General features: G+C 71.8%; 102 protein-coding genes (1 of these 102 cut by a window edge). 48 read left to right on the forward strand and 54 right to left on the reverse strand.

Features of this window, described 5'->3' with window-relative positions; all coding sequences use genetic code 11:
- Window positions 1-44, reverse strand: the 5' end (the start) of a protein-coding gene (locus QLQ12_RS12985; RefSeq protein ID WP_282759732.1) for an HAD-IA family hydrolase. The gene continues 745 nt to the left of window position 1, outside the view; the window shows 44 of its 789 coding nt (coding positions 1-44); it begins with the start codon at window positions 42-44; its stop codon lies off the left edge, out of view.
- Window positions 45-151: 107 nt separating this feature from the next.
- Here QLQ12_RS12985 and QLQ12_RS12990 point away from each other — a divergent pair, with 107 nt between their 5' ends.
- Both QLQ12_RS12990 and QLQ12_RS12995 read left to right on the forward strand, forming a co-directional pair.
- Window positions 152-559 (forward strand): SRPBCC family protein, encoded by a 408-nt coding sequence (locus QLQ12_RS12990; RefSeq protein ID WP_282759734.1) that lies wholly within the window; start codon window positions 152-154, stop codon window positions 557-559.
- 146 nt (window positions 560-705) lie between these two features.
- Window positions 706-1,269, forward strand: a complete 564-nt coding sequence (locus tag QLQ12_RS12995; protein WP_282759736.1) for a hemerythrin domain-containing protein — start codon at window positions 706-708, stop codon at window positions 1,267-1,269.
- A gap of 65 nt (window positions 1,270-1,334) precedes the next feature.
- Here QLQ12_RS12995 and QLQ12_RS13000 read toward each other — a convergent pair whose 3' ends face one another.
- On the reverse strand, window positions 1,335-2,114 hold the full coding sequence (locus QLQ12_RS13000; RefSeq protein WP_282759737.1) for an alpha/beta fold hydrolase: 780 nt from the start codon (window positions 2,112-2,114) through the stop codon (window positions 1,335-1,337).
- A gap of 136 nt (window positions 2,115-2,250) precedes the next feature.
- Between QLQ12_RS13000 and QLQ12_RS13005 the strand changes: the two genes are divergently transcribed.
- Window positions 2,251-2,616: an ArsR/SmtB family transcription factor gene (locus tag QLQ12_RS13005; protein ID WP_282759738.1), complete on the forward strand. Its 366-nt coding sequence runs from the start codon at window positions 2,251-2,253 to the stop codon at window positions 2,614-2,616.
- Window positions 2,607-3,353 (forward strand): cation transporter, encoded by a 747-nt coding sequence (locus QLQ12_RS13010; protein ID WP_282759740.1) that lies wholly within the window; start codon window positions 2,607-2,609, stop codon window positions 3,351-3,353. The genes QLQ12_RS13005 and QLQ12_RS13010 overlap by 10 nt, the downstream gene beginning before the upstream one ends.
- A gap of 52 nt (window positions 3,354-3,405) precedes the next feature.
- Here QLQ12_RS13010 and QLQ12_RS13015 read toward each other — a convergent pair whose 3' ends face one another.
- Complete coding sequence (locus QLQ12_RS13015; RefSeq protein WP_282759742.1) at window positions 3,406-5,019, reverse strand: methyl-accepting chemotaxis protein; 1,614 nt, start codon at window positions 5,017-5,019, stop codon at window positions 3,406-3,408.
- 162 nt (window positions 5,020-5,181) lie between these two features.
- Here QLQ12_RS13015 and QLQ12_RS13020 point away from each other — a divergent pair, with 162 nt between their 5' ends.
- Both QLQ12_RS13020 and QLQ12_RS13025 read left to right on the forward strand, forming a co-directional pair.
- Entirely contained in the window at window positions 5,182-7,449 is a 2,268-nt protein-coding gene (locus QLQ12_RS13020; RefSeq protein ID WP_282759743.1) for a putative bifunctional diguanylate cyclase/phosphodiesterase, read from the forward strand.
- A 98-nt stretch (window positions 7,450-7,547) separates the two neighbouring features.
- Window positions 7,548-7,922 carry a BlaI/MecI/CopY family transcriptional regulator gene (locus QLQ12_RS13025; protein ID WP_282759745.1) on the forward strand — a complete coding sequence of 125 codons (375 nt, stop codon included), beginning with the start codon at window positions 7,548-7,550 and terminating at the stop codon, window positions 7,920-7,922.
- A gap of 3 nt (window positions 7,923-7,925) precedes the next feature.
- Here QLQ12_RS13025 and QLQ12_RS13030 read toward each other — a convergent pair whose 3' ends face one another.
- The gene (locus tag QLQ12_RS13030) at window positions 7,926-8,852 is read right to left on the reverse strand and encodes a M48 family metalloprotease (RefSeq protein ID WP_282759746.1); all 927 of its coding nucleotides are present in this window, start codon (window positions 8,850-8,852) and stop codon (window positions 7,926-7,928) included.
- Window positions 8,853-8,996: 144 nt separating this feature from the next.
- Between QLQ12_RS13030 and efeU the strand changes: the two genes are divergently transcribed.
- The 5 genes from efeU (at window position 8,997) to QLQ12_RS13055 (ending at window position 21,213) form a co-directional block, all read left to right on the forward strand.
- A complete protein-coding gene (efeU, locus tag QLQ12_RS13035) occupies window positions 8,997-9,833 on the forward strand; it encodes an iron uptake transporter permease EfeU (protein ID WP_282759747.1) in 837 nt (278 codons plus the stop codon).
- Window positions 9,834-9,842: 9 nt separating this feature from the next.
- Entirely contained in the window at window positions 9,843-10,970 is a 1,128-nt protein-coding gene (gene efeO, locus QLQ12_RS13040) for an iron uptake system protein EfeO (protein ID WP_407651469.1), read from the forward strand.
- Between the two features lies 1 nt (window position 10,971).
- The gene (efeB, locus tag QLQ12_RS13045; RefSeq protein ID WP_282759748.1) at window positions 10,972-12,222 is read left to right on the forward strand and encodes an iron uptake transporter deferrochelatase/peroxidase subunit; all 1,251 of its coding nucleotides are present in this window, start codon (window positions 10,972-10,974) and stop codon (window positions 12,220-12,222) included.
- A 129-nt stretch (window positions 12,223-12,351) separates the two neighbouring features.
- Window positions 12,352-12,735, forward strand: coding sequence for a hypothetical protein (locus QLQ12_RS13050; RefSeq protein ID WP_282759750.1), 384 nt, complete (start codon window positions 12,352-12,354; stop codon window positions 12,733-12,735).
- Window positions 12,736-12,903: 168 nt separating this feature from the next.
- Window positions 12,904-21,213 (forward strand): DUF7507 domain-containing protein, encoded by an 8,310-nt coding sequence (locus tag QLQ12_RS13055; protein ID WP_282759752.1) that lies wholly within the window; start codon window positions 12,904-12,906, stop codon window positions 21,211-21,213.
- A 31-nt stretch (window positions 21,214-21,244) separates the two neighbouring features.
- On the opposite strand, the gene QLQ12_RS13060 is transcribed toward QLQ12_RS13055, so the two are convergent.
- Window positions 21,245-22,114: an alpha/beta fold hydrolase gene (locus tag QLQ12_RS13060; protein ID WP_282759754.1), complete on the reverse strand. Its 870-nt coding sequence runs from the start codon at window positions 22,112-22,114 to the stop codon at window positions 21,245-21,247.
- Window positions 22,115-22,303: 189 nt separating this feature from the next.
- Between QLQ12_RS13060 and QLQ12_RS13065 the strand changes: the two genes are divergently transcribed.
- On the forward strand, window positions 22,304-24,055 hold the full coding sequence (locus tag QLQ12_RS13065; RefSeq protein ID WP_282759755.1) for a hypothetical protein: 1,752 nt from the start codon (window positions 22,304-22,306) through the stop codon (window positions 24,053-24,055).
- A 77-nt stretch (window positions 24,056-24,132) separates the two neighbouring features.
- Window positions 24,133-24,285, forward strand: a complete 153-nt coding sequence (locus tag QLQ12_RS13070; protein WP_282759757.1) for a hypothetical protein — start codon at window positions 24,133-24,135, stop codon at window positions 24,283-24,285.
- A 111-nt stretch (window positions 24,286-24,396) separates the two neighbouring features.
- Here the strand turns inward: QLQ12_RS13070 and QLQ12_RS13075 are convergent, their stop codons facing one another.
- Window positions 24,397-25,566, reverse strand: a complete 1,170-nt coding sequence (locus tag QLQ12_RS13075; protein WP_282759759.1) for an RCC1 domain-containing protein — start codon at window positions 25,564-25,566, stop codon at window positions 24,397-24,399.
- A gap of 200 nt (window positions 25,567-25,766) precedes the next feature.
- Window positions 25,767-26,693: a carbon-nitrogen hydrolase family protein gene (locus QLQ12_RS13080; protein WP_282759760.1), complete on the reverse strand. Its 927-nt coding sequence runs from the start codon at window positions 26,691-26,693 to the stop codon at window positions 25,767-25,769.
- A gap of 55 nt (window positions 26,694-26,748) precedes the next feature.
- Between QLQ12_RS13080 and QLQ12_RS13085 the strand changes: the two genes are divergently transcribed.
- Window positions 26,749-27,108, forward strand: a complete 360-nt coding sequence (locus QLQ12_RS13085) for a hypothetical protein (RefSeq protein WP_282759761.1) — start codon at window positions 26,749-26,751, stop codon at window positions 27,106-27,108.
- Window positions 27,109-27,110: 2 nt separating this feature from the next.
- On the opposite strand, the gene QLQ12_RS13090 is transcribed toward QLQ12_RS13085, so the two are convergent.
- Both QLQ12_RS13090 and QLQ12_RS13095 read right to left on the reverse strand, forming a co-directional pair.
- On the reverse strand, window positions 27,111-29,420 hold the full coding sequence (locus tag QLQ12_RS13090) for an SDR family NAD(P)-dependent oxidoreductase (RefSeq protein ID WP_282759762.1): 2,310 nt from the start codon (window positions 29,418-29,420) through the stop codon (window positions 27,111-27,113).
- Window positions 29,421-29,485: 65 nt separating this feature from the next.
- Complete coding sequence (locus tag QLQ12_RS13095) at window positions 29,486-30,565, reverse strand: LacI family DNA-binding transcriptional regulator (RefSeq protein ID WP_282759764.1); 1,080 nt, start codon at window positions 30,563-30,565, stop codon at window positions 29,486-29,488.
- Window positions 30,566-30,828: 263 nt separating this feature from the next.
- Here QLQ12_RS13095 and QLQ12_RS13100 point away from each other — a divergent pair, with 263 nt between their 5' ends.
- On the forward strand, window positions 30,829-31,584 hold the full coding sequence (locus tag QLQ12_RS13100; protein WP_282759766.1) for an AbfB domain-containing protein: 756 nt from the start codon (window positions 30,829-30,831) through the stop codon (window positions 31,582-31,584).
- A 35-nt stretch (window positions 31,585-31,619) separates the two neighbouring features.
- Window positions 31,620-32,231, forward strand: coding sequence for a DivIVA domain-containing protein (locus QLQ12_RS13105; RefSeq protein WP_282759768.1), 612 nt, complete (start codon window positions 31,620-31,622; stop codon window positions 32,229-32,231).
- A 12-nt stretch (window positions 32,232-32,243) separates the two neighbouring features.
- Here the strand turns inward: QLQ12_RS13105 and QLQ12_RS13110 are convergent, their stop codons facing one another.
- From QLQ12_RS13110 to QLQ12_RS13120, 3 genes are all read right to left on the reverse strand, one after another.
- Window positions 32,244-32,600 (reverse strand): hypothetical protein, encoded by a 357-nt coding sequence (locus tag QLQ12_RS13110; RefSeq protein ID WP_282759770.1) that lies wholly within the window; start codon window positions 32,598-32,600, stop codon window positions 32,244-32,246.
- Window positions 32,601-32,726: 126 nt separating this feature from the next.
- Complete coding sequence (locus QLQ12_RS13115) at window positions 32,727-33,161, reverse strand: SAM-dependent methyltransferase (protein ID WP_282759772.1); 435 nt, start codon at window positions 33,159-33,161, stop codon at window positions 32,727-32,729.
- A gap of 63 nt (window positions 33,162-33,224) precedes the next feature.
- Window positions 33,225-33,938: a GbsR/MarR family transcriptional regulator gene (locus QLQ12_RS13120; RefSeq protein WP_282759774.1), complete on the reverse strand. Its 714-nt coding sequence runs from the start codon at window positions 33,936-33,938 to the stop codon at window positions 33,225-33,227.
- A 223-nt stretch (window positions 33,939-34,161) separates the two neighbouring features.
- Between QLQ12_RS13120 and QLQ12_RS13125 the strand changes: the two genes are divergently transcribed.
- The gene (locus tag QLQ12_RS13125) at window positions 34,162-34,830 is read left to right on the forward strand and encodes a DUF4097 family beta strand repeat-containing protein (protein ID WP_282759776.1); all 669 of its coding nucleotides are present in this window, start codon (window positions 34,162-34,164) and stop codon (window positions 34,828-34,830) included.
- Window positions 34,831-34,915: 85 nt separating this feature from the next.
- Here QLQ12_RS13125 and QLQ12_RS13130 read toward each other — a convergent pair whose 3' ends face one another.
- The 5 genes from QLQ12_RS13130 to QLQ12_RS13150 form a co-directional block, all read right to left on the reverse strand.
- Window positions 34,916-35,491 (reverse strand): hypothetical protein, encoded by a 576-nt coding sequence (locus QLQ12_RS13130; protein ID WP_282759777.1) that lies wholly within the window; start codon window positions 35,489-35,491, stop codon window positions 34,916-34,918.
- Window positions 35,492-35,503: 12 nt separating this feature from the next.
- Window positions 35,504-36,652 (reverse strand): zinc-dependent alcohol dehydrogenase, encoded by a 1,149-nt coding sequence (locus tag QLQ12_RS13135; protein ID WP_282759779.1) that lies wholly within the window; start codon window positions 36,650-36,652, stop codon window positions 35,504-35,506.
- Window positions 36,653-36,733: 81 nt separating this feature from the next.
- On the reverse strand, window positions 36,734-38,152 hold the full coding sequence (locus tag QLQ12_RS13140) for a GGDEF domain-containing protein (protein ID WP_282759780.1): 1,419 nt from the start codon (window positions 38,150-38,152) through the stop codon (window positions 36,734-36,736).
- A gap of 52 nt (window positions 38,153-38,204) precedes the next feature.
- Window positions 38,205-39,383 (reverse strand): EAL domain-containing protein, encoded by a 1,179-nt coding sequence (locus QLQ12_RS13145; RefSeq protein WP_282759782.1) that lies wholly within the window; start codon window positions 39,381-39,383, stop codon window positions 38,205-38,207.
- Window positions 39,384-39,441: 58 nt separating this feature from the next.
- The gene (locus QLQ12_RS13150; RefSeq protein ID WP_282759784.1) at window positions 39,442-40,785 is read right to left on the reverse strand and encodes a hypothetical protein; all 1,344 of its coding nucleotides are present in this window, start codon (window positions 40,783-40,785) and stop codon (window positions 39,442-39,444) included.
- 155 nt (window positions 40,786-40,940) lie between these two features.
- Here QLQ12_RS13150 and QLQ12_RS13155 point away from each other — a divergent pair, with 155 nt between their 5' ends.
- Together QLQ12_RS13155 and QLQ12_RS13160 are read left to right on the forward strand one after the other, a co-directional pair.
- Entirely contained in the window at window positions 40,941-42,647 is a 1,707-nt protein-coding gene (locus QLQ12_RS13155) for an amylo-alpha-1,6-glucosidase (protein ID WP_282759785.1), read from the forward strand.
- Between the two features lie 115 nt (window positions 42,648-42,762).
- A complete protein-coding gene (locus QLQ12_RS13160) occupies window positions 42,763-43,383 on the forward strand; it encodes a hypothetical protein (RefSeq protein WP_282759786.1) in 621 nt (206 codons plus the stop codon).
- Here QLQ12_RS13160 and QLQ12_RS13165 read toward each other — a convergent pair.
- The 4 genes from QLQ12_RS13165 to QLQ12_RS13180 form a co-directional block, all read right to left on the reverse strand.
- The gene (locus tag QLQ12_RS13165) at window positions 43,380-43,964 is read right to left on the reverse strand and encodes a GIY-YIG nuclease family protein (protein ID WP_282759787.1); all 585 of its coding nucleotides are present in this window, start codon (window positions 43,962-43,964) and stop codon (window positions 43,380-43,382) included. The two genes, QLQ12_RS13160 and QLQ12_RS13165, sit on opposite strands and share 4 nt — an antisense overlap.
- A 131-nt stretch (window positions 43,965-44,095) precedes the next feature.
- Window positions 44,096-44,929 (reverse strand): aldo/keto reductase, encoded by an 834-nt coding sequence (locus QLQ12_RS13170; RefSeq protein ID WP_282759788.1) that lies wholly within the window; start codon window positions 44,927-44,929, stop codon window positions 44,096-44,098.
- Between the two features lie 162 nt (window positions 44,930-45,091).
- On the reverse strand, window positions 45,092-46,324 hold the full coding sequence (locus tag QLQ12_RS13175) for a serine hydrolase domain-containing protein (protein ID WP_282759790.1): 1,233 nt from the start codon (window positions 46,322-46,324) through the stop codon (window positions 45,092-45,094).
- Window positions 46,325-46,376: 52 nt separating this feature from the next.
- A complete protein-coding gene (locus tag QLQ12_RS13180; RefSeq protein ID WP_282759792.1) occupies window positions 46,377-47,204 on the reverse strand; it encodes a GNAT family N-acetyltransferase in 828 nt (275 codons plus the stop codon).
- Window positions 47,205-47,399: 195 nt separating this feature from the next.
- On the opposite strand from QLQ12_RS13180, the gene QLQ12_RS13185 reads away from it, so the two are divergent.
- On the forward strand, window positions 47,400-48,305 hold the full coding sequence (locus tag QLQ12_RS13185) for a LysR family transcriptional regulator (protein WP_282759794.1): 906 nt from the start codon (window positions 47,400-47,402) through the stop codon (window positions 48,303-48,305).
- Here QLQ12_RS13185 and QLQ12_RS13190 read toward each other — a convergent pair.
- Complete coding sequence (locus tag QLQ12_RS13190; protein ID WP_282759894.1) at window positions 48,292-49,110, reverse strand: TylF/MycF/NovP-related O-methyltransferase; 819 nt, start codon at window positions 49,108-49,110, stop codon at window positions 48,292-48,294. The genes QLQ12_RS13185 and QLQ12_RS13190 overlap by 14 nt on opposite strands.
- 285 nt (window positions 49,111-49,395) lie before the next feature.
- Here QLQ12_RS13190 and QLQ12_RS13195 point away from each other — a divergent pair, with 285 nt between their 5' ends.
- Window positions 49,396-49,995, forward strand: coding sequence for a DUF4232 domain-containing protein (locus QLQ12_RS13195; protein WP_282759796.1), 600 nt, complete (start codon window positions 49,396-49,398; stop codon window positions 49,993-49,995).
- A gap of 27 nt (window positions 49,996-50,022) precedes the next feature.
- Here the strand turns inward: QLQ12_RS13195 and QLQ12_RS13200 are convergent, their stop codons facing one another.
- From QLQ12_RS13200 to QLQ12_RS13210, 3 genes are all read right to left on the reverse strand, one after another.
- Window positions 50,023-50,472 carry a DUF6114 domain-containing protein gene (locus QLQ12_RS13200; protein ID WP_282759797.1) on the reverse strand — a complete coding sequence of 150 codons (450 nt, stop codon included), beginning with the start codon at window positions 50,470-50,472 and terminating at the stop codon, window positions 50,023-50,025.
- A 2-nt stretch (window positions 50,473-50,474) separates the two neighbouring features.
- Complete coding sequence (locus tag QLQ12_RS13205; protein ID WP_282759799.1) at window positions 50,475-51,080, reverse strand: DUF6230 family protein; 606 nt, start codon at window positions 51,078-51,080, stop codon at window positions 50,475-50,477.
- A 160-nt stretch (window positions 51,081-51,240) separates the two neighbouring features.
- Window positions 51,241-51,972, reverse strand: a complete 732-nt coding sequence (locus tag QLQ12_RS13210; protein WP_282759800.1) for a TetR/AcrR family transcriptional regulator — start codon at window positions 51,970-51,972, stop codon at window positions 51,241-51,243.
- 168 nt (window positions 51,973-52,140) lie between these two features.
- On the opposite strand from QLQ12_RS13210, the gene QLQ12_RS13215 reads away from it, so the two are divergent.
- From QLQ12_RS13215 to QLQ12_RS13240, 6 genes are all read left to right on the forward strand, one after another.
- Complete coding sequence (locus QLQ12_RS13215) at window positions 52,141-53,058, forward strand: hypothetical protein (RefSeq protein WP_282759802.1); 918 nt, start codon at window positions 52,141-52,143, stop codon at window positions 53,056-53,058.
- Window positions 53,059-53,084: 26 nt separating this feature from the next.
- Window positions 53,085-53,741 (forward strand): Tat pathway signal sequence domain protein, encoded by a 657-nt coding sequence (locus tag QLQ12_RS13220; protein WP_282759804.1) that lies wholly within the window; start codon window positions 53,085-53,087, stop codon window positions 53,739-53,741.
- 60 nt (window positions 53,742-53,801) lie between these two features.
- Window positions 53,802-56,249: an aminopeptidase N gene (pepN, locus tag QLQ12_RS13225; RefSeq protein WP_282759806.1), complete on the forward strand. Its 2,448-nt coding sequence runs from the start codon at window positions 53,802-53,804 to the stop codon at window positions 56,247-56,249.
- Between the two features lie 8 nt (window positions 56,250-56,257).
- Complete coding sequence (locus QLQ12_RS13230; protein ID WP_282759808.1) at window positions 56,258-57,886, forward strand: ABC transporter substrate-binding protein; 1,629 nt, start codon at window positions 56,258-56,260, stop codon at window positions 57,884-57,886.
- Between the two features lie 65 nt (window positions 57,887-57,951).
- Window positions 57,952-59,601, forward strand: coding sequence for an ABC transporter substrate-binding protein (locus QLQ12_RS13235; protein WP_282759810.1), 1,650 nt, complete (start codon window positions 57,952-57,954; stop codon window positions 59,599-59,601).
- A gap of 78 nt (window positions 59,602-59,679) precedes the next feature.
- The gene (locus QLQ12_RS13240; RefSeq protein ID WP_282759812.1) at window positions 59,680-60,840 is read left to right on the forward strand and encodes an amidase; all 1,161 of its coding nucleotides are present in this window, start codon (window positions 59,680-59,682) and stop codon (window positions 60,838-60,840) included.
- On the opposite strand, the gene QLQ12_RS13245 is transcribed toward QLQ12_RS13240, so the two are convergent.
- Together QLQ12_RS13245 and QLQ12_RS13250 are read right to left on the reverse strand one after the other, a co-directional pair.
- Window positions 60,834-61,352 carry a nucleoside deaminase gene (locus QLQ12_RS13245; RefSeq protein WP_282759814.1) on the reverse strand — a complete coding sequence of 173 codons (519 nt, stop codon included), beginning with the start codon at window positions 61,350-61,352 and terminating at the stop codon, window positions 60,834-60,836. The genes QLQ12_RS13240 and QLQ12_RS13245 overlap by 7 nt on opposite strands.
- 9 nt (window positions 61,353-61,361) lie before the next feature.
- Window positions 61,362-61,556 (reverse strand): hypothetical protein, encoded by a 195-nt coding sequence (locus QLQ12_RS13250; RefSeq protein WP_282759816.1) that lies wholly within the window; start codon window positions 61,554-61,556, stop codon window positions 61,362-61,364.
- A gap of 1,431 nt (window positions 61,557-62,987) precedes the next feature.
- On the opposite strand from QLQ12_RS13250, the gene QLQ12_RS13255 reads away from it, so the two are divergent.
- Entirely contained in the window at window positions 62,988-63,596 is a 609-nt protein-coding gene (locus QLQ12_RS13255) for a response regulator transcription factor (protein ID WP_282759818.1), read from the forward strand.
- A gap of 253 nt (window positions 63,597-63,849) precedes the next feature.
- Entirely contained in the window at window positions 63,850-64,413 is a 564-nt protein-coding gene (locus tag QLQ12_RS13260) for a hypothetical protein (RefSeq protein ID WP_282759819.1), read from the forward strand.
- An 83-nt stretch (window positions 64,414-64,496) separates the two neighbouring features.
- Here QLQ12_RS13260 and QLQ12_RS13265 read toward each other — a convergent pair whose 3' ends face one another.
- From QLQ12_RS13265 to QLQ12_RS13275, 3 genes are all read right to left on the reverse strand, one after another.
- Window positions 64,497-65,309: an endonuclease/exonuclease/phosphatase family protein gene (locus tag QLQ12_RS13265; protein ID WP_282759896.1), complete on the reverse strand. Its 813-nt coding sequence runs from the start codon at window positions 65,307-65,309 to the stop codon at window positions 64,497-64,499.
- 93 nt (window positions 65,310-65,402) lie between these two features.
- Window positions 65,403-65,999: a hypothetical protein gene (locus QLQ12_RS13270; protein WP_282759821.1), complete on the reverse strand. Its 597-nt coding sequence runs from the start codon at window positions 65,997-65,999 to the stop codon at window positions 65,403-65,405.
- A 138-nt stretch (window positions 66,000-66,137) separates the two neighbouring features.
- Window positions 66,138-67,130 carry a hypothetical protein gene (locus tag QLQ12_RS13275; protein WP_282759823.1) on the reverse strand — a complete coding sequence of 331 codons (993 nt, stop codon included), beginning with the start codon at window positions 67,128-67,130 and terminating at the stop codon, window positions 66,138-66,140.
- A gap of 130 nt (window positions 67,131-67,260) precedes the next feature.
- On the opposite strand from QLQ12_RS13275, the gene QLQ12_RS13280 reads away from it, so the two are divergent.
- Window positions 67,261-68,412 (forward strand): outer membrane protein assembly factor BamB family protein, encoded by a 1,152-nt coding sequence (locus tag QLQ12_RS13280; RefSeq protein WP_282759825.1) that lies wholly within the window; start codon window positions 67,261-67,263, stop codon window positions 68,410-68,412.
- Here the strand turns inward: QLQ12_RS13280 and QLQ12_RS13285 are convergent.
- Window positions 68,400-69,638 carry an MFS transporter gene (locus QLQ12_RS13285; RefSeq protein WP_282759827.1) on the reverse strand — a complete coding sequence of 413 codons (1,239 nt, stop codon included), beginning with the start codon at window positions 69,636-69,638 and terminating at the stop codon, window positions 68,400-68,402. The two genes, QLQ12_RS13280 and QLQ12_RS13285, sit on opposite strands and share 13 nt — an antisense overlap.
- Window positions 69,639-69,866: 228 nt before the next feature.
- Here QLQ12_RS13285 and QLQ12_RS47070 point away from each other — a divergent pair, with 228 nt between their 5' ends.
- On the forward strand, window positions 69,867-70,391 hold the full coding sequence (locus tag QLQ12_RS47070) for a peptidase M23 (RefSeq protein WP_282759828.1): 525 nt from the start codon (window positions 69,867-69,869) through the stop codon (window positions 70,389-70,391).
- On the opposite strand, the gene QLQ12_RS13295 is transcribed toward QLQ12_RS47070, so the two are convergent.
- Genes QLQ12_RS13295 through QLQ12_RS13310 form a run of 4 tightly spaced genes read right to left on the reverse strand, consistent with a single transcriptional unit; the run spans window position 70,388 to window position 74,765 of the window.
- Window positions 70,388-71,647, reverse strand: coding sequence for an ABC transporter ATP-binding protein (locus tag QLQ12_RS13295; protein ID WP_282759829.1), 1,260 nt, complete (start codon window positions 71,645-71,647; stop codon window positions 70,388-70,390). The genes QLQ12_RS47070 and QLQ12_RS13295 overlap by 4 nt on opposite strands.
- A gap of 27 nt (window positions 71,648-71,674) precedes the next feature.
- Window positions 71,675-72,505, reverse strand: a complete 831-nt coding sequence (locus QLQ12_RS13300) for a carbohydrate ABC transporter permease (RefSeq protein ID WP_282759830.1) — start codon at window positions 72,503-72,505, stop codon at window positions 71,675-71,677.
- Window positions 72,505-73,452, reverse strand: a complete 948-nt coding sequence (locus tag QLQ12_RS13305; RefSeq protein WP_282759832.1) for a carbohydrate ABC transporter permease — start codon at window positions 73,450-73,452, stop codon at window positions 72,505-72,507. The genes QLQ12_RS13300 and QLQ12_RS13305 overlap by 1 nt, the downstream gene beginning before the upstream one ends.
- A gap of 8 nt (window positions 73,453-73,460) precedes the next feature.
- Window positions 73,461-74,765, reverse strand: coding sequence for an extracellular solute-binding protein (locus QLQ12_RS13310; RefSeq protein ID WP_282759834.1), 1,305 nt, complete (start codon window positions 74,763-74,765; stop codon window positions 73,461-73,463).
- 267 nt (window positions 74,766-75,032) lie between these two features.
- Between QLQ12_RS13310 and QLQ12_RS13315 the strand changes: the two genes are divergently transcribed.
- The 4 genes from QLQ12_RS13315 to QLQ12_RS13330 all read left to right on the forward strand — a co-directional run bounded on the left by QLQ12_RS13315 (window position 75,033) and on the right by QLQ12_RS13330 (window position 78,732).
- Window positions 75,033-76,034: a glycosyltransferase family 2 protein gene (locus QLQ12_RS13315; protein WP_282759835.1), complete on the forward strand. Its 1,002-nt coding sequence runs from the start codon at window positions 75,033-75,035 to the stop codon at window positions 76,032-76,034.
- Window positions 76,035-76,044: 10 nt separating this feature from the next.
- Window positions 76,045-77,256: a mannosyltransferase family protein gene (locus tag QLQ12_RS13320; RefSeq protein WP_282759836.1), complete on the forward strand. Its 1,212-nt coding sequence runs from the start codon at window positions 76,045-76,047 to the stop codon at window positions 77,254-77,256.
- Between the two features lie 61 nt (window positions 77,257-77,317).
- The gene (locus QLQ12_RS13325; RefSeq protein WP_282759837.1) at window positions 77,318-77,752 is read left to right on the forward strand and encodes a VOC family protein; all 435 of its coding nucleotides are present in this window, start codon (window positions 77,318-77,320) and stop codon (window positions 77,750-77,752) included.
- 269 nt (window positions 77,753-78,021) lie between these two features.
- Entirely contained in the window at window positions 78,022-78,732 is a 711-nt protein-coding gene (locus QLQ12_RS13330; protein WP_282759839.1) for a hypothetical protein, read from the forward strand.
- 252 nt (window positions 78,733-78,984) lie between these two features.
- On the opposite strand, the gene QLQ12_RS13335 is transcribed toward QLQ12_RS13330, so the two are convergent.
- Together QLQ12_RS13335 and QLQ12_RS13340 are read right to left on the reverse strand one after the other, a co-directional pair.
- A complete protein-coding gene (locus tag QLQ12_RS13335) occupies window positions 78,985-81,102 on the reverse strand; it encodes a transglycosylase domain-containing protein (protein ID WP_282759898.1) in 2,118 nt (705 codons plus the stop codon).
- 126 nt (window positions 81,103-81,228) lie between these two features.
- Window positions 81,229-82,287 carry a D-alanyl-D-alanine carboxypeptidase family protein gene (locus QLQ12_RS13340; RefSeq protein ID WP_282759840.1) on the reverse strand — a complete coding sequence of 353 codons (1,059 nt, stop codon included), beginning with the start codon at window positions 82,285-82,287 and terminating at the stop codon, window positions 81,229-81,231.
- Between the two features lie 189 nt (window positions 82,288-82,476).
- Between QLQ12_RS13340 and QLQ12_RS13345 the strand changes: the two genes are divergently transcribed.
- The 4 genes from QLQ12_RS13345 (at window position 82,477) to QLQ12_RS13360 (ending at window position 84,973) form a co-directional block, all read left to right on the forward strand.
- A complete protein-coding gene (locus QLQ12_RS13345) occupies window positions 82,477-83,055 on the forward strand; it encodes an RNA polymerase sigma factor (RefSeq protein ID WP_282759842.1) in 579 nt (192 codons plus the stop codon).
- Window positions 83,009-83,719 carry an anti-sigma factor gene (locus QLQ12_RS13350; protein WP_282759843.1) on the forward strand — a complete coding sequence of 237 codons (711 nt, stop codon included), beginning with the start codon at window positions 83,009-83,011 and terminating at the stop codon, window positions 83,717-83,719. The genes QLQ12_RS13345 and QLQ12_RS13350 overlap by 47 nt, the downstream gene beginning before the upstream one ends.
- An 85-nt stretch (window positions 83,720-83,804) precedes the next feature.
- Window positions 83,805-84,455 carry a fasciclin domain-containing protein gene (locus QLQ12_RS13355; protein ID WP_282759844.1) on the forward strand — a complete coding sequence of 217 codons (651 nt, stop codon included), beginning with the start codon at window positions 83,805-83,807 and terminating at the stop codon, window positions 84,453-84,455.
- 173 nt (window positions 84,456-84,628) lie between these two features.
- Window positions 84,629-84,973 (forward strand): hypothetical protein, encoded by a 345-nt coding sequence (locus QLQ12_RS13360; RefSeq protein WP_282759899.1) that lies wholly within the window; start codon window positions 84,629-84,631, stop codon window positions 84,971-84,973.
- Window positions 84,974-84,986: 13 nt separating this feature from the next.
- Here the strand turns inward: QLQ12_RS13360 and QLQ12_RS13365 are convergent, their stop codons facing one another.
- From QLQ12_RS13365 to QLQ12_RS13380, 4 genes are all read right to left on the reverse strand, one after another.
- Window positions 84,987-85,895 carry a TIGR01777 family oxidoreductase gene (locus tag QLQ12_RS13365; RefSeq protein WP_282759845.1) on the reverse strand — a complete coding sequence of 303 codons (909 nt, stop codon included), beginning with the start codon at window positions 85,893-85,895 and terminating at the stop codon, window positions 84,987-84,989.
- Entirely contained in the window at window positions 85,892-86,722 is an 831-nt protein-coding gene (locus QLQ12_RS13370; protein ID WP_282759847.1) for a DUF2071 domain-containing protein, read from the reverse strand. The genes QLQ12_RS13365 and QLQ12_RS13370 overlap by 4 nt, the downstream gene beginning before the upstream one ends.
- A 189-nt stretch (window positions 86,723-86,911) precedes the next feature.
- Entirely contained in the window at window positions 86,912-88,531 is a 1,620-nt protein-coding gene (locus QLQ12_RS13375) for a methyl-accepting chemotaxis protein (protein WP_282759848.1), read from the reverse strand.
- A gap of 112 nt (window positions 88,532-88,643) precedes the next feature.
- Window positions 88,644-89,069: a response regulator gene (locus QLQ12_RS13380; RefSeq protein WP_282759849.1), complete on the reverse strand. Its 426-nt coding sequence runs from the start codon at window positions 89,067-89,069 to the stop codon at window positions 88,644-88,646.
- A gap of 226 nt (window positions 89,070-89,295) precedes the next feature.
- Between QLQ12_RS13380 and QLQ12_RS13385 the strand changes: the two genes are divergently transcribed.
- A complete protein-coding gene (locus QLQ12_RS13385) occupies window positions 89,296-90,444 on the forward strand; it encodes an FUSC family protein (RefSeq protein ID WP_282759851.1) in 1,149 nt (382 codons plus the stop codon).
- A 66-nt stretch (window positions 90,445-90,510) separates the two neighbouring features.
- Here QLQ12_RS13385 and QLQ12_RS13390 read toward each other — a convergent pair whose 3' ends face one another.
- Both QLQ12_RS13390 and QLQ12_RS13395 read right to left on the reverse strand, forming a co-directional pair.
- Window positions 90,511-90,867 carry an STAS domain-containing protein gene (locus tag QLQ12_RS13390; RefSeq protein WP_282759853.1) on the reverse strand — a complete coding sequence of 119 codons (357 nt, stop codon included), beginning with the start codon at window positions 90,865-90,867 and terminating at the stop codon, window positions 90,511-90,513.
- Window positions 90,868-91,057: 190 nt separating this feature from the next.
- The gene (locus tag QLQ12_RS13395; protein WP_282759855.1) at window positions 91,058-95,569 is read right to left on the reverse strand and encodes a HAMP domain-containing protein; all 4,512 of its coding nucleotides are present in this window, start codon (window positions 95,567-95,569) and stop codon (window positions 91,058-91,060) included.
- Between the two features lie 268 nt (window positions 95,570-95,837).
- Between QLQ12_RS13395 and QLQ12_RS13400 the strand changes: the two genes are divergently transcribed.
- A complete protein-coding gene (locus QLQ12_RS13400) occupies window positions 95,838-96,632 on the forward strand; it encodes an RNA polymerase sigma factor SigF (protein ID WP_282759857.1) in 795 nt (264 codons plus the stop codon).
- Between the two features lie 63 nt (window positions 96,633-96,695).
- Here the strand turns inward: QLQ12_RS13400 and QLQ12_RS13405 are convergent, their stop codons facing one another.
- The 7 genes from QLQ12_RS13405 to QLQ12_RS13435 form a co-directional block, all read right to left on the reverse strand.
- Window positions 96,696-97,472, reverse strand: coding sequence for an amino acid ABC transporter ATP-binding protein (locus tag QLQ12_RS13405; protein WP_282759859.1), 777 nt, complete (start codon window positions 97,470-97,472; stop codon window positions 96,696-96,698).
- Window positions 97,473-97,477: 5 nt separating this feature from the next.
- Complete coding sequence (locus QLQ12_RS13410; protein WP_282759861.1) at window positions 97,478-98,272, reverse strand: amino acid ABC transporter permease; 795 nt, start codon at window positions 98,270-98,272, stop codon at window positions 97,478-97,480.
- 8 nt (window positions 98,273-98,280) lie between these two features.
- A complete protein-coding gene (locus QLQ12_RS13415; protein WP_282759863.1) occupies window positions 98,281-99,108 on the reverse strand; it encodes an ABC transporter substrate-binding protein in 828 nt (275 codons plus the stop codon).
- A 158-nt stretch (window positions 99,109-99,266) separates the two neighbouring features.
- Window positions 99,267-99,626: a serine hydrolase gene (locus QLQ12_RS13420; RefSeq protein ID WP_407651473.1), complete on the reverse strand. Its 360-nt coding sequence runs from the start codon at window positions 99,624-99,626 to the stop codon at window positions 99,267-99,269.
- Between the two features lie 31 nt (window positions 99,627-99,657).
- On the reverse strand, window positions 99,658-100,140 hold the full coding sequence (locus QLQ12_RS13425; protein WP_282759865.1) for an ATP-binding protein: 483 nt from the start codon (window positions 100,138-100,140) through the stop codon (window positions 99,658-99,660).
- Between the two features lie 34 nt (window positions 100,141-100,174).
- Complete coding sequence (locus tag QLQ12_RS13430) at window positions 100,175-100,906, reverse strand: glycosyltransferase family 2 protein (protein WP_282759867.1); 732 nt, start codon at window positions 100,904-100,906, stop codon at window positions 100,175-100,177.
- Window positions 100,907-101,009: 103 nt separating this feature from the next.
- Complete coding sequence (locus QLQ12_RS13435) at window positions 101,010-101,984, reverse strand: DUF2867 domain-containing protein (RefSeq protein ID WP_282759869.1); 975 nt, start codon at window positions 101,982-101,984, stop codon at window positions 101,010-101,012.
- A gap of 56 nt (window positions 101,985-102,040) precedes the next feature.
- Between QLQ12_RS13435 and QLQ12_RS13440 the strand changes: the two genes are divergently transcribed.
- Both QLQ12_RS13440 and QLQ12_RS13445 read left to right on the forward strand, forming a co-directional pair.
- On the forward strand, window positions 102,041-102,637 hold the full coding sequence (locus tag QLQ12_RS13440) for a TetR/AcrR family transcriptional regulator (protein WP_282759871.1): 597 nt from the start codon (window positions 102,041-102,043) through the stop codon (window positions 102,635-102,637).
- Window positions 102,638-102,679: 42 nt separating this feature from the next.
- The gene (locus QLQ12_RS13445) at window positions 102,680-103,741 is read left to right on the forward strand and encodes an enoyl-CoA hydratase/isomerase family protein (protein WP_282759872.1); all 1,062 of its coding nucleotides are present in this window, start codon (window positions 102,680-102,682) and stop codon (window positions 103,739-103,741) included.
- Between the two features lie 26 nt (window positions 103,742-103,767).
- Here the strand turns inward: QLQ12_RS13445 and nhaA are convergent, their stop codons facing one another.
- Window positions 103,768-105,111: a Na+/H+ antiporter NhaA gene (nhaA, locus tag QLQ12_RS13450; RefSeq protein WP_407651470.1), complete on the reverse strand. Its 1,344-nt coding sequence runs from the start codon at window positions 105,109-105,111 to the stop codon at window positions 103,768-103,770.
- Between the two features lie 275 nt (window positions 105,112-105,386).
- On the opposite strand from nhaA, the gene QLQ12_RS13455 reads away from it, so the two are divergent.
- Both QLQ12_RS13455 and QLQ12_RS13460 read left to right on the forward strand, forming a co-directional pair.
- Window positions 105,387-105,977, forward strand: coding sequence for an AAA family ATPase (locus QLQ12_RS13455; RefSeq protein WP_407651474.1), 591 nt, complete (start codon window positions 105,387-105,389; stop codon window positions 105,975-105,977).
- A 385-nt stretch (window positions 105,978-106,362) separates the two neighbouring features.
- Window positions 106,363-106,605: a Rossmann-fold NAD(P)-binding domain-containing protein gene (locus QLQ12_RS13460; RefSeq protein ID WP_282759876.1), complete on the forward strand. Its 243-nt coding sequence runs from the start codon at window positions 106,363-106,365 to the stop codon at window positions 106,603-106,605.
- A 206-nt stretch (window positions 106,606-106,811) separates the two neighbouring features.
- On the opposite strand, the gene QLQ12_RS13465 is transcribed toward QLQ12_RS13460, so the two are convergent.
- Window positions 106,812-107,315, reverse strand: a complete 504-nt coding sequence (locus tag QLQ12_RS13465) for an HAD domain-containing protein (RefSeq protein ID WP_282759878.1) — start codon at window positions 107,313-107,315, stop codon at window positions 106,812-106,814.
- Window positions 107,316-107,351: 36 nt separating this feature from the next.
- On the opposite strand from QLQ12_RS13465, the gene QLQ12_RS13470 reads away from it, so the two are divergent.
- The 3 genes from QLQ12_RS13470 to QLQ12_RS13480 all read left to right on the forward strand — a co-directional run bounded on the left by QLQ12_RS13470 (window position 107,352) and on the right by QLQ12_RS13480 (window position 110,659).
- A complete protein-coding gene (locus QLQ12_RS13470; protein ID WP_282759880.1) occupies window positions 107,352-107,810 on the forward strand; it encodes a DUF4440 domain-containing protein in 459 nt (152 codons plus the stop codon).
- A gap of 237 nt (window positions 107,811-108,047) precedes the next feature.
- On the forward strand, window positions 108,048-109,739 hold the full coding sequence (locus tag QLQ12_RS13475; RefSeq protein ID WP_282759882.1) for a serine/threonine-protein kinase: 1,692 nt from the start codon (window positions 108,048-108,050) through the stop codon (window positions 109,737-109,739).
- Window positions 109,740-109,792: 53 nt separating this feature from the next.
- Window positions 109,793-110,659, forward strand: coding sequence for a hypothetical protein (locus QLQ12_RS13480; protein ID WP_282759884.1), 867 nt, complete (start codon window positions 109,793-109,795; stop codon window positions 110,657-110,659).
- 6 nt (window positions 110,660-110,665) lie between these two features.
- Here QLQ12_RS13480 and QLQ12_RS13485 read toward each other — a convergent pair whose 3' ends face one another.
- The gene (locus QLQ12_RS13485) at window positions 110,666-111,571 is read right to left on the reverse strand and encodes a hypothetical protein (RefSeq protein WP_282759885.1); all 906 of its coding nucleotides are present in this window, start codon (window positions 111,569-111,571) and stop codon (window positions 110,666-110,668) included.
- Window positions 111,568-112,263 carry a hypothetical protein gene (locus QLQ12_RS13490; protein WP_282759887.1) on the reverse strand — a complete coding sequence of 232 codons (696 nt, stop codon included), beginning with the start codon at window positions 112,261-112,263 and terminating at the stop codon, window positions 111,568-111,570. Before QLQ12_RS13490 ends, QLQ12_RS13485 begins: the two co-directional genes overlap by 4 nt.
- Window positions 112,264-112,851 lie beyond the last annotated feature (588 nt).

Here is a 112,851-nt window from a genome sequence, read left to right on the forward strand (position 1 = left end):
CTGAGCGCCTTGAACGTGGTGAGGTCCAGTCCGTCATCGGTCATGTGTCCATCCTGCGTCCCGGCGGCCTCCCGCGCCCGGTCCGTCCACAGGCGGCACAGGATCAGCGGCCGGGTGCATAGGACGCCGGACACGGGGAAGTCCTCCTGGCGTGAAGGCACGAACGGACACCACCAGCATCACCGGTTCGTACGGCTTCAACGCGCCGCCCGAAGTGGTCTTCGGCGTACTGACCGATCCGGACCGGGCGGCACGATGGCTGCCCGGCCCCGGGCAGGTCGTCGCGGCGAGCACCGAGCGGGTACGGATCGCCGACGGGCAGCGTTCCCGCGACTACGGCGTGGAGATCGCCGCCGACGAGCTGCGGGTGCTCTGGCGGTCGCTGGACTCCGGCGGCGCCCACGGCGTGGCCCGCGTCGAGGACGCGCCGGGCGGCGGCAGCGTGGTCCACGCCGAGGTCACGGCGCCGGACGGCGACGAGAAGACCGTGACGGACCTGCTCGACGAAGCCATGGGCGGACTGCGGTCCGAAGTCAGCGACAACTTCAACGCGGGGTGAACCGATGAGTCAGCAGCCACAGACACCCGACGAGCAGCCGGAACCCGACGAGGTCCCCGGCGAGCAGCCACCGGAGGAGCCCGGCCCCGACGACGTCGAAGGGCCGGAACCCACCGACTGAACTTCCGAACGCGAAGGAGGACACCGTGACCGACGCCCCCCGTACCGACGTGATCGACATCCTGACCGACGACCACCGTGACGTGACCGCGCTGATCACCTCGATCTGGTCGGTCGCCGACCCGATGATCCGCCGGGACCTCACCGACACCGCGATCAGCGAGCTGGTGCGCCACGCGGTCGCCGAGGAGATGTACGTCTACCCGGCCATGCGCAAGCACATGCCCGGCGGCGAGAAGGCCGTGGAACACGACGTGGAGGAACACAAGCAGCTCGAAGAGACGATGAAGAAGCTGGAGGCCGCCGACGTCTCCAGCGCCGAGTTCGACAACGCCCTCCGCAAGCTGGAGACGGTCCTGGCCGACCACATCCAGGACGAGGAGAACGAGCACTTCCCCGAGCTGCGGCGGCACATCCCGCGCGAGGAACTGGTCGAACTGGCCGGCAAGGTCGAGACCGCCAAGAAGCTGGCGCCGACCCGGCCGCACCCCAACGCGCCCAACAGCGCGCTGTTCCACAAGCTGGTCGGCCCGGGAGTGGGCCTCGTCGACCGGCTCCGCGACCACCTCACCGGCCGCGCCACGAAGTAGGCCCGGCCCCTGCCCGATCGAGGCCCCGCCGGGTTCGCCCGGCGGGGCCTCGTGGGCGTTGCCCGCTATGCGCTCACGGGCGCCGGGCGCGTGCTGGAGCTGCGCAGATAGGCGGCGATGGCGGCCGCCGAGCGGCGGCCCGAGGTCGTCATGACATTGTGGGCGGCGGCGGGCACCGTCACCGAGACCCCTCCAGTCAAGACCGCGACCTGGGTACGCCAGCGCAACGGCGCCACCGGGTCCAGCGCGCCACCCAGCACCAGCGGCGGCACCGGCAGCCGGCACAGGTCGCCTTCGATCGCGTTGCGCACCGAGTGGCCGACCGTGGCCAGCACCCGCCACGGTTTGGCGTCGGCCACGTCGCGGGCCAGCACCGCCGCCTGCCAAGGGGCCTCGACGAACAGATCGGCGAACCAGCGGCCCACCAGGGCGCGCCGGGAGCGGGCCGCCGGGTCGCAGGTCGGGCTCGCCAGCACGATGGCCGCTACCAGGTCCGGGCGGAGCACCGCCAGGCGGGCCACCACCTCGGCGCCGAACGAGTGCCCCGCGACGCACACCCGGGACAGGCCGAGCGCGTCCAGCCAGGCGGCGAGGTGGGCGGCGTGACGGCTCACGTCGTACGCCCGCCGTGGCTTGTCGCTGTGCCCGAAGCCCGGCAGGTCAGGCACCAGAACCGGATGGCGGCCGGCCAGGGCCCGGGCGGTCGGCATCAGATAGCGGTGCGACACGGCGAGGCCGTGCACCAGGACCACCGGCAGGCCGCCGGCCCGGCAGTCGTGGCGGTCGTGCGTGCGCACCCCGCCGACGGTCGTCCAGCGGCCGGCGAACGCGGATTCCTCACGCATCGCCCCGACTTACCCCGCTGGATCATCGTCTACGCGGCGTGCGGGGAAAGCGCCGTTCGACGCTCACGTCCCTTCCGCGGCCGGCCTCGTCGCGACCGGCGACCGGCTCGATGATCGAGCGACGATGATCGCGGCGATGCGAAAGTACAGGTTTGACTGTACTGTCTTCGGCGTGGAGATCCTGACTCACGGTTCGGTGCTGGCCCGCTTCGGTCACGCCCTGTCCGACGCGACCCGGGCCCGGCTGCTGCTGGCGCTGCGTGACGGGCCCGGTTATCCGGCCGAGCTGGCCGAGTTGCTGGGCTGCACCCGGCAGAAGCTGTCCAACCATCTCGCCTGCCTCCGCGGCTGCGGTCTGGTGGTCGCGGTGCCCGAGGGCCGCCGGGTCCGCTACGAACTGGCCGACCCGCGCCTGGCGCACGCGCTCGAGGACCTGATCTCCGTGGTGCTCGCCGTCGACCCGGAAGCCTGCGCCGACGCGGCCACGAAAGGATGCTGCTGATGGGCGCCCCGGCGGCGCGCCGGGCGGTGCTCCACCGGCGGGTCCGGCTGCTGGTCGCCGCGACCATCACCTACAACGTGATCGAGGCGATCGTGGCGATCACCGCGGGCACGATCGCGTCATCGACCGCACTGATCGGGTTCGGTCTGGACTCGGTGATCGAGGTGTCGTCGGCCGCCGCGGTGGCCTGGCAGTTCGCCGGCGCCGACCCGGAGCGCCGGGAGAAGGCGGCGCTGCGGGTCATCGCGGTCTCGTTCTTCGCGCTGGCGGCGTATGTCGGCGTCGAATCGGTGCGGGCGCTGGCTTCCGGCGCCGAGGCCGAACACTCGACGGTCGGCCTGGTGCTGGCCGCGGTCTCGCTGGCCGTGATGCCCGGCCTGTCCTATGCCCAGCGCCGGGCCGGCCGCGAGCTCGGGTCCCGGTCGGCGGTCGCCGACTCGAAACAGACGCTGCTGTGCACGTACCTCTCCGCGGTGTTGCTCGTCGGTCTCGTCGTGAACAGCCTGTTCGGGTGGTCGTGGGCCGACCCGGTCGCGGCGCTGGTGATCGCCGCGGTGGCGGTGCGGGAGGGCCGCGAGGCCTGGCGCGGCGACGTCTGCTGCGTGGTCCCGGCCGAGGCGGCGCCCCGGGACGCCGACGTGTGCGGCTGTTCCACACCCGGCTGCTGCTCCCCCGCCGGAGCGGTGCGGGACGTCGTGATCCTGACACGGCCGGACGGCGAACCCGCCGACCGGTGAGGGGTGCCCGCCAGGATCGGCAGGCACCCCGAAGGTTCGGAGAAGGGGCTGGTCAGAGTTTGAAGCTGACCACCAGGTCGTGCAGGTCGGTGCTGGTGCGGGCCAGGTTCGCGGCGCTGTCCTGGGCCTGGTTGACGACCGTGGTGGTGCTGCCGACGGCGGCGGCCACCTTGGCGATGTTGGTGGCGATGTCGGCGCTGCTGCCCGACACCTCGGCCACGTTGCGGCCCATCTCGCTGGTGGTGGCGGTCTGCTCCTCGACGGCGGCGGCGATCAGCGTCTGGTAGTCGCTGATGCGGGTGACCACCTCGCCGATCTGGCCGATGGAGCGGACCGCGTTCGACGAGTCGGCCTGCAGTGCCTGGACCAGGCTGGTGATCTCCTCGGTCGCCTTGGCGGTCTGCTGCGCCAGCTCCTTGACCTCGCCGGCGACGACCGCGAAACCCTTGCCCAGCTCACCGGCGCGGGCGGCCTCGATGGTGGCGTTGAGCGCGAGCAGGTTGGTCTGCTCGGCGATCGACGTGATCAGGGCGACCACGCTGCCGATCTCGGCGGAGGAGGCGCCGAGTTTACCCATCATCTCGTTGGTCTGGGTGACCGCGCCGACGGCCTCGCCGGCGACCCGGGCGGCCTCGCCGGCGTTGCGGGCGATCTCGTCGATGGCCAGGTTCATCTCGGAGCTGCCGGCTTCGAGGGTGCCGACGTTGCCGGACACGTTGCCGGCGGCGTCGGCGACGGCCGCGGCCTGCGCGTCGATCTCGACGCTGGAGGCGGCGACCCGCGACGAGACCTCGGACAGTTCCTTGGACGCGACGGAGACGGTGCCCGCGTGGCCGGCGATGGCCGAGACGGTGTCACGCAGGGAGGCGGCGGTGCTGTTCAGGGCCGTGCCGAGGCGGCCGAGCTCGTCGTTGCGGTCGAGTTCGACGCGGACGGTGAGGTCACGGGCGGCGAGCCGGTTCAGCGCGCCGACGGCGACGGCGAGCGGGCGGACCACCGACCGGGTGACGAAGGTGCCCATCAGCACGGCGAGGACCACGGCGAGCAGCAGGGCGCCGCCGAGGGCGCGCACGCCGGTGTCGCGGACCTCCTGCACCTCGGCGCGGAGCGCCTCGGCGCGGGCGCTGACCGATTCGTCGAGGGCTCCGGTGATCTCCAGGACCTTGCCGTACGACTCGGACGCCTCGCCGCCGTTGACGCTCTTCATCGCCTTCGCCCGCGACGCCGTGGTGTCTTCCGCCAGCCACTGCGTGATCGTGGCGTCCCACTGGAAGAAGTCGTCCCAGGCCGGCTTCAGTTTGGCGAACTCGGCCTGCTCGGCCGCGGTCATCTCGCTGACGTGGGTGGCGGTGATGCCGTCGTAGATCGCGTCCTTGCTCTTGAGTTCGCCCTGCCGGTTGTACCCGTCGGGGCCGGTGGCGTAGGTGTACCCGAAGGCGCCGACGTCGGCGATGAACAAGCCCTGCCAGCCGGTCACGTCCGCCGCGTTGTACTTGGCGGTCTGGATGTCGTCGCGCAGCTGTTCCAGGCCGGCCAGCTGCTGCTGGGTGTCGGACTGCTCCCGCAGCCCCCACCAGCCGACGCCGGCCGAGGTGATGATCAAAGAGGTGAGCACCAGGTACGAGGCGCCGAGCCGGGTACCGACGCTCACATCACGAAGACGCATTTTGTGGACTCCCACTCGGGCTTCGCGCGCCGTTGCGGCGCATCGCCAGATCTGTTCGGCGTAAAACTCAGGTTTTTTAGAGTTCCCCGGCTTCGGCGACGACGGTCACCACCGGCACGGCGACCGCTCAGTTCGGGCGGCGGAATGCCGATCTGTCGCCCTGTGCGGCGTGGTCTGTGGTTCTGGTGGAGTACGGCGGGGGCGCTGGCGACCGTCGGCTACTACCTGCTGCCCCGCGGCAGTCTCGCCGCGAGCACGCTGTACAGCGGCATCGGGTTGTGCGCGGCACTGATGATCATCGTCGGCGTGCGCCGGCAGCGGCCCCGGCGGCCGGGTCTGTGGTACCTGTTCGCGGCCGGGCAGCTGGGCTCGGTCGCCGGGGACCTGGTGTGGCAGTACTACGTCTTCGTCCTGCACGAGGAGCCGTACCCGTCGATCGCGGACGCCTTCTACCTCGCCGCCTATCTGCCGCTGGTGCTGGGGCTGCTGCAGTTCGTCCGCGGCCGGGGCCGCGGGGACCTTGGCGGCCTCATCGATGCCACCATGATCGCCAGCGGCATCGGGCTGGTCCTGTGGATCTTCGTTCTGCACCCGACGGCCGCCGCCGAGGCCGCCTCGGTGCTGGAGCAGGTCATCAGCATCGCCTATCCCGTCGCCGACGTGTTGCTGTTGGCGATGCTGACCCGGCTGTTCGTCAGCGGGGGCGCCCGCACGACGAGCACGCGGCTGCTCGGCGCCGCCGCCCTGCTGCTGTTCATGGCGGATGTGGCGTTCTCCGTGGTCACCCTGCACTCCGACGGTGACGGCCAGGAACTGTCGGCGGGCTGGCTGATGTCCTACGTCCTGTGGGCGGCCGCGGCCCTGCATCCCAGCATGGCGATGCGGCACCCGACGGCGACGGCCTCCGCCCCGAGGTTCCGGCGAGCCCGGCGATCCCGGCGGGCCACGAGAGCCGCGAGAGCCGGCCGGGGCCCTCTCAGTCTGGCCACCCTGTGTTCGCTTCTCGCTCCGGCCATGCTGTTCATGCCGAACGTCGGCGCGAACACGGTCGACCGGATCGCCATCGCCGCTGTCGCCACCGTGCTGGGCCTGCTCGGTTTCGTGCGCACCTCCGGCCTGATGAGAACGGTGCGGGGCCAGACGGACCGGCTGCAGCACCTGGCCACGCACGACGACCTGACCGGCCTGGCGAATCGGCGTCACTTCGAGAGCATGCTGCGGCAGGCGGCGGAGGACGGCGAACCCGCGGTGGTGCATCTCGGCCTCACCGGTTTCAAGAGTGTCAACGACGAACTCGGGCGGCCCGTCGGGGACCGGGCCCTGCTGATCCTGGCCGCCCGCATCCGCGACGCGGTCCCCTCCTCGACGCTGATCGCCCGGGTGGGCGGTGACGAGTTCGCGCTCCTGCTGCCGGGACCGGCATCGGGCGCCGCCGAGCATCTGGCCCGCCGGCTGGCCGACGCCATGCGCGAGCCGGTGCACGCCGGTGGTCATGAGCTGCTCGTCGGGGCCGGCATCGGGGTCGCCGCCTCCGGCACGGCGGTCGGGCCTGAGGAGTTGCTGCGCCGCGCGGAGGCCGCCATGTATGCGGCCAAGGCCACCGGGGAGCCGTATCAGTCGTGGTCACCGACGATCGACGAGAGCGCCGGCGAGCAGGCCCGGCTCGGCGCCGAGATCCGCACAGCCCTCGACTCCGGCCAGTTCCGGGTGGTCTACCAGCCGATCGTCGCCGTGCCCGAAGGACGGGTGGCCGCGGCCGAGGCGCTGGTGCGCTGGGACCATCCCGAACGCGGCCCGGTCAGCCCCGCCTACTTCATCCCGGTCGCGGAGCGCAACGGGCTGATCGTGGAGCTGGGCGCGTGGGTGCTGCGGACCGCGTGCGAGCAGATGGCCCGTTGGCGCCGCGATCTCGGTGCGCGGGCGCCGGACCGGATCAGTGTGAACGTGTCGGCACGGCAACTGGCGCGCCCGGGGTTCCCGCACACCGTTGCGGAGGCCCTGGCCTCGGCGGGCCTGCCGCCGGAGTGTCTGGCGGTCGAGGTGACCGAGACGGCCGTCTTCGAAGGTGGCCGCGCCGTGGCGGCGCTGCACGAGTTGCGGGCGCTCGGCGTGCGGATCGCTCTCGACGACTTCGGCACCGGCCATTCGTCGTTGCGGCTGCTGCAGACCGTCCCGGTCGACATTCTCAAGGTCGACAAGTCGTTCGTCGACGACATCACCGGCGCCGGCGAGCACCGGGTGATCGCCGAGGCGCTCATCCACGTCAGCGCGGGCCTGGGCCTGACCGCGGTGGCGGAGGGTGTGGAGACCGCGGAACAGGCCGAGGTCCTGTACCGGCTCGGCTACCGCCTGCTGCAGGGTTACCACTTCGGCCGGCCGGTGCCCGCCGACGAGTTCCGCGTCGCTGGGCCGGCCGTGATCCACGCCTGAGTCCCGGCGCCGGAACACCGCGGACCTTCCGCGGGTACGGCGCACCGCCGCACCCCGGCTCGCATCGGCGGATGAGGATGCGCCGCTATGATTCCCGCGTGCCGCCGGAAGAGGAGATCGGGGCGCGCCGGCCACCCGGGGCGCTCGAAGCGGAGGTGCTGCGTGTGCTGGGCGCCGCGGCCGCCCCGCTCAATCCCCGTGAGGTGCGCGACCTGCTGGACTCGTCGTTGTCGTACAGCACGGTGGTGACGATCCTGACCCGCATGCACGCCAAGGGCAGGGCGGCGCGTTACCGGGACGGCCGGTCGTTCCGGTACGCCCCGCTGACCGATGAGGCGTCGGTGGCGGCGGAGCGGATGAACCAGGCTCTCGGCGCCGGGACGGACCGCGCCACCGTGCTGCGCCGGTTCGTGGCCGGGCTGCGTCCCGGTGACGAGCAGCTGCTGCGGCGGCTGCTCAGCGACGACGACTGACCGTCACCGCCGCGCGGCGTGGAGCAGTTCGCCCAGGTCGTAAACGCACTCCACGGTCCAGACCACGGAGAACGCGGCGATCAGCACCGGAACGGCGAGCGGGAGCAGCGAGCGGGTGCCACGCGGGGCCAGCAGCGACGCCACCCGGCGCGGGACGGCTCCGGCGTGGCGCAGCTCGCGGCGGCCGGGAGTGATCCGCAGGCCGCCGGCCCGGTGGGCGCCGTCGGCGACCAGGGCGGCGGCGCCGATCGCCCGGGCGACCGCCCGCCGGTCGTCGAGTTCGGCCGCGGCCCGCTCGTCGGCGGCGCGTTCGACCAGGTAGTCGAGGGGGCGCAGGAGCAGGCGGAACGCCGGGTGGACGGCGGCGGACAGGTGGGCGAGCAGGATCAGGCGGTGGTGGCGGGCCCGCAGGTGGGCTCGCTCGTGGGCGATCAGGGCCGCGTACTGCGTGTCGTCGAGGGCGGCGCGCATGCCGGTGGTGACGACGATGCGGGCGTCCGGGCCGGGGACGGCGAAGGCCTCGGCGCGATCGTCGTCGAGGAGGACGATCCGGTCGCCGGTGGCCGGCAGGCCGGTGTAGCGGCGGGCGTAGGCGGTGTCGCGGCGGTGCCGGCGCCGCACGCGGGCGAGGCCGGCGACGGCGGCGACGGTCATCGCGAGCGACAGCCAGGACACCCATGGCTCCTGGGCGGTGTCGGCACGGACGTACGCGTCCGAGATGCGCAGTGGCGAGGCGATGGCCGGAAGCTCCGCCAAGGCCTTGACCGCGAAGGCCGTGACGGTGACCAGGCAGGCGGCGGCGGCCGCGGCGAGTGCGGTGACCAGGAACGTCGCGGCGGCGTCCGGGCGGAGCCGGTCGGCGAGGTACCGGATCGCGGCCGCCACCAGGAGGGGGCAGATCACCACCTCCCAGATGAAGTGATCGAACACCGCGGGCTCCTTCCCCCTGGAAACCGCAGTGTCGCACACCGGAGGGGCCGCCCTGGACAGTCAGGCAAGCCAACCCTAATCTACAGTCTGTAGAACCTAAGTAAGGCCAGCCTTAGCGAATCAAGCCTCAACGAAAAGAGTGTCATGCTCGCCACCTACCTCATCGGCCTGCGCGAAGGGCTGGAGGCCACCCTGGTGGTCAGCATCCTCGTCGCGTTCCTGGTGAAGGCCGACCGCAAGGATCGGCTCCCGCAGGTCTGGGCCGGCGTCGGTGCGGCCGTCGCGCTCTCGGTCGGGTTCGGTGCGCTGCTCAGTTACACCTCCACCACTCTGCTGCGCGACTACGACCAGCGCGAGCTCTTCGAGGCGATCACCTCCATCCTGGCCGTCGTCTTCGTCACCTGGATGATCTTCTGGATGCGCCGGGCGGCCCGCTCGATCGCCGGCGACCTGCGCGGCAAGCTCGCCGACGCGCTCGCCGTCGGCTCGATCGGGGTCGCCGTGATGGCCTTCCTCTCGGTCGTCCGCGAGGGCCTGGAGACCTCGCTGATCTTCTACTCCGCGGTCCAGGGCGCCGGCGTCGACGGCGGACCGCTCTACGCCCTGCTCGGCGGGATCGTCACCGCCGTCGCGATCGGCTGGCTGATGTACGCGACAGCGGTCCGCATCAACCTCGGCGTCTTCTTCACCGTCACCGGCGTGCTGCTCATCCTGGTCGCCGCCGGCATCCTCAAGTACGGCGTGCACGACCTGCAGGAGTCCGGCGTACTGGACGGACTCAACACCCTCGCCTACGACGTCAGCGGCACGCTCGACCCGTCCACCTGGTACACGGCCCTGCTCACCGGCATGTTCAACGTCACGCCGACGGCCAGTGTCCTCGAGGCCGTCGCCTGGGTCGCGTACGCCGTGCCCGTGCTCGCTCTCTTCCTGCGCCCTTCCGGGCGTACGCCCGCCCCTGTTCCCGCGTCACAGCCATAGGAGTCACCCGTGCGTTCCCCTTACCGACTGATCACCCTCGTCACCGTGGGATCGCTCGCCGCCTGCGGCTCCGGCGGCCCGGACGCCGCGCCGCCCGCCGGCGGACCGATCGCGGTCGCGGCCTCCGACAGCTCCTGTGAGGTCGCCAAGACCTCCGTCGACGCCGGGACCAGCGTCTTCGCCATCACCAACAAGGGACAGAAGGTCACCGAGTTCTACGTGTACGCCCCGGGCGACCGGGTGATGGCCGAGGTCGAGAACATCGCGCCCGGCCTCTCCCGGAACCTGCACGTCGAGCTGCCGGCCGGCACGTACGAGACCGCCTGCAAGCCCGGCATGATCGGTAAGGGCATCCGCGGCCCGCTCACCGTCTCCGGCTCGGCCGCCCCGCTCACCGACGACGCGGCGCTTCTGGCCGCGACCGAGAGCTATTCGCGGTATGTGAAGAGCCAGACCGCCGCGCTGGAGGAGAAGACGGCCGAGTTCGTCGCGACCGTCAAGGCCGGTGACGTGGCGAAGGCCAAGGCGCTGTTCCCGACCACCCGCACGTACTGGGAGCGGATCGAGCCGGTGGCCGAGATCTTCGGCGATCTCGACCCGCGCATCGACGGCCGCGAGGAGGTCACCGAGGAGGGCCTGGTCTTCGGCGGCTTCCACCGCATCGAGAAGGACCTGTGGGTCGACGGCAGCGCGGCGAAGTCCGGGCCGGTCGCCGACCAGTTGCTCGCCGACGTCAAGGAGATCGTGCAGAAGGCGAACGCCGAGAAGCTGTCCCCGCTGCAGCTCGCCAACGGCGCCAAGGCCCTGCTCGACGAGGTCGCCAGCGGCAAGATCACCGGCGAGGAGGACCGCTACTCGCACACCGACCTGTGGGACTTCAACGCCAACATCGACGGTTCCAAGGCCGCCATCGCCGCGCTGCGCCCGGTCCTCGAAGAGCGCGCCCCCGAGCTGGTGAAGACCCTCGACACCGAGTTCGCCAACGTCGACGCCACGCTCGCCAAGCACCGCGCCGGTGACGGCTGGAAGCTGCACAACGAGCTGTCGCAGGCCGACCTGAAGGAGCTCACCGACGCCATCAACGCGCTCGCCGAGCCGATCAGCCAGGTGGCCGCCGTGGTCGCCAAGAAGGCCTGACATGGTCTCGCGGCGGCGCGCCCTCACTCTCGCCGGCGCCGGGATCGCCGGGATCGCCGGCACCGCTGCGGCGGCACGGCACCTCACCACGGACGACGCGCCCGACCCGGTCACCGGCGCGGTCGCGTTCACCGGCGCCCACCAGGCCGGCATCGTCACCGCGGCACAGGACCGGCTGCACTTCGTCGCGTTCGACGTGGTCACCAAGGACCGCGACCGGCTGGTGAAGGTGCTGAAGGAGTGGACGGCCGCCGCCGCCCGGATGACCGCCGGCCAGGACGCCGGCGAGATCGGGGCGGTCGCCGGCATCCCCGAAGCGCCGCCGGACGACACCGGCGAGGCGATCGGCCTGCCGCCGTCCGCGCTGACCATCACCGCCGGTTTCGGCCCGACACTGTTCCGGGCCGCCGACGGCCAGGACCGCTTCGGGCTGGCCGCGCGGATGCCCGAGGCGCTCGCCCCGCTCCCGGCGTTCACCGGGGACACCCTCGACGCCGCGTTGTCCGGTGGCGACATCGCCATCCAGGCCTGCGCCAACGACCCGCAGGTCGCGGTGCACGCCATCCGCAACCTCGCGCGCATCGGCATGGGCGTGGTCAGTGTGCGCTGGTCACAGCTCGGCTTCGGGCGCACGGCGTCGACCTCCACCGGCCAGGCCACCCCGCGCAACCTGTTCGGTTTCAAGGACGGCACCCGCAACCTCAAGGCCGAGGAGCCCGACCTGCTCCGGGAGCACCTGTGGGTGCAGCCCGGCGACGGCCCGGACTGGATGACCGGCGGCTCCTACCTGGTCACCCGCAAGATCCGGATGTTGATCGAGACCTGGGACCGGTCGCCGCTGGCCGAGCAGGAGGCGATCATGGGTCGGCTCAAGGGGTCGGGGGCGCCGCTCGGGCGCACCGGCGAGTTCGACGAACCCGACTTCCAGGCGGTCGGCGCCGACGGCGAACCGGTGATCCCCGACATCGCGCACGTCCGGCTCGCCCATCCGGACACCAACAACGGGGCCCGCATGCTGCGCCGCGGTTACAACTTCGTCGACGGGTCCGACGGCCTCGGCCGCCTCGACGCGGGGCTGTTCTTCATCGCCTACCAGCGTGATCCGCGGAAGGCGTTCATCCCGGTGCAGCGCAGTCTCGCCGGGCGGGACGAGTTGAACGAGTACATCCGGCACGTGTCCAGCGGGCTGTTCGCCTGCCCGCCGGGCGTCACCGGGTCCGGCGACCACTGGGGCAGCGCGCTGTTCGCCTGATCCCCGCGCGTTCCTGGCGGCCTCTCGGGGTCACCCGGCCCTCCGCGTACACCTGGTCCTTCGCTCGAACGGGTGGCGCGGGGGGCGCGCCTTCGCCAAGCGGGCCCGCGCTGTGCGCACAATTCCGGGGTGGCCGTGATGACCCTGCCCCAGCACGCCCCTCCGGCGGCCGTTCGCTACGAGGCGTTCGGCCGCATGATGGACGCCCTGCGCGCGACCGACGCGCTTCCCGGCGCCAGGCAACTGGACTGGTGGCCCGGTCTCGGCAACCGCGAGATGCACATCGAATGGCATGCCGGGCCGTACGGGTTCGAGGTCGCCCGGACGCTTCGCGACGATCTGCTGCGGCCCCCGGAGGAGGCGGCCTGCACGGCGCTGCGAGACGTCTGGGACGGCGTCTTCGTCACCAACCCGCAGAACGGGCACGTGCGCCTCACCGTCATGACCATGCCCATCGTGCTGCGGGCGCTCTGCCCGCTCGGGGCCGTGCGCCTGCCCGGCCCGAGCTGCTGAACCGGCGGAACACAGCCGGACGGCGCGGCGCCCACGACTCTGGGATGTTTCGGGACCCGGCCTGACCGACTTCCCATTTGTGCCCACTCCTTCGCATTAGCCTGCGATCTGGGGAAGTGGGCCGGTTTCGGCCTGCGTATCGACCTTCGAACGCGGGGGAACACAGTCGTGCGTAGCGTATTCGCGCGTGCCGGAGCGGTCGTCGCTGCGCTCGGCGCGATCATGGCGGTCTCGGTCGCGTCGCCGTTCCGGGCGACACCGGCACTCGCCGCGCAGACCGTCTGTCCCACCGCGGTCACCCTCACCAACGGCGACTTCGAGCAGCCGGTGATCCCGGCCGGCACGGTGCAGATCCTGTCGCGGACGCTGATCCCCGGCTGGCAGACCACGGCCCCCGACAAGATGATCGAGCTGTGGCGTGGTTACGGCGGGGTGCCCGCGGCGTCCGGCAGCCAGCATGCCGAACTGAACGCCAACGTGGTGTCGACCCTCTACCAGGATCTGGCCACCACCCCGGGCCAGACTCTGCGGTGGCAGCTCAATCACCGAGGGCGCACCGGCACCGACACCATGGCGGTGATGATCGGGCCGCCGGCCGGATCACTGATCCAGCAGGGCCCGAACATCTCCGACCCGAAGACCGCCTGGGGCACCTACACCGGCACCTACACGGTTCCGGCCGGGCAGACCAGCACCCGGTTCGCGTTCAAGTCGGTGTCTTCGGCCACCGCCGACCCGAGCGTCGGCAACTTCCTGGACGGCATCTCGTTCGGATCGGCAGCCTGCCTGACCACCACCACGTCGGTCGTCAACACCGGCGGAGCCACCACCGCCAACGTCGGCGACACCCTCACCTACACGGTGACCGCCCGCAACGACGGCGGCAGCCCGGCGAGGCTTTCCGCGATCAGCGACGCCCTCCCGGCCGGGACCACCTACGTCCCGGGATCGCTGCGGTCGGTGAGCGGGTCGACGACCACCAAGCCGACCGACGCGGCCGGCGACGACGCCGGAGAGTACGTCGGCGGCAGCCGGGCGGTAAACCTGCGGGTCGGCGCCGGCGCCGGGTCCGCGTCCGGCGGCACCCTCGCGCCCGGCGAGTCGCAGACGCTGTCCTACCAGGTGACCGTCAACTCGTCGACCGCCGGGACCACCCTGAACAACGACGCGGCCACGTCCTACACCGAAACCGTCACCAACAGCCCCGCCACCTCGACCTCGAACACGGCGGCCATCGCGGTCAACCCGGCGGCCGACCTGTCGGTGACCGCCGCGCTGGTCACCCCGGCCGTGGTGGCCGGGCAGGCGGCCGGCTACACCCTGACGGCGAGCAACGCCGGACCGAGCAGCGCCGGGACGGTGCAGTTGATCGGCACGGTCCCGGCCGGGCTGACCGGGGTGACCGCGACGTCGGCCGGAGGCGCCTGCACCGTCGCCGGGACCAAGGCGCAGTGTGACTATCCGAGCATCGCGTCCGGCGCCACCAGAACCATGACGATCAGCGGCAACGTGCCGTCGACGGCGGAACCCGGCACCGCCTACACCCTCGCGGCCTCGGTCACCAGTGCGACCTACGAGACGAAGCAGGCGGACAACTCGGCCTCGGTCAGCACCCCGGTGACCGCCAGCGCCAACCTCAACGTCGCCATGACGTATTCGCCCTCGGTGCCGGTCGGCGGTGGGACCATCACCTACACCGTCACGGTCACCAACCAGGGCCCGTCGCTGGCTCGCGGCATCGTGCTCTCGGACCCGATCCCGATCGGCTCGACCAACGCGTCGGCGACCGTCCCCGGTGGCGTCTGCAACAGCACCACGACCGGCACGATCGAGTGCATCTGGGCCTCCCTGGCACCCGGCGCGACCAAAACCATCACCATCACCATGACGCTGGCGCAGAACAATCCGAACGTGAACAACGCCGTCTCGATCGCCTCGGGCACACCCGACCCCGACGTCGGCAACAACATCGTCACCGTCACCGGCGCGGGCGCCCTCGTGGCGGACGTCGAGATCAGCCTGACACTGGGCGCGTACACCGGGTACGCGGGCACCGACACCTCCTACACACTGACCGTCCGCAACAACGGCCCGTCGATCGCCGACAACATCACGTTCATCCCGGTGCTGCCGCCCGGCGTGAACGTCATCCGGCCGACCACCGGCCCGCTGGCGTCGTACTGCACGCCGTACGCGTGCACCGTTCCGAGCCTGCCCTCCGGGGATTCGGTCCAATTGACCGGCACCATCGAACTCACCCGGGACGCTCAGGCCGGCCCCGGCACGGCGACGGTCACGGCCATCTCCACGACCACCGACCCCAATCCCGCCAACGACAAGCTGACCACCAACGTCATGGTCCTGCTCAGCAGCGACCTGGCGGTGTCGCAGACGCTCAGCAACCCGGACCGGCCGGGCGGCAACCTGGTGCCGGGTGAGCGGGCCCGAAGCGTCGTCACGGTGACCAACCAGGGGATCACCCGCGCCGAGGGTGTCCTCGTGCAGCGGCCCGTCCCCGCCGGGCAGCCGGTGCCCACCGCCAGCACCGCCGCGGGGACCTGCACCTTCCAGGGCACCACCGACCTGAACGGCATCACCCCCGACGGCGGCGTGTTCATCTGCAGCCGCCCGCTGATGTACGCGGCGACGACCTGGACCATCACCTTCGACTCGACGCTGCGAGCCGGATACACCGCCACCTCGTACGCCCGGACCGCGACCGTGTCGGCGACCTCGACGGACCCGGACCCGGCCAACGACAGCGTCACCACCACGTCGCCCGTCGACCACATCGCCGACATCGACCTGGCCCAGACCACCAGCACCACCCGGGTGGTGGCCAGCGACCCGGTGCAGTTCTCGGTGGACGCCCACAACGCCGGACCGTCCGACGCGACCAACGTGGTGGTCCAGGTGCAGCCGCAGACCGGCCTGCTGATCAGCTCCGGTTCCGGCGCCGGCAGCTACGACCCCGGCACCGGCCGCTGGTCCATCCCGGTGCTCGCCTCCGGGGCGACCGTCACCCTCAACCTGTCCGGCAGCGCGGTCAGCGCCGGTGCCCCGAACAACGTGGTCCGCGTGCTCTCCGCCGACGGCACCGACCCGTCGGCGGCGAACAACACCGCCCAGGCCGCCGTGACGATCGATCCCGCGGCGGCATCGCTGAAGATCACCAGCGCCGCGACCGTCGCACCGGCCAGCCGGCAGAACGCGGCGATCGCCGGAGACGCCGTCACCTACCGGTTCACCGTGGTCAACGACGGCAACGTGGCGATGAACGCGATGTCGGTCCGCGACGCGCTGACCGGCACGGCCACCTGCCCGGGCACGTCCCTGGCGGCCGGCGCGCAGATGACCTGCACCAGCCCGGCGCCCTACACGATCACCCAGGCCGACTTCGACGCCCAGCAGCCGGTCTACAACAACGCCTCGGTGACCGCCGTCCCGCCGGGCGGGCTGCTGCCGGCCACCTTCGGGCCGGCCCCGGTCACCGTGTCGCTGGCGACCGGCACCGCGTCGCTGAAGGCGACGGTCACCGCGGCGGTCAACCCGGCCGGGCACACCGGCGCGGCCCAGGTGGGCGACACCATCACCTACACGTACGTGGTCTCCAACGACGGCAACGCGGCGCTGGGCCAGGTGGCGGTCACCGACACTCTGGGCGGGGCCGCGAACTGCCCGAGCGCCACCCTCGCGGTGGGCGCCTCGATGACCTGCGCCAGCGGCGGCCCCTACACGGTGACCCAGAGCGATGTCGACGCCGGCGGGCCGGTCATCGACGCCGCCACCCTGTCCGGCCGGCTCGCCGGCTCCGCGACCACCCGCACGTTCGGGCCCTTCTCCACCAGCGTGGCGGTGACCCCGGCCGTGCCCTCGCTGACCGCCGTGGTGACCGCGAACGTGACACCGCCGGCGCGGCAGGGCGCGGCCGCCCGCAACGACACGATCGGCTACTCGTACGCGGTGACCAACAACGGCAACGTCACGATGTCGTCGATCGGCGTCACCGACACCCGGGTCGGCACGGCCAGTTGCCCGGCCACGCCGCTGGCCGTCAACGCCACGATGACCTGCACCAGCACCGCCTCCTACACGGTGAGCCAGGCCGACCTGGACGCCGGCATCGCGATCACCGACAGCGCCACGGTCTCCGGGCGGGCGCCCGGCTCCGCGGCCACCTCCTACGGGCCGTTCACCACCGGCGTCGCCGTGGCGGTGGCCGCCCCGATGCTGGCCGTCACGGTCAATCCAGCGGTCACCCCGCTCGCCAACCAGAGCGCCGCGAAGGCCGGGAACACCATCGGGTACTCGTTCACCGTCACCAACAACGGCAACGTCACGATGTCGAACATCAGCGTCGCCGACAGCCGGCTCGGCGCCGCCACCTGCCCTGCCGGGCCGCTGGCCGCCGGAGCCACGGTGACCTGCACCAACGCCGCGACCTACACGGTCACGCAGGGCGACGTGGACGCCGGTACGCCGATCACCACCAGCGCCTCGGTGTCCGGGCGCGGGCCCGGCGCCGTGTCCGACACGGTGTTCGGGCCGGTCACCGCCGGCGTGGCGGTCGCCGCACCGGTGGCGTCGCTGTCGATCTCGGTCGCCGCGGCGGTGCTGCCGACCGAACACCAGAGCGCGATCCGGGTCGGCGACACGATCTCCTACACCTATACCGTCGTCAACGACGGCAACGTCACGATGTCCGGCATCAATCTCGGCGACGCCCTGGCCGGCGCGGTGAACTGCCCGTTCGCGTCGCTGGTCGTGGGCGCGTCGATGACGTGCGTCAGCGCCTCGCCGTTCGTGGTCGACCAGGCCCGGATCGACGCCGGCGGGGCGGTCACCGCGAGCGCGTCCGCCACCGCCACCACACCGGCCGGCGCCGGCGTTCCGTTCGGGCCGTTCACCGCGAGCGTCACCATCGCCCCGGCCGTCCCGTCGCTGAACATGGCGGTGACCGCGTTCGTGAACCCGGTGGCCCGGCGGAACCAGGCGCAGACCGGCGACACCATCACCTACCAGTACGACATCACCAACACCGGCAACGTCACGATGAGCTCGATCGCGGTGGCCGACACGGTCGCCGGCGGCGGCAACTGCCCGTTCGCCTCCCTGGCCGTCGGCGCGTCGATGACCTGCCTCAGCAGCAGCTCCTACACGGTCGTCGTGGGCGACCTCGCCGGCGCCTCGATAGTCAACAACGCCACGCTGACCGCCCGGGCGCCGGGCGCCGGGGTGTCGAGCCTCTACGCGACCGGCTCGGACGCCGTGGCGCTGGTCCGGCCCGTCCCCTCGCTGACCGTCGCCGTCACCCCGGCGGTCAGCCCACCGGGCAACCAGTCCGCGGCCGCCGCCGGCAACACGATCACCTACACGTTCGTGGTCACCAACAACGGCACCGTCCCGATGACCGCGATCAGCCTCACCGATCCGAAGACCGGGACCGCCGTCTGCCTGACCTCGACGTTGAACGCGGGCATCTCGACGACCTGCACCGGGGGCTCGCCCTACGTCGTAACCCAGAGCGACGTCGACGACGGTCTGGTCACCACGACGGTCACCGCATACGGCCAGAGCAACACCGAACTGGCTCCCCGGTCGTACGGCTCCTTCACCGCCACCGTGCCGGTCACCCCCGCACGCCCGCTGCTGCAGCTGAGCACGACCGTGGTGGCGGCCGGGACCGACGTCGGCCATGCCGTGACGTTCAACTATGCGGTGCAGAACATCGGCAACATCACGATGGACACGCTGTCGGTCGGCGGCACGATCTCAGGGACGGTGTCCTGCCTGCCCACCTCGCTGGCGCCGTCCCAGACCGCGAACTGCACCGGGGGGACATCGCACCAGATCGACCAGGGTGACATCGACGCCGGCCTGCCGATCACCGACGTCGCCTCGGCCGTCGGGCGACGCGTCAACACCTCCACCGACCTGACCTTCGGGCCGCAGACCGCGAGCGCCCCGGTGGCCGCGCCCCGGCCGTCGCTGACCATCAGCACCGTGGAGACCGTCTCGGACCCGGCCCGGCAGAACGCCGCCGCGGCCGGCGACACGATCTCCTACCAGTACACGATCACCAACGACGGCAACCTGACGATGGACAACCTGGCCGTCACCGACACCCTGTTCGGCCCGGTGGCCTGCTCGAACGCCGCACTGAACGTAGGCGACACGGTGAACTGCACGGGTGTGCCGTCCTACTCGGTGACCCAGGCCGACGTCGACAGCGGCGTGGCGATCGTCTCCGACGCACACGTCCTGGGCCAGCGGGTCAACTCGCCGACACCGTATTCGTACGGTCCGGCGGTCGTCTCCACCGCGCTGGCGCCGGCCACCGCGTCGCTCACCGCCACGGTGTCCGAGCTCATCACGCCGGCCGGGCACCAGAACGCCGCCGAGGTCGACGACAGTGTCCGCTTCCGCACGGTGCTGACCAACACCGGCAACCAGACGATCACCGGCATCGTGATCGAGGAGCCACGGGCGGGCACGGCCACCTGTCCGGCCACCGTCCTCGCGCCGCAGGCGACGATGACCTGCACGAGCGCGTCGCCGTACACCGTCACCTCGGCGGACGTCGACGCGAACGCGCCGGCCGCGACCACGGTCACGGTCTCCGGGCGCCGCCCCGGAGACGCGTCGAGCAGCACCCTGCTCACCCAGGCGGCCGGCTTCCCGGTGGTCTCCTCGGCGCCGGCGCTCACCGTCAGCGCCGCCGCCGTGGTCACCCCGGCGGGCCACCAGGGCCAGCTCGTGCTGGGCGACAGCATCGCCTACCGGTACACCGTCCGAAACACCGGCAACGTGACGATGACCGGCATCGACGTCACCGGCACCCGGGGAGGCGCCGCCACGTGCCCGGCCGTCACCCTCGCGATCAGAGCCACGACCACCTGCGTCTCCAGCGGGACGTACCAGGTGACACAGCCCGACGTGGAGGCCGGACAGCCGATCACCGAGAGCGCGCAGGTCACGGCGCGGGCCGCCGGCACGACGACCGACCTGACGTTCGGGCCGGCCACGGCCACCGAACTCATGGCCGCCGCGGCGGACTCGCTCCACCTGGCTGTCACCGCGATGGTGTCCCCGGCCTCGCGCCGGCTCGCCGCCGCCGCCGGGGACACCATCGACTACCGGTACGTCGTCACCAACGACGGCGATGTGGAAGTGACCGGCATCGCCGTCGACGACGACCTCACCGGGGTGGCGCACTGCCCCGCCGACAGGCTGGCGGTGGGCGCTTCGATGACCTGCGACAGCGTGCGGCCACACACCGTCTCCCAGTCGGAGGTGGATGCCGGCCGGGCGATCGACAACCTGGCCTCGGTCACCGGCCGCCGGCCCGGCGCGCCCACCGACACCACCTACGACCAGGAGTCGGCGACGGTCCAGCTGGCGACCGGCGAGGGCCGGCTGGACATCGCGATCTCCGCCGACGTCGAACCGCCCGTCAAGGCCGGGGAAGTCAGCGTGGCAGCCGCCCCGCACACCGCGCCGGCGGCCGGCGACGGCATCCGGTTCCGCTACATCGTCACCAACAACGGCAACGTGACGATGTTCGGAATCACGGTCGTCGACACCCTGGTCGGCACGGTCACCTGCATGGACGCGAACCTCGCCGTGGGCCACACGACGAACTGCGTCGCCGACGACGTCTACCGGGTGACCCAGCAGGACATCGACACCAGCCGGGTCATCACCACCCTGGCCTCGGCGAGCGGCCTGGAACCGGCGGCGACCGTTCGCTACCAATCCCCTCCGGCGGTGGCCAACACCCCGGTCGAGCCCGCCGCGCCGTCGATCGGCGCCGACCAGACGGTCGCCTGGACGGACACCGACGGTGACGGTGCGCTCGGCACCGGCGACGCCGTCACGTCCACCATCGAAGTGGCCAACGACGGCAACGTGACTCTGAACGCCATCGGCCTCACCGGTCTGCCGGTCGGGGTGACCTGCCCGAAGACGACTCTGGCTCCGGGCGAGCGGATGACCTGTGTCTCCGACCCCTACCACCTGACCGCGGCGGAGGTCGCCGCCGGGCAGACGACCTTCACCGTCCGGGCGAACGCCGTGGCCCCGAGCAACATCGGCGGGGTGCAGGCCGACGCGCCGGCCTCCATCACTCCGCCGTCACCGGGCCCCACCACCTCGCCCAGCGGGACGTCACCGTCCCTCTCGCCGAGCAGCACCATGACGCCGTCGCCGTCGCGCACCGTGACGCCGACCCGGGCGCCGTCGCCCACGGTCACGCCCAGCCGGTCACCGTCGCGCACCCGTACCGTGACGCCGAGCCGCACCACTGCACCGGTCTCGCGAACCCCGTCGCCGTCACGGTCGCAGGACACCTCGCCGGGCCGCACCCCGATCACCGGCGGCGACTACAGCGTGTTGCTGACCGGAGGCCTGATCCTCATCGGCTCGGGTGTGGCGCTGGTGCTGCTGACCGTGCGCCGGGCGCGGCGGTTCCCGTCCTGACCATCACACGCCGCGACGCGGAGACAGCCGGTCACCGCACCGGCGCGAGGAAGTCGAGCAGCGCCTCAGCCACCGGGCCGGGCGCCTGCTCGGCCTGGTGGTGGCCGGAGTCGATGACACGGTGGCGGAGCGGGTGGGTGAGCCAGGGCGCCCAGATCGCGGCCGGGTCACCGTGGATGTCCAGGTCGTCGCCGGCCGACTCCAGCAGCAGTGCCGGGCAGGCGACGCGCCGCCCGGCGGCCCGGTCGGCCTCGTCGTGGGCACGGTCGATCCCCAGACCGGCCCGGTAGTCCTCACACATGCCGTGCACGACTGCCGGGTCACGCAGAGCCGCCCAGACGTCGGCATGGTTGCCGGCGCCCATCGCGGCGGGTTCCGGGGTGCTGTACCAGGCGTCCGGGTCGGCGCAGATCACCCGCTCCGCCGGTTTGTCGGTCTGGCCCAGGAACCACCAGTGCCACCACACGCGGGCGAAGACGGCGTCGGTGCGCTCGAGATGCTCGACCACCGGCAGGCCGTCCATCACCACCAGGTGTGACACCGCCGCGGGATGGTCCATCGCGGCGCGGAACGCGACCAGGGAACCACGATCATGCCCGACGACGGCGAACCGGTCATGGCCTAGACGGGCCATCAGCCGTACGACGTCGCCGGCCATCGCGCGTTTGCTGGACTGGGCGTGGTCCGGGGCGTCCGGCGGAAGCGTCGATCCGCCGTACCCTCGCAGGTCGGGCGTCACCACGAAGTGACGGTGAGCCAGCAGCGGCGCGACCGCATGCCAGGTCGTGTGGGTGCGGGGATGGCCGTGCAGCAGGACGACCGGGGCACCCGCGCCCCCGTGCCGGACTCGGAGAGTCACCTCGCCGACGTCAACGTGATCGAGCTGGAAACCGTCGAACATCGATCGAATGCTACCCAATCGCGCCGCGAAGTCACCGCCGTCGCCATGGCCACCGCGACCGCGGGGCGCGGGCAGGCCGCACCGGGAGGAGGATGGAACACATGGCACGGCGACGCTCCGGTGCCGGGCGACGAGCTCGATCCGGATAATCTCCTTGCGGTACGCCGTGGTGGAAGGGAACGAACGCACTTGGAGAACGGGGACGATCTGCGTCTGCTGCGCGCGTACGAGCCGGTGGCGCGTTTCACCGAAGGTGAGTACTTCTTCCCGGTCTCGGCCGAGCGGTACGTGAGCCGCGCGGGCCTGTGGCGGATCGAACCCGGGACGAGCCCGGTGCAGATCGTGCGCCCGGGCGGGCTGAGCCTGGACACGCTGGCCGCGGCCGGTGGCGCCGAACTCGGCGTCGGGTACTCGCTGTCCGGCATCGACAACGACGACAAGCACGCGCACATCCCGCTGCGGGACCGCCCACACCACCTGGCCCGGTCGAGCCGTCTGGCGTCGGTGGGTCTCACCGCCCGGCTCGTCGACACACTCAACCGGTTCTCGCTGCTGTTCCGCGGCAGCGTCCCGGGCGGCAGCGCGGCCCGCTCGTTCCTCCTGCAGCGCGACCATCTCGACCCGTTGCGGCCGACCTATTACGGGCGGGTGCTGCGCGACGGTTCGTGGACGGTGTGCCAGTACTGGTTCTTCTACAGCTTCAACAACTGGCGGTCCGCGTTCGGCGGGGTCAACGAGCACGAGGCCGACTGGGAGCAGGTGACGGTCTTCCTCGACGCGACCGGCGAGCCCGGCCCGGACGGGCTGCCGCAGCCGGCGTGGGTGGTGTTCTCGGCGCACGACGAGATCGGCGACGACCTGCGGCGGCGCTGGGACGACCCGGACCTGACCCTGGTCGACGGCCGGCATCCGGTGGTCTTCGTGGGCGCGGGCTCGCACTCCGGCGCGTACCTGCCGGGTGACTACCTCATCACGGTGCGGCCGCCGCGCCTGCGTGGCCTGGTGGACGCGCTGCGGTCGTCGGCCCGGCTGCTGGCGCCGTGGTCGGCCGAGGACCGGCGCAACGTCGGTATCCCGTACGTCGACTACGCCCGCGGTGACGGCCGCTCGGTCGGGCCCGGCCAAGCCGAGACCTGGCATCCGGTGGTCATCGGCGACGACACCGGCTGGGTCCGGGACTTCCGCGGGCTGTGGGGCCGCGACACCCGCGACCGTCTCGGCGGCGAGCGCGGTCCGGCCGGGCCCCGGTACGGGCGGGACGGGGCGGTGCGGCACGCCTGGGCGGACCCGGTCGGCTGGGCGGGCCTGGCGAAGGTCGTGCCGGATCCGGCGGCCGAACGCAAGCTTGTCGCCATCCGCGCCCAGCGTGACCTGGACCGGCTGGCGGAACTCGACCGGCAGATCGACGCGTTGCGGCACGAGCTGACGGTCGCGGCGGCGGGCCTGCCGGCCGCCGATCCGGAGGTTCGGGCCCTCGCCGGCCAGGAGCAGCAGTTGCTCGGCCTGCGGATGGAACGCACCCGTCTGGCCGACGAGTTGCATCGGACCACCACCGCCGTGCCGGTCCCCCAGCACCCACACGCCCACCTGCTGCACCGGCGGCTCCCGCTGGAACCGGCGAAAGGCTTCCTGGGCCGGGCCCGGTCGTGGTGGGCGGTGCTCAGCACGCCGCTGATCCTGTGGGCGATCGGGGCGGTGGTGTCGCCGCTGCCGGTCTCGGGGCAGGAGACCGCGCTGGCCCTGTTGCTGGTGCTGCTGCTGGTCGAGGGATTCGTCCGCGGGAAGTTCCTGGCGGTCATGCTGCGGCTGGCGCTCGCCTGTGCCGGGCTCGGCGCCCTGGTCGTGTTCTGGCTCGACGGCCGTTACATCGTCACCTTCGCGTTCTTCGCCGCCGCGTTGCTGGTGCTGCTGGTCAACGTCCGTGAGGCGACGCGCCGCTGACGTCCCGGGGCGCCGTTACGAACCCGCCGGGCAGGGTAAGACAGTCTTCGATGCCGTTACCGCCGGAGGAGACGCCCGTGCATGACGTGGCCAAGGTCAACACCACCCAGCCCGCGGACTGGGCGCCCACCGCCGAGCAGCGCAGGCAGGCCGGCCGCAACGAGGCCTATCCGGCCACTGGGCGCGTTCCGGTCCGTGAGGACCCCCGCGCGCTGAGCCGGCCGGCCTGATCCGTCCGGCACACCCGGGTCGCCCGCTGTCACACACGACCTGTCGCGAACGCGCCCGCACCGCCGCGGTGGCGGTGCGGGCGGACGATCACGATGTCGTACGGCCGGCGCTCAGCTCAGGGTGATCCGCGCCGGAGTGGGCCGCTGGGTGGTGGTGCCGTCGCCGACCTGGCCGTTGCCGTTGTTGCCCCAGCACCACAGGCTGCCGTCGGTGCGGATGGCGCAGGCGTGGTAGCGGACGGCGACGTTCTTCGTCCAGGTGGTCGCGTCGCCGACGCGGGTCGGGGTGTAGCGGTTGGTCGTGGTGCCGTCACCGAGCTGGGCCGCCATGTTGTTGCCCCAGCACCACAGGCTGCCGTCGGTGCGGGTCGCACACGCCGAGTTGTCGTTGCCGGTGACTCTCGCCCAGGTGGTGGCGTCACCGACCCGGACCGGACTGGTCTGGAAGGTGCCGGGGACGCCGAGCTGGCCGTAACCGTTATCTCCCCAGCACCACAGGGTGCCGTCCGCGCGGACGCCGCAGCTGAAGCCGTAGCCGGCGGTGACCCCGGTCCACGTGGTGGCGGTGCCGACCTGATCCGGGGTCGTCCGGTAGCTCAGGATGCCGAGGCCGAGCTGCCCCCTCGTGCTGTCGCCCCAGCACCACAGGGTGCCGTCGGTGCGGGTGGCGCAGGTGTGCGCGTAACCGGTCGTGACGGTCGCCCAGGTGGTCGCCGTGCCGACCCGCACCGGGGTGGTCTCGTAGTAGGCGTCCGGGCCGGTGCCCAGCTGGCCGGACCGGTTGAAGCCCCAGCACCACAGGGTGCCGTCGGTCCGTACGCCGCAGGTGTGGCTGTCGCCCGCGCTGACGGTGACCCAGTCGGTGGCGGTGCCGACGCGCACCGGGGCGGCACGGCTGGTGGTGGTGCCGTCGCCGAGCTGGCCCCGGGTGTTGGCGCCCCAGCACCAGAGGGAGCCGTCGGCGCGCAGCGCGCAGTTGTAGGAGGTGCCGGCGTCGATGCCGGCCCAGGTGGTGGCGGCGCCGACGCGTGCCGGGGTGACGCGGCCCGTCGTGGTGCCGTCGCCGAGCTGCCCGCGGGTGTTGCCACCCCAGCACCACAGTGTCCCGTCGGCCGGGATCGTGCAGGTGTGCGAGTAGCCGGTGGCGACGGTGACGTTCGCCGCGCTGGGTTCCGCGAGCGCCGGGCCGGCGGGGACTCCGAGAACCAGCACGACGGCTCCGGCGGCCACGGCGAGGCCGGTCCTGATCCGTTGCCGCCACCCACCTTGATGTCTGCGCATGTGCGCCACTCCCCACGATGTCGAAAGCTGGACGGCGACCGCCGATTGGGAGCGCTCCCAGCACTTCCCTGAGTTCATACCATCACCGGCGGACATTGACCAGAGTCATTCCACGAACCGTCGGCCGCGACCGTCAGGGAGGGCGAACGCGAAACAGCGAGAGCGTGAGGCGACGCGCCGGGCGGCGGCCGGACCGCCCCTCAGATGCCGGTGCGGTCGGCGCTGCGGGGATCGGTGACCCGGGCGCGGGCGTAGACGCCGCCGTCACGAGCGACGCGCCGCCACGGGCGGGCCTTGTTCAGCGCCAGGTCCAGGTCCGGGTCGGCGCGGTCCAGGTCGGCCCAGATCACGTCAGGGCCGTCCGGGCGGGCCCGCCGCAGGATGTGGCCGTGCGGGCCGATCACCGCCGACGGCGTGGCGTGCGCGCACTGAGCGGGCAGGGCGACGCTCACCCACATGCCGTTCGTGGCGGCGTGCCCGCGCGCGATGACCTCGAACATCGGGTCGTCGGAATAGGTGGAGAACAGGACGCAGTCCACGTCGCGGTCCCTCTCGGCCGTCCACAACTCAGGGAAGTTGATCTCGATGCAGATCAGCAGGCCGAAGACGAAGCCGTCCACCTCGAACGTGCAGGGACGGTCGCCGGGGGTGTAGAGGCCGGTGATCTCACTGTACGAGAGCAGGCGTTTGTCGTACCGGTCGATGATCTCGCCCTGGTCGTTGATCACCCACAGGCTGTTGTGCGGCCGGTGACCGCCGGTGAGCCGGTGGTTGCCGCCCAGCACCACCCAGATGCCGAGTTCGGCGGCGAGGGCGGTGGTCCGGCGCAGTTCGGCGGCAACCGGCGCCCAGTCGATGTGCCAGCCCGCGAAGTGCGGTTTCGCGGCGCCGGCGTACCCGCTGAGGGCGCCTTCGGCGAAGTGGACCAGGCGCGCGCCGCCGGCGGCGGCCTGTCGCATCGCGGCCCGCACCGCCGCGCCGTTACGCACCGGGTCGGTGGTGACGGTGGTCTGCGCGGTGGCGATGCGGATCAGATCGGCCGGCCGTCCCGACCGATCGCCACCGTCGGAACACTCGACGGCGCGGCCATCGGGCAGCCGCACACTCGCCTCGTCCCCGGAGATCACGGCCCCACGCTAGCCCACTGTTTCGCCGGCCCGGCACCGGGTAACCTCCGTCGATATGGCGTCCTATGTGCTGAACAAGGCGGCGGTCACGCGCGCCCGGCGCCTCATCGACGCCCGGCAGTACGTCCTCGACAGTGACTGGGGCGCCGTGCAGCCGGACGCCGCGGCGGGCAACGCCTATCTGCGGACGCACTCCTGGCAGGAGTACGCCGACTGGCATCTCGGCCTGACCGAGGGCGCCAACGAGGAGACCAAGGCCCGCCACGCGTTCGTCTACGGCGACTTCAGGCGGATCCACCGCAGTGGCCTGATCGCGTGTCTGTACCGGGCCGCCGAGTGGCGGCATCGCGACGTCATGCGGGCGGCGTACGACCTGCTGGAACATCTGGACGACGTCTCGGCGAAGGCCGGCTGAGGTCACCGGTCCCGGACCGGTTTGCCGGTCGCGGTGCGGCGCAGCGCCGCCACGACGGTGATCTCGCGGGGCCGCTCGGCCCGGGACAACCGCGTCTCCAGCCATTCCCGCAACTGATCGGCGGTGAGCGTCCGGCCGGGGTGGAGTTCCACAGTGGCCCGCAGCCGCCGCCCGAACTCCTCGTCCGCGACCGGCTCCACCAGCGCGTCGGCCACATCGGGATGGCTGGTGAGGATCGCGGCCACCGGGCCGGGATAGACGTTCTCCCCACCCGACACGATCATGTCGTCGAGCCGCCCGTCGACGAACAGCCGGCCGGCCGGATCGACGTGGCCGAGGTCCCCGGTCGCGGACCACCGCCCGTCCGGATGCCAGCCGCGGACCTGGATCTCGCCGATCCCGCCCGGAGGCAGCGGCGTGCCGTCGGCGCCGCCGACCCGGATCCGCACCCCGCGGGGAGCGCGGCCGACCGTGCCGGGGGCCGCCCGCAGGTCCGCCGGGGTGGCCATCGCCGCCCAGCCGGCCTCCGTGGTGGCGTACATGTTGAACGTCCGGTCGCCGAAGCGGTCGCGCAGCCGCTCGCACAGATCGGCGGTCAGCGGGGCGGCACCGCTGACCACGCCGCGCAGCGAGTCCACGGCCGGCCATCGCGAGGCCGGCACGTCGCAGATCCGGCGTAGCTGGATCGGCAGCGCGAACAGCAGGCCGGCCCGGTTCTCGGCGACCGCGTTCAGGATCCGTTCCGGGTCACCTCCGGGCACCAGGACCACCGGGGCGCCCAGGATGAGACCGGCGGAGAGATAGGTCAGGCCGTACCCGTGGTCCGGTGGGGTCGCCACGACGATGGGTTCGCCAGGGCGCACCGGGGTCAGCCGCAAATGGGTGGTCACCGGGCCGAGCAGCATGCGCGGGGTCAGCGGGCGGGACACGCTGCGCGGCACCCCGGTGGTGCCGGACGTCAGCACGAACGTGCGCCCGGGTCTCTTCGCCGCGGACGGCGGTGTGCCGGTGACCTCGGTGAGCAGTTCCGGCCAGGTCGTCGACGGCCACTCGGTGGCGGGCGCCCCCGGCTCGTGCACCAGCGCGCCGGCCCGTTCCCGGCGCAGCACCTCGGTCATCCGGTCACGGGGCATGTCGGGTGGCAGCAGGACCACGTCGACGCCCAGCCGGGCCAGCCCGATCGCCGCCGCCACGAAGCCCCGATGGCCGGCACAGGCCAGCCCGGCCCGGTCGCCGGCCCGCAGGCCGAGGAGGGTGGCCGCGTTCGCCGCGCAGGCGCCGGCCATGGCGTCCAGTTCCGGATAGGTGACCGGCCCGTCCGCGTCGACCAGCGCGAGCCCGCCGGCCGGCCCGCCGGCGAGGGCCGTGGCGAGGCTGCGCCCGTGCCGGCGGCTCGCGCGCAGCAGCCGCAGCAGCCGGCCGGGCCGCATCAGGCCGACCGCCGCCAGGACCCGCAGCGGCTCGGCGGCGTCGAGCAGCCACAGTCCCGCGGCCAGCGTCCGCTCGACGGTGCGGGGCATCGCCGCCGACACGACCGCGCCGATCCGGGCCCACCACGGCCACCACGACCGGCGATGGGCGAGTGCGCGGCACACGACCTCGGCCGCCTCGGCCGCCGTCATCATCGGGGCCCGCCGGTAGTGCGGCGTCGGCGCGCTCATCCGGGTGCGGACCAGGTTGAGGTACACGGTGCTGGTCGTGACGCGGTCGCGCCGCAACTCCACGGCGGCGCTGCGCAGCCACGTGTCGAACGCGGCCTTGGAGGAGTGGTAGGCCGACCAGTTCGGCGTGTGCAGACAGAGTCCGGCCGTGGAGACGTTGACGATGTGCCCGCCGCCGGCCGCCCGCATCGCCGGCAGCAGCACCAGCAACAACTGGACCGGCCCCAGGTGGTTGAGGCTCATCGTGCGCTGGACGTCGTGGAACCGGTCGGCGGTGTCGGCGACCGGGCGCCGGATGGACCGGCCGGCGTTGCTCACCACGACGTCGATCCGGCGATGGCGCGCCATCAGGTCCGCGGCCAGCGCGGCCGCCGCTTCCGGCGAGGACAGATCGGCGGGGTGTACGAAGGCACGCCCGCCCGTCACCTCGATCTCGTCGCGTACCCGTTCCAGCCGCTCGACGGTGCGCGCCACCAGCAGCACGGTGGCGCCGGCCGCGGCGAGGCGGCGGGCCGTGGCCGCGCCGATTCCCTCGGAGGCGCCGGTGACCAGCACGGTCTTGCCGGCGACGGCCGCTCGCAGTCGTCGTTCCCGCGGGCCGCGCCCGGTGATCCCCGCAGCGATCCGCGCCCACCGTCTGATGTGTTTCACCGCGCCAGTGTGTAGCACCGGTGTGCTCGGTGGTGATCCCCGCGGAGACAGCGGGCCGCGCGGGCTCAGAGGGTGCCGGCGAGCCGTTCGGCGAGGGCGCGCGGCGCGGGGATCAGTTCGCCCGAGCCACGACGGATGAGCGTGGTGGGGATCCAGTGATCGGCCGGCGGGCTGGTGTCGCCGTCGATGCGGCGGAACAGCGCCTGGGCGGCGGTGCGGCCCATCAGCGCCGGGTCCTGGGCGATCACGGTCACCGCCGGTTCGAGCAGGTCCGCCAGAGGGAAGTCGTCGAAGCCGACCAGGGCCACGGTGTGCTGTAGGCCCAGGCGGCGCAGCGCCCGGACGGCGCCGACGGTGATCAGGTTCTGGCTGGCGAAGATCGCGGTCGGCGGGTCGGGGCGATGGAGCAGTTCGATCACCCTGGCCTCGGCCTCGGCGGCGGTGTGCAGTTCCGGGATGATCAGCCGGCATTCGGCTTCGATGCCGGCCTCACGCAGCGCGGCGAGGTAACCGTCCTGCCGGTGCCGGGCGGTGAAGATGCGGGAGTAGTCGCTGAGGCACGCGATCCTGCGGTGCCCGTGGGTGATGAGGTGCCGGGTGGCCTCGGCGGCTCCGAGGACGTTGGTGGCGAGGACGGTGTCCGCCGGGAGGCCGTGGCCGGGCCGGTCGACGAAGACGACCGGGGTGTCGGCCCTGACCTCGGTGGCCAGGTAGGTCTGGTCCATGCCGACCGGGACGATGATCAGCCCGTCCGCCCGGCGCATGGTGAAGGCCTTGGCCAGTTCCCGCTCACGGCTCGGGTCCTCGTCGAGGCTGCCGGTGAGCACGTGGACGCCCCGGGCGCGCGATTCGTCCTCCACCGCCCGGTGCAGGGCCGAGGAGAACGGGTTGCCGACGTCCTTGAGCAGCAGGGCGATCGTCTCGGTCCGGCGGTCGCTGCGGCGCAGTGTGCTGGCGCCCAGGTCGGGACGATAGTTGAGGGCTTCGATCGCGCTCCGCACCTGCGCGATGAGCACGGGAGACACGTTCGGTTCGTTGTTGACGACCCGGGAGACGGTCTTGAGGCTGACGCGGGCGACCCGGGCGACGTCGTTCATCGTCGGCCGGCCGCCTCGACGGCCACCGGACGCGGGTTGCGCTGGCACGCTACTCCTCGCTGCCCGTAATCACTATGAACTCAACCCTAGAGAGCGAGTCACGGTGAGACAACGATGGAGTCTCGAAATACCGACTCTTTCGACGCGACAAATCGCCCTCGAGCGGACAAATAATACAGCCCAATACAGGCAATAAAGTTGCCTAATGCCCGGGATTGACATGGTGTTTAACGTGGCGTTCACTCCCCTGACAACGTTGTCCTGAGACGACGTCTCACGTTAGCTGAACCCCTTATCAGGAGCCGCCACCGATGCCGGAGGAGCACAACTCCGAGACGCTGCGCCCGCTGCTCGCGCTCGCCGCCGCGTCCGTACTCGCCATCGTGAGTTACGCGACCGCGGCGACGATGATGCTGGAGTCGCCGGTGACACCGGCGACCGGATCACGGCAGCTGCCGCAGGCCGGGGCGCTGCCCGGGACCCCGCCGCCGGCCTCCCCGCCGGTCTCGGTCCAGCCCGCTCCCAGCACCGACCCCGTCGCCGCCCAGAGCCTGCGGCCCCAGCGCCCCCGGGTGATCACCACCGGCGCGAAAGCCTCGGCCACCAAGAGCCCTTCGGCCAGTCCCAGCCCCACGCCCGTCACCCTCGTCGTCGGCAGCACCGTCGCGCTGGCTGTGCCGGCCCTGCCCGACCACCTGCTGCGGCACTACAACTTCGTCGCTCGCGTCGACCTCATCACGGCGGCGAGCAAGCCCCTCGATCGACTGGACGCGCAGTTCCAGGTACGCGCCGGCCGGGCCGACTCCTCGTGCGTGTCACTGGAGTCCGTCAACTACCCCGGGCACTTCCTGCGTCATCGCGACTCCCTCCTGCGGCTGGACCGGGCCGGGGCGCCCGGCTCGTTCGATCAGGACGCCACGTTCTGCACGGTGGCCACCGCGGGCGGATTCGCGCTGCGGTCGAGCACCTTTCCGGCGTACCACCTGGTGCTGAACGGCGGCTGGGTTCGGTTCGAGCAGCGGACCGCGGAGCAGGCGACCGTGTTCCGGGCCGTGCCGCCGCTGTGACCACCGCGACGTACCTGAAGGATTGGGAAAGCGAAGTGCCCCTCACCCCGTCGGACATCCACGAGATGTCGTTCCCGCGGCCGCCGGCGAGCAAGCAGGGATATGACGAGAACCAGGTCGACATGTTCCTGGACGAGGTCGGGCGGGAGTTCTCCCGCCTCACGGCGGCGAACCAGGCCCTGCGGCACGAGCTGCTCGCGGCCGAACTGGAACGCCTGAAGGCGGAGCAGGCCGCGGCGGAACGCCACGCCCGCTCGGTGCAGGCCGAACTGGAACGCGCCCGCACCGAGGCGCGGGCCGAGCCGGATCCCCGCGACACCGGCGCCGGGGTGCTCGCGATGGCGCAGCGCACCGCGGACCGGCACCTGAGCGACGCGCGCCGCGAGGCGGACAAGCTGATGACCGAGGCGAGCATCAAGGCCGACCAGTTGACCAGCGAAGCCGAGATCAAGGCCGCCACGATCGACAGCGACGCCCGGCACTGGCACACCCAGGCGATGAGCAACCTCGCCGACGAACGCGCCACCGCGCTGAACGACATCGATCGCCTGAGCATGCTCGTGCAGTCGCACCACGAGGCGGTGGCCGGTGAGGTGCGGCTGCGCTTGCGTGACCTGGCGAACCCGGCCGGCGCCGGCGGCCGCTAGGCGTCGTCCGCGTCACGGTGTGGGGTGGTGTGGCTCGACGCGGGGAACGTCGGCCCGGCGCGCCGACGGCCACGCCACACCGATCACCGCCAGCACCGACAGGAGCGTGAGGACCGGGTGGATCAACAGGAGATCGACCCGGATGTTGTACCCCTTGCCCTGCAGGCTGGCCTCCCACAAGGCATACAGCGCCCACAGCGGGGCCACGGCAGCGCAAGGCCACCACCGCGGCCTGATCGATGTTTCGAGCGTTCGCCCCAGCAGGATCAGGGCCGCCACCGCCGTGAAGCCCCCGGCCAGCCCGAAGATCAGGTCCGGGCGTTCGGCAAGCGAGGGATGCAACAACAGGTAACCAAGCCAGCTTCGCACTCGTGCCACCCCTTCACCCGGACGCAGCCGACACGATGCGGCTCCGAGAGGAAGGTACGGCACCTCATCAACGTCTTCCCGCGGCGTGGACGGTCTCGCCGCATCCGGCGCTGCCGTCCCCCGCGCTCATGACCCTGGGATGGACAGTTCTCGCAGCGGATCGCCGCCATCGATGAACAGGCGGGCATCCGCCGTGGTGGCACTGGCGAGACGCCGGAGGATCCGCCGGCCGACTTCGGGATGCCGGCCGTCAAGGCCGCCGACCCGGATGGCGAACACGAGGTCGTACGGCTCCTCCTCGGCCTCCAGGACGAAGTCCTCCCCCGCCACCTGGCGAACGCTCATGCGGCCGGCCGTGATGGCCTCCGCCGCGGCGGCCCAGGCCCGGGCGACGGCGGCGGCAGACCGGTCGATGGCCAGGATGTGACCGGTGTCGAGACGGCTTGCCACCGTCCGGGCGGCCGCCCCCGGCCCGCATCCGATCTCGAGGACTCGAGAGTGCGGCCGAAGGGGAAGAGCGTTCACGATCCGGAGAAGGCGGGGCGACAGTGATGCCGGCACGAGTCGCACGATAGCGGACCTCCGCAGCCACCATCCGTCGACGACACCGCCGGAGGGTGAGCGTCAGCCGGACTTCGTGTGGAGGACGTCGCGGGCCTGCTCCGCGGCGCGGGTGATGCCCTCGCTGACGTAGTCGAGGAAGCGTGCGATGTTCTCCAGGCGGGCCGCGGCCGGAGTGCCGGGGCCGAGGATGCCGACGCCCTGCCGTGCGGTCTCGATGATCAGGGCGTTGGCCTGGACACTGGCGATCATCGCTTGGTACCAGACGTCGTCGTCGACGACGTAGCGGTCGCGGCGGCGTTCGTCGCGTTCCCGGCGGACCAGGTTCTGGCCTTCCAGGAACGTGATCGCCTTGGAGATGGACGCCGGGCTGACCTGGAGGCGCTCGACGAGCTCGGACGCGGTGAGGCTGCCCGCGTCGGTGGTGTAGAGGCAGACCAGCACCCGGGCCATCATCCTGGGGGTGCCCGCCTGCATGAGGGTGGTGGTGAACACCTCCTCGTACGCGCGGAGGGCGGCGGCGTCGCGCCCGTGGGCCGGCGGGGCCGCTCCCGGCTCGCGGGACGCGGCGGGGCGGCGCCGGTGGGCGCGTCGCTCGGTGGCGTGCTGGGCCAGGTCGGCGCGGTAGCCGGTGGGGCCGCCGTTGCGCATCACCTCACGGGTGACCGTCGAGGTCGGGCGATCGATGCGCCTGGCGATCTCCGCGTAGGGCAGGCCACCGGCCAGCCCCAGCGCGATCCGCTGGCGCTCCTGCTGAGTGAGCCTGCCTCCCGGCATCGCGTTCCCTTCGTGTGCCCCGGTGACCCCCACCATAGCGTTCACTGCCATTCATTGCAACGCAGCAACCGGACAGCGTTGCATTGACTTCAGAACCATTGCAATGATTCCAAAGCTTTGAGCTGCGCAAACGTTCGACTACAGCAACGTATCTGTTGCCTGCCTATTGAACGCAACGTAGCGTTTCCAACGTAAGAAACAGCGACCCACCAGGGAGAGCACGATGCCGAAGTTCGACACCCCCGCCCCGATCGCCGCCGTCCTCGACATCCCCGCCGGACGGGTCCGCTTCATCGCCGCCGACCGGGCCGACACCGTGGTCGAGATCCTCCCCGCCGACGCCTCCAAGGCCCGCGACGCCGATGTCGCGGAACGGACCAGCGTCGCGTACGCCGACGGCGTCCTGCGGATCAAGGCCTCCGCGAAGAACCAGTTCCTCGGCGCGAGCGGATCCGTCGAGGTCACCGTCCAGCTGCCCACAGGCTCCCGGGTCGAGGCCAAGGCGGCCGGCGCCGAGTTCCGGGCCGTCGGACGGCTCGGCGACGTCGCCTTCGCCGGCTCGCAGGGCACGGTCAAGATCGACGAGGCCGCGAGCCTCCTCGTCACCGTCGACGCCGGCGACATCACGGTCGGCCGCCTCACCGGCCCGGCGGAGATCAAGACGATGAAGGGCGACATCACGATCGACGAGGCCGTACGCGGAAAGCTCGTCCTGCGCACCGAGGCCGGCGACGTGTCGGTCGGCGCCGCCGCCGGCGTGTCGGCCTCCCTGGACGCCGGCACCTCCTCCGGCCGGATCCAGAACGCGCTCCGCAACTCCGAGGGCGCCGGCGCGCAGCTCGCCATCCACGCCACCACCGCCTACGGCGACATCATCGCCCGCAGCCTCTGATCCATCCCGGCCGCGCTCTCCGCCAGGTCCCGCCGGCGGAGGACGCGGCCGGGGTGGAGGCCCGGAGGCGGGCCGCTCCGGCCGGTCAGCGGGTGACGCGACGGGCGATCCGGCGGGCCGCGGCGTATCCGAGCCAGGCGCCCACGACCCAGGGGGCGGCCACGATCACCGGGTCGAGCGGGTGGTGCGCCACGTCCGCGCGGTTACGGCCCAGGCGGGAGCGGAGCCCGTGATGCGACAGCTCGCTGAGCACGCCGGTCTCCGTGACCGGGTTGTCCGGGCGCGCCGTCGCCAGGGAGCGCAGCACGCTCTCCACCGCGTCCACCCGGTCCGCGGCCAGCAGGAGCAGCCAGTGCGCGGCCCGCCCCTCGCTGTACTTGGCGTACGAGTACCGGCGGATCACACCGGACAGTCCGCGCGGCGGGCATGACGTACCGAAGACCGGGGTGAGGAACTCGTGTTCGATGGACCGCTCCCGGGGCACGCGCTCCGGCTGGCGTTCGGGGAACTCCCAGTGCGCGCCGCCGAACGTGGGGTCGAAGACCTCCCGGGGCACCGACGGCCGGTCCAACGGGTCGAGGTCGACGCCCCAGCCGGGGATCCGGGCCCGCAGTTCCTCGCTGGACTCGGGCAGCTTCGGCTTGTCCGGGGTGTAGGCCATGATAGTTCTCCCCTACGCGGCGTTCGGGATGATGAGCGGCTTGACGCACTCGTCGAGCTTCGCCGAGAAGATGTGATAGCCCTCGGCGATGTGTTCCAGCGGGATCCGGTGGGTGACGAGCTCGCTGGGCTTGAGATAGCCGTTGCGGACGTGCTCGAACAGCCGCGGCCACTGCCGTTTCACCGGGCACTGGTTCATCCGTAGGGTGAGCCCCTTGTTCACGGCGTCGCCGAACTTCACCGCGCTGAACATCGGGCCGTAGGCGCCCATCACCGAGACGGTGCCGCCCTTGCGTACCGAGTCGATGGCCCAGTTCAGAGCGATCGGCGAGCCGCCCTGCAGCTTCAGTTTCGCGGAGGTGACGTGCTGCAGGAGGTTGCCGTCGGCCTCCGCGCCGACCGCGTCGATCGCCACGTCGGCGCCGAGATGGTCGGTGGCCTTCTTCATCTGGACGACGATGTCGTCGTACTCGGTGAAGTTGTACGTCTCGGCGTGCGCGAAGGTCCGCGCCTTCGCCAGCCGGTAGTCGAGGTGGTCGATGACGATCACCCGCCCGGCGCCCATCAGCCAGGCCGACTTGGCCGCGGACAGACCGACCGGCCCGGCCCCGAAGACCACCACCACGTCGCCCTCGGCGATGTCGCCGAGCTGAGCCCCGAAGTAGCCGGTGGCGACGGCGTCGGTGAGCAGCACCGCGTCGTCGTCGTCCATCCAGTCCGGGATCAGGCTCGGCCCGACGTCGGCGAACGGCACACGCACATACTCGGCCTGGCCGCCGTCGTAGCCGCCGGCCGTGTGCGAGTAGCCGTAGATGCCGCCGACGGCGGTGGCGTTCGGGTTCACGTTGTGGCAGTTGGCGTACATGCCGCGGGCGCAGAAGAAGCACGTGCCGCAGAAGATGTTGAACGGGACCATCACCCGGTCGCCCGGGTTCAGCCGCCGCACCGACGGCCCGACGTCGTCGACCACGCCGACGAACTCGTGACCGAACGTCGTGCCGACCCGGGTGTCCGGCATCATCCCGTGATAGAGGTGCAGGTCGGACCCGCAGATGGCGGCCCGGGTCACCCGGACGATCGCGTCGTTGGGGTGCTCGATCGCCGGACGGTCCTTCTCCTCCACGCGCACGCGGTACGGACCCCGGTAAACCATCGCCTGCATGAGCGTCCTCCCACGTGGACGGGGGCACGTGCCCGCCGGTGGACTGGCTACCCGGTGGAGTCCGCGGCAAACGGCCCGGTTTCAGGCAGCCGTCGCCAGCCGTGCGCGGGCCCGGCCGTCCGCCTTCGCGCGGTACAGCGCCGCGTCGGCGCGCGCCACCAGGTCGTCGGGCGTCTCGGCGCCGTCCAGCGAGGCGATCCCGGCGGAGAAGCTCTGCCCGGACGGCACCACCTCGCCCAGGCGTTCGACCAGCCGGAGCGCGTCGTCGCCGCCGGCGCCCGGCAGGATCAGCCCGAACTCCTCGCCGCCGTAGCGGTAGAGGACGTCGTCGCGGCGCAACACGTCCAGCCAGGCCGCCGCGGCGCCCTTGAGCAGATGGTCGCCGGCCTGGTGCCCGTACGTGTCGTTGAATCGCTTGAAGTGGTCGAGGTCGAGCAGCGCGACCGTCAGCGGCTGTCCCGTGCGATGCGCGGCGGTGACCGCGGACAGCAGCCGGACGTCCCAGGCGCGGCGGTTGCCGACGCCGGTCAGCCCATCGCGAGCCGCCAGGTCCGCCAGCTCCCGCGCCTGCCGCTCCACCTGCCGGGTCAGGCCGGCCATCCGTGCCACCACCAGCAGGAACAGAACCACACAGGCCACCCCCACGGGTACGGCCTGCACCTGCCGGCCGGTGAGCGCCTGGCCGAGCAGCAACACCGGGGCGAGCAGCGAGAGCCCGGCGAGAACCGTGAGCCGGCGCGTCGTCAGCCGGGAGGCCGGCGCTCCGGCGGCGGTGGTCAGCCCCGGCATCGACGGGTGCAGGGCCGCCGCGCCGAACGCCGTATAGCTCAGGCAGTACAGCGCGCCACCCCAGTAGGTCTCCAGCGCGCCCCGCTCGGCCAGCACCGCGTTCACCACGTCACCGGCCAGCCAGCCGCAGACGGCCGCCAGCAGCAGGCAGAGCGACACGTTGCGGGTGCCGCCGCCGGCCAGCAGCCGGGCCAGCAGGGTCAGCAACGCCACGTCGCCGAGCGGGAACGCGAGCCGCAGCAGCAGGATCCCCACCGGCTGGCCGGGCTCGGACAGCACCGGCGCCACCGCCACCAGCCACAGCGGCAGTCCCAGCGCGCAGGCGACGATCGCCGAGTCGATGGCCACACCGCGGTCCCGGCCCTCCGAGCGGCTCCGGACGATCGCGGTCAGGGCGGCCGCCAGCAGCGGATAGGACAGCAGGTAGATCATGCTCTCCGCGCCGAGCAGGCCGGTGGAGTCCGGGAAGAGCCAGGTGCGCAGGCCCATGACGAGGTCGCCGGTGGTGCTGGCCTGCACGGCGGCCAAGATCAGCCACCACGCCGCGGCGGGCCGGGGACGCTGCCGGCGGACACCGGTCAGGATCGCCGCCCAGGCGCAGACGCCGGCCGTCCCGTACACCACGGCCCGCGTCACCTCGCCGCCGAGAATGTAGAGCAGGGCCAGGAACGTACCGGCAGCCAGATATGCGCGGAACTGCCAGGGGCTCACGAGCCCCTGATCGGCCACCACCACGACCGGCTGAGCCGCAGCACCCGACGTCTCAACGGTGCCGATTGAGCAGGGCTCGGGCGACGGCCGCGACGGCCGGCAGCCGGTCGACGGTGACCAGTCGCGGAGTGTCGAACGACCGGACACCCATCGCGTAACCGTGACCGGGAACGATCGCCACCGCCGCGAACTCGCCCGGCACCGGGCGGTCGACGACGATCACCGACCGGGCACGGCCGGCCAGCTCGGCCAGCGGCAGGGCGACGCCCGGCACGCCGGCGTCGGCGCCGGACATCACCACCACCGCCGAGTCGTGGGCGGCGACGATGTCACGCAGCCGGGTCAACGCGGCCGCGACGTCGCCGGTGGTCGCCACCGACGGCGTCGCCAACGACGCCGCGCAGTCGTACGCCGTCTCGGCCGTCTCGTGGAAACCCGGCCGGGACGGGCGCAGCAGACCGACGGCGGCCGTGTCGTACCGGTGCGGCTGGTCGACGCCGCCGGGCCGCCCGAACAGCCAGCCCTGTCCCCACCTGGCGCCGAGCAGCCGGGCGGTGACCAGGTCGGCCTCGGTCTCGATGCCCTCGGCGACCACCAGCGCGCCGGTGCGCTCGGCTTCCGCGCGCACCACCGCGCACACCGCGCGGGTGTGGTCGCTGTCCGGCTCGCGCAGCAGGCTCATGTCGAGCTTGATCACTTCGGGTTCGATCAGCGGCAGGAACGCCAGCGACATCGGGTCGACGCCGACGTCGTCGAGGGCGAGGCCGTTGCCCCAGCCCTGGGTCATTCCGGCGATGCGCAGCATGCTGCCGGGCACCGCGGGCAGCGCCCGCTCGGTGAACTCCACCACCTGCCGGAACGGCAGCCCGCCGACGACGAGTTCGATGATGCGCGGTGACAGCGGCTGGTCCAGCACCGCCGGTTCGGCGTTGGTGAACAGCAGCGGCGGTGGCTGGGCCGCCGCGATCGCGCATTCGAGAGACCGTTCCGAGCAGAGCAGGTCCAGTTCGCCCAGGCAGCCGGCCTCCCCCGCGGCCGCGAACAGCCGGTCGGGGAACTCCAGGCTCGTGCCGGCCGGGCCGCGGGCGAGCGCCTCGAGACCGATCACCATCCGGCTGGACAGGTCCACGATCGGCTGGAACAACGGCTGCACCAGCCTCCCGGCCAGCACCTCGTCGATGGTGACGCCGCTGACGGGCGCCACTGGAGGGGCGTGGGCGGCTCGCGTCATGAATGCTCCTGCGCCGACGGGACTGGACCCCCTCACCATCGGCGCGTTCGGCACCCGATCAAGTGATTCGGTCGTTGACGAAAGGCCCCGGCCGGTGGTCGATGAACGCCGGCGTGTCGCCGAGCCCGAGCCCCACCGCGTCGGCCTGCAGGCGCCGGGTGGTGGCGGCCGGACCCCAGTACCCCGTGCGCACCCGGTGCTCGACGGCGCGGACGGCGGCGATGATCTCGCTCGGGGTGAAGGCGCAGTGGCCGCGCCGGTTCACGTAGGCCTGCCGGAGCAGCCGCTGGTCGCCGGCGGCGCGCACCCGGCGGGCGTACTGCTCCTGGTACTCGACCGGGGCGAGCTGGTCGTACAGGGTGTGCATGGTCAGGTGCGGCACGTCCAGGTGGCCGGAGAGCGTGGAGGTGCGGGCCAGGTGGCGGACCGCTGGCTTGTCCGGGGTGATGTCGGCGTGCCGGGTGAGGTCGGCCAGGTCGGCGCGCAGGTTCAGCCCGGCGGCCCGGTAGAGGCTGCCGACGGTGTCGCGGTGCGCCGACCGCTCCAGCAGGGCCGCGTAGTCGACGCCGGCGTTCCAGGACGCGTTGCCACCGGCGGACCGTTCGATGAAGTGCCGGGCGGGCATGATGAACGGCAGGGTGCCGACCAGCCATTCGTGCTGAGCCGCGGCGATGCCTTCGGCATCACGCGGCGGCGACGCCTGCGAGTCCGACCAGGTGGGCATGTTCAGCAGGGCGGTGGCCAGGGCCACCCGGGCACGACCTTCCGCGGTGGTACGCGCAGCGCTCGCGCTCGCCGCCAGTTCGGCCGCCGCCGCGGCGCCCTCGGCGGGACTCGCGTAGCCGACGAGCTTGACCGGACGATCCGGGCGCAGCAGCCGGTTCAGGGCGTACGTACCGTCGAGCTGGTAGTTGTTGAGGTTGATGCCGCCGCCCATCAGCCCGCAGATCGACACCGCGCCGTCGAGGCGCCGGCCGCCGAGCTGCGCTTCCTGACCGCTGACGAGGCCGCCCATGGAGCTGCCGAGGGCCAGGGTGACGCGCGGCTCGCCGATGATCGCGGTGACGGCGGCGAGGGTTTCGAACTGGTCGCGGGTGGCGCTGTTCAGCGCCCAGAGTGAGCCGTTCGGGTCGTAGGAGGAGCCGGCCAGGGCGTACCCACGGTCGAGCATCGCCCGCTGCACCTCGGGATCGGGCGCATCGATGGCTTCGAGCGCGCCGAAGCCGTGGCTGTACAGAACGAGGGTGCCGTTCCAGCGGGCCGGCACGTCGGCGACCCAGGTGCCGCCGTCGCGCAGCACACCCGTGTGGTGAGTGGCGGTGGGCGCGGCGGTGGCGACGCCAGGTGACAGTCCGGCGACGGAGACGAGGACGAGCAGGAGGGCGGCGAGTCTTCGGATCACATTTTCCCCCTCAGGAGCCGGTGACGTCTCATCGACGACCTTAACTCGATGGCGGGGTCGCGGCAGGCGGTTGTGCCGGGCCCGTCGCCGCGACCGGGGTGTGGAATGCTGAGTCCGCGCCGCCAAGGATCACTCACCATCACCGGAGGCCGTTCATGCCGCCGAGTCCGGCCTTCTCCGTCCGGGAGATCCCGTTCAGCTTCCGGGGCTCCTGGTTCGGCATCTCCCCGGTGATCGCCGAGAAGACCTATGCCGACGACCTGCACCTGGTCTCCCACCAGACCGGAATGCACCCGGTGCTGCGCCTGCGGGCCGCCGCCGGGGCGACGGTCACCGCCACCCCCGCGCTGCTGTCCTGGCAGGACGGCGCGGGCCGGATCGACCTGGCCTACCAGGACCCCAGCACGATCCGGATCCGCGGCACCGGCGCCGGCCTGCGCATCGCCTCGGCGGTGGCGACGCTGACCCCGTTCGGCGGCAACTACCTCTACCGCGACCCGGTGGACGGCTCGCACGTCTTCACGTCCTACGAGACCGGCCGCCGCTACCGGGTCACCGTCCTGACCGGCGAGATCACCGCGCACGGCGTGGAACTGCTCGGCGACGGCGACCGGCATCTCGACCTGGCCGCCGGGCAGCCGTGGGAGGTCGCCGTGGAGGAGTACGAGACGGCCCGCCACCCGTACCGCGCCGATCTCCCCTTCGACCGGGTGGCCCGGGCCGCGCGGGAGACGTTCGACGAGTTCGTGGCCGCGGTCGCGCCGTGGCGTACCGCCGAGACCCCGGCCGCCGAGCTGGCCGCGTACGTCATCTGGTCGGCGACGGTGGATCCCGGCGGTTTCCTGGCCCGCCCGGCCGTGCTCATGTCCAAGCACTGGATGGACAAGGTCTGGAGCTGGGACCACTGTTTCAACGCCCTCGCCCTGGCCGCCGGCGACCCCGGCCTGGCCTGGGACCAGTTCCTGCTGCCCTTCGACCACCAGGACCAGGCGGGCGCGCTGCCCGACTCGGTGACCCACTCGGAGATCCTCTACAACTTCGTCAAACCACCGATCCACGGCTGGGCGCTGGGCCGGTTGCGGACCTCCATGACCACTCCGCCCGATCAAGATCAATTGATGGTGGCGTACGAACGACTGACCCGCTGGACCGATTTCTGGCTCACCCATCGACGGGTGCCCGGCCGCGAACTGCCGCACTACCAGCACGGCAACGACAGCGGCTGGGACAACGCCACGACGTTCGACGGTCACCGGGTTCTGGAGACCGCCGACCTGGCCGCCTTCCTGATCCTGCAACTGCGGGAGCTGGCGGCCCTCGGCACCGAGCTGGGCCGGCCCGATGAGGCCGCCGGCCACGCGAAGACCGCCGAAGCCCTCCGGACCGGCCTCCTGAGCCGACTGTGGCAGGACGGCCGGTTCGTCGCCCGAAGCCCTCTGACCGGCAGCGACGACGCCGGCGGTGCCGGCGGCAGCCTCCTCGACCTGATGGCGATCGTGCTCGCCGACGAGCTTCCGCCCGACGTGCGCACCGCGCTGGTCACCCGGCTGGAGCGGCACCTGACGCCTTACGGCCTCGCCACCGAACCCCTCGACTCGCCCCACTACCTCGCCGACGGCTACTGGCGCGGCCCGATCTGGGCCCCGTCCACCGTCCTGGTCGAGGACGGCCTGCGCCGCGGCGGGCACGGCGCCTTCGCCGACGAGGTCAGCCACCGGTTCCGGGCCCTGTGCGAGAAGTCCGGCTTCGCCGAGAACTTCGACGCCACCACCGGCACCGGCCTGCGGGACCGCGCCTACACCTGGACGGCGGCCGCCTACCTGATCCTCGCCGCCGCCCACGAGCAACGCCGCAGCCACTGATCGCGGATCCCGCCACCTGCGACCGCGCGGTTACAGCGTGTCACGTCGCGGACTTGCTCCGCGCCCTGGTTACGCTGCGTAGGCCTTATCCACGGCCGGGACGGAGACAACGACGATGCGGCATCGGTGCGCGCGACTGCTGACGGGCGTACTCGCAACGGCCGGCGTTCTCCTCGCCACCGGCCTGGGCCCGGCCCGGGCCGGTGCGGTCCACCGGGACGGCCCGATCTCGGCCGCCTTCCCGGACATCGAAGTGCCCACGGGCGGCACCGCCGTTGATCCGCTGGGACCGAACCTGTGGTCGACGGCGGGCCCGGTGAAGCTGACGGAGGCGAAGGTCTCCTATCACCTGAGCGGCGCCGCCGGGGTTCGGCTCACCCCGGGCGAGGACGGCGGCGGCGAATGCGTCGCACCGTCACCGAACCGGGTGGTCTGCTCCGACCCGCGAGAGCTCTCGTTCGAAGGAGAGACGATCGAGCAGTACCTGCCGGTGGTGGTGACGGCCGCCAAGTCCGCCAAGCCGGGCGACACCGGGACGGTGACCATCACGTTCTCCGCCAAGGGGCTGACGCCGATCACCGGCGTCAGCAAGGTCGACGTCATCGGCGACGGCCGGGAGAACCTGCCCATCACCGGCCCCACGGCCGCGTCGCTCGGCGGGATCGGCCTGCTGTTGCTCGGCGCCGGTGTGGGGAGCGTGCTGGCCACACGCCGCCGCGCCCGCTTCCACTCCTAAGGGGCCTTCGTCGCCTCCGGGCTGCCGGAGGTCTCGTACGCGTTCTTCGCGGCCACCACCGTCGCCTGGACGTGTTCGGCATCGACGCCGTGCACGTTCAGCGGAGGGTGCAGGCGGCGGACCAGTTCGGCCTCGGTGCTCGCCGGCTCCGGATCCTGCGCCCAGGTCAAGCGCAGGTGCGCGTACATCCACGCGGTCAGCCGCGCCTCGTCCTCGGGGACCAGGACGACACGGTCGGTCCACGTGGTCCGGTAGCCCTCGGCCACGAGAAGCCCGGCCAGTGTGCGGCGCAGCGTCGAGCTGCCCGAACGCCGCAGATGGTTGCGCAGGATCCGGCCCCGCAGGCTGGTCGCCCGGCCGAGATACAGCAGCCGTAGCGAGGGGGCGTTTCCGTTCGGAGATCCGGGCAGATCGGGGAAGACCGAAGGAGCGGCCCACCACGCGTAGACGCCGCTGCCACGGCTGAGTCTCTTGACGGCGACGTCGAGCGCGACCGGCGTGCCGGACAGCAGCCGCAGGGCCTCCTCCGCCCGGGTCCGGTCGCTGGGAAGGTTGCCGAGTCGCGTTCCGGGAGTGGTCATCGAGACCATGCTAGGCGTCCGGGCCGGTCACGGCGGCGCCGCGGGGACAGCGCCGCGATCAGCGGCCACGGACGGCGACAGACCGGCCAACGCACCGGGCGCCACCGGCGGCACGCTCCCGGGCCCGGCCTTCACGCACCGGCGAGGCCGTCGAGGGCGGCGCGCTGGGCCGGAGTCAGCAGGAGGCGCTCCGCGGCGAGGTTCTCCTCCAGGTGCCGCACCCGGGCGGTGCCGGGGATCGGCAGCATGACCGGTGAGCGGCCGAGCAGCCAGGCGAGCACCACCTGGGTGGCGGTGGCTCCGGTCTCGGCGGCGACAGCGGCGATCTGCGCCGTCGCCCCCGATCCGCCCGCGGCGACCGGCCGCCACGGCAGGAACGCGATCCCGGCCCGCTCGCACGCTCCGAGAACGGCTTCGTGCTCGCGATCGAGCACGTTGTACCGGTTCTGCACGCTCGCCACGTCGACGATCCGGCGAGCCTGCTCCAGTTCGGCGACGGTGACCTCGGACAGCCCGATCCGGCCGATACTGCCTTCGCGCTGCAGTTCGCCCAGCGTGCCGATCTGATCGGCCAGCGGCGTCCGCGGATCGATCCGGTGCAGTTGCAGCAGCTCGATCCGCTCCACCCGCAGCCGGCGCAAGGCCTGCTCGACCTGCTCCCGCAGCACGGCCGGCCGGCCGTCCAGTCGCCACTCGCCGTCCGGCCCCGACCTCGCGACGCCCACCTTGGTGGTGACGACCAGCCCGTCCGGGTAGGGGTACAGAGCCTCGGCGAGAAGCTCCTCGTTGGCTCCGCCACCGTAGAGGTAGGCGGTGTCGATCAGCGTGACGCCCAGTTCGACGGCCCGCCGGACGACCGCCGTCGCGGATTCCCGGGCCGCTCCCCACTCGGTCGGCAGATGCATGGCCCCGAATCCGAGCCGCCGGACCGGCAGGTCCCCGCCGATCCGAAACACCGTCGCCATCATGGTCCTCCTTGGAATCCGAGCCCCGCGCGAGTGCGAAGCGCATCGACATCATGGACCGCAACGGCGGCGATGGCGCTCGGCCCCGGTGGCGGAGTGCGCCGGCACCCTGAACCCGAAGTGGCGGCGCGGCTGACGCCTCCGGCGCGCGATCGGCCGGTGTCAGTCGTCGATCGCCTGGTAGAGCGTGGTCCAGAAGTCGTGGATGAGCCGCGCCGGATCCGGAACGGTCATGCCGACCTGGGTGAGCAGGATTCCGGTGAGCTGGTTGCCCGGGTCGGCGTAGGTCGAGGTGCCGGCTCCGCCGTCCCAGCCGAACTGGCCGATCGGCGCGTAGTCACCGCGGTAGGTGCGCACCGCCATCCCGAAGCCCCACCCGCCGTGCTGGCCCTGACCGAACGACACATGGACGTTGTCGCGGGCCGTCGCGGTGCGGGCGGCCTGCTGCTCGGGTGTGAGACGGTTCGTGGTCATCAGCTCGACGGCCGGCCGGGACAGTATCCGCTCGGTCCCGTGCATCCCCTGACGGAGCAGCATCCGGAAGTAGGCGTGATAGTCGTCGGCGGTGGACACCAGTCCCCCGCCGCCGCCCGGAAACGCCGGAGGGCGGCTGTAACGGCCTCCTTCCGATTCGTCCCACACGGTGAACTCCCCGGTCCGTGGGTCGGGGGCGTACAGGGGCGGCAGCCGGTCGATCTCGCCGGCGGGGGTGTGGAACCCGGTGTCCTTCATACCCAGCGGTTCGAAGACGCGTTCCCGCAGGAAGGACTCGAACGACTGGCCCGTGACCCGGGCGACCAGCACACCGACCAGGTCGTTGCTGATCTGGTACTGCCAGCGCTCCCCGGGCTGGTGCATCAGCGGCAGCGTGCCGAGACGGCGCATCCACTCGTCCGGCTCCGGCATCGGCTGCGGCAGGTCGGGGGTGAGCCCCTGCTCGAAGACGGCGTTCATGATCGGCGTGCCGAGAACCGTCATGTCCATGCCCAGCCCGAACGTGGAGCTCAGCACGTCCCGCACGATGATCGGCCGCCGCGCGGGCACGGTCTCGTCCAACGGCCCGTCGATCCGCTTCAGCACCCGCCGGTCGGCGAGCTCGGGCAACCACTGCTGGACCGGGTCGTCCAGCCGCAGCCGGCACTCGTCGAGCAGGACCATCGCGGCCGCCATCGTGACCGGCTTCGACGTCGACGCCATCCGGAAGACGGTGTCCCGGCGCATCGGCGCGCCGCCGTCGTGGCGCATCGTCCCCAGCGCCTCGACATGCGTCTCCGGGCCCCGGCTGACCAGGGCGACGACACCCGGGATCCGTCCGGACTCGACATGCCGGGCCAGCACGTCACGCAGCCGGTGCAACCCCGTCTTGGAGAAGCCGCCGTTGCCGTGTTCCATCATCGATCTCCTTGTTCGCGGTGTGCGATCGACGCGGCGCGTCGTCGCGTGGTGTTCAGGCCCCGGCGAGCCGAAGCTCGTAGAGGCGGGTCCGGCCGACGGCCCGGAAGCCGAGGTGTTCGCGCGTGGCGAGCAGGCCGGGGTCGTCCTCGGCGGTGGCGGTCTCGATCTCGTCGACGTACGGGTGGACCTCGCGCAGTCGCTGGACCAGGGCGGCGTTGACCCAGAGGCCGAGCCCCCGTCCGTGGTGGCCGGGGAGCACAGCGGGCCCGTACTGGCGGGCGCGGTGCGGGGTGCGTCCGCCGACGACCGCCACGGCGTAGGCCGCCCGGTCGCCGCCGGAGTCCGCGGCGGTCAGCACGGCGTCACCGGGGCCACCCGGGCTCAGAAGCGGTTCTTCGGGCCGGGGCGGGTCGGGCAGGACGCCGGTCCAGTGGGCCAGGCGGTACCCGGGGTGTTGGGCGTCGACCATCTCCCCCAGCCACGCCCGGTGGACGTCGCGATAGGTGAGCAGGTCATGGCGCCGGAACCCGGTGTGCCGGAAGCCGTGCCGCAGGCAGAAGGCCTCCCCCGCCGAGCCCGCGACCACATCGGCGACCAGGCGGGGCTCGGCGGTCCGTTCCCGGACGGCGGCCAGGAGCCGAGAGCCGATCCCGTGCCGCCGCCATGCCGGCCGCACGTGCACGCTCAGTTCGGGGACGCCCAGGTCGGCGAGGCCCGGTTTCCCGGGCGGGCCCGCGCGCGGCAGGACGTCGTGCCTGAACAGGCCGGCCGGCCGCAGGCGGGCGATGCCGGCCACGACGCCGTGCGGCGTCGTCGCCTGCCACCACGACACTCCGGGACGGTCCGTCGCCGCCACGATGCCGATCGGGGTTTCGCTCATGAGCTCACCATCGTCCGGCCGCGGGGCCGGAACAATGCGCAAGATCGAACCGCTCGTTAAGCCCCCGGTTATCGTTCGACGTCAGGCCGACGGCCCACAGTCGAGGGTGGGCCACGTAACTCCGTACACTTCCGGCTCGCGCGGGCCGCCGACTCCGGCGGCGACGCGCGCGGACCGAGCGCGAGGGGGCGGCCTGTGGAACTGCGCGATATCAAGATCTTCCTGACGCTCGCCGAAGAGCTTCACTTCGGGCGTACGGCCGAGCGCCTGCACGTCTCCCCGGCGCGGGTCAGCCAGTCGATCAAGCAGCAGGAGCGCCGGATCGGGGGCGCCCTGTTCGAGCGGACGAGCCGCAGCGTGCGGCTGACTCCGCTCGGGACGCGACTTCGCGACCGGCTCGACGCCGGGTACGGCGAGATCATGACCGGCATCGAGGAGGCGGCCGCCACCGCTCGTGGCCAGGCCGGCCCCCTGACCGTCGGCACCTTCTCCACCCACTACCAGGAGATCGCGGCCGTTCTCGACCTGTTCCGGCAGCGGCATCCCCAGTGCGATCTGCGGATGCGCGAGATCCTGCCGAGCGACCCGTTCGGCGGCCTGCGCACCGAACGGGTCGACATCGGGTTGCTCTGGTTACCGGTCCGCGAGCCCGATCTCGTCGTCGGGCCGGAACTGCACGCCGAGCCGCTGGTGCTGGCGGTCGCCTCCGGCCATCCGCTGGCCCGCCGGGATCGGGTCGAGATGGAGGAGCTGGGTGATCACCTGGTAGTGGAGGTGGACGGGCCCATTCCGGACTACGTGTGGCACACGCACACCCCGGCGGTGACGCCGGCCGGACGGCCCATCCGGCGCGGAACCGCCGTGGCCACTCTGGAGGAGGCGTTCACGGCGATCGCCACCGGCGACGTCGTCTCGCCCATCGGGTCGCTGGCGGCCGCCTCCCGCCAGCGCCGGGACATCACGTTCCGGCCCATCATCGACGGACCGATCCTGCGGTACGCCCCGGTGTGGCGCCGAACCGGAGAGACCCCGCTGGTTCGCGCCTTCATCCGGGCCGCCGAGGACGCGCGGACGGAGCCGCCGGGCGTCACTCCTGCTTGACCGCGATCCGGCCCTCGTCCATGCGCAGCAGCAACACGCGCGGATTCGTCTCGGCCAGCCACTCGTCCACGGCCCGGCGGGCGCCGTCCCACCAGCCGTAGTCGTCGAGCAGGAGCACGCCGCCGGGCACGAGCCGGGGCCACAGGTGGACCAGTTCGTGACGGGTCGACTCGTACCAGTCGGTGTCGAGGCGCAGGATGCTGATCTGCTCGGGGGCGCCGGCCGGAATCGTGTCCTCCACCTTGCCCCGGTAGTAGTGGATCCGGTCGGCCGGGTACGCCGACTCCCGCATCGTCGCCCGCACGTCCTCGAACGAGGCGTACGCCCACACACCGGCGCTCTTGTCACTGGCCGCCAGCATGTCCGCGGCGCTGCGGCCGTCGTGCCGCTTGTCGTGCTCGGTCGGCTCGCTCATGCCTTCGAACGTGTCGTAGAGATGCAGGTGGCGCGCGGTGTCGCCGGCCTCGGCCAGCGTCTTCGCGACGGCCAGCATGCTGCCGCCCCGCCACACCCCGCACTCCACGATGTCGCCGGGGATCCGGTGCCGCACGACGTACCGCACCGCGTAGACGAGCGCGTTCAGCTTCTCCGGTGACGTCATGGTCCACGGCCGGACGGTGCGGATGGTGTCCCGGGCGGCGTCGTCGTAGTCCACCGGAAACGTGATCTCCGGCTGTCTCGCCGCCGCGGGCTCCGCGGCGGGGGCGGGCTCCGGCCTGGTCACGGGCTTCGCGACCGGCTTCTTCGCCTTCCGCAGTTCGTACCCGGTGAGGCCCCGTAACGCTCGGTTGACACTCTTGCGCATCGTCACGGTCCGCAAGCTACCGAGCGCCGCCGAACGTGAAAAGATCTCCATGCCATTTGCACAACCCCCCATAAGCCCCGGAGGTTGCCATCGTCGCTGATCCCGGCATCTCTCGCGGCCCAAACGCCGTCCACTCGTCCTTCCGCCGCGCCGATTCCGGCCGGCCCGGAAAAGCAGGACGGTCCACGGTGGGGGCCGTACCGGCACGGTTGATCGGTACCGGCTTCGTGCCACCCGTGCCGCGCACCGGATCATGAGCAGGGCGGGCTCGGCAGAGTAACCGGCATGACACGGAACACCGCCTCCCGGATGTTGATGACTCTCACGCCGGCGCTGCTCGTCGGGGCCGTCGCCATCGCGCTCGTCGGTGCGGGCCGGGCCGGCGAGGCGTCCGCGGGCGAGAACCCGAGCGCGCCGGACGTTCCCGCCGCCGAGGTGAGCCCCGCCTGCCTCACCGACGACCTGACCGGCACGGTCACCGGACTCCCCCGGCCGGCACGGCCCGGGGCACGCGAGGCGCTGCTGAGCCTGACCAACACCTCCGGCCGGGCCTGCCGGGTCCAGGGCTGGGCCGACATCGCTCTGGTCACCGCGCCCGGCGACCTGGTCCGGATTCCCACCCGCCAGGTCGGCCAGGCCGCCGGCGGCCCCGGGATCCTCCTGCTGCCGCAGGCCAGCGCCTGGTCCCGGGTCGAGTGGGACGGCTGCGTCCCGGGCCGCGCGAACTGCGGGGTCGGAGTCGCATGGCAGTACATCGTGGATCCGGACTCCACCGGTGCGGTCGCCGACACGATCGGGGTGCCCGAGGCCGACCAGGACGGCGTCGCCATGTCGGCGATGCGGATCAGTCCACTGTCGGAGACCCGCGCCGCCGCCCTCTCCTGATCCCGGCCGGCCGGCCGGGATCAGGCGTCACGGTGAGCCCTCCGACGCGGCCGCGCTCACCTCGTCATCGTTCGCCGCCGGAGCTTCGGCGGTCCACGCGAAGGCCAGCGCCCCGCCGGTCAGGGTGAGCAGCAGTCCGATGACGAAGCCGCCCATGTTCGACGTGAGCCACGACGTGAGCGCACAGACGATGGAGATCAGCGAGTAGAAGATCCGCTGCTCCGGGTTGAACCAGAGGAGCAGCGCACACAGGATGATCACGACCGGCACCATGTAGCCGATGAAGCTCTGCATGCCGACGTGCAGCACCACGCCGAGCGGGGCCCAGACCGTCATCAGGATCTCGATGCCGCCGAGCAGCACGAGCAGGCCGCCCCAGAAGGGCCGGCTGTGGCGCCAGCGCCTCCAGCGGCGGGCCCGGGCCGACGGCTCCGGCACGCCGGTGCCGGGCACAGACGGTACGCCGGTGTCGGACATGGTCAGCAGCCGTCCCCGGTGAAGGCCATCCGCAGGTTGGGCAGGCGGAACGTGGCGGCCGTGGTCGCGTAGTTGTTCTGCCGCAGGTTGGTGAGGGTCACCTCTTCGGCCTGCTGGCCGAAGACGCCGATGGCGCCCTTGCGGCCCGGGACCCGGTTGAGCGTGCTGGCGTCCTGCCCGATGTCGATGGTCTTGAACTCGGCGTTCGCGGTGATCAGGTCGGAGTCGACGACGAGGGTGTCGGCGGTGACCTTGTTGGTGGGGCTGCCGGCGGTGATCTTGAGATTGGTGCCGCCGAGGTTGATGCTCTGGCACAGCCCGTCCAGCTTGGCGTCGCGGATCGCGGAGACGATGACGAGTACCTGGCCGCCGGTGTCCCCCTCGTTCGGGCTGTCCGGGGCCATCTGGTCCATCTCCGCGTACTGCGCGAAGCCGTACCCGTGCAGTTTGGGCGAGGTGACCGTGAACGGCATGCCGGAGATCGAGAAGGACGCCGCGAGCACCCCCTGGCCGGTGAGCAGGACCAGGCCGGTGGTGGCCACCAGGCCGCCGAACATGACCGCGGCGAACCGGCGCCAGCGGGTCCGGCCGCTACGTGTGGAGGACATGCTCTCTCCCTTTCGCGTCTGGCGAGTCGGGCGATCGCCGCCGGAACAGGGCACTGCGGATGCCCTCCCGGAGCAATGGCCATTGGCGCACCTCGATGGATTTCCGGGAAGTTACGCCCCGGTAATGAGAGCCGTCAAGGCCGCGCGCCCACATTCGGCATCAGTGGAAAACCTCGGCGGTATCCGACGTCGCGCACGGGGCCACCACCCGTTCCCCGGCGGGCGGAGCGGCCAGTTCGGACGCCGCGCCGTCCCGGCCCAGAAACGGCGCCATCATGAAGTAGCTGAGCATCGGCGCCAGCCGTGGCAGCTCCGCGACCCGGCCGGCGGACACGTGGCCGTAGATGGTCGCGTAGACGCCGCCGACCACCGTGTCGATCAGGCCCTCCGGCACCGGAGGGGCGTCGGTGAAGAACCTGGCGAACCGGCCCAGGAGCTCAGCGCGTTCACGTCGCGCGACCGGGCCGACGGCGTCGATCTCCACGATCGCCATGACAGCGAAGGCCGGGACCCCGGCCAGCACGTCGAGGAGCACCGTGAGCGCGACCCGGGCGCCGGTACGCCAATCACCCGCCTCCGCGTAGGCGTCGTCCATCAGCCGCAGGACGACCGCGGTGCCGTACCGGTAGGTGGCCAGGAACGCGTCCTCCTTGCCGGTGAACAGCGCGTAGAACGCCGGCCGGGTCACTCCCGCCGCCGCGCAGATGTCGCTCACCCGGGCGTTGCCGTACCCCTTCTCGGCGACCGTGTGCACCAGCGCGTCATAGAGCCGTTCCCGTTGCGTGGCGGCCACCGCCTCGGGGGTCATCGATCGCGGGCCGCGCTTGATCGCCCGAGCCGGATCACGACCGGCCCGGGCGCCCGGAAGCGGACTGACTAGCGGATTATCCATCGCCATCCTTCGATGCCTTGACATGACATACCGCTGGGGTTTCTCATACGTCAGGTACGACCTCGATGGTGCCGAGGCGGTTCCCCCAGTATCGCCTCCCACTCAAGCCCCGGAACGCTGCGGAAACGGCCGGGCCACCGCATCCTTGACGAAAGGTTGGGTGGCGCCATGACCGCGTCACGGCTCAAGTCCGTCCTCGCCACGATCACCGCCGGCGCAACGATGCTGGCCCTCAGCGCGATCCCGGCACACGCCGCCGCACCGGGCGGCGTCTATCAGGGCCTGGATCACTGCCCGCTCTCGTCGGCCGCCATGAAGGACCCGGCGAACCTCCAGGTCGGCTGTGTCCACTCGGTCACGAACGCCGGCAGCATCACGATCGGCTCCACCACCGTCGCGTTCGACGACCCGATCACCGTGCAGTTCGGCGTCTACTGGCCGGCCGGCGCGCCGGTCCGGGAGTTCCCAGACGGCTCCGTCGCCAACATCTACTCCACCGTCCCCGCGGCCAAGGGCAGAACCCTGGTCGCCGAACCGCTCGAGGTCACTCTCCCCGGCATCGCCAACCTCATCCCCGGCGTGACAAGCGTTTTCGCCAAGGTCGAACTGGCCGGTCCGATCACCGACTTCGTTCCCCTGGCCACCGGCGGGAACACCCCGGTCTTCGCCCTGCCGGTCAAACTGCGCCTCTCCAACGCGCTCTTCGGCAGCCGGTGTTACATCGGCTCCGAGCGGGCCCCGATCATGTTCAGCCCGACCACCGGCACCACGAATCCGCCGGCCCCGAACCGGCCGGCCACCGGAGACCCCGGCACGCTGCGCATCGAGCCCGACCCCAACGGCTTCCAGACCCTCGCCGCCGGTTTCACCGGCGCGACCCTGGTCGACAACGCGTACGCGGTGCCGAAGGCGAACGGCTGCGGGCTCCTCCCCGGCACCCTCGATCCCCTGATCAACCTGGCGTTCGGCCTGCCCTCGGCGGCCGGCCGCAACGCGGTGGTGTTCAGCCGCAACGACACCACCTTCGCCGTCTCGCCCGACCTGGACGACCTCAACCAGGCGCTGGCCGCCTCGGCCACGTCTTGACGAACCTCACGAAAGGTGCACCCCCCATGCACAGCAACCGCATCGCCGCCGCCGCACTGACCGGCGCCGCCGTCGCCCTCCTGTTCGCCGCCCCGGCGCTGGCCGACGACGACACCGTGCTGACCTCCGGCAGCCCGGCCGGCGCCGCCGTCGCCGTCGGCGACACCATCTCGGCCGGCCTCGCCACCGGTAGCCAGGCGGTCTTCGCCACCGCCCCGGCCGGCACCAGCGGCATGAAGTGCGACACCTCCAGCTTCAGCGCCGTGGTGAACGACAACCCGGCCGCTCCCGGCGCGGCCGTGCTCGGCTCCACCCTGGGCCTGGCCGACTGCACGGTCACCGGGATCACCGGCGTCCTGGGCGTCAACCGGGTGACGGTCAACAACCAGCCGTACGCCACCACCGTCGCCAGCGACGGGACCGTCACGGTCACCGGAACCGACAGCGCGCCGATCTCCGCCACCCTGGTGCTGCGCACCCTGCTCGGCTCGGTGACCTGCGTCTTCGTCGCCGACGGCAACACCATCAGCGGCACCGCCGACAACACCGACAACTCGATCGCCTTCGCCGACCAGAAGTTCAACAAGAGCACCGGGCCGAGCGCGTGCGTCACCAACGGCTACTTCACCGCGAAGTACACCCCGGTGGCCGACGCCGCGGCAGCGCCCGTCTTCGTCAACTGACCGCCACGCGGCGCGTCGTGACCGGCCACGGACGCGACGCGCCGCCGTACCCTTGCCCGGGTGTCTCTGACCCTGGACGAGGCCCGCCGCCGGGCCGCGCTGCTCTCCGATGTCTCGTACCACCTCGCGCTCGACGTCACCTCCACGGACGCGTTCCGGAGCCGGGTCGTCGTCCGGTTCCGCACCCGTGGTGGCGACACGTTCCTCGAACTGCGCCGAGCCGAGTCTCTCGCGGTGACGCTCGACGGCACGGCCCTCGCCACGGCGTACGACGGAGACCGGATCCCGCTCGAAGGTCTTTCCCCCGGAGCGCACGAGGTCGTCGTGGACGCGCGCCTGCGCTACGTCACCGACGGCGAAGGCCTGCACAGCTTCGTCGATCCGGTGGACGGCGAACGGTACGTCGGCGGATATCTCGGCCTGGACGTCACCCAGCGTCTGTTCGCCTGCTTCGACCAACTCGATCTCAAGGCTCCGATCACGCTCGACGTGACCGCGGATCCGGCGTGGACGGTCCTGTCGAACGCCCTGCCTGCCTCCGCCGATCAGGGACGGTTCACGTTCGCCGCCACCCCGCCGATCCCGTGCGACCAGTTCGTGGTCGTGGCCGGGCCGTACCACTCGGTGCAGTGGGAGCACCGCGGCCTGCCGATGGGATGGCACGCCCGCCGTTCCCTGGCCGCCGAGCTGGAACGCGACGCCGCGGAGCTGCGGCGGGTCACCGGGGACTGCTTCGACCACTACGCCGAGATCTTCACCGAGCCGTTTCCGTTCGACTCCTACGACCAGGTCTTCGTGCCCGAACTCAACTGGGGCGCGATGGAGTGCCCGGGCTGCGTCACCGTCAACGAGTCCCTGCTGCCCCGGCACCGGGTCACCGACGACGACCGGCGGCGCCGCGCGATGGTGATCGCGCACGAGATGTCGCACATGTGGTTCGCCGACCTGGTGTCGCCGGTGTGGTGGGAGGACGCGTGGCTCAACGAGTCGTTCGCCGACTACATGGGATTCCAGGTGGCCGAGACCGTGGCCGGATATCCCGGCGCTCGGGTGTCGTTCGAGGCGGCCCACAAACCCGGCGCCTTCCTCGCCGACCGGCGCCGCTCCACGCACCCCGTCGCCCCGGCCGCCGAGGACGTGCCCGACGTGGACACCGGCCGGACGATCTTCGACGAGATCTCCTACGGCAAGGGCAACGCCGTCGTACGGCAACTGGTGACCTGGCTGGGCGAGCCGGACTTCCTGGCCGGGGTCAACACGCACCTGACCCGGCACCGGTTCGCCAACGCCACTCTCGACGACCTGCTGTCGGCGCTCGTCACCGCCTCGCCGCGGGACGTGCGCGGCTGGGCCGGGGTGTGGCTGCGGCAGCCGGGACACGACACGATCCGGGTCACCCACCGCGACGGCGTTCCGGTGCTGACCCGCGACGGCATCCGACCGCACCGGTTCACCGTCAGCGCGTACTCCGCGTCGCTGGAGCCGGCCGGTTCACGGCTGGTCGATCTCGCCGGCGAACCCGTGGCGCTGCCGGAGTGGGCCGGGCTCGTCGTGGTGCCCAACTCGCACGGCGAGACCTTCGCCCGCATCGAACTGGACCCGTACTCCCACGACGCCGTCGCCAACGGGCTGGCCGGCCTGCCCGACCCGCTCGTGCGGGCGGTGCTGTGGGCGACGATGCTCGACCAGGCGTCGCCGGCCGCGCACCTGGACGTGCTGGCGCGGCAGCTGCCGCGCGAGTCGTCGCCGACCCTGGTGGCCGCCGCCCTGGACCACACCCGCAACGCTCTGGTGCGCCGGGTGCTGTCGCCCTCGGCGGTCCCCGCCGCGCTCGAGGTGGTCGCCGCGGCGTGCGCGCACACCGGCGACACGGACGAGCAGCGCGCCGTCGCGCTGGCCCGCGGGCTGGCCTGGGCCACGACCGACACCGCGCTGCTGCGCCGCTGGCTGGACGCGGGCGCCACCGACCAGGGATGGACACTCGACCCGGGCCTGCGCTGGGCCGTCGTGCACCGGCTGGCCGAACTCGGCGGCCTCGACGCCCGGCAGATCGAGGCGCAGCGGCGGCACGACGGCACCGCCGCGGGCGAACTCGGCGCCCTCACCGCGCTGGCCGCCCGGCCCACGGCCGCGGCGAAATCGGCGGCCTGGGCGGAGATGACCGGGGACCCGGACATCTCCGTACGCCGCTTCGGGGCTCTTGCCGCCGGGCTCTGGTCGCTGTCGCAGCGCGAGCTCGTCGCGCCGTACGTCGCCGCCTACGTCGCGGTCGCCCCGTCTCTGGCCCGGCGTGGGCATGCGGTCGCCGCCGCGGTGGGCCGGGCGTTTCCCGCCGTCCCGCTGACCGACCAGGAGCTGGCTCTGGTACGCGACGCGCTGCGCGACGACGTTCCCACGGTGCTGCGGCGGTTCTGGGAGGACGAGCTCGACGACCGCACAGCCGCACCCACGACGCCATCCACCACGGATCTCGCCGATATGGCCGCCCGCAAACCCGCCCCGTGGTGAGCTCGCTCATGATCCGACTTCGTCTGCCCGCCCTGCTGGCCCTCCTGGCCGCCGCGCTGGGCGCCGCCGCTCCGGCCTCGGGGGCCGCCCCGGGCGGCGGCACTCTCACCGTCCTTTACAGCAGCACAGACATGATCTTCGACCCCGCGTGGGTGACGGGGGCGCCGACCACCCTGCCCGGCCTGGTGCTGCGCCGGCTGACCACCTGGGACGCCGAGCCCGGGCGACCGCCGGTGGCGGCGCCCGACCTGGCGACCGACACCGGGCGCAGCAGCGACGGCGGCCGGACCTGGACCTACACCCTGAAGCCCGGGCTGCGGTACGAGGACGGCACGCCGATCACCTCCGCCGACATCAAGTACGGCATCGAGCGGTCGTTCGCCCCCGAGGTGACCCGGGGGCTGGGATATCACAAGACCCTGCTGGTCGGCGGCGCCGGCTACCGCGGCCCCCACACCGGAGCCGGACTGGACTCGATCGAGACCCCGGATTCCCGGCGCATCGTCTTCCACCTGCGGGTGGCGTACCGGGACTGGCCCTGGATCGTCGCCACCGCGCCGTTCACGCCGGTGCCCCGCGCCAAGGCCGACCTGAAGAACTACCGGTACCGGCCGGTGGCGTCCGGTCCCTACCGGATCGCGACGTCGGTGCCGGGTTCCCGGGTCGAGTTGGTGCGCAACCCGCACTGGGATCCGGCGACCGACCCGGTGCGCACCGCCGCTCCGGACCGCATCGTGGTGGAGCTGGGCCGGTCCGAGGCCGAGCAGTTCGACCGGGTCACCGCCGACACCGACGCGGCCCGGGACACCATCGCCGTGGGCATGATCCCGCAGGACCGTCTGCCGCGGGTCGCCGGGGATCCGGACCTGCGACGGCGGCTGGTCCGGTCGGAACCGAGCTTCCTCAGCTATCTGGCGATCAACAACCGGCGCGGCGCGTTGCAGCAGCTCAAGGTCCGGCAGGCGATCCAGTACGCGGTGGACAAGGCGGCCGTGGCAGAGGCGGTCGGCGCTCTGACCGCCGCGGTTCCGGCGAGCACGCTGATCCCGCCCGGGATGCCGGGACACGTCCAGTACGACCTCTATCCGGCCGGCCCCTCCGGCGACGTGGCGACGGCGAAGCGGCTTCTCGCCGAGGCGGGGCATCGGGTTCTGCGGCTGACCATGCGGATCTTCGACGACGAGTCGACCCGGACCCGAGCCGTCCTGATCCAGCGTGCGCTGGCCCGGGCCGGGATCGTCGTGGAGATCAGGAAACTCGGCTACGACGCCTGGATCGCGGCGAACCGGGCGGGCGATGCCGACTACGACCTGAAACTGTCCGGATGGATCCCCGACTACCCGGGCGCGGCCAGCAGCCTGCAGCCGCTCTACTCCTCCGGCAGCGAACTCACGCCCACCTGGTACAGCCGCCCGGACGTCGACGCCGCGATGGAGCGGGCCCTGGCCGAGCCGGATCCGGCGCGGGCCCAGGCCCAGTGGGCGGCGCTGGACCGGCGGATCATGAAGGACGCGCCGGTCGTGCCGCTGATCTATCAGGGAATCCTGATGCTGCGGGGCTCGAACGTCCGGAACTTCTCGATCACCTCCGCCCCGGCCGCCATCGATCTCCTCCGGGTCTCGCTGGATCACGGCTGACGGCCCGGGTGGTGTCCCGTCGCCGAACCCGCCCGGCGGCGGGGCCACCCGTGGTCAGCTGAATCATGATCCGTCTTCGCCTGCCCGCCCTGCTGGCCGTCCTGGCCGTCGCGCTGGGCCCCGCCGTGCCGGCCCCGGCGTTCGCGCCGCGGGGCGGCACGCTCACCCTCCTGCACACCGGCGCCGAGCTGGTCCTCGACCCGGCCCGGGTGACGTCCGCGCCGGTCACCCAGGCCGCGCTGGTGCTGCGCCGGCTCACCGGATGGGACGCCCCGCCCGGCGAGCCCCCGAAACTGGCGCCCGACCTGGCCACCGACACCGGCCAGACCACCGACGGCGGCCTCACCTGGACCTACACCCTCAAACCCGGATTGCGGTACGAGGACGGCACACCGATCACCTCCGCCGACATCAAGTACGGCATCGAGCGGACCTTCGCCCCCGAGGTGACCCTCAGCCTGGCTTATCACAAGACTCTGCTGACCGGTGGCGACACCTACCGGGGGCCGGCCACCGGGGCCGGCCTCGACTCCATCGAGACCCCGGACGCCCGGCGCGTCGTCTTTCACCTGCGGACGGCCTATCCGGACTGGCCCTGGGTCACCAGCACCTCGGCGTTCACACCGGTGCCGCGCGGCAACGACGACCCGCGGACCTACGCGGCCCGGCCGGTCGCGTCCGGGCCCTACCGGGTCGGCGCGTCCGAGCCGGGCAAGCGGGTGGTGCTGGAACGCAACCCGTACTGGGACCGCACCACCGACCCGTTGCGCGACGCCGGCCCGGACCGGATCGTGCTGGAGATGGGACTGACCGAGGCGGCCCAGTTCGACCGGGTCGCCGCCGACACCGGCACGGCCCGGGACACCATCGCCCTGGGCATGATCCCGGCCGACCGGGCGGCGCGGGCCCGCCAGGAGCCGGCCGTGCGTCGCCGGCTGGTCCACTCCGAGCCGTCCTTCCTCAGCTACCTGGCGCTCAACAACCGGCGCGGCGCGCTGCGCGAGCTCAAGGTGCGGCAGGCGATGCAGTACGCGATGGACAAGGCGGCCTATCGACGGCTGCTCGACGGGGTGAACACCCTGGAGCCGGCCACCACGCTGATCCCGCCGGGGATGGCCGGACGGGTCGGCTACGACCTGTACCCGGCCGGCCCGTCGGGGGACGTCGCCACGGCCAAGCGGCTGCTCGCGGAGGCCGGTCACCCCGCCCTCCGGTTGACCATGCGCGTCGAGGATCGGCCGATCGCGCTGGCCAGAGCCCGGATCGTGCGGCGGGCCCTGGCCCGCGCCGGCATCACCGTGGAGTTCCGGAAGATCAGGTCCGAGGCCTGGCTGCCCACCATCCGGAGCGGCGACACCGACTTCGACCTGCAGATCTGGGGCTGGACACCGGACTTCCCCAGCCCGGCCAGCAGTCTCCAGCCGCTCTTCGGCTCCCGCGAGGTGCCGGGTGGCGCCGGCGGCGGGATGAACATCACCGGGTACGCCGATCCGGAGGTCGACGCCGCCATGGAACGGGCGCTCGCCGAACCCGACCAGCGCAGGGCGCTCGCCCAGTGGGCCGCCCTGGACCAGCGGATCATGCGAGACGCCCCGGTGGTTCCCCTGCTCTTCCAGGGCGTCACGGTCCTGCATGGATCGAACGTGCGGGGGCTGTCCCTCACGTCGTCTCCCAACTACGTCAACTTCCTGCGCGTCTCCCTGAAGCGCGACTGAGTCCGCCGGCTCCCGGCCGGGTATGAATGGTCGCCTCCGCACGGCGCCCGGTTTCTCCGTACGCCGTATGTTGGCCCGATGTCGATCTGGGTGACCCGCTTCGATCCGCCCGCCGCCGACCCTGCCGGACTCGTCCGCGTCGCCGTCAAGGACGCCATCGACGTGGCGGGCGTGATCACGACCGCCGGGTGCGTGGCGGTCCGTGACCGGGCGGTTCCGGCCCGGTCCGACGCGCAGTGTCTGGCCGGCGTGCGCGCGGCCGGCGCGCACCTCGTCGGCAAGACCACACTCACCGAGCTGTGCGTCAGCCCGGTGGGCGACAACACGACGTTCGGCACCCCCGTCAACCCGGTGGCGCCCGACCGCATCCCGGGCGGCTCGTCCAGCGGCAGCGCGGTGGCGGTCGCCCGCGGTGAGGCGGACATCGGACTCGGCACCGACACCGGCGGCTCGGTGCGCATCCCCGCCGCCTGTTGCGGGGTCGTCGGACTCAAGACGACCTGGGGACGGGTGCCGACCCGCGGTGTCTGGCCGCTGGCGCCCAGTCTGGACGTCATCGGCCCGATCGCCCGCAACGTGGCCGGCGCCGCGGCCGGGATGTGCCTGATCGAGCCGGGCTGGACGGTCGCGTCAGCGCCCGCCCGGTCGGTCGGCCGGCTGCGGATAGAGGGCGCCGACCCCGCGGCCGAAGACGTCATCGACGCCGCGCTGCGGGCGGCCGGGCTCACCGTTCGCGAGGTGCGGCTGCCCGGCTGGGACCAGACCTACGACACCCTCGACACGATCATCCTCGGCGAGTTCTGGAGACGCCACCCCACGCTGATCGACGCCGACGGGGTCGGCCCGTTCGTCAACGGCGTCCTGCACGCCGGTCGCGCCGTCACCGCGCAACGCCTGGCGAAGGCCGTGTCCGCCCGCGCGGCATGGCAGGCGGAAGTGGTCGCGGCACTGGGCGAGGTCGACATTCTGGCGCTGCCGACGCTGGTCGGGGACCCGCCGCTGTCGACCGATTTCGCGGGCTCCCCACTCACCCGGCTCACCGCGCCGTTCAATCTCGCGGGCGTCCCCGCCCTCGCCATGCCGTTACCGTCGCCGGGCTTTCCCGTGCCGGTCAGCCTGCAACTCGTCGGTCCCCTCTACGGCGAGGATCTGCTCTGCGCGACCGGGCTCGCGATCGAACGGGCGCTGACGGTTCCGGCCCCACCGCACGGCGGCTGTCCGGCCACTCCGGGTCACTGAGCGTCCGTGCGATCCGGCAGCGCCGCGAGGCTGTCCGCCCAGCGGCGGAAGCCGGACTCCGGAACGCGGTCGCGGTAGCGGCGGAACTGGTCCCGCACCTCGGCGCGGCGGATACCGCCGGTGATGGCGGGCGCCGCGTACCAGGGCAGGTCAGGGCTGGCCGGCCAGGTGGCCGCGACCGCGGAGCCGCCGTCCGCCGGCGACTCGAGTCCGTAGTAGACCTCGGTCACCTTCAGGGCCATCGCGGCGCCCAGGCACATCAGACAGGGCTCCAGATTGACGGCCAGCCGAACCGGGTGTGGGCGTGGTCCCCAGCCGAGTTCCTCGTCCGCGGCGGTCATCGCGAGCAGGTCGGCGTGAACCAGGCGGCGCCCCCAGGAGAGGTCCCGGGTGAAGGCTCGAGAGACGATCCTGCCGCCCATCTCCACGACCGCGCCGATGGGCATCTCGCCGTGCGCCATGCCCTCCTCGGCGACGTCGATCGCGGCTTTGACCATGTCGTCGGGCGTCATGCCTGGACGTTACGACATCGACGACTCGTGTCCACGGCCGCGCGCCGACGCGATCAGCGTTCTTGAATCTATCGCGTGCACCTCGGGCGTTTCCTGATCCGCCACGACGACCTCACCGCCGGGCGATTCGACAAGGCGCTCTGGCTCACCGCTTTCACGGGTGATGACGCGAGCCTCCCGCGTCGCCGAGCCGGTGTCGGCCATCGAGTAATGGGTAGTCAACCGTCGATGGCTTGAAGGTCGCGGCGGGAGGTGGATCGTGCGCGTGAACATGTCGGCGGCGGCGGTTCAGCGCATCGCCCGTCTCCTGTTCCTGATCGGTCTTGCGGTAGCCGCCTCCATCGCCCTGAGCGCTTTCGACCGAGCGGCGCGGGCCGGCGAAGGTGTGGCGGATCGGCTGGTGAAGGCTGATCCGACCCCTTCCGCGGGGAGCCTGGCCGCCGCGACCGGAAAGGATTCCGCCGTCTCCACGGTCATCGAGCGGAGGCACGCAGCACCGCACGCCGACAAGGGTCCGACTCACCGGGCCGCCGGGCGGAAGACCGTTCCTCCGGAGGTGGAGCGCCGGAAGGCGGCAGCTCCCATACCGGAGGCACGGAAGGCCGCGGTCCCCCAGGCCAGAGAGCGGCAGACCGCGATCCCGAAAGCCACGGAGCGGCAAACCGTGGTTCCGAAAGCCACGGAGCGGCAGGCCGTGATTTCGAAGGCCAGGGAGCGGAGGAGCCCGGCTCCGGCGGTCGAGACACGGGTGGTCCCGGAGTTGCGGGCGGACACCCGCCGGATCCCGACCTCGCCGGTGGAGGTGCGGAAGGTTCCGGCGCCGCGGGCGGACGCGGCCGGAGCGTCGGCACGGCACGTGGCCGCGCAGACGGCGACGGTGGTCGCGGCTGTCCTGCCCGAGCCGCTGAAGGGCCCGAATCTGACGGCCGGGGGCGACGCGCTCACCGCTCGCGTCCTCGCGGCTGTTTCTGGATTGCCCGCGCCATCACGGCCGCCGGCGAACGGGCCGGGTCCCGCACTTCCCGGACCGGCCGCCCTGGGCGTCCCGCCAGTCCTTCCGGGGGTCGCCTCCGAACCGCCACCGCGAGCGCCGGCTCTTCTCACCGCGCCACCGGCAGTAGGGCGGGCCGCTCCCGTCCCGGCCGGCCCGCCGCCCACGATGACACCGCCGACGCGGCTCACCGGCCCGGGCTCGCCCGCCGCGCGGGTTCGGTGTGACCTCACCGGACAGGGCGCCGCAGGGCACGACGAGAGCGGGCTGAACCCCGCGCCGGACACGCCGCCACCTCCGGTTTCGCCGCCACGACCGGGCGGCGACTCCGCCGACGCCGGTCACCCGCGTGACTCCGGCGGCGGCGCGCCCTTGATGGGAATCGTCCCGTCGTCCTGGTGGCCGAGGAGTCCGGCCGCCGCCGTCTCCCCGCCCACGACCACGAGCGCCCCCGGACGAACCGTCCGGTACTGCGGCCCTCCCCGCTGATCACGCGGTCCGGAATCGGGCCGGCGCCGGTGTATCGACCCGGCGTCGCGCCATCCGCCGGCATCCGGAGATCCGAGCGCGGCCCATCCGGGCTGAAGCCAGATCGGACGCCGGCATTCCCACCGCAAAGCCTTGACCCTGGCTGGGAGGCCATCGTGATCCGCATCCTGCTCGCCGAACCCATGAATCTGCTGCGCGGCGCCCTGGCCGTGACGTTGTCGCTGGAAAAGGATTTCGTCGTGGTCGCCGAACTGGGCGGCCTCGGTGAGGCGCTCGACATGGCCCGCGCCGTGCCGCCGGACGTGGCGGTCGTCAACGTCGGGCTGCTCGCCGGAGACGGCCTGCGCCTGTTGGCCCGGCTCAGCGTGGAGCAGCCCGACTGCGCCACGCTGGTGCTGGCCGGCCCGGACGCTCCGGGACGGCTCAACCGGGCGCTGGACGTCCACATCCACGGGGTGATCGGCACCCAGGCCGCGCCTTGTGAGCTGGTGCGCGGCATCCGGCGGTTGGCCCGGGGCGAACGTGTCATCGACGCCGGCCTGGCCGTCGCCATGGTCGCCGCGCCGCGCAGCCCGTTGTCGGCGCGGGAACTGGACGTGCTGCGCGTCGCCGCGTCGGGGGTGCCGGCCGCGGAGGTCGCCGCCACGTTGCACCTGACCGCCGGCACCGTCCGCAACTACATCTCGGTGATCCTCCGCAAGACCGGCGCTCGCAACCGGCTGGAGGCCGTGCGCGTCGCCGAGGACGCGGGCTGGTTCCCGTGACCACTGCGCGGCCGGCGACCCGGTGGCCCGGCCGGCGCCTGGTCAAAGCCGCAGGGGCGCGTCAAACGTGACTATTGTCAGCAATCCTTCCTCACTGCTCTCACCATCAGCCGATGACAGCGCTCACTGGGACGAGCCCACGTCGACATCGATGCTTATCGGTGAATGGAGAGGTCGCAGCGCGACGGAGCAGTCCGGACAAGCCCGTGATCCGCGCTGGGACCAGACCCGAAGCGCCAACCAGGGAGGAACGATGACACACCGGCGAGGGCTCTCGATGATCGTCGTAACATTGCTCACCGCGTGGGGACTGGCCACCGTGGGCGCCAACGCGGCCGGCGCCGCTCCGGCCACCCCGGCAGCACCACCGGCCACCTCCGCCGTCCCCAGCACACCGGTCACCGGCACCTTCACCGACGCCGCCGGGGGCACCGGCTCCTTCGCCGGCGCCTTCACCCCCACGAGCTTCTCGGCGCAAGACGGAAAGCTGGTGGCCACCGGCACACTGACCGGCACGCTCACCGATTCCGCCGGTGGCACCGTCGGCACGGTCACCCAGACCGTCAGTGCGCCCGCGGCCGTCGCCCAGGCGACATGCCGGGTTTTGGACCTCACTCTCGGCCCCCTGCACCTGGACCTGCTCGGCCTGGTGGTGGACCTCAACCGGGTGCATGTGACGATCAACGCGGTGCCGGGCCCCGGCAACCTGCTCGGCAACCTGCTCTGCGCGATCGCGGGCCTGCTCGACCCGCTGCCCAGCGCCGGTCCGCTGGCCGCGATCCTCAACGTCCTTCTGGCTCTGCTCCGCCAGCTCTGACCGGTCGTGCCGTCACGGTGAACCGGCTCGATCGCACGGACGCAGCCGCACCCCTGGTGGGCGCGGCTGCGTCATCACGTCGGTCAGGTGGGGGTTCTCCAGGTCCCCGGCGGGTGATCCGGTTTCACCAGGTCGGCCACCACGCCGAAGTGATCGCTCGCCCAGACGTCGTCCACCGGTCGGTCGAGGACGCGGTCGCAGTGCGTCACCGTCAAGGTGGGGCCATGCCGGCCCGCCCGGACCAAGATGTAGTCGATGCGGCGGGACAACGCGGTGGCGACCTCACCGGCCCGCACCAACGGGTTCGCCGCGGTGAACGTGAGCCCCGCGTCGCCGGGCCGTGCCGTTTCCCATGCGTCCTGATAGCAGACACTGACTCCGTCGAGGGACTGGAGACCTCGCCAGAACCGCATGCTGGCCGCGTCGGGTGTCGCGTCGAAGTCACCGAGCACGATGGTGTGCTCGACCCCGGGGGCGTACTTCTCCACCAGGCGCGCGGCGGCGACAGCCTGCTGTTCGCGTTCGAGCTCGTAGCCGAACTGCCAGCTCGGCTTGTGGTGCGCGACCAGCACCCGGCCTATCGGCGTCTCCACTTCGACCAGGAGCGTCGCGCACCACGGAAACGTCTGTGCACGCTCGGAGCACCGCTGGTCCCACTCGTCGACGAGCCGGTGGGGCCAGCGTGTCGCCAGCGCTCCACCGACGCCGTCGTCGGCCGCGCGCGAGAACCCGCGCACGTGGTACCCGGGGCCCAGCAGCTCATCGATGACCTGCGGCGCCGATCCGATGGGGACTTCCTGCAACGCCACGATGTCGGGACTCAACCGCCTCAGCGTGGCCGCCGACAGATCTCGGCGCCGTTCCCAGCCGGGATTCGCGGGCCCGAGGACATTCATCGTCACCACTCGCACCACCGCATTATCGGCGATCCGCGCCGAGCCCGCGCGTTCGGCGGCGGTCCGGCGACGCCGGCCACGAGCACGGGCGGGTCAGGGCGGGCAGGATCCGTCGGCGGCGACCGGGCCGATGGCGAACTCGGGGCCTGCCGCGGCGAATGTGCCGTAGACGCAGGCGGCGCCGGTTGACGCCGCGAACGATGCGGAGCCGATGACGATCTGCGTCAGACCGGCCGAGCGCAGCGACACGTCGATCACCGGACCGCCGGGCGTCTCGTGCGAGCCTCTCATCCGCAGCGCGAACTCAGTCCTCAGCGCATCGACGCAGGCTTGGGCGCCGGGAACGGCGGCCTCCGGAACGACCCCACGCCGAGGAGTCGGGCGATGCTTCTGCGCCAGCGCCCGGCGTGCCCCCTCCCCCGGGTCCCTGACGACGAAGGAGGCCGACGGGTCGATCGCTGGTCTCGGCATAGCGGCTCGCGCACACGCCGCGGTGGCGGACCCGGGCGGCGGCACCGGCGAGGGGATCGGCACGACGACGCCGGGCGGGGCCACACCGGTGGCGGTGACGACCACGGCGACCCGGTCCGGCCCCGTCGCCTGCGACCCGGGCCGCCCGGCGCCCGGCCCGGCGCAGCCGGTGAGTGACAGCACCACGGCCACAGCGACTGACCGGTAGTTCGCCCGCATGCCCGCCACGGTAACCGACATCGATGCCGCTCGCTGTCCCCGTGCCGGCGATCCGCCGAACGGGGCCACCCGGGTCCGCGCCGATGGGGCGACCACGGGCTGCGCCACCGGCTCGCTCCACCGGCGGCTCGCGGGGTCTCAGCCGGTGGCCAGCGACTCGGCGTGGTGCGGCCGGGCCACGGCGGGACGGCGCTGGGCCGACCAGATCGCGTTGAAGGTGTTCAGTGGCTTGGGCGGGTTCAGCTTCGCCACGGTGTGCTCGTCCACGGTGCGCTCGTCGAGGGCGAAGTCGCGGCGCCCGCCGATCACCGCGACCCGGCCGGTGTTCTTGCCCCGCTGGTTCCACCAGATCCAGCCGAGGAAGCTCCACCGCCGCTGCCAGCCGGGCGCCTTGGGATGCCAGGTGGACACCTCGTCGTGCACGCCCTGGAGCCAGGCGGCCCGGGCCGAGCCGTCGGTGTCGGCGGGCATGCCGATGACGCCCAGTTCGGGGAAGATCCGCGGACGTTTGTCGGCCGGGCCGAACTCGTAGGCCTTGACGTGTTTCAGGAACTCTGCCGGCGCCGGCAGCGCCGCCGGACTGATGACCTTCTTGTCGCTGCCGGCCGGGACGTAGCAGTCGACCCCGAAGAAGTCGCCGGTGCCCGGGTCGTACGTCTTGTAGACGAAGTTGCCCTTCTTCTTGTTCTCCGTCCAGGTCTGGGTGAGGATCGGCCCGCACCTGACCTTGTCCCGGATCTGCGGGCGCAGGTCGTCGATCATGGCGAGGAACCGGGCGAAATTTCGCCGGTACGCGTCCGGCCCGCCCGCCAGATCGCCCTCGGGCTCGTGGCGGTCGGTGATGAACACCCGCATCGCCGGGTCGTCGCGAATCCAGGCGGGCATGTCCTCCAGTTGCTGCCGCACACGTTCCACGCCACCGGCGTGGCCGTCGACCTTGCAGCTCAGGAACGGGATGGTCCCCTTGCGCCGGCAGTACTCCAGGCGGCTGTCGGACCAGCGCGGGAGAACCTTCAGATCGGCGCCACCGATGGTGACGTCGACCGGGAAGATCCGCATGATGTCGTTCCCGGAAAAGAGCGGCTCGTAGAACGCGAGGTTCTCAGCCGCGATGGACGCGCCGATCAGCACAGAAACCACCTCCGGAGCGAGTCAAACCCGATTCGATTCACTAACAGACGAATTATCAGATTTTTCCGACTTTCGGGTCATCGGAGCGCCGACCGCCGCGGACACGTCTCACGGAGACGATCATCAGCCCATGGACAAAGTCGGTGTAATCGCACTAGTCGTGGTGCTCGGCCTGGGCCCGGCCACCGCGCACGCCGCCCCGCCACCCGCCTCGTGGGGCCACGACGGCTACGGTCCCGGCAACACCCGCTACAACCCGGCCGAGTCCGCCGTCAACGCCGCCGCCTTCAACCGGCTGACACTCCGCTGGACCGTCACCCCCGCGCCGGGCCCGCCCGGTTGCGCGCCCGAACCGGTCGCGCCGCTGGCCGTCGGCGGCCGGGTCTTCCTGCTGGAGAAGGGCGGCGTCGCCGCCTACAGCGCCGCGACCGGCAAACGCCTGTGGCTCAACAGCGGCTTCAGCCACATCTCCACCGGGCCGATCGTGGCCGGTGGCCTCGTCCTCGTCGCCGACACCCGGTGCGAGTCGTACAGCTCCTACGACGGCTCCCTGGTCGCGCTCGACGCCGCCACCGGCGCTCAGCGGTGGCGCCGGACCGCCGCCTGGACCATCGACACCGCGGTGGCCGACGCCGGCACGATCGTCACCTCCGGCTCCTGTGACACCTGCGACGACGCCCGGCACGGCGTGAACGCGTACCGCGTCAGCGACGGCACGCCGCAGTGGAAGCACCCCAACGAGGTCCTCGCCGGGCCGGTGTCCGCCGGTGGCACGGTCCTGCTCCGCCGCACCACCGGCACGACACAGATCTGGGCCGGCCGCATCACCACCGGCGCACCGGCCTGGGGGACCGACCAGGCGTCCACCGCCGTCGCCGCGAACCCGGCCGGCACGCAGTTCTACCTCCGCGACGACAGCGGCCTCGGCGCGCGGTCGGCCGTCGACGGCCGCAAGGTCTGGCACATCCCGAAGGAGGCCGGTGACCTCGCCGCCGACGGCCGGCGCGTCTACGTGGCGTCGGCCGGCCGGGTCAACACGTACGACGCCGGGTCAGGCCGTCTGCTCTGGACGCGGGCCCTCGCCACGCCGCGGGCCCCGGTGCGCGCCGGCGGCCTGCTCTACGTGCTGACCGGCAAGGGAACCCTGACCGTCCTCTCCCCCGCCGACGGCAAGCCCATCAGCTCGAAGACGGCCTACAGCGGACTCGAAAGGCACGTCGTGCCCGCGGGCGGCCAACTGCTCACCAGCCAGCGCCACACGGTGCGCGCCTACGCTCCGTAACGGTCCGCGCCCGGCCGGACGTCCGCCGAGGGTTCCCCGACCGGGGCCGGCCGGCGGGCGGTCAGGGCAGTCGCCACGGCCGTCACCGCCAGCAGCGCCCCGCCGGCCAGGAAGCCCGGCCCGGCGCCCAGGGACTGGGCGATGACCCCGGCGAGGGCGGCGCCGGCCGCGCTGCCGGCGTTCGTGGCCACGTTGACCCAGGTGCCCGCCTCGGTGGCGGAACCCTCACCGGCCAGGTCGTCGGCGGCCAGGTAGGCGACCACGTAGACCGGGGCCAGCGCCGTCCCGGTCACGCAGAGCACCAGACCCAGCGTGACCAGGCCGGGCGCCGCGGAGGCGGCCGTCAGCCCGGCCGCCAGCACACCGGTCAGCGCGGCCAGCTGCCGCCGGTGGCGCCGGCCGTGTGCACGGCGCGCCCAGAGCAGGCCGCCGGCCACACTGCCCACGGCGAGCGACGCCTCCAGCAGACCGGCGGCTCCGGGATTGCCGTGCTCCTGGGCGGTGACGGCCAGACAGGTGTACGCCACGCTGCTGCCCGCCCCGACCGCCAGGATCACGGCCAGCAGCCCGCGCAGCCCGGGCGAGCGCAGCGGCCCGGGGTCCACCAGCGTCCTGGAGCCCGCGGGCGCCGGCTCGCGGTGCCGGGCGGGCGGTCCGGCGACCATGCCGAGCGTGCCGGCCAACAGCAGAGCCGCCGTGAGCGCCAGCGCCCAGCGGGCCGGCCCCACCGCCACGAGCAGCCCGGCGATGAGCGGGCCGATCAGATAGAGCGTCTCCTCGACGACCGAGTCCAGGCCGTACGCCCGGGGTTTGAGGCTGGTGCCGGCCGTGAGCCGGCGCCAGTTCGACCGCATCACCGAGCCGAGCGGCGGGGCGGCCAGGCCGGCCACGCTGATCAGGGCGATCAGCATGACGGGATCGCTGAGCACGGTGGCGCAGAGCAGGGCCGCGGCGCACACCAGCGCCAGCGGTGGCAGGACGACACTCTGGCTGTACCGCTCGGCGAGACGGGCCTTGGCCGGCAGCGTGACGGCGGTGACGCCGAAGCCGGCCGCCGCGAGACCGGCGGTGGTGTACGAATCGGTGGCCTGCTGGATGGTGAACAGGGTGGCGAGCGGAAAGAGACCATAGGCCAGGCGGCCGACGATCGCGGGCACGAAGGTGCGCAGCGCGAACGGCAGCATGAGCACGGCACGGTAACTCTCCGCGCCGACGGCGCGGGACATGAGAAAGAGACTCCTCGAACGAAGCGACCAGGAAACGGGAAAGTGGCCCGGTCTACGGCGGCGTCGAGGTCATGCCGAGATCGTAACGGTTTCGGACGCGGCGTGCGGCCCGGGCGCCTCGTGTCCACTGTCGACGGCGATCGACCGGTACCCTTCGGCAGACCCCTCGATCATCGCGGGCGCCCACCATGGCGGGTGCCCGGCTCCTTTCGGAAGGTTCCCCTCGCAGTGCGCACGTTCTTCGTGACTGTCGTCGCCGTGTTCGTCGCCTTTCTGGTGAGCCCGCTGCTGCGTGCCGACGCCGGCTGCATCCCCGCCCCGGCCCCGTCGGACCCCGCGTCGGCGCTGCAGCGCTGGAGCGACGAGCAGATCGCCAACGCGCGGATCATCGTCGCCACCGGCGACCGGCGGCGGGTCCCCGAGCAGGGTCTGGTGATCGCGGTCGCCACCGCCCTGCAGGAGTCCAGCCTGCGTAACCTGCGCGGCGGGGACCGGGACTCCATCGGCCTGTTCCAGCAGCGCCCCAGCCAGGGCTGGGGAACACCCGAGCAGCTCGCCGACCCGGCGTACCAGACGCAGAAGTTCTACGACAAGCTGCTCACCGTCCAGGGCTGGCAGGACATGCGGCTCACCGAAGCGGCCCAGGCCGTCCAGATCTCGGGCTATCCGGAGGCGTACGCCAAGCACACCCGCGCCGCCACCGCTCTCGTCGACGCGTTGAGCGGGACGGCGGCCTGCGAGCGGGCGGTCTAGCGCCGGGCCACGGGCTCATCGGACGCCGTGCCGGGCGAGCCCATCCGTTCCCGGAGCTTCTCCTGTTCGAGCTGGGCCAGATCGGCCGCGGCGGCCTCGTCCCGGGTGAGGTTCTCACCGGTACGCGGGTCGAACAGATGCATCCGGCCGGTGTCGGCCCAGAACTCCCCCTCATGGTTCTCCCGGAGCCGGCTCATCGCGTCGATCGAGACGACCAGTTGCGTGCGCAGGGCCTCGCTGTCGAGCTCGGCCGCCAGTTCGGCGAGCTGCTTGGTGACCTCGCCGGCCTCGAACGGGATGTACGCGTACTGCGAGTCGCCCAGCCACTCGGTGACGTCGACCCGCGCCCGGAACACCGCGCCCCGTTCCCTCTTCGCGGAGTCGAGCAGGCGGGCGTCCTCGAAGTGGTCCGGCCGCAGCCCGGCGATCAGCAACTGCCCGTCGGCGACCCTGCCCCGCGCCGCGGCCGGCAGGCCGACGGAGAACAACGGCAGCTTCAGGCGGTCGCCGTCGACGACCGCCGGCAGGAAGTTCATCGGCGGCGATCCGATGAACCCGGCGACGAACATGTTGACCGGCTGCTCGTAGAGTTCGCGCGGCGAGGCGACCTGCTGGAGAAACCCGCGGCGGAGTACGGCCACCCGGTCGCCCAGAGTCATCGCCTCGGTCTGATCGTGCGTGACGTACACCGTGGTGGTGCCCAGCCGGCGCTGCATGCGGGAGATCTCGGTGCGCATCTGGCCGCGCAGTTTGGCGTCGAGGTTGGACAGCGGCTCGTCGAACAGGAACGCGTTGACGCTGCGTACGATCGCCCGCCCCATGGCCACCCGCTGCCGCTGGCCGCCGGAGAGGTTGGCCGGTTTGCGGTCCAGGTGTTCGTTGAGTTCGAGCATCTCGGCCGCCTCCCGCACCCGGCGCCGGATCTCGTCCTCGGCGATGCCCTTCTGCAGCCGCAGCGGGAAGGCGATGTTCTCGAACACGGTCAGGTGCGGGTAGAGCGCGTAGTTCTGGAACACCATGGACAGGTTGCGGTCGCGCGGGGCCTTGTCGTTGACCCGGTCGCCGCCGATCACCATGTCGCCGGACGTGATGTCCTCCAGCCCGACGATCATGCGCAGCAGGGTCGACTTGCCGCAGCCGGAGGGCCCGACCAGGATCATGAACTCGCCGTCGGCGATGTCGAGGCTGACGTCGTTGACCGCTTTGAAGCCGTCGCCGTACTCCTTGACTATGTTGCGCATCTCGATGGCTGCCATGCCGGATTCCTTTCCGCCTTCAGAGATTCAGCCCTTGACGGCGCCGTTGGTGAGACCCGCCACGATCTTGCGCTGGAACAGCAGCACGAGGACGACCACCGGGATAGTGACCACCACGGCGGCGGCCGCGATGGGCGCGGTCGGCTGCGAGAACTGCGAGGCCCCCTGGAAGAACGCGAGCGCGGCGGGGACGGGCCGGGCCGCCTCGCTGGAGGTGAGCGTGATGCCGAAGACGAAGTCGTTCCAGACCGCGAAGAAGGTCAGGATCGCCGCGGTGAAGACGCCCGGGGTGGCGAGCGGGACGATGACCCGGCGGAACGCCTGCCAGGCGGTGGCGCCGTCGACCTGGGCGGCCTGCTCCATCTCCCACGGGATCTCCCGGAAGAACGCCGCCAGAACGTAGACCGCCAGCGGCAGCGAGTACGACAGGTACGGGATGATCAGGCCGAGCCAGGTGTCGTAGAGGCCGATGGAGCGCCACAGGTTGAACAGCGGAGTGGCGATCGCGATGACCGGGAAAACGGTGATCGCCAGCGCCACGCCGAGGACCAGGCGTTTGCCGGGGAAGTTCAACCGCGAGACGGCGTACGCCGCGAGCGTCGCCAGGATCACCGAGATGGTCGTGGCGATCAGCGCCATGCCCACCGAGTTGCGCAGCGCCGTGGTGAACAGGTCGGAGGCGAAGACCGTCCGGTAGTTCTCCCAGCTCCACACGGTCGGCAGGAACGCGTTGTTGGTGATGTCGTCGCCCTCCTTGAAGGAGAGCGACACGATCCAGAGCACCGGGATCACGGCGTACGCGATGATCAGGATCGCGCCGGCGATCCAGCCTGCCTGGGTCCTGCGGCTGGTACTCATCAGCGCTCACCCCTCTGCTGCGACAGGTCGGTCTTGAAGACCTTCACGAACATCACGGCGATGATGACGACGAGGATCGCCAGGATCACGCTGACCGCGGAGCCGAGCCCGACCATCACCCGGCTGATCGTCTGCCGGTAGGCCAGGAACGACAGGGTCTCGGTGCCCTGCGCGCCGGCGGTCATGATGAAGATGCTGTCGAAGATGCGGAAGGCGTCGAGGGTACGGAACAGCAGCGCCACCATGATCGCGGCCTTCATGTTCGGCAGGATGACCCGCTTGACCCGCTGCCACGCCGTGGCGCCGTCGACCTTCGCCGCCTCGAGGTAGTCGTCGGGGATCTGTGCCAGCCCGGCGAGCAGCAGCAGCGACATGAACGGCGTGGTCTTCCAGATCTCGGCGACGCAGACCGTGACCAGGGCGGACCAGGTGCCGCCGAACCAGTCGAACTCGCCGAGACCGAACAGGCCGTTCACGAAGCCGTACGTGTTGCTGAACGCGTAGGCCCAGGCGTAGGCGGAGACGACGGTGATGATGCCGTACGGCACGAGGATCGCGGTTCTCAGCGCCGTGCGCAGGTAGAGCGCCCGGTGCATGACCATGGCCAGCGCGAAGCCGAGCACCAGCTCGGCGGCCACGGTCACCACCGTGATCAGCGAGGTGACGCCGAACTGCTGCCAGAACAGGCCGTCGGTCAGGATCGTCGTGTAGTTGCCGAGGCCGACGAACTCCCGGCCCCCGGGATCGGTCAGGCGGTAGTCGAACATCGACAGCCAGAGGGCGTTCAGGATCGGGTAGCCGGTGACGGCGACCATCGCGATGAAGGCCGGCCCGGCCAGCAGCCAGCCCAGGTTGCGCTCGTGCCGGGCGCGGTCGGTCAGCCGGATCCGGCGCCGCGGGGCGCGAGCGGTCGCGGGCCCGCGCGGCGGCGCTTCAACAGTGCTCACGGCCGCTCCTAGATCAGTCGTCGGTTGGACAGGACGGCCTCGAGCAGCTCGTTGCCCTCTCGCGGCGTGGCGCCGGGCGCGAGCGAGTCCGGCGGGTGGAAGGCGGTCTGGATGGAGCCGGTCACATCGCCGTAGTACGGGCTGACCGGCCGTGGCGTCGCCGCGTCCAGGCCCTCACGGATCTGGTCGGCCATCGGGAACAGGTCGCGGATCTCCGGGTCGTCGAAGACGGAGGCGAGGGCGGCCGGGTTGCCCGCGGTCTTCATGAAGTCCTTCTGGCTCTGCGCGTTCGCGAGGCAGCGGATGGCCTCGACCGCGAGGTCCGGCTTGCGGCTGAAGGAGCTGATCGACAGGCCGAGACCGCCGGACGGCGCCGCGCTCTCGGTGCCGGCGTCGACCCGGGGGTAGGCGGCCCAGCCGACGTCGTCCTTGAAGTCCGCCGGCAGCGAGCCCTCCTCGATGGCCGCGTCGAAGGCGGCCCAGACGTACGGCCAGTTGACCATGAAGCCGCCGTCCGGCGCCTGGAAGGCGGAGCGGGAGTCCTCCTCGCCGGCGGTGCTGAATCCGGCGGGCGCGGCGGGCGAGACGGCGAGGTCGCGCATGATCCGGGTGGCCACCTCACCGGCCGGGGTGTCCAGGCCGCCCTTGACCTCGTCCGCCGGCAGGTTCTCGGCGCCCGATTCCAGGATCGATCCGCCGGCCGAGGAGACCAGGGCGTTGACCCAGACCATCAGGCTCTCGTTGCGGCGGCCCTGCGCGGCGAGGGTGACCCCGGCCCGCGTCGCGCCCTCGATGAGCTGGTCCCAGGTGACCGGGCCGGCCGAGGGGTCGACGCCGGCCTCCCGCAGGACCGACTTGCGGTACCAGAGGAGCTGGGTGTTGCCGTAGAGCGGCGCCGACCAGAGCGTGTCCCGGAAGGTGGACTGCACGAGAGGGCCGTCGAGGACTCCGGTGGAGAACTCCTGCCGCTCCTGATCGGTGAACGCGCGCAGGAACCCGGCGTTGGCGAACTCGGCCATGAACGGCGGGTCGACGCTCACGATGTCCATCGAGCGGTCCTCGGCGGCGAGCCGGCGCAGCAACTGCTCCCGTCCGCCGGCCGCGGTGTTCGGCAGCCGCTGGATGTTGAAGGAGTAGGCCCCGCCGGACTCGGCCGCGCAACGGGTGGCCACGTCCTCTTGGGCGGCGTCGGCGATGTAGTAGGTCAGAGTGGTCGATCCGCCGTCCTCGCCTCCACAACCGGTGAGGACCGAGGCGAACAGGACGAGAGCGGATCCGCACGCCCATCGACGTGGCTTCTTCTCAAGCACCATGCTGTCCCTTCGACGGTGAAGGTGCATCTGGGTTCGCTTGCGAACTTCAGCCTCGATGTGAGCTGCGTCTCTCGTCAAGAGTCACTATGTGCACGGCACTGATCAGGCCACTGTGGCCGGTGGGCCGAAGGTTGCATGGAGAGATGCATGTCTCTGATTCGGCTCCCGAAACTCCCAGAAACGTGCCACGCCCTCCGGGGAACGGCCGGTCCCCGCTGCGCTCAGGTCAGCCTCTCCCCGGCGAAGATCAGAAAAGGGAGGGTCCACATGAATGTCACGAGCGCCGATTGTGGCCAGCCGAGCTCCATTCCGCGATTGTCGGTGGTCGTCCCGGTGTTCAACGAGGAGGACGTGCTGCCGCTGTTCACACAACGGCTGCGCCCGGTGCTCGACGACCTCGGCGTGACCTACGAAGTGCTGACCGTCGACGACGGCAGCCGGGACGCCACCCCGGCGGTGCTCGACATGATGCGCCGGCAGTGGCCGCAGCTGCGGGTCGTCCGGCTCCGCCGCAACAGTGGTCATCAGAACGCGCTGACAGCCGGCCTGCACCGTGCCCGCGGGGAGTACGTGGTGAGCATCGATGTCGACCTGCAGGATCCGCCGGAGGTCATCGCCGAGATGCTGTCCCTGGCCGAGAGCGCCGGACTCGACGTGGTGCACGGCGTACGGACCGATCGCAGCACCGACAGCCTGTTCAAGCGCTGGACGGCCGCGCTGTACTACCGCCTGGTGCGGCGCGTCGTCGGCGCGTCCGTTCCGCACAACGCCGGGGACTTCCGGCTGCTCGGCCGCACGGCCGTCGACGCCCTGACCGAGCTGCCGGAACATCTGCCGGTCTATCGCCTGCTGGTGCCGTGGCTCGGCCTGCCCAGCGGCGAGGTGACGTATGCGCGGCAGCCGCGCGCCGCGGGCCGTTCCAAGTACCCGATCGCCAAGATGATCCGGCTCGCCCTGGACAGCGTCACCGGCTTCTCGGCCGCGCCTCTGCGGGTCGCGACCTGGCTGGGCTGCGCGGGCATCGCCCTGTGCATGGCGTCGGGGGTGGCCGTCGTGGCCGCGTACCTGTGGGGCACCGTCGTCCCCGGGTGGACGTCGATGTTCGTGGCCCTGGTGTTCCTGGGCGCGCTGCAACTGCTGTGCCTGGGACTGCTCGGCGAATACGTGGCCCGCATGTTCACCACGATGCAGGGCCGCCCGCCGTACGTGGTCACCTTCGATTCGGCGGTGTCCAGCCGGAACCGCCCGTACGCGACGACCGGCCGGTAGGGGTCACGCCATGTCATCTCTGATGATCGACCGCACGGAGCGGCCGGCCGGAACACCGGCCGGCGCGCCGGACGTCGCGCCGGCCCACCGTCCCTGGCGGTCGGCGTTCCTGGCGAGCCTGTCGATCTGGGCGGCCACCACCGTCCTGCATCTGGCCGTGAGCGCGCTGGCCTGGCTGCCCCGCAAGGGCGGTCCGGCCCCGGACCTCTGGATGATCGCCCTCAGTTGGAACGGCTGGGACGCCGGCCACTACGTGCGCATCGCCGAGAGCGGGTACCACCTGGGCCCGGGCTTCCCGGCGTTCTTCCCGCTGTACCCGCTGCTGATCAACGTCATCGACGCGGTGCTGCCGGGCGGCCCGCTGGTCAGCGCCCTGGTCGTCGCGAACGCCGCCGCGTTCGGCGCGCTGGCGGTGCTGTACCGGCTGGCCGACCACGAGTTCGGGCCGCGGGTGGCCCAGCGGGCCGCCTGGTACCTGGCCGCCTTCCCGATGGGGTTCTTCCTGTTCATCGGCTACAACGAGTCACTGTTCCTCCTGCTCGCGGTCGGCGCGCTGTACGCCGGCCGCCGCGGCCACTGGTGGCTCGCCGGCATGCTGGGCGCGCTGTCGTCCGCCACCCGGCTGTTCGGTCTGCTGCTGATGGCCCCGCTGGCCGTCGAATACCTGCGCCAGGTCGGCTGGCGACCGCGCCGGATCCGGCCCGACGTGCTGGGCCTGGCACTGGTGCCGCTGGGCGTGGTGAGCTACAGCATCTACTGCATGGTGGAGCTCGGCAGTCCGCTGGCCTTCAGCATCGCCCAGAACGAGTGGGGCCGCCGGTACACGATCCCGGGCGAGGCCTGGCTGATCGCGATCGGGCAGATGGACGAGCGCGGTCTCATGGAACCGGCCACCCTCGCCGCGATCCTCGACGCCGGCACCACCCTGATCGCGGTGGTGCTGCTAATCCTGTGCGTGGTCGGCCCGTTCAAGTTCCGGCGCGACCAGATGTACCTCGTGGTGCAGGGCGGACTCACCCTCCTCATGCTGATGTCGACGGAGGTCGGCGGCCGCGCGATGCAGTCCGCGGCCCGCTACGCGATGGAAGCCGTGGCGATCTTCTTCGTCCTGGGCCGGATGGGCGCCAACCAGGTCGTCGACCGCAGCGTACTGGTGATCGGCGTGGGCCTGCACGCGGTGTTCCTGGTGGTCTTCATGGCGGGGTCCTTCCTCGTCGCCTGATCGCGGGTCCCACGGCCGGGGCCGTGGCGGCGGCCGGAGATCCCGCCTCTACGGTGGTCCGATGGCATCGGTCAAACAGATCCAAGTCACCTTCGACTGCGCGGACCCCGAGCGCGTCGCCCGCTTCTGGTGCGAGGTGTTGGGGTACGTCGTGCCGCCCCCACCGAAAGGGTTCGCCACCTGGGACGATGTCGATCGCACGCTGCCCCCGGAGAAGCGGGGCGCGGCGTTCGCCTGCGTCGATCCCACGGGGGCCGGCCCGCGACTGTTCTTCCAGCGCGTGCCGGAGGGCAAGGTCGTCAAGAATCGGCTGCATCTCGACGTGCGGGTCGGCACCGGGCTCGTCGGCGCCGAGCGCGTGGCCGCGCTCGAGGCCGAGTGCGCACGGCTGCTCCCGCTCGGCGCGGCGCGGGTGCAACTGCTGCTCGCCGACGAGCACAACGAGTCGTGCCTGGTGATGCAGGACGTCGAGGGCAACGAGTTCTGCCTCGATTGAGAGGCCGCGAGGCCCGAGTCCCCCGGCGCCGGGGGGGGGGGGGGGGGGAGCCGCCCGGGAGAGCACGCGGGCGGGGGTGAGGGGCGGGCCGGAGAGGCCTGCTTGCGCCCGCCCCGCCGGGGCCGCCCCCCCGGGGGGGGGGGGGGGCGCCCCCCCCCCCCCCCCCCCCCCGGCGCCGGGAAGGATCAGCGACCAGCTACCGCATCGCCTACTAGGAGTAGGAGAGCAGCGGAGTGAGGCTGGGCTGCGCCGCGCACGTGGGCACGGGGATGCTGGTGCTCGGCGACGGCCAGGTCGGGGCCGGCGATGACGTGGGGTTCCACGTCGAGCTGACACCGGGCACCGGACCGGCCGTCGCGCTGGGGCCCCACGGGGGTGGCGTGCTGGGCCCCCGGCTGGGCGTGGCGCTGGGTCCCGGACCGGCCGTCGCGCTCGGATCCCAGGTCGGCGGCGTGCTGGGCCCCCGACTGGGCGTCGCGCTGGGATCCCACGTCGGTGTGACGCTGGGTCCGGGACCCGCCGTCGCGCTCGGATCCCACGTCGGCGGCGTGCTGGGCCTCCCACTGGGCGTCGCGCTGGGATCCCACGGGGACGGCGTGCTGGGCCTCCCACTGGGTGTGGGACTGGTATCCCACGTCGGCGTGACGCTGGGTCCCGGACCCGCCGTCGCACTCGGATCCCACGTCGGCGGCGTGCTGGACCCCCAAGTGGGCGTGGGACTGGGCTTCCACGGGGGGCTGTCGCAGACGGCCGGAGGGCTCGACGGCGGCAGGCTCGACGGCGGAGGGCTCGCCGACGGCCTCACCGGCGTCAGCGTCAACGTCGGCCTCACGGACGTCGGCGTCGGGCTTGCGGGCGTCGGGCTTGCGGGCGACAGCGGCGCGAAGCTGCCGGCGAGCGCCGGCATGGCACCCGCGGTGCCCCCCGCCAGGAGGATGCCACCCAGCAGGACGGTGTACACGTTGCGGCGCAACAGATGATCTCCTTGTGTGGATTGCCGTAAGGAGAGGCCCCGTGGTGACACACATCCATCAGGTCGATGTCCACGCGGACCGCCGAACGGCGTCGGCACACTCTACGCATCGACGGCAACCCATACGCCACAGGACACGGCCCGGATCACCGTCGATACAACGAAAGAGGCCGGCGCCTGTTCAGCGCCGGCCTCTCCGACCGGATCCACCCCTGCATCCGTCAAACCGAGCCGCGCCCGCCGGCGGGCGGCTTGGTGATCAGGGGGTGGGGAACTCCTCGACCGGCTTGCCGCGCATGTAGTCGGCCAGGGTCTCGTACACCGCCGGGTTGACGATGCCGTGGGACATGCGGTCGGTGTGGGCGGCCCAGTCCGGGTTGGCGAGATAGCCGGCGACGACCAGCGACCGGGTGCCGACGACCAGGGCGGCGGTCTTGTCGCTGTCGGTGGTGCCGGTCTTGCCGAACACCGGGTGCCCGACGACGTCGCGGACCTGCGGGGCGGTGGAGCCGCCACAGTCGCCGAGCTGGGCACGGTCGCCGACCGGGCAGCGGGCCGCGTCGAGGGCCTTGCGGGCCACGTCCTTCTTGGTCGCCTGGGTGCAGGCCGACTTACCGGTGGCGAGTTCGGTGCCGTCCTGCGTGGTGATCGACTGGATGGGCGTGGGGGAGCAGTACTTGCCGTCGGCGGCGAGGGTCGCGTACGCGCCGGCGATGTCGAGCGGGGTGGAGGCGGACACGCCGAGGGTGAAGGCGCCCCACTCGTGGGCGGAGTCGGGGTCGTTGGCCATGGTCGCGTCCTCGGCCGACCGGAACTGCACACCGAACCGCTTGGCGACGTCGACGACGTTCTCCGCGCCGGCGCGCTCCTGCAGGGGCACGAAGTAGGTGTTCACCGACCGGCCGAACGCGGTCCACATGTTGAAGTTGCCGGCCTCGCCGGCGGAGGCGTTGCTCGGGCAGTAGTAGCCGCCGCACTCGGCCGGGGCGGCCGAGTCGAGGTAGCGGGACTTGTAACGCTGCGGCGAGTAGATCGTGGTGTCCAGGCCCATGCCCTCTTCCAGGGCGGCGACCATGGTGAACATCTTGAACACCGACCCGGCCTGGTAACCGGGGACGTCGGCGCTGCCGGTGATGATCGGGTTCACCGTGTTCGGATAGGTTCCCCGGACGCCCTGGCGGGCCAGGGCCGGGTTGGAGGACAGCTCGTTCTGCGGGTTCTCCGCGTCATCGATCTTGAACTTGCGGTTGGTGGCCAGCGCGCGGACCGCTCCGGTGCCGGGTTCGACGGCGGCCAGCATCAGCGCGTTGGGGTCGGTGTCCTTCTGCCGCTCGCTGACCCGCTTACGGGCGGCGGCCTGCGCGTCCACGTCGAGGGTGGTGACGATGGTGTAGCCGCCGCTCTTGAGCAGGCGCTCCCGGTCGTAGGCCGTCGCGCCGAAGGCCGGCTGGTCGAGCCACCAGCGATAGAAGTAGTCGCAGAAGAAGCCCCAGTTGTTCTTGGCGACGGAGACGCAGCCGCGGCTGGGGCGCTTGGTGGTGCGGGCGACCTCGGTCTTCTTGGCCTCGGCGGCCTCGGCCGCGGTGATCTGGCCCAGTTCCAGCATGTTGTCGACGATGTAGTCGCGGCGGGCCACGGCCTGCTTGTGGCCGCTGTCGACGGTGGGGTCGAACGCGGTGGGCGCCTTGACCATGCCGGCCAGCAGGGCGGCCTCGGCCACGGTCAGGTCGGACGGCTTCTTGCTGAAGTAGACCTGGCTGGCGGCGTTGACGCCGTAGGCGCCGTTGCCGAACGGCGCCATGTTCAGGTAACGCTCCACGATCTGCTGTTTGGTCAGCTCCTTCTCGACCTGGATCGCGTACTTCATCTCGGTGAGTTTGCGCTGCGCGGTGTCCTTGGTGGCGTTCACCACATCTTGTGGATCTGTCGCTGAATAGGCGAGCGCCATCCGCACGTATTGCATGGTGAGGGTAGAAGCGCCCTGCTGGGTGCCGCCCTGATTGTTGTTGACGAAAGCGCGGGCGATGCCTTTCACGTCGACGCCGTTGTGCTGGTAGAACTTGTGGTCCTCGGCGGCGACGATCGCGTCCTGCATGTTCTGTGCCACCTGCGCGAGTGGCACGTCACTGCGGAACTCGTCATACATGACGGCGAGCTGGGTCTTGCCGTCGGCGGCGTAAACCCGCGAGACCTGCGGCGACGACTGCTCGATGAGCGCGCCGGGCAACTCGCCCAGCTCCTGTGAACCCGCCTTGGCGGCCAGCCCGGACATCGCCACGGCCGGGAAGGACGCCGCGGCGACGACCAGCCCGGCGATCAGGCCACAGGTGGCGAGCACCGCCACACTACGAAGAATCCGGCGTTCGGAAGAGGGCATGCGCGCAGTCACTCCACCCAGGCTAATCAGTTGTTCCGGCATCGTGCAGCTTCAGGGAAATCCGTCACATGCGGTATCCCGGAACGGCCGGTGACAAACCTGGGAATCGACGGGAAATTGCGCGGATCAGCCGCCGGTGATGGACCAGTGCCACGCCTCGGAGGGCAGGTTCACGAAGCCGTACTCGTCGGCGTGCGCGGCCATCCAGGCGAACGCCTTGCTCTTGCGGGTCAGCGTCCTGCCACCGGAGGTGACGTCGACGGCCAGGCCGATCTCGTGCAGCGAGCGGCCCGGGATGGCGGTGGGGACCCGGCAGGACGAGGCGGGAGCGGTCCAGACGTCGGGGCAGCCGTTGATCGTACGGAGCTGGATCTGCCGTTCCTTGGTCCGGAAGCCACCGCCGGCCAGGGCGATGCCGTCGGCGCGGGCGTCGTCGACCATCCGCTTGAAGGCGTAGGCGACGCTGCGGTGCACGGTCGTCCCGTACACCGTCGTGGTGTCCTTGATCGTGAATTTGGGCCGGACCTCGGCGACGACGTCCCGGCTGAGGACGGTGGCCTGCGCGGCGAAGCCCGCGGCCGTGCCGGCGCCGGCGATGCGGCGCTGGGTCCGCTCCACCGCGGAGGCGGCCGTGGCCCGCGCCGACGACGCGAGGGTCAGCGCGGCGCCGGCGGTGCCCACGTCCTTCTTCGCGGCGCGCAGCGTGGCGGCGGCCTCGTGGAGGCGGGCGCGGCGCGCGTCGCGGGTGCTGGTGGCGGCGGTGACGGCACGCTTCGCGCGGGCGATCGCGGCTTTGCTGCGGGGCCGCTGCTTCGAGACGCGGGCCAGGGCGTTCTTCGCGTCGCTGAGGGCCCGTTCGGCGGACTTGAGCCGGTCGTGCACGCCCGCGTGCGCGGTGGTGACGGTGATCAGCCGCGTCTGAGCGGTGTCGTTCGCCTTCGTGGCCTGCGCGACCCCGGCGGTGCGCGTCTTGAGGGTCGCGAGCTCGGCGGAGAGGGCGGCACGATACTTCGCCATCGTCGCGTCGGCGGTGAGGCTGCGGTACATCAGGCTCTGGTAGCTGGCGGCGACGCGGGGGACCGCGGCCTGCGCGGGGCTGGGCGCGACGACGGCGATGGGTGCGGCGCAGGTGAGGGTCATGGCCAGGGCGGCGGCGAGACGGGTGACTCTATGTCGCTGGTTCACGGGCGTACGCTCCTCGGCTCCGGCGGGCCCGGGGGCCCACGCTTTGTCGATGTCCGACTGTGCGGTCCGCCGGGTGCTGTTTCCGGGTCAGGAGGAGTGCGGATCGGTTGCACCGGAAAAGAAGTGCATCCATACGGGGGCCGGCAAGCGAATGAACCCGACGAGGATCCATGCGCGGGAGGGAGGTCGATGAGCTCCGACGACGAACTCGCCGAGCGATGGCGCGACGGCGACGAGAAAGCTCTGCGTACGGCGTATGACCGGCACGGTGCGGCCGTGCTGTACCTGGCCCAGCGGCTGCTGGGCAACCGGGCGGACGCCGAGGACGTGACGCAGGTGACATTCGTGGCGGCCTGGACGAGCCGGGACATGTTCGATCCGCGGCGCGGCACGATGCTGGGCTGGCTGCTGGGGATCGCCCGGCGCAAGGCCGTCGACCGGCTGCGGTCGGCGGCACGCGACGACCGGGCCACCGAGACGGTACGGGCACACCTGGCGCCGCCGGACGAGCCGCAGACGCCGGACCGGATCGTCGACCGGCTGGTCGTGGCCGACGAGCTCGGCCGGTTGCCCGACGAACAACGGCGCACCCTGGAGCTGGCGTTCTTCGACGATCTGACCCATCCACAGATAGCGGCCGTCACCGGACTACCCCTGGGTACGGTCAAGAGCCATATCCGGCGCGGAATGGCGAACCTACGTCGTCGTTGGGAGGTGGACGGTGCAGCATTTGGATCCCGATCGGCTGGTCCTTCTCGCGCTCTCTGAACAACAGCAGGAGCTGAGCGAGTCGGATCACCTGGCGCAGTGCGCCGGCTGCCGCTACGACCTGGACTCGTTGCGGGAGGTCGCCGACATCGGAACCGAGATAGAGGAGGTACGTGATCTTCCGGCGCCGCCGGAGAGCGTCTGGCGGGCCATCGAGGCCGGCATCACCACCCCCGTGGCACCGGTCACCCCCCTGGCCGGGCGGCGTGGCCGTCCCCAGCGGGAACGCCGGCGCTGGCTCGCTCCGGTGCTGTCCGCGGCCGCGGCGGCGATCGTGGCGGTGGCCGGCACCGTCGTGGCCTTCGGCGTCCTCGACCGGCCTCCGGCCGAGACGGTGACGGCACAGGCGACGCTCGCTCCCCTGCCCAAGGTGCCGGTGGGCGCGGGCGGCACCGCCGAGGTCACCTCCAGCGGCAAGATCCGCATCGACGCGCGCAACCTGCCGCTGACCCCCGGGTTCCACGAGGTGTGGCTGATCGACCCGGGCGACCTCACCAAGATGTTGTCGCTGGGCAACCTGCCCGCCGGCGCGAGCGTCGAACTGCCGGTGCCGCCCGGCACCGACCTGAACCGGTACCGCCTCGTCGACATCAGCGACGAACCGCACGACGGCGACGCCACCCATTCGGGTCAGAGCCTGTTGCGCGGAACTCTCACGTCCTAGGTGCATCCGTCCGGGACAGTGTGAGCGAAGTACGGGGTGGTGGCGATGAAGCCACCACCCCGGTACTTCGAAAGGACGCTCGAGGATGAGATTCACCCGACTCGGCACGCGGGCCGCCGCCGTCACCACCGCCGCGCTCGTCGCCTCCGCCCTCACCGCCGCGCCGGCCGCCGCACACACCAGCAAGCCGCTGGGCACCAAATCGCTGGCCGCGGTGCTGACCGCCGACAAGAAGGGTTTCGACCGCAACGGCCACGACTACGACATCCTGGCCGCCGCGGTGGCGGCGGTCCTGAAGGCCAAGCCGTCCAGCCCGGTCGGTGTCCTCGCCGACGGCAAGACCGCCCTCACCGCGTTCCTGCCCAGCGACCGCGCGTTCCAGTTGCTCGTCGCCGACCTGCAGAACACCAGGCGGCTGCCCGGTGAGAAGAAGGCGTTCACCGCGGTGGCCGGTCTCGGCATCGACACGGTCGAGTCGGTGCTGCTCTACCACGTGGTGCCGGGCGCCACGGTCAACCGCAAGGCGGCGCTCAAGTCCGACGGCGCCAAGCTGAAGACCGCGGCCGGATCGACGATCAAGGTCGACGTGTACGGCCACTACCGCAAGCGGATCCAACTGGTCGACGCCGATCGCAGCGACCGAAACCCGCGGATCGCCCGGTTCGACGTCAACAAGGGCAACCGGCAGATCGCACACGGCATCGACCGGGTGCTGCGCCCCATCAACCTGCCCTGACGCACGTCCGGTGGGCGCGGGTCGTCTCCCGCCCGCGCCTGCCGGGCGCCCGCCGACGCGGGCGGCACGCCCAACGACGGGACCGGGCGCTTCCGGCTCGGAGGAAGCCGCGCGTCGTGGTCCAGTACCGTCAGCCGGTGACGAGCGCGACCCCTTCCTCTCCCGGATGCACGCTGACGGTGTGCCGGGACTGCTGCTGCGGCAGCCTCCGCAAACATCCGGCCGTCGATCACGACGGTCAGCTCGACGGGCTGCGGGCCGCGGTGGAGCCCGCGCATCGCGTACGGACCAGCCTGTGCCTCGACGCCTGCTCGCAGTCGAACGTCGTGGTGGTGCACCCCGCCCCGGAGGCGCGGCGGGCGGGCGCCCGGCCGGTCTGGTTCGGGCTGGTCCTCGACGACGCGGTCGTCGAGGATCTGGCCCAGTGGGTTCGCGACGGCGGCCCCGGGGTGGCGCGGATGCCCGCCGTGCTGGAACTGTCGGTGATCCGGGCACCGGACGGGAAGGCACAGCCCTGACCGGGGTCTCCCGTCAGGCGCCCCCGCGAAGCAGGTCGGCGACCGCGAGTCGCAACCGCGGATGCCGGAACTCGAAGCCGGCATCCTGCAGCCGCTTCGGGACACACCGGCGGCCGGTGAGCACCAGCAGCGGATCGGCCCGCATGAACACCGATCCGAGACGGACCAGGGGCGCGGGGCTGGGCAGACCGACGGAACGGCCCATCGCGTGGCGCAGCGCCGCCATGAGGTCGCTGTTGCGCACCGGATGAGGGGAGGTGACGTGCACGATGCCCGACATCGCGGGGTCGTCCAGGCAGTGGCGCACGATCGCGCACAGGTCGTCGATGTGCAACCAGCTGATCCACTGCCGGCCACTGCCCATCCGGCCGCCGAGACCCCACCGCACGAATCCGGTCAGCCGGTCGAAGGCCGGGGTGTCACGATCGAACACGATGCCGGTGCGCAATGTGACCCGGCGCGCGGCGGTGATCTGCTCCGCGGCTTCCTCCCAGGCCCGCGCGACACCGGCCATCTGCGGCGGACCGTCGGCCGGCGGGGCGGACTCGTCGAGTGTCGCCTCGCCGGCGTCGCCGTAGATCGCCAGCGTGCTCATCTGCAGGAGCACCGGCACCGGCCGGTCCAGTGCCGCGCAGGCGCGGGCGAGGGCCCGGGTCGGTTCGGTCCGGGAACGTGTCAGCAGGGCGATGCCGGCCGGTGTCGGCCGCCGGAACACGAGTTCACCGCAGAGGTTGATCAGTGCGGCGCCGGACAGTTCGGCTGCCCAGGGGCCGAGGGTCCGGCCGTCCCAGTGAACCTGCCGGCCCCACCGGACCCGCGTGGCCGACCGGCTCAGGACCACCACGTCGTCGCCCCGGCCGGTCAGGTCGCGGGCGATCCGTTGCCCGAGCGCCCCGGAACCGCCGGCGATGACGACCTTCATCGGCTGAGGGTGGCGACCGGGCCGGCGGTGGGCCGCACCGCCATCGGCGGCAGCGGTCGCCATGTGGCGGCGACATCGCGCATCAGCAGCCCGCAGTCGGGTATCGCCGATCCCGGAGGGAACCGGACCGGGTCGTCGAAGAACGTGGACCGCACCGAGGCCAGCTCCACCGGCGTGACCCGCCAGTCCCGGGTCAGCAGTTCCACGCCGTCGAGGCGGGCCGGGTCCGGGGTGGCCGAGAAGCCGGCGGCGCCGCGCCGGAAGAACTCCGACGCCTGGTCGAGGTCGCGGAAGAGGTGGCTGTCCGCCAGGGTGGCCGCCCCGCGGACGTGGACGTCAACGTGCAGCTCGCCGCGCGGACCTAGCTCGCCGCGCGGACCTAGCTCGCCGCGCGGACCTAGCTCGCCGCGCGGACCTAGCTCGCCGCGCGGACCGGCGAAGGCGATCCGCAAGTCGTCGGCGCTCTCCCGCACGTCGAAGCGGCTGCGGTGGTGCCACCCCGGGAAGATCCGGCCACCGGCCCAGGAGTTGAGCCGGGAGCCGGTGTCACGGCGGGGGATGTAGACGCCGCATGCGACGCCGCCGGGGGTGTCCCACTCGACCGCGATCCGGTGCGCGGCGTTCTCGCTGCGCAGGCCGAACGGTGCGGGCACGGACGGGGGCCGGACACCGGCCAGCCGGATCAGGCAGATGCCCGACACCGCCCACCCGTCGACGACCTGCGGTCGCAGCGGTGCGGGTAGCAGCCGTGCGGTGATCTGCGGGTCGGTGCGATAGTTCACGAGGAGCCGGCGCTCGACCACACTCGCCAACCGGGGAGCTCTCATCTCGGATCGCCTTCCTTGCCTCGGCGTGTCGCCGTCGTCGTGCTCACCCGGGGGCACATCGCGACGGACCCTGCTTTGAGCGGTTGCTCAAATCAGAGTCTACGAGGTTTTGAGCGATCGCTCAAACGCTGGTGACCACCGGCACGACGCCGCCGATCAGCGCGCGGCCGGACACCCCGGCACGGGCCGTCAGTGCCGGAACTGGCCGACCAGCGCGGTCAGCTCGCCGGAGAGCCGGGTCAGGCCGGCGGCGGCCCGCTGGGTGGTGGTGGCGCCGGCCGCGGTCGCGTTCGCCACGCCGGCCACGCCGGAGACGGTGGCGGCGACCTCGCCGCTGTTGGCGGCGGTGTCAGCGACCGAGCGGCTCATCTCCGCGGTGGTGGCGGTCTGCTCCTCGACAGCCGACGCGATCGTGGTGGTGTAGTCGCTGATCTGCTGGATGACCTCGGTGATCTCGCCGATCGCCTGAGCCGCGCTGCCGCTGGAGCTCTGGATCGCGCCGATCCGGCTGGTGATCTCCTCGGTCGCCTTGGCGGTCTGCTGCGCCAGCTCCTTGACCTCGCCGGCGACGACCGCGAACCCCTTGCCCAGCTCACCGGCGCGGGCGGCCTCGATGGTGGCGTTGAGCGCGAGCAGGTTGGTCTGCTCGGCGATGGTGGTGATCAGCTTGACCACGTCACCGATCTCGGCGCTCGCCGCGCCGAGCTCGGCGACCTGGTCGGTGGTGCGGCGGGCGATGGACATCGCCTGCTGGGCCACGTGGGCCGCCTGGCCGGCGCTGCTGGCGATCTCGGTGATCGACGCGCTCATCTGCTCGGCGCCCGCGGCGATCGACTGGACACCGGCGTTGACCTGCTCGGAGCCGTGCGACGCGGTGCCGGCTTTGGAGGCGGCGTCGGCCGCGCCGGCCTGCAACTCCGCGCTGACCGAGGACAGCTCACGGGAGGCGCCGGCCAACTCGACCGCGGATCCGCCGATCGTGGCGACGGTCCGCCGCAGGCTGGCGACCGCGGCGTCCAGTGCCCGGCCCATCCGGCCCGGCTCGTCCCGACTGGTCAGACCGGTGGTGTGGGTGAGGTCGCCGGCGGCGAGGCTCTCGCACACCTCCGTCACCTTGTGCAGCGACCGGACGATGCCGCGGGCCATGAACACGGCCAGGGCGAGCGCGACCACCAGGCCGACGATGAGGATGACCAGGATGAGGGCGCGGCTGGCGGTGTAGCCGTCGTTCGTGTCGGCGGCGGTGGCCGCGGCGTGACTCGACTCGGCAGCGGTCATGTCGGCGATGTCCTGCATCGCCTCGCTCACCAGCGGAGTGATCTCCTCGTCCCGGACTTTCTGCCACTCCGCGATGTCATCGCGCTGGCTGGCCGGGATCAGCTTCTCCCGGGCGATCTTCTCCAGCTGGATGAAATCGTCGTACAACTCGTCGATCGCGGCCGCCTCGACGGCCGGCCCGCTCCCCCGGTACGCGGCGAACGACGCCTCCACGGTCTCCTGGTCGCCGGCGAGCGCCCGCAGATATTCCGCCTGCGTGGCGTCGTCGCGGGACAGGGCGTGGTTGGTGATGGTCAGGCGTGCCTGCAGGATCGACGCCCTGAGATCACCGAGAGCCGCGACGCTGGCCAGGTTTCCGCGGTAGATGTCACGGGCGCCGTCGTTGGCCCGGCTCAGCGCGGTCAGGCCGAGGAGCCCCACGACCATCGCCACCAGGGAGGCCACCGCGACCGCGCTGAGGAACTTGACGTTGACGCTCAGACCGGCGAACCAGCCCCCGGCCTCCGGCGTGCCGCCATCCGACTCGACCACCACGAACCTCTCGCCCCCGCGTGTCCCCGGCCACGCACGGCCGGACGGCAGTGACTGCCGCTCACATGAGCCTCATCGGCGGGCGGGGCCGGACACTGAGCGCCGGGCGCTGTCATTCGGGCAGGACGGCCACTTCGCTGTAGAAGTGCCGGATCCGCCGGACCGCCTCTTCGAACGCCTCCAGGTCGATCGGCTTCGTCACGTAGGCGTTGGCGTGGCGGACATAGCTGGTGGTGATGTCCAGACCGGCGTTCGACGTGGTCAGCACCACGATCGGGATGCTGCGCAGGTCCTCGTCGCTCTTGATCTCCTGCAGCACCTCGTGGCCGCCCATGCGGGGCATATTGAGGTCGAGCAGGACCAGGTCCGGGCGGACGGCGTCGGCGTACTCCCCCTGCCGGCGCAGGTACTGGAGGGCCTCCGCGCCGTCGCCGACCCGGTTCACCACCGGCGGCCCCGGCTCGGACAGCAGAGCTTCCTCGATCATCATCGTGTCGGCGTCGTCGTCGTCGACGATCAGCACGTGGGTCACTGCCATCCTCATTGTTTTCCTTGACCGTCGGAGGTACCTGCGACACGTGCCGATCCTTGCTGCCGCGCAAACATACTGCATCGGGCCGTTGATCAGGCCTCGCGCCCTTCCCCCGGAAGGATGCCGAGGGCGGTCGGCGCGCCACAGCACACGCCGGCGAGCCGCTCGGCGGCGGGCGCCCCCGGTTACCGGAACGACTGCCCGGGTAGATCGACTCGTCGTGCTCTCGATCATGAAACTCCCGCTCGGCGATCATCGCCTCTTCGCCCGTGCCGGCCGGCAGGTCCGGTCCTCGGTGGAACGATTACGCCGGGCCGCTCGCCCGGCGCTCGCCGCCGCGGCCGCCGCCACGTGCGCGTGGATCATCGCCGCCGACCTCATCGGACACCCCGACCCGGTCTTCGCCCCGACCGCGGCACTGATCGTGCTCGGCGAAGCCCGCGGCCGGCGGCTGCGGCAGACCACCGAGACCGTCTTCGGGGTGGCCGCCGGCGTCTTCGTCGCCGAGTTCGCCGTGCGGGCGCTCGGCACCGGCGCCGTCAGCCTCTTCATCGTGCTGCTGCTCACGGTCGCTCCGATGATCGCGGCCGGCGCGAGCAGCACGCTGGTCGTACAAGCGTCGATCTCCGCTCTCTATCTCGTGGTGGTGGCCGCGCCGCAGGGGAACCTCATCCCGTTCCGGTTCGCGGACGCGCTGCTCGGCGGCGCGGTGGCCATCGTGGCCAGCCAGATCATGGCGGCCCGCAAACCGCTCGCACCGCTGGTGGCCCAGGCTCGGCAGACATACGCCGACCTCGCCGATCTGCTCGACGATCTGCGGGAGGCGATCGGGAACTGCGACGAGCCGGCCGCCGGCGCGGTGCTCGACCGGGCACACCGGCTGAACGACTGCGTGGAACTGCTTCACACCGAGGCGCTCGCCGCCGGCGAGACGCTGCGGCTGCGGATCCGCCGGCGCCGCCGGCTGGAGCAGGTGCGCAACGTCGAGGCGACCACCCATCAGCTCGACCACGTCGTCGGGAACGTGTGGGTGCTGGCCCGCCACGCGGTGACGCTGACCCGGCTGCACACCAGCACACCACCCGATCTGGAGCGGGCGATCCGCGCTCTGGCGAGCGCCGTCCGCTCCGCCGGTGACGCCCTGGCCACCGACCTGACCGGCGGCGACGACCCGGACCGGCACGCCGGGCAGGCCGACGCCGACGCCCTGGAGGCGGTCCGGATCGCCGCGAAACTGCTGGAGTCCGAGCCGGCGCCGCCGGTCACGATGATCGTCGGCCAGATCCGTACGACCGCCGTCGACCTGCTGCGCGGCGTTGGCCAGGACGACGATGTGCTGAGCCGGGTGGACGAGGCCATCGGCTGGCACCCGTCGCCATGATCTCGAGAACGGCCGGAGACTGCGGCTGATCGGCATCGGCATCACCGGGACCCGCCTGCTGACGTGCTATCCGCTCGGCTCGCCCGCCGGGTCCGGCCCGGCGACCGGCATGGACCCGACGGCGGGATAGCCGAACAACCGGCCCACGCCGAGCAGATCGAGCAACCAGATCATCGCCGGCGACACCGCCGACATCACGAGCCGGCAGGTGAGGTCCGGCTCGGCCGCCCGGTACCGGACCCGGAGCAGGGCCCGCAGCCCGGCGCAGTCGCAGAAGTCGACCGCGGCGGCGTCCAGCATCAGCACCCGCGGCCGCCTCTCGGTCAGCGCCGTCCGCAGCGTCGTCTCGAGATCGCCGGCGTTGGCCATGTCGAAGCTGCCGGAGAGCACCGCCGTCACCGTGCCGTCCACCGGTTCGCTCACCAGAACCCGCCCGGGTGAACCGCATTCCGAGGACACCGCCACCTCCTGATCGGAACGGCTGGCCGAGAGCCGGCACCGGAGAGCGCCGGGCCGCCGATACGCCTCACCGTAGTCCGCTCAGGTGAGCCCGCCCGCCGTAGCGCGGTTCCGCACCGGAACGAGGACACATACCACCTTTGTCGGCAGTGGCTCACGGCCTACCGGCGTCGGCGAGCCACCGTTCGATGCACTGCAGTAGGTCTTCCGCGTCGACCGGTTTGGTGACGTAGTCGCTGGCACCGGAGGCGAGGCTCTTCTCACGGTCGCCGTGCATGGCCTTGGCGGTGACCGCGATGATCGGCAGGTTCGCGTACCTCGGCATCGCCCGGATCGCGGTGGTCGCCTCGTAGCCGTCCATCTCCGGCATCATGACGTCCATCAGGATGAGGTCGACATCGTCGTGCTGTCCGAGCACGTCGATGCCCTTGCGGCCGTTCTCGGCGTAGACGACCTCCATGCCGTGCAGTTCCAGGATGTTGGTGAGGGCGAAGACGTTGCGGGCGTCGTCGTCGACCACGAGGACCTTACGGCCGGCCAGTTTCCCGGGCAGCGCGGCCAGGCCGTCGAGGATGCCGGTCTCCACCGTCGGCGGCATGACCGGCGCCCCGGCATCGGTGGACAGGTGCAGGGTGATGCGTTCCCGCAGCTCGTCGAGGCTGGACAGCAGCTCCAGCGGCCGGGTCTGGGCGAGCGCCTGCAGCAGGGTGTCGTGGTTGGGCGACAGCTGGTGGGTGCGGTAGGCGAGGACCGGCACGTGCCGCAGCCCGGTCTGGTCGTGCAGGGCCTTGAGGAACACCGAGCCGTTGTCGCCCGCCATCGACAGGTCGAGCACGACCACGTGGAACGGCTGCGACATCAGGTCGGCGATCGCCGCGAACGGGTCGACCGCCGTCGCCACCGCGACGGTGCCGTGGGTGTCGGCGACCGCGGCGGCGGCGCCGCGGGCGATCAGGGTGAGCAGCCCGTGCGAGTCGCTCTCGACCACCAGCAGCCGGCGGGTGGCCGGCCGGTCGATGACCTCCGCCACGGACAGCACCGGCGCCTCGGCGACCGGTTCCACCACCGTGCCCTCCAGGTGCGCGAACGGGGTCTCGATCGGCATGTAGAGGGTGAAGGTGCTGCCCTGGCCGAGGACGCTCTGCGCCTGGATCTCGCCACCGAGCAGGTAGGCGATCTCCCGGCTGATCGACAGGCCCAGGCCGGTGCCGCCGTACCGCCGGCTGGTGGTGCCGTCGGCCTGCTGGAACGCGTCGAAGATGGCGGTGAGCTGCTGCTCGGCGATGCCGATGCCGGTGTCCACGACCCGGAACGCGACGACCGTGTCGTGCCCGGCCAGCGCTTCGGGCAGCTCGTCGGGGCGGGCCCGTTCGATGCTCAGCCGCACCTTGCCGGCCTCGGTGAACTTGACCGCGTTGGAGAGCAGGTTGCGCAGCACCTGACGCAGCCGCTGCTCGTCGGTGAACAGGCCGGTCGGCACGTCCGCGCCGGTGGACACCTCGAACGCCAGACCGCGGGAGCTGGTCAGCGGCCGGAACGTCGCCTCGACGTAGTCGAGCAGGTTGCGCAGCTCGAACGCCTCCGGCGCGATGTCCATCTTGCCCGCCTCGACCTTGGACAGGTCGAGGATGTCGTTGATCAACTGGAGCAGGTCGGTGCCGGCCGAGTGGATGACGGTGGCGTATTCGACCTGCTTCGGGCTGAGGTTGCGGGTCGGGTTCTGCGCCAGCAACTGCGCGAGGATCAAGAGCGAGTTCAGCGGCGTACGCAACTCGTGGCTCATGTTCGCCAGGAACTCGGACTTGTACTTCGAGGCGAGCGCCAACTGCTGGGCCCGCGCTTCGAGTTCCTGCCGTGCCTGTTCGATCTCGGAGTTCTTGGTCTCGATGTCGCGGTTCTGCCGGGCCAGCAGCGACGCCTTGTCCTCCAGCTCGGCGTTGGAGCGCTGCAGCTCCTCCGACCGGGCCTGCAACTCCTCCGACCGGGCCTGGAGTTCGGCGGCGAGCCGCTGCGACTCGGTCAGCAGCACGTCGGTGCGGGCGTTGGCCACCATGGTGTTCACGTTGACGCCGATGGTCTCCATCAGCTGGTCGAGGAAGTCCTGATGGACGTCGGTGAAGGTGGTCATGCTGGCCAGCTCGATCACGCCGAGCACCTGGTCCTCCACCACGATCGGCAGGACGACCAACTGCAGCGGCACGGCGGAGCCGAGACTCGACGACACGGTGAAATACCCGCCCGGCAGGTCGTCGACGACGATCCGCCGCTTCGCCACCGCGGCCTGCCCGACCAGTGACTCGCCGAGCGCGAACCGCCGCCCGGCGCCCCGGTGGCCGTAACTGCCGACCTCGCGCAGATCGGTGCCCGCGGACGTCTCGTCGACCAGCAGGAACGTGCCGAGCTGCGCGTTGACCAGCGGCGCCAGCTCGTTCATCACCAGGGTGGCGACGACCTCGAGGTCACGGTGGCCCTGCATGAGCGAGGAGATCCGGGCCAGGTTGGTCTTGAGCCAGTCCTGTTCCTGGTTGGCCTTGGTGGTCTCGCGCAGCGACTCCACCATGAAGTTGATGTTGTCCTTGAGCTCGGCCACCTCGCCGGACGCGTCGACGGTGATCGACCGGGTCAGGTCACCGGTGGCGACGGCGCTGGTCACCTCGGCGATGGCGCGCACCTGCCGGGTCAGGTTGCCGGCGAGTTCGTTGACGTTCTCGGTGAGCCGTTTCCACGTACCCGAGACGCCTTCGACCTCGGCCTGGCCGCCGAGGCGGCCCTCGCTTCCCACCTCGCGCGCCACCCGCGTCACCTCGGCGGCGAAGCTGCTGAGCTGGTCCACCATGGTGTTGATGGTGGTCTTGAGCTCCAGGATCTCGCCACGGGCGTCGACGTCGATCTTCTTGGTCAGGTCGCCCTGCGCGACCGCGGTGGTCACCTGGGCGATGTTGCGGACCTGACCGGTCAGGTTGTTCGCCATCGAGTTGACGTTGTCGGTCAGGTCCTTCCAGGTGCCGGCCACGTTCGGCACCCGGGCCTGGCCGCCGAGCTGGCCCTCGGTGCCCACCTCGCGGGCCACCCGGGTCACCTCGTCGGCGAAGGCGCCGAGCGTGTCGACCATCGTGTTGATCGTCTGGGCGAGCACCGCGACCTCGCCCTTGGCCTCCACCGTGATCTTCTTGCTCAGGTCGCCCTGTGCCACCGCGGTCGCCACCGACGCGATCGACCGCACCTGGCTGGTCAGGTTCGAGGCCATCACGTTGACGTTGTCGGTGAGGTCCTTCCAGGTGCCGCCGACGTTGAGGACCCGGGCCTGCCCGCCGAGGCGGCCCTCGGTGCCCACCTCGCGGGCCACCCGGGTCACCTCGTCGGCGAACGCGGAGAGCTGGTCGACCATCGTGTTGATGGTCTCCTTGAGTTCGAGGATCTCGCCGCGGGCGTCGACCCGGATCTTCTGGGTCAGGTCGCCGCGGGCGACGGCGGTGGTGACCTCGGCGATGCTGCGCACCTGGGCGGTCAGGTTGTCACCCATGACGTTCACCGACTCGGTGAGGTCCTTCCAGGTGCCGGAGACGCCCTTCACGTCGGCCTGGCCGCCGAGCCGGCCCTCGGTGCCGACCTCGCGGGCCACCCGGGTCACCTCGTCGGCGAAGCTGGAGAGCTGGTCCACCATCGTGTTGATGGTGTTCTTCAGCTCCAGGATCTCGCCGCGCGCGGCCACGGTGATCTTCTGCGACAGGTCGCCCCGGGCCACCGCCGCGGACACCTGGGCGATGCTGCGCACCTGGCCGGTGAGGTTGCCGGCCATCGAGTTCACCGAGTCGGTGAGGTCACGCCAGGTGCCGGCCACGCCGCTGACCTGCGCCTGACCGCCGAGCCTGCCCTCGGTGCCCACCTCGCGGGCCACCCGCGTGACCTCGTCGGCGAAGCTGGAGAGCTGGTCCACCATCGTGTTGATGGTGGACTTGAGCTCCAGGATCTCGCCCCGGGCGTCCACCGTGATCTTCTGCGACAGGTCGCCCCGGGCCACCGCCGTGGTCACCTGGGCGATGTTGCGCACCTGGTTGGTCAGGTTGCCGGCCATGAAGTTCACCGAGTCGGTGAGGTCACGCCACGTTCCGGCGACGCCGGGCACCTCGGCCTGGCCGCCGAGCCGGCCCTCGCTGCCGACCTCCCGGGCCACCCGGGTCACCTCGTCGGCGAACGACGACAGCTCGTCCACCATGGTGTTGATGGTGTTCTTCAGCTCCAGGATCTCGCCGCGTACGTCCACGGTGATCTTCTGCGACAGGTCGCCCCGGGCCACCGCCGTGGCCACCTGGGCGATGTCCCGCACCTGGTCGGTGAGATTGCCGGCCATCGCGTTGACCGAGTCGGTCAGGTCCTTCCAGGTGCCGGAGACGGCCGGGACCTCGGCCTGGCCGCCGAGCTGGCCCTCGGTGCCGACCTCCCGCGCCACCCGGGTGACCTCGGAGGTGAACAGCGAGAGCTGGTCGACCATGCCGTTGAAGACGGAGGCGATCTCGCCGAGGAGACCGTCGCCGTCCTCCGGCAGCCGGGTGCGGAAGTCGCCGTCACGGACCGCCGTGAGACCGGCCAGCAACTGCCTCAAGTCACCGTCGGCCACCGTTCCCGTGTCGGTGACCGCCTGCCGGAGCTGCCCGCTCTGCGCCATCCGAAGTCCCGTTCCTTACCGAAGCCCGCACCGACCGGGGATTGGCGGTGATCGTCGGCGGTAAGTATGCACACCGTGACAAGAGGACGTCGCACACCGAGTCGAGTACCATTTTTATTGGTCTGACACAACTCCTCTATGGCTAGAAATAGATCACCGAAAGGTTGGTTTCGCCTGCCCATGTAGCCGGGAACTACCGGTCCGCTAGCGGCATCCCCCCGAAGCGAAACGCCGCCTGACGAAGTGGCCGACAACAAGGAGCAACCGCATGACCGTCACCGTTGACACCACTACCCACGCCGATGCGTCAACCAGCACCGACCGGGCCAGTGACCTGATCAACGCATGGGCGGCCCTCCCGACCGGCCACCCGTCCCGCCCCGGCATCCGCGACCAGGTGATCGAGGCGTGGCTGCCGCTGGCCCGGCACCTCGCCAACCGCTACGCCAACCGCGGTGAGCCCCGCGACGACCTCCAGCAGGTCGCCGTGCTCGGCCTCATCAAGGCCGTCGACCGGTTCGAGCCCGACCGGGGCGTCGACTTCGCCGGCTTCGCCATCCCGACCATCGTCGGTGAGCTCAAGCGGCACTTCCGCGACCGCACCTGGTCGGTGCGCGTGCCCCGCCGGCTCCAGGAACTGCGCCTGGCCATCACCGGCGCGAACAACACGCTGACCAACACTCTCGGCCGCTCCCCCCAGGTCGCCGACATCGCCGCGTACCTCGGCATCAGCGAGGACGAGGTCATCGAGGGCCTGGAAGGCGCCCGGGCCTACAACTCGACGAGCCTGTCCACCCCCATCTCCGAGGGCGGCACCGAACTCGGTGAGACCCTCGGCAGCGAGGACTCCGGGTACGAGCACGCCGAACTGCGCATCGCTCTCGGCCCGGCGATGGCCAGCCTCGACGAGCGTGAGCAGAAGATCGTCAGCCTGCGCTTCTACGGCAACCTCACCCAGACGCAGATCGCCGAGCAGATCGGCATCTCCCAGATGCACGTGTCGCGCTTGCTCACCAAGGCCCTCGCCAAGCTGCGCACGCACCTCGACGGCGCCACGATCTGACCGCTCCACCCTTCAGAGACGTGACAGCCCGGTGGCGGTTCGCCACCGGGCTGTTCGATGTGCTCAGTCCGTCAGGTGGGCGCCGATCTCCGACTCGCTGACGCGAGCCGGCTCCAGCACCCGGTGCAGGAACTCGCGGGTGCGCTCCTGGCGGGGGTGGCCGAACACCTCCGCGGGCGGGCCCTGCTCGACGATCACGCCGCCGTCCATGAAGACGACCCGGGAGGCGACCTCACGGGCGAAGGCCATCTCGTGGGTGACCACCAGCATGGTCATGCCCTCGGCGGCCAGGCCACGCATGACCGCGAGGACCTCGCCGACCAGTTCCGGGTCCAGGGCGCTGGTCGGCTCGTCGAAGAGCATCAACTGCGGGTCCATCGCCAGCGCGCGGGCGATGGCGACCCGCTGCTGCTGACCGCCCGACAACTGCGCCGGGTAGGAGCCGGCCTTCTCGGTGAGGCCGACACGGTCGAGGTTCGCCGTCGCGATCCGGTCGGCCTCCGCACGGCTTCGTTTGAGGACACGGCGCTGCGCGATCGTCACGTTCTCCCGGACGGTCAGATGACCGAACAGGTTGAACTGCTGGAAGACCATGCCGATCCCCCGGCGGACCGCGTCGATGTCGCAGTCCGGGTCGGTGACCTCGACCCCGGCCACCCGGATGGACCCGGAGGTCGGCTCTTCGAGCAGGTTCACACAGCGCAGCAGCGTCGACTTGCCCGAACCGGACGGTCCGATGACGCAGACGACCTCGCCGGGCTCCACCGACAGGTCGATGCCGCGCAGCACCTCCAGCTTGCCGAAGGACTTGTGCAGGTCACTGATCTCGATCGTGGACACCCCGGTCACCTCTCCCTCCCGGCCCGGCGCTCCAGCCCGCGGACCACCTGCGACAACGGCAGAGTGATCACCAGGTAGAGCAGACCCGCCACCACCAGCGGCGTCGGGTTGACCCGCGTGTTCAGCGAGTCCCCGGCGAACTTCGTCAGTTCGATCGTCGTCGACGTGACGCCGAGGACGTAGACCAGCGAGGTGTCCTTCGTCAGCAGGATGATCTCGTTGGTCAGCGGCGGGATGACGATCCGGAACGCCTGCGGCAGCACGATCGAGATCATCGCGCGGGTGTGTGACATGCCGAGCGTACGAGCCGCCTCGAGCTGCCCCTTGGGGACGGCCTGGATGCCGGCCCGGATCGTCTCCGCCATGTAGGCCGCGGCCGTCAGGCCGAGACCGACGGTGACCGAGCCGTACACGCCGCCCGGGATCTCCCGGTCGGGGAAGGCCAGCGGCACGCCGTAGCCGACCATGAACAGCACCAGCAGCGCGGGCAGGCCACGGAACAGTTCGATGTAGGCGATGGCGAACCAGCGGTACGGCGGCACCGACGACAACCGCAGCAGCGCCAGGACCAGCCCGAGCGTCAGGCCGAACACGAAGGCCAGCAGGGTGTAGGCGATGGTGTTGCGCAGCGCGACGGTGATCGCCTCGGGGAACATGCTCCGGGCCACGTCGAGCCGGAGGAACGCCTCGGACAGGCGGCCCCAGTCCGCGGCGCCCGCCGCGGCCAGGATCACCAGCGCGAAGACGATGTAGCCGGCGGCGCGGACGATCCGCTGCCGCCGGCGGGGGCTCAGCTTCATGTCAGAGATCAACTGACCGGCTTCTCGCCGATCCAGGTCGCGTAGATCTTGTCGTACGTCCCGTCGGAACGTGCCGCGGTGATCGCCTCGTCGACGGCCTTGAGCAGTTCGGCGTTGCCCTTCTTGACGGCGAAGCCGTACTGCTCGCCGGTGTCGAAGCCGGCCGCGACGACGACCTTGCCGGGGTTGGCCTTGATGTACTCGTTCCAGACCGGCAGGTCGTTGACGGCGGCCTCGATCTGGTTCGTGGCCAGCGCCTGCTGGAGCGCGGCGAGGTCCTTGTAGGAGACCACCTCGATGGTGAGGTTCTTCGCCTTGACCTGGGCGTTGATGTACTCCTCGCCGGTGGTCCCGCCCTGCACGCCGAGGCGCTTGCCGGCGAGCTCCTCCAGCGTCTTGACCTGCTTGCCGGTGAGCACGGCGAGCGCCTGGGTGGCGTCGAAGTAGGGCTTGGAGAAGTCCAGCACCTTCTTGCGCTCGTCGGTGATGGTCATGCCGGCCGCGGCCACGTCGCACTTGCCGGCGTTGAGGTCGGTGCCCGACTTGATGCCCTCGAACGGCGTGTCCACGATCTCCTGCGTCACCTTGAGCTTCGCCGCGACCAGGTCGATGAGCGCGACGTCGAAGCCGACGACCTTGCCGGACTGGTCCTTCGACTGGAACGGCGCGTACGGAAGGTGGGTGCACGTGGTCAGCACCCCGGACTTCACCAGTTTCACGCCGCCGGCGGTGGTGCCACCGGTGTCCTCTTTGGCGCAGCCCGCGATGCCGCCGCCGATCAGTGCCGCGATGGCCGCCATCGCCGCCGCTTTACCGGCATGTCCCGACATTTTCATGTATCTCTCCCCTATCCCAGCCGACGCACGCAGCGGGGCCAGGACAGGCTAATTCATACATAGCAGATGTTTCATGTAGCCACGTCGTCAGTGGCAGAGGGCGGTGCCCAGGGCCCGATCCAGGTGTTCGGCGGCGGTCGCATCGGCGATCATCGAGTTCACCGCGGCGGTTGATGTCGCTGGGCGTGCCGACGGGGCGCCCCGCGGCCCAGCCGGCGGACGACTCGGACCCGGTGATGTCGACCGGGCCGCTGCCGCCGGCCGCGGGCACGTAGCACGTAGTAGGTGTGCAGGGAGCCGACGAAGTCGGCGAACAACTCCTCGTCGTAGTCCAGCAGGCCGCTGGTCTGCTGGAGCAGGTGCCGCACGGTGATCCGCCGGCCGTCGATGCCGCCGGCGCCGCGGACGAGGCCCGGCCGGTACGCCTCGATCGGCTCGTCCAGGCCCACCTTGCTCTCGGCGACCAGTTGCAGAACCACCGGGGCGGTGAACATCTCGGTGTTGCCGGCGATCCGGATCCGGCCGTCGACCTGCTGTACCCGCCGGACGTCAGCCGGCGTCGACGTGGAGCAGGGCCGGGTTGCCGCCGGAGAAGGCTGGCAGGTCGGTGCGGACCGTGACGCACAGCCCCGCCGGACCGGCGTCGATCCGCAGGTCGCCGGTCAGATGGTGGGCCAGCCAGAGCCCGCGGCCGCCGGGCGCACTCGCGGCGGGCAACCCGGCCGGCACCCGGGCGTCGCCGTGGCCCTGGTCGCTGATCTCGCAGATCAGCGTGTCGCCCTGCTGGCGCAGGTGGATCCGGCCGGCTCCCCCGCCGTGCCGGACCGCGTTGGCGACCAGCTCGTGGACGGCCAGCACGAAGCCCTCCAGGGACTCTCCGGCCAGCCCGGCGGCGGCGACACGGGCGGTCACCGCTCGGCGCACCGCGGTGATGGTCGTGGCGGCGAACGCCTGTGACAGCAGGACGGCCTCCGCCGAGCCGGCGAACGCGCCGGCCGGCGGGTGATCGTCGACGGTTCCGCTGTCGGCCATGCCGGGGAGATTACCCGTTACCCCGATGCGGATCTCAACGCCCTGTGAGAGACGCCGCCGGCCGGCCCGCGACGGCGAACCGCAACAGTGGTCGGTAGACGCGCAGGGAATCGGTGACCCCGCCGAAGTGCGAGGCGGCGTTGCCGTCGAGGTAGGTGGTGGGCACGACCACCTCCTCGAGGGGTCGCCCCGCGCCGGCGGCGTCCAGCAGCACGTTCATCTCGTACTCGAAGCGCTCGCCCTCGACTTCGCCGAGGTGGTCGAGGAGTTCGGCGGGATAGGCCCGCAGGCCGGTCTGGGTGTCCGACACATACCGGCCGGTGACGGCCCGGAACAGCACGCGCGTCACCTCGTTGCCCAGCCGGCTGCGCGGTGGCATCGCGTCGAACCGCCGGACGCCCAGGACGATCCGCCCGGCGCCGGCCCGTTCGGCGACCAGCCGGATGTCGGCGGCACGGTGCTGGCCGTCGGCGTCGGCGCTGACCACGTCGAGGCCGGGGTGCGCGCCGCGGGCATACCGGAAGCCGGTCTTCAGCGCCGCGCCCTTGCCCCGGTTGACCGGATGCCGCAGCACGGGACAGCCGAGCCCGCGGACGGCGGCCAGCGCCGGTTCGCCGCCGGGGCCGCTGCCGTCGTCGACCACCACGATCCGGGGCGCGGCCACGCCGTCGGCGATCAGGTCGCCGACGAGTTCGCCGAGGTGCGGGCCGGGCCGGAACACCGGCAACAGAATGACGGTGTCCGGATACGCAAGCTCACTGCTCACCTGTGCTCCCTCGCTGTACGGCAGTGCGCCCCCTATACCCGTCCGGGTCGCCGGCGCACCCCTCTGCGTGGCGATTCACTCCCCGGTCGCCCTCGGGCGGGCGTCAAGCGGCCACGGTCGCCCGGGCACGCGGGGAGACGGCTTTGCGGGCGGCCCGCCGCAGCATGGCCCTGACCACGGCGGGGTGGACGAGACCGACCAGCCCGAGATAGGCGCGGCCGGCGCGGGAGCGGGTGGCGGCGTGGGTGGACAGGGTCACGGTCGTGCCGTCGCTGTCGGGCTCGACCAGGATGCTGGCGCGGAAGTCCAGGTGGCCGGCGTCGGTGCCGAGCAGCACCTCACGGCCGTCCCGGCCCACCGTGTCGAACGCCGAGGAGTCACCGCGCTCGATGCCGAACGGGGCGACGACCACGTTGCGCAGCCTCAGCAGGGCGGTGACCACGGCCGGCGGGTCACGGAACACGCCGTCGGCCCAGACCTGCGGGTCGACGCTGGTGCCGGGCGGCACCCGGACGCTGAAGGCATCGGCCAGGTCGGGCCGGGGCAGGGCGGCGTGCAGCAGGGCGGCCTCGGCCGGAACCGGGCGCGCCCGGACCTTGCCGCCGCCCTCGAGCGCGACGGCCAGCCGAGCCCGCCACGGGTATCGGACCGGGTCGGCGACGGAGCCGGTGACGGCGCGCTCGGCGTTGTCGAGAAGGTGCTCCAGCACCGTGTCGTGGCAGACGCGGACGATGGCCGGCCAGAGAATCCGCATCGCGCCGCGGGTGTCGGCGACGATCCGGTGCCGCAGCAGGCACGAATCGGGGCCCTGCGGCAGCACCTCCATGGTGTGGGTGCCGACCAGACCGATCCGCGGGTCGAAGGTGAACTCGATCCGGCGGCCGGGCTCGTAGGCGCTGACGTGGTAGAGGACCGCGCCGTGCCCGCCGTCGGCCCCGACGGCGAGGGGGCGGTCGAAGCGCATGGGCAGCCAGCACGGGGTGGGCCACAACGGGTCGTCGGCGGAACCGGCACGGTCGAGCAGGCGCCCGACCTCGGCGGCAGGGACGGGGAGCACACGTTCGTGCACGTTCTCCACGGCGAACCAACCTTCCATACGCATCCGTATGTTTTTCCGTACTGTAGCGTATGGCCATGGGCGAGCACCGCACCCGGAAGCCATCCGCGACCAGGCTCACAGCAGACGACTGGACGCTGGCGGCACTGGAGGCGATCGGCCGCGGCGGGCTCGCCGCGGTGGCGGTCGAGCCGCTCGCCACCCACCTCGGCGCCACCAAGGGCAGCTTCTACTGGCACTTCGCCAACCGGGACGCCCTGATCCAGGCCGCGTTGCACCGCTGGGAGACCGACCACACCGACGCGGTCATCGAACTGGTCCAGGCCGAGCCCGAGCCGCTCGCCCGGCTGCGCCTGCTGATCGGCATGGTCATCGAGTCGACCGCGAGTCCACAGGCCGACTCGATCGAGCTCGCCATGCTGGCCACGGCCGACCACCCGCATGTGGCGCCGGTGCTGGCCCGGGTCACCGAGCGGCGGGTGGCGTACACCGCCGGGCTGTTCGAGGCTCTCGGCCTGCCTCCGGAGGAGGCCGCCCGCCGCGCCCTGCTCGCGGTCAGCGCTTACCTGGGCCATGCCCAGCTCGCGCACGCCGCGCCGCAGGTCGTTCCCGGCACCCCCGGGGAACGCCGCGCCTACGTCGACCGCATCATCGAGTTGCTCACCGCGACGTAGGCTCGCATGATCGTCGGTACGCCATCGAAGGGACGACGGATCATGCCGCAGAGCAGCGACCCACCGGTGATCGTGCGGGAGACCGGCCACCTCGGCCATCTGATCCTGAACCGGCCGGCCGCGATCAACGCGCTCACCGCGGAGATGGTCGGCATCCTGCGGCGCGCCCTCGCCGAGTGGGCGGTCGCCGACCGGATCCGCACCGTGCTGATCACCGGCGCCGGGGAACGAGGGCTCTGCGCCGGCGGCGACCTGCGGGCCATGCACGCCGACGCCGTCTCCGGCGGCACCGGCTCCCTCGGGTTCTGGGCCGACGAGTACCGGCTCAACGCCACCATCGCCGCCTACCCGAAACCCGTCGTCGCCCTCATGGACGGGCTCGTCATGGGCGGCGGGATCGGCGTCTCCGCGCACGCGTCCCTGCGGGTGGTCACCGAGCGCTCGCGCCTGGCGATGCCCGAGACCGGCATCGGCTTCCACCCGGACGTCGGCGGATCCTGGCTGCTGGCGCACGCCCCGGGCCGCATCGGCACCCACCTCGCCCTCACCGGCGGCACGATCGGAGCCGCCGACGCGATCACCGCGGGCCTCGCCGACGACTACGTGCCCGCCGGCCGGCTCGCCGACCTGACACTGCTCCTCGCGCACGGCGACGCGGCCGGCGCGGTCGCGTCGTGCGCCGCGCCACCGCCGCCGGGCAACCTCGCCACCTCCCGCGACTGGATCGACCCCTGCTACGCCGCCGACAGCGTCGCCGACGTCGTCGAACGTCTCGCCGGCCACCCCGATCCGGCCGCCCAGGCCGCCGCCAAGGAGATCGGCGCCAAATCGCCGACCTCGCTGGCCGTCACGCTGCGCTCGGTGCGCGCCGCCGCCACGCTGCCCGGCCTGCTCGCCGCACTCGACCAGGAGTACCGGCTGTCGGCCGCCCTGCTGCGGCTGCCCGACCTGGCCGAGGGCATCCGCGCCCAGATCATCGACAAGGACCGCCGGCCCCGATGGCGGCCGGCCACCATCGCCGACGTGCCGGCGGAACTCGTCGACGCCTGTTTCGCCCCGATCGAGCAGGCGCCCGACCTGGACCCGGCCACGCCCGCCCGATGAGGGGCCGGGGTCGCCGCGGCCGGCCTTCAGCGCTGCACGGCGTCGTCCTCGTAGACGTCCGGAACGCCGTCGGCGTCGGTATCGACCTCTTCCCGGGCGCACAGCCGCCGGTAGTGACTGTTGCGGGCCCGCAACACCAGCATGGCCAGCACCGCCGAGATCAGCGAACCGGCCAGGATGCCGATCCGGGCGTGGCCGTCCTTCGCGCTGCCGGCGCCGAAGGCCAGCTCCCCGATCAGCAGCGACACGGTGAACCCGATCCCGGCCAGCAGCGACAGGCCCAGCACGTCCCACCAGCTCACTCCGTCGCCCAAGGTGGCGCGGGTGAACCGTTGCACCAGCCACGTCGAGCCCAGCACCCCGGCACATTTGCCGGCCACCAGCCCGGCGACGATGCCGATCGTGACCGGGTCACGCAGTGTCTCGCCGAGCCCGCCCACGCCCGCGACCGACACCCCGGCCGCGAAGAACGCGAAGACGGGCACCGCGAAGCCGGCTGACAGCGGCCGCCAGCGGTGCTCGAACTGCTCCGCCAGACCCGGACCGGGCCCACTGTCGCGGCGGATCACCGGAACCATGAAACCGAGCAGCACGCCGGCGACGGTGGCGTGCACGCCGGACGCGTGCACCAGCGCCCACGTGGCCGCGGCGAGCGGCAACAGCAGCCACCACGACCTGACACGCCGCTGGACCAGGAACGCGAACGCCGCCAGCGGCGCGAGAGCCGCGGCCAGCGCCAGCAGGTTCGGGGAACCGGTGTAGAACACCGCGATGATCGCAATCGCGAGCAGGTCGTCGACGACCGCGAGGGTCAGCAGGAACGTGCGCAACGCCGACGGCAGATGGGTGGAGATCACCGCCAGCACGGCCAGCGCGAACGCGATGTCCGTCGCGGTCGGCACCGCCCACCCCGACAACGCCCCGCCCGCCGCGCCCGCGTTGACCGCTATGTAGATCAGCGCCGGGACGGCCATCCCGCCGACGGCGGCCGCGACCGGCATGACCGCCCGCCGGGGATCCCGCAGATCCCCGGCGACGAACTCGCGTTTCAACTCCAGACCCGCGACGAAGAAGAAGATCGCCAGCAGACCGTCCGCCGCCCACTGCGCCAGCGTCAGATCCAGATGTAGCGCGGACGGGCCCACCCGCAGCCCGATCAGGTCCTGGTAGGCCGACGACCACGGCGAGTTCGCCCACACCAGCGCCAGAACCGCGGCGCCGAGCAACAGCGCGCCACCCACCGTCTCGGTGCGAAGGATGTCGCCGACCCGGCTGACCTCCGGCCAGGTGCCCCGGCCGAACAGGTGACGAACCGGACGAGGCGGCGTCTGTGACACGATCACTCCCAGTAGCAGGCACGACGAAGACATCGCCGACCAGACTTCCCGGCACACCTGCCACCGAACCTACCGGTGATCACTTCCCACCGCAGCGACAATCCTCACTCCGCGATCACACCGGCTCCCGGTTCCGGCGCCGGCTCGGCGAGCCCGGGGCCGGGAAGCGATGTCTTCCGTGCCGTAGATCCTCGAACCCTGCCCCAGGGGCAAGGCCAAGCCCTCCGGCGAGGGTAAAATCCACTGTGGCTTCCTCCCCCGACGCGGCGGGCCCGGCGGCCGTGCCCCACGGTGGGCTCGGCGGCGAGATCGGCTCCGAACCCACCCTGGTCGTCGTGCGGGGCAACTCCGGAAGCGGAAAGACCACGACCGCACGCGAGGTACGCCGCCGTTACGGGCGCGGTTGCGCGCTGATCGAGCAGGACCACCTACGCCGGATCATCCTGCGCGAGCACGGCGGCCTCGGCCCCGACGCGGTGGCGCCGTCGTTCATCACGGCCACGACCCGCGCGGCACTGGAGGGCGGCTACCACGTCGTCCTGGAGGGCATCCTCGACACCGGGGAGTACGGCGGCCCGCTGCGCCGCCTGATCGCCGAGCACACCGGGCCGGCCGCGTGCTTCTACCTGGACGTGTCGTTCGACGAGACGGTCCGCCGGCACCGGCGCCGCGAGGAGCCGATCGCGGTCACCGCCGACATGATGCGCGGCTGGTACACCAGTCGTGACCTGCTCGGGGTCCCTGGTGAGCGGGTCATCTCGGAGACCACCGGCTTCGAGGAGGCGGTCACCGAGATCCTGCACGGCAGCGGTCTCGCCGCGGCCGCGGCCCTGACACCGTGCCCGGCCCGCTGCCCGCGCTGCGCCGCGAAGAGCTCCGGCAGCTCAGCCGTGGTGTGAGGCAGCGCCGCGGCGCACAGCGCAGGCGTGCCACCGTCACGGAATCACCCTGATGCGCTGTGTCCCCTTCCCACGCGCTCCGTTCGCCAAGGTGACGTCCACGTCGATGGAGTGGGCCCCCCGCGGCGCGACTTCACCGTCAGATCCGCCGGAGCCGGATCCGGCGAGTCAGGGACCGGCGGGCTGCTCGATGCGGCGGAGCCGACGCTCGATGTGGCTCTCGATGCGGTGTAGAGGGCGACGCTACCGCCGATGACCGCGGCCCGGCGGCCGGGGAAGACCGCCGTCGGCAGCCCGTCAACGGATGGCCGGGTGCCGCCACCCACGGCTCTGACTCCGCGGGGAGGGCGGCGTGCGAAGTGGACGGTGCGGCAGGATGGCGGACATGGCCGTACGCAAAGTGATCATCGCCGGTGGTGGGGTCGCGGGGACCGCGACCGCGCTCGCCCTGCTGACAGCCGGCATCGAGGCGGAGGTGTACGAGGCGCACGCGTCCGGCGGCGCGGACGCCGGCGCGTTCCTCACCGTGATGCGCAACGGCATGACCGCGCTCGCGGGGATCGGCGCGGCCGAGGCGGTGGACGCGGTGTCGTTCCCGGCGCGGGCGGTGGGGCTACTCGACCCCTAGGGCCGGCGGCTCGGGCACCGGCCGATCGATGGCCCGGCGCGATCCCTCACCCGCGCCGCGCTCTACCGGGCATTGCAGGAGCTGGCGACCGCGCGGGGCATCCCGGTGCACCCCGGCAAGCGGATGACCGAAGCGTCGAGCGGTCCCGGCGGCGTCGAGGAGACGGTCGCCGCGAGCGCTCGCTTGGGCGCCCAGTGAGGACAGCGTCATCGAGCGGCGAGCCATCGGCGGATCGCGGCGAAGTCGGCATCGGTGAGGCCGACGAGGGGATCCACGCGGTGCAGGAGAGCAGGTCCCTGATGGTGGGTTCGGACCCATCGCTGATCGGCGCCGGTGATCTCGTCGTCGAGCCAGACGAACGGGCGGCCGCCTGCTTGCCGGGTGAGGAATCTCGTCTTCCAGTGCAGGCCGCGCTCGGGGCTCTCGTCGTCCGGGAAATCGACCACGGGCAAGACCGGCAGCCCGAGCCGGGGAGCGACGACTTCGTTCGCGTCGGCCATCCAGGTCGTGGCCCAGACCAGCTGACATCCCAACGCCAGCAATCGGTGCCCGTCCGCCGGGTCAAGCCGATCCACCAGCGGATTGCCCGGAGCCTCTGCCGTCCTCGGGGTGACACTCGCGAGCGGGTGCCCGGCCGGCCGGGCACGGAGCGGAATCAACGGTCCGTCGACGTCCAGGAAGAGCAGCGGCCGGTCGTCTCTGGTAATCATCGGGGGAGAAACTATCGCAGAGGTGGAGGGGTGCCCATGACCGCCGAGGCCGAGGACCGCGATGCCGTGCGCGCCGCGCTCGATGCGCTGACCCGCCGGTTCTTCGCGGCGGTGTCGTTCGAGTCCGGGCAGCGTCCGGCATATCCCGTGCTTCACGAGCTGTTCGTCGAGGGCGGCCGACTCATTAGGAACAGCGGCGACCAACCCGAGATCGCGACGGTGGAGCAGTTCGTCGAGCCGAGACAGCGGTCGGTCGACTCGGGAGAGCTGAGCGCGTTCGAGGAGGCGGAGACCGCGGAGATCACGGAGATCTTCGGCAACGTGGCGCACCGCTTCAGCACCTACACGAAGTCCGGCGTGCTCGGCGGTGACCCGTTCACGGGCCGCGGCATGATCTCGACGCAGTTCATCCGGACTCCGCACGGCTGGAAGATCAGCTCCATGGCGTGGGACGACGAGCGGCCCGGACTCACCATTCCCGACCGCTACCGCTAGCCCAGTGGCCTCGGCATCCGCCAGGCAAGCGAGCGCATGTTCCACGGCGGCCCGGATCCCATCGCCCGTGCCGCATCCCGGCCCAATCCCGGACACATCCGGCCCTGACGGCGCTCGGGGTCGCCCATCCGGTCGGCGAAAGCAGCCGTTGCGCGGATCCCCGGTAGTCGCTTCGCGACCAGAATGAGTCGGCGCGGCGGAGGCAGACATCCGCCCCCTGATGGTGGAGTGCCTCGAATGAGCGGCTGGCAGCTGTCCGGCTACACGCCTGTTCGTCCGCTCGGCGCCGGCGCGTCGGGCAGCGTCGTGCTCGCCACCCACGACGAGACCGGCACCCCGGTCGCGATCAAGTATCTGGTGCGCGTCCTCGGGGACGAGGCGTCGTTCCGGGCCGCCTTCCGGAAAGAGGCGCAGCTCCTCGGGGTGATCAACGACCCACACGTCTCCCGGCTGTACGAATACATCGAGTCCGCTGACGGCGCGGCGATCGTGATGGAGCTGGTCAACGGGGCGTCGCTGCGCCAGATGCTGCGCGAGCACGGCCCCACCACCCCCGAGGCGGCGCTGGTGGTGCTGAAGGGCTCCCTCGCCGGGCTGGGCGCGGCGCACGCCCACGGCGTCGTGCACCGCGATTACAAGCCGGAGAACGTGCTGGTGACGGGGGCAGGGCTGAGCAAGCTCGCTGACTTCGGCATCGCCGCGCCAGTCGGCCAGGGCGCCGACACCGTGGTCTCCGGCACGCCCCGCTACATGGCTCCCGAGCAGTGGACGGGCGCCCTCGCGACGCCCGCCTGCGATATCTACGCCGCCACCGCCACCTTCTTCGAGTGCCTCACCGGCAACCCGCCGTACGACGGGCCGAACCTGTTCGCCCTGCACGAGCAGCACGCCAACGCGCCCATCCCGACGGATCCGGCCCCGGCGCCGGTGCACGACCTGCTCCGGCACGGCATGGCCAAACAACCCGCCGACCGGCCTCAGCACGCCCTGGCGTTCCTCGACATGCTGGAGCGGGTGGCCGGCGCCGCGTACGGCCCGGATTGGGAGGACCGCGGGCTGCGCGAGCTGGCCCGCCGGGCCGCGCTGCTCGCCGCGCTGTGGCCGTTTCCCGACGGCGCCGCGGGCGCCACCAGCGTCGCCGCAACGACGCTCGGGGAAGCCACACCCGGGCGTCCCGGAGTCCTCCGCCGTGGCCGCAAGTTGACCGTGCTGGCCAGCGGCGCCCTCGTCGCGGCGCTGCTCGCCGGCGGGGTGGGATACCGCTACGCCGCCGCCGCCGACGAATACCCGGTCGTCGCGGGAGGCCCGGCGAGCCCGGGCGCCGCCGATCCGGCGGTGGCCGGACCGTCCAGCGTGATCGCCCCGGCGGCCTCGGCGACGCCGTCGGCCTCATCGACCTCGCCGACCCCGGCCGGCTCGGTGACGCGGACCGCGACGACCAGTCCGACGCTGCCGGTGGACCCGGGCGCCACGCCCGGCCCGTCCTCCTCCGCCTCGGCCACCGGCGTGCCGTCGCCCAGCGCCACCACGCCCACGCCGACCCCGTCGGCCAGCACTTCGCCCTCGGCCCGGCCCGATGCCACCGCTCCCGCGGTCGGCGCCGTCCGCGCCGGCCCGTCGGCTCTGGAGGCCGAGACCTGCCGGTACGGCGCTCGCACGAGCACCATCACGGCCACCGTCACCGACGACCAGAGTGGCCCGGCCGCTCTGAAGGTCAGCTTCCGCTACACCCTGGGCGGCGCCACCTCGACCGGCGCGATGAAATCGGCCGGCAGGGGCGTCTTTCAGGGAACGCTCGGCCCGCTGCCGATGCCGAAGTCGGCCACCCGCGTTCCGGTCTCCGTCGTCGCCGTCGATGCGGCCGGAAACTCGGCCCGGTCGGCGTCACCGGCGTACGTGACCCTCTCCAACACCTGCACCCCCGGTTAGGAGCACGCCGTGCTTGCCGCACAGAGGCACGTGTCCACGCGGGGACGGCGGGCGTGACCCGGCCGGAGGAACCCCTCGGCGACCGGGCGATGCCGCCGCCCGCCGATCCGTGGGCGACCATCGACCGCCCCGTCCCCACCGTGTACCTCGGCGATCCGGACACGACCGTCGACGTCGGCTCGTCCGACCGGACCGCGCAGCTGCCCGGGCCGAACCCGGCCGCGCACGTGACCCCTACTGCTCCGACCGTGCGCATCCCGCCACCTGCGCCGACCGCGCAGGGCGCCTCGACCGCCGCGACCGTGCACGGCTTCCCCACTGCTCCGACCGTGCAGGGGTCTCCCACTGCTCCGACCGTGCACCGCTCCCCGACTGCTCCGACCGTCCACCTGGGCTCGTCAGCGCCGACCGTGCGCGCCGAGCACGAGTTGCGTTTCGGGCCCGGCGTGCCGCCGGCTCCGGTAGCCACCCCCGGCTGGCCGGCCACCCCCACGGCCGGGCGGCGTCGCCCGCTGTGGCGCCGGCTGGTGTCGCTGCTGTCCAGCCTGCTGACCCTCGCGCTCGTCGTGGTGGTCGGGTTCTACGTGTGGCAACGACTCCGGCCTCTCGTGGTGGAGAGCGCCACGGTGACCGTCCCGCGGCCCGCCGGAAACCGCTGCGATGTCACCGTCGACGTGGTCGCCACCGTGAGCACCAACGGCAGGAGCGGCGTGATCCGCTACCAGTGGTTCCGTTCGAACGCGTCACCGGGCGTCGTGCTCACCGAACAGGTCGGCAGCGGCCAGCGCACCGCCACCCTCACCCTCCAATGGACGTTCAGCGGTGTCGGCACGACCACCGAGACCGCCACCGTCAACATCATCGAACCCTCGCCGCTCCAGGCCGGCACACCGGTCGCCTACCGCTGCCGGCGCGGCTGACGGTGCTCAACCTTTGACGAAATCGACTCGCATGGCGTCGGCGTCACGCAGCACCATGACCACACCCTCGGCGCGCGTCCACCTGTCCGAGACCAGGAAGTACTTGCCGCCGCGCCGGTCCATCAGCCGCAGACCGGAGTATCGGTACCGGAACTCTTCCTTGTCCTTGCCGAGGATGTCGGTGCGCACGCCCGGCGCCGTGAGGCGCAGCGGGGCTGAGCTGTAGACGACCACCCGCACCTGCTTCTCGATCGTCGTGGAGAACTCGTGCGCCAGATCCTCACCGAGGACGTGGGCGTAATTGGACGCCGACCAGAACAGGCACGCGGCAGCGGACAGACCGACGAAACCGCGCAAGAGCGCGAATCCCGGCATCGTCGCCCCACCGAGCCGCTGTCGCAGGTCTATGCGGTACATGACCAGGAACAGGGCGGCCGCGATGCCGAGTGGGAACAGGATGTATGCCTGGCTGTCCCACCACTGGGCGGCGAGGTAGACCGTCAGCAGCGGCGCCGGCCACACCCCGGCCAGGATGCGACTGATCATCCGCCGGGCGGTGGGCGACCCCTCCGACCAGCGCAGAAGGGCGTCATCCACCCCGATCCACAGCAGGCCGCTGACGCCGATCAGCGCCAGAAGGTTGAACACCGGGCCGACGCTGCGAAGCACGTACTCCTGGGTCGTCATGCTGAGGACGCTCTCCACGATGCCCAGGGCTCGGGCCTGCGTCTCGCTGCGACGCCAGCCGAAATAGACCAGCAATGCCGTCAGCGCACCGATATTGGCCAGTGCCAGCAGGCTGAGCCGCCCCACCACGCCTTCGCTGTTCGCCGGCGTCACCGGCGGTCCGGGCGGCTGCCGGCGAGGAGGAAGGACCGTCTCGCGCTGGAGCCGCCGTCGGACAGCGCTCATGGCGTCGGCGCGCCTTCCGGCTTATCCGGCAGGCTGTCCGCCGGGGCGCTCGATCCGTCGTTCTCCGAGGTCGACGGTGTGGTCTCGGTCAGTTCCGGTTCCGTGATCTGCGGTTCTTCCGATTCATCCGGATTCCCAGTCCCGGCGGGATTCAGCGGGTTCTTCTGCGGGTCGCCCCATGCCGGTGCGGTACCACCGGGGCAGGAGAAGTCCCGTCGCGGCCGCTGGTGAACGACGCTGGCGGCGGTCTTGTAGACATCGCAGGCGTACGGGTCACCGGCCAGACCTGCCCACTCTCCCGAGTGCCGGTCGGCGCGCCGGAACATCTTCCTTCCAGCCGCCACGTCGCCACGGCAGAAGTAGATGGCGGCCTGGAACAGCAACACGTCCCGGGGACTGCTCAACAAGCTCCATCCCTCCGCGCCGCCCGCTGGCTGGTTCAGCCATCGCTGCGCGCCGCCGCAGTCGGCCTCGTACAGACGCGAGTACAGAGGAGCCGCTTGGTTCACCCCGCCGTCGCCCTTGGGCAGCGAGTCTTTCCAGGAGTACTTCTTGCGGCCCGAGCCGTACGCTTCCGCGCCGGCCGTCGCGCTCTCCAGGGGAACGGCAGCCGTCGCACTCCCCGGAGGCGACGCCGGGGGCTCGTCCCGCGTGTCGCGGGCGGCAGGGTTGTTGCAGGCGGCCAGCATCACGCAGGACAGCAGTGTCAGTCCCGCGGGTACCGCCTGATTCGATGCGACTCGTCGCCTCAACGCCTGAGCTCCGCCCTGCGTCCGCTACCGGATACACCTCGGGTGTCCGATCCAGCAGCCGCCATCGGCCTCGTCGGGCGCACTCATCTCGACAAACCCGGTCACACCCTGAATCGCCGTGCCATCGCCTAGCGTAGGCAGGTGTCGGGGGCCTCGTCGTCGTCTTGGCTCAACCGCTCACGCGCCACGCGGCCGGCGGTTCACCGCCCGCGTTCACACGCCTCCTGTGCCGGACCGCCCGCCAGGCGGCCGGACGCCGCGCGGCCGGACGCGTCGCCGGCCGGAAGCCCTGTGAAATCCCTGATCTCGGTGACGCGGCGCCGGATGTCGGCTGTTCTGGGCCGAGTGTCGTATCGTCGGACGGTGCCCGATTCTGTAGCGAGCCGCGGTACCGCGGCTGCCACCCGTGCCGCCGCCGGCCCGCCGCGCAAGAGCGCCGGCGGTCAGCCGTTCAAGACGAAGGCCGAGAAGCGGGCCGAGGCCAAGGCCGCCAAAGCGCGCGCCCGGGCGATGCGCCGACGCCGCCGG

Source organism: Actinoplanes sandaracinus, assembly GCF_030009775.1.
Lineage (GTDB): Bacteria > Actinomycetota > Actinomycetes > Mycobacteriales > Micromonosporaceae > Actinoplanes > Actinoplanes sandaracinus.

Coding starts and splice junctions, on each gene's coding strand:
- QLQ12_RS13000 (WP_282759737.1), bottom strand. CDS start 2,114: ATGCGTGAGGAATCCGCGTTCGCCGGCCGCTGGACGACCGTCGGCGGG.
- QLQ12_RS13005 (WP_282759738.1), top strand. CDS start 2,251: ATGCGAAAGTACAGGTTTGACTGTACTGTCTTCGGCGTGGAGATCCTG.
- QLQ12_RS13010 (WP_282759740.1), top strand. CDS start 2,607: ATGCTGCTGATGGGCGCCCCGGCGGCGCGCCGGGCGGTGCTCCACCGG.
- QLQ12_RS13015 (WP_282759742.1), bottom strand. CDS start 5,019: ATGCGTCTTCGTGATGTGAGCGTCGGTACCCGGCTCGGCGCCTCGTAC.
- efeU (WP_282759747.1), top strand. CDS start 8,997: ATGCTCGCCACCTACCTCATCGGCCTGCGCGAAGGGCTGGAGGCCACC.
- efeB (WP_282759748.1), top strand. CDS start 10,972: ATGGTCTCGCGGCGGCGCGCCCTCACTCTCGCCGGCGCCGGGATCGCC.
- QLQ12_RS13060 (WP_282759754.1), bottom strand. CDS start 22,114: ATGTTCGACGGTTTCCAGCTCGATCACGTTGACGTCGGCGAGGTGACT.
- QLQ12_RS13075 (WP_282759759.1), bottom strand. CDS start 25,566: ATGCGCAGACATCAAGGTGGGTGGCGGCAACGGATCAGGACCGGCCTC.
- QLQ12_RS13085 (WP_282759761.1), top strand. CDS start 26,749: ATGGCGTCCTATGTGCTGAACAAGGCGGCGGTCACGCGCGCCCGGCGC.
- QLQ12_RS13100 (WP_282759766.1), top strand. CDS start 30,829: ATGCCGGAGGAGCACAACTCCGAGACGCTGCGCCCGCTGCTCGCGCTC.
- QLQ12_RS13120 (WP_282759774.1), bottom strand. CDS start 33,938: ATGCCGGGAGGCAGGCTCACTCAGCAGGAGCGCCAGCGGATCGCGCTG.
- QLQ12_RS13125 (WP_282759776.1), top strand. CDS start 34,162: ATGCCGAAGTTCGACACCCCCGCCCCGATCGCCGCCGTCCTCGACATC.
- QLQ12_RS13130 (WP_282759777.1), bottom strand. CDS start 35,491: ATGGCCTACACCCCGGACAAGCCGAAGCTGCCCGAGTCCAGCGAGGAA.
- QLQ12_RS13135 (WP_282759779.1), bottom strand. CDS start 36,652: ATGCAGGCGATGGTTTACCGGGGTCCGTACCGCGTGCGCGTGGAGGAG.
- QLQ12_RS13145 (WP_282759782.1), bottom strand. CDS start 39,383: ATGACGCGAGCCGCCCACGCCCCTCCAGTGGCGCCCGTCAGCGGCGTC.
- QLQ12_RS13155 (WP_282759785.1), top strand. CDS start 40,941: ATGCCGCCGAGTCCGGCCTTCTCCGTCCGGGAGATCCCGTTCAGCTTC.
- QLQ12_RS13160 (WP_282759786.1), top strand. CDS start 42,763: ATGCGGCATCGGTGCGCGCGACTGCTGACGGGCGTACTCGCAACGGCC.
- QLQ12_RS13165 (WP_282759787.1), bottom strand. CDS start 43,964: ATGACCACTCCCGGAACGCGACTCGGCAACCTTCCCAGCGACCGGACC.
- QLQ12_RS13170 (WP_282759788.1), bottom strand. CDS start 44,929: ATGGCGACGGTGTTTCGGATCGGCGGGGACCTGCCGGTCCGGCGGCTC.
- QLQ12_RS13175 (WP_282759790.1), bottom strand. CDS start 46,324: ATGATGGAACACGGCAACGGCGGCTTCTCCAAGACGGGGTTGCACCGG.
- QLQ12_RS13180 (WP_282759792.1), bottom strand. CDS start 47,204: ATGAGCGAAACCCCGATCGGCATCGTGGCGGCGACGGACCGTCCCGGA.
- QLQ12_RS13190 (WP_282759894.1), bottom strand. CDS start 49,110: ATGCGCAAGAGTGTCAACCGAGCGTTACGGGGCCTCACCGGGTACGAA.
- QLQ12_RS13195 (WP_282759796.1), top strand. CDS start 49,396: ATGACACGGAACACCGCCTCCCGGATGTTGATGACTCTCACGCCGGCG.
- QLQ12_RS13200 (WP_282759797.1), bottom strand. CDS start 50,472: ATGTCCGACACCGGCGTACCGTCTGTGCCCGGCACCGGCGTGCCGGAG.
- QLQ12_RS13205 (WP_282759799.1), bottom strand. CDS start 51,080: ATGTCCTCCACACGTAGCGGCCGGACCCGCTGGCGCCGGTTCGCCGCG.
- QLQ12_RS13210 (WP_282759800.1), bottom strand. CDS start 51,972: ATGGATAATCCGCTAGTCAGTCCGCTTCCGGGCGCCCGGGCCGGTCGT.
- QLQ12_RS13215 (WP_282759802.1), top strand. CDS start 52,141: ATGACCGCGTCACGGCTCAAGTCCGTCCTCGCCACGATCACCGCCGGC.
- QLQ12_RS13220 (WP_282759804.1), top strand. CDS start 53,085: ATGCACAGCAACCGCATCGCCGCCGCCGCACTGACCGGCGCCGCCGTC.
- QLQ12_RS13230 (WP_282759808.1), top strand. CDS start 56,258: ATGATCCGACTTCGTCTGCCCGCCCTGCTGGCCCTCCTGGCCGCCGCG.
- QLQ12_RS13235 (WP_282759810.1), top strand. CDS start 57,952: ATGATCCGTCTTCGCCTGCCCGCCCTGCTGGCCGTCCTGGCCGTCGCG.
- QLQ12_RS13240 (WP_282759812.1), top strand. CDS start 59,680: ATGTCGATCTGGGTGACCCGCTTCGATCCGCCCGCCGCCGACCCTGCC.
- QLQ12_RS13245 (WP_282759814.1), bottom strand. CDS start 61,352: ATGACGCCCGACGACATGGTCAAAGCCGCGATCGACGTCGCCGAGGAG.
- QLQ12_RS13250 (WP_282759816.1), bottom strand. CDS start 61,556: ATGGCCGACACCGGCTCGGCGACGCGGGAGGCTCGCGTCATCACCCGT.
- QLQ12_RS13260 (WP_282759819.1), top strand. CDS start 63,850: ATGACACACCGGCGAGGGCTCTCGATGATCGTCGTAACATTGCTCACC.
- QLQ12_RS13265 (WP_282759896.1), bottom strand. CDS start 65,309: ATGAATGTCCTCGGGCCCGCGAATCCCGGCTGGGAACGGCGCCGAGAT.
- QLQ12_RS13270 (WP_282759821.1), bottom strand. CDS start 65,999: ATGCGGGCGAACTACCGGTCAGTCGCTGTGGCCGTGGTGCTGTCACTC.
- QLQ12_RS13280 (WP_282759825.1), top strand. CDS start 67,261: ATGGACAAAGTCGGTGTAATCGCACTAGTCGTGGTGCTCGGCCTGGGC.
- QLQ12_RS13285 (WP_282759827.1), bottom strand. CDS start 69,638: ATGTCCCGCGCCGTCGGCGCGGAGAGTTACCGTGCCGTGCTCATGCTG.
- QLQ12_RS13295 (WP_282759829.1), bottom strand. CDS start 71,647: ATGGCAGCCATCGAGATGCGCAACATAGTCAAGGAGTACGGCGACGGC.
- QLQ12_RS13300 (WP_282759830.1), bottom strand. CDS start 72,505: ATGAGTACCAGCCGCAGGACCCAGGCAGGCTGGATCGCCGGCGCGATC.
- QLQ12_RS13310 (WP_282759834.1), bottom strand. CDS start 74,765: ATGGTGCTTGAGAAGAAGCCACGTCGATGGGCGTGCGGATCCGCTCTC.
- QLQ12_RS13315 (WP_282759835.1), top strand. CDS start 75,033: ATGAATGTCACGAGCGCCGATTGTGGCCAGCCGAGCTCCATTCCGCGA.
- QLQ12_RS13320 (WP_282759836.1), top strand. CDS start 76,045: ATGTCATCTCTGATGATCGACCGCACGGAGCGGCCGGCCGGAACACCG.
- QLQ12_RS13325 (WP_282759837.1), top strand. CDS start 77,318: ATGGCATCGGTCAAACAGATCCAAGTCACCTTCGACTGCGCGGACCCC.
- QLQ12_RS13330 (WP_282759839.1), top strand. CDS start 78,022: ATGCTGGTGCTCGGCGACGGCCAGGTCGGGGCCGGCGATGACGTGGGG.
- QLQ12_RS13335 (WP_282759898.1), bottom strand. CDS start 81,102: ATGCCCTCTTCCGAACGCCGGATTCTTCGTAGTGTGGCGGTGCTCGCC.
- QLQ12_RS13345 (WP_282759842.1), top strand. CDS start 82,477: ATGAGCTCCGACGACGAACTCGCCGAGCGATGGCGCGACGGCGACGAG.
- QLQ12_RS13355 (WP_282759844.1), top strand. CDS start 83,805: ATGAGATTCACCCGACTCGGCACGCGGGCCGCCGCCGTCACCACCGCC.
- QLQ12_RS13365 (WP_282759845.1), bottom strand. CDS start 85,895: ATGAAGGTCGTCATCGCCGGCGGTTCCGGGGCGCTCGGGCAACGGATC.
- QLQ12_RS13370 (WP_282759847.1), bottom strand. CDS start 86,722: ATGAGAGCTCCCCGGTTGGCGAGTGTGGTCGAGCGCCGGCTCCTCGTG.
- QLQ12_RS13380 (WP_282759849.1), bottom strand. CDS start 89,069: ATGGCAGTGACCCACGTGCTGATCGTCGACGACGACGACGCCGACACG.
- QLQ12_RS13385 (WP_282759851.1), top strand. CDS start 89,296: ATGAAACTCCCGCTCGGCGATCATCGCCTCTTCGCCCGTGCCGGCCGG.
- QLQ12_RS13395 (WP_282759855.1), bottom strand. CDS start 95,569: ATGGCGCAGAGCGGGCAGCTCCGGCAGGCGGTCACCGACACGGGAACG.
- QLQ12_RS13400 (WP_282759857.1), top strand. CDS start 95,838: ATGACCGTCACCGTTGACACCACTACCCACGCCGATGCGTCAACCAGC.
- QLQ12_RS13410 (WP_282759861.1), bottom strand. CDS start 98,272: ATGAAGCTGAGCCCCCGCCGGCGGCAGCGGATCGTCCGCGCCGCCGGC.
- QLQ12_RS13415 (WP_282759863.1), bottom strand. CDS start 99,108: ATGAAAATGTCGGGACATGCCGGTAAAGCGGCGGCGATGGCGGCCATC.
- QLQ12_RS13425 (WP_282759865.1), bottom strand. CDS start 100,140: ATGGCCGACAGCGGAACCGTCGACGATCACCCGCCGGCCGGCGCGTTC.
- QLQ12_RS13440 (WP_282759871.1), top strand. CDS start 102,041: ATGGGCGAGCACCGCACCCGGAAGCCATCCGCGACCAGGCTCACAGCA.
- QLQ12_RS13445 (WP_282759872.1), top strand. CDS start 102,680: ATGCCGCAGAGCAGCGACCCACCGGTGATCGTGCGGGAGACCGGCCAC.
- nhaA (WP_407651470.1), bottom strand. CDS start 105,111: ATGTCTTCGTCGTGCCTGCTACTGGGAGTGATCGTGTCACAGACGCCG.
- QLQ12_RS13460 (WP_282759876.1), top strand. CDS start 106,363: ATGGCCGTACGCAAAGTGATCATCGCCGGTGGTGGGGTCGCGGGGACC.
- QLQ12_RS13465 (WP_282759878.1), bottom strand. CDS start 107,315: ATGATTACCAGAGACGACCGGCCGCTGCTCTTCCTGGACGTCGACGGA.
- QLQ12_RS13470 (WP_282759880.1), top strand. CDS start 107,352: ATGACCGCCGAGGCCGAGGACCGCGATGCCGTGCGCGCCGCGCTCGAT.
- QLQ12_RS13475 (WP_282759882.1), top strand. CDS start 108,048: ATGAGCGGCTGGCAGCTGTCCGGCTACACGCCTGTTCGTCCGCTCGGC.
- QLQ12_RS13485 (WP_282759885.1), bottom strand. CDS start 111,571: ATGAGCGCTGTCCGACGGCGGCTCCAGCGCGAGACGGTCCTTCCTCCT.